Genomic DNA, 114,056 nt, shown 5'->3' on the forward strand with positions numbered 1-114,056 from the left:
GTGCAGTCGTGGACGTGGACGCACGAAATAGCACGCCGGTCTCGGCCGATACCCCCGAACCCGCGCGACGCACGCGCCGCAGGCAGGCGACGCATTGCCATGCGTCGCATCCTCGGCATGTCCCCCACGCAGCACGCATCCATCGCCTCGCGACGAAGCCGCATTGACGGGCGCGATCGATACGCGCGACAACCGGCCGATACGTCGTTCAATCTCCGTCGACCAGCCGCACGGCCCGACGACCGATCAAGCGGTTGAGTTCCGAAGCCGCGGCCGGCCCAAGCACCCCGCGCCGGCGGCACGGGAACCCTGCCGCGATCAGCCCGAACACGGGCAACAGCATCTCGTTCGTCGATGACATCTTGAACACGCTGCGGGAAACCGGAACGCGCCCGCTTGATGGTTCCGCCGGGTCGCGTCCGATACGCGGCGCGGGCTGCGCCGTGCGTCACGCACCGTCGCGCATCGGTTGCGCAAGCAACTTGCGGGCGACGACGGCCGCAACCAGCGCGAGCCCGCCGCTCACCGTCAGCGCATCGGCGAACCCGCTCGCGAACGCGACGGGCGCCGCCTGCGCGAGCGCACCGGCGGCCGACGGCGGCACACGCTCGAGCGCCCGCGCCAGGTCGCCGGCCAGCAGGCTCGACATGAACTGTGCATCGGCGAACGCGCGCAGGCCGGGCGCGGCGGACAGCAACCGGTCGAGCCGCGCTTGCGTGCTCGCCGCCAGCACCGCGCCGAGTACGCCGACGGCCGTCACGATCGCCGAGAAGCGCGTCGTCGTGCTGATGCCCGATGCCATGCCGGTGCGGTTCGGCGGCACGCACGCCATGATCGCCTTCTGCGTGTCGCCGTTCATGATGCCCGCGCCGCAGCCCGTCACGAACATGCCGAGCGCGACGAGCCGGTAGTCGCCGCTGGCCGTCAGCGCCGCGGTCGCGAGGTTGCCCGCGCCGATCAGCGCGAGCCCGCCCGCCAGCACGCCGCCGGACGACACGCGCGCGGCCAGCGCCGCGCCGAGCGACGGCCCGGCGATCATCGCGAATGCAAACGGCAGCATCCCGAGCCCCGCGTCGATCGCCGACATCCCGAACGCGTTCTGCAGATACAGCGGCAGGAACGTCATCATCACCTGCGCGCACGCCGCATAGCCGAACATCGCCAGCACGGCGCCGACGAAGCGCGGCTGGCGGAACAGCGCGAGATCGATCATCGGCCGCGCCTGCCAGCGCTCCGCGCCGATGAACGCCGCGACGAGCGCGGCGGCCAGCGCGAGCCGGCCGAGCGTCGCGGCCGACACCCAGCCGTGCGACGGCGCGCCGATCAGCGCCGCGATCGCGCACGCGAGCGCCGCGCCGAACAGCAGGCTGCCGGCCGCGTCCACGCGCTTCGCGTGCGGATCGCGCGACTCGTCGATCGCGACACGCGCACCGGCCGCCAGCAGCAGGCAGACGGGCAGGTTCAGCAGGAACACCCAGCGCCAGCCGATCCACTGCGTGATCGCGCCGCCGACGAGCGGCGCGATGGCCGTCGCGATCCCCATGCACATGCCCCAGATCGCCCACGCGCGCGCCCGTTCGCGCCCGTCCGGAAAGCGGTTCGCGATCACGGCGAGCGCGGCCGTCAGCAGCAGCGCGGCGCCGCCGCCCTTCACCGCCCGCGCGGCGATCAGCCAGCCGGCCGTCGGCGCGACGCCGCAGCCGAGCGACGCGAGAAAGAACAGCGCGAGCCCCGTGAAGAGCATCCGCTTGCGCCCGAAACGGTCGGCGAGCCCGCCGGCCGGCAGCAGGCAGGCGGCGAACGCGGTCATGTACGCGCTCACGACCCATTCGATCTCGGCGAAGCTCGCGTGGAAACCGCGCGCGATGCTCGGCAGCGACACGGCGACGACGTTCGTGTCGAGCACGATCAGCGAGCAGGTGGCGGACGCGACGGCGAGCGTCGCGGCGGCGGGCAGGCGGGCGCCCGTGCGCGGGGCGGCAGCCGCGCCTGCGCGCGACGCCGGGGAAGGCTGGGACATCGGTTACTCCGGAACAGGATCGACGAGCCGTATGCTAGGCTTGACCGGTATTGACTGTCATTGACACACGGATGCTGTTTTATTGACGAAAATTGCAATCATGGACCGGCTCGAATTCCGCCACGTGCGGGCGTTCCTCAGCGTCGCGCAGCACCTGCACTTCGCCCGCGCGGCCGAAGCGCTCGACATGGCGCCGCCCGCGCTCACGCGGCAGATCCAGGAGGCCGAGCGCGTGCTCGGCGTGCGCCTCTTTCACAGGTCGCGCCGCGCGGTCACGCTGAGCGCGGCCGGCGAGGCCTATCTCGCCGAGGCACGCGCCGCGGTCGAGCACCTGCAGCGCGGCCGCGAACTCGCTGCGTTGGCCGAGCGCGGCGAACTCGGCCGGATCGAGATCGGCTACGTGTCGTCGGCCGTCTATTCGGGCACGCTGCAGCGCACCGTCGGCGCGTTTCGTGACGCGCACCCGCGCATCGAGCTGAACCTGCGCGAAGTGCCGATGGACGACGTCGCGAACCAGCTCGACACGGGCCGGCTCGATCTCGCATACGTGCGCCCGCCACTGCCGCTGCCCGGCGGCCTGCGGGTCGTCACGCTGCAGCGCGACGTGTTCGTCGCGGCCGTGCCGGCCGGGTCGCGCTACGCGTCGATGTCGGCCATTCGCGCGGCCGACCTCGCCGACGCGCGCTTCGCGGTACCCGAACAGGAGCGCGGCACGCTCGACGTCGCGCGCCGCGGCCGCTTCGCACCGCTGATCGCCGCCCGCCCGGGCGGCCTGCTCGCGGTGCTCGCGTGCGTGTCCGTGAATGGCTGGGTCGCGGTGATTCCCGATGCGCTCGCCGGCTGCGTGTCGCTGCCGGGCGTCGTGTACCGGCCGATCGCCGGCAAGCCGATCACGTCGGAACTGGCGCTCGCGCACCGGCGCTTCGAGAAGGCGCCGGCGGTGCGCGCGTTCCTGCGGACGGTTCCGTCTGCCGCGTAAGCCCCGCCTCACGCCCCCGCGCGGCGAGGGCGACGATGCCGGCCGTCGCCGCGCGAATATGCATTGCACGATTCGATGTTTGTCGGCCGGAAACCGATTCCGTAACCTGCCCGGCAGCCGCGCCGCCTGCGCGCGGATCACCGAGGACACCCTGCCGATGAATCCCGCCTCCGCCCCGCCGCGCCGCCGCGTGCTGCAGCGTCTTGCCGCCCTCGCCGCCGCGCCGCTCGCCGGCGCCATCGCACGGCCCGCCGAGGCGGCCGGCGCCGACCTGTCGGGCGTGACGCTCGTGCTCGGCGACCAGGCCGGCGGCCTGCGCGCGCTCGCGGAAGCCGCGCACGTGCTCGACGGCACGCCATACCGGTTCCGCTGGGCCAACTTCCAGGGTGCCGCGCCGCTGTTCGAGGCGCAGCGCGCGGGCGCGATCGATCTCGCGCCGGCCGGCGACCTGCCCGTGCTGACCGCCGCGCTCGGCGACCCGTCGTTGCGGATCGTCGCGACGCGCGTCGGCTCGCCGACGTCGCTCGGCATCGTCGTGCAGCCCGATTCGCCGGTCCGCACCGTCGCCGACCTGAAAGGGCAAACCGTCGTCGTGTCGTCCGCGCGCGGCAGCATCTCGCAGTACCAGTTGTACGGCGCGCTGCGCGAACACGGCCTCGCGCCGCGCGATGTCGACGTGCGCTTCGTGCTGCCCGTCGATGCGTTCGCCGCGTTCGAGGCGAAGCGGATCGGCATCTGGGCGACGTTCGATCCGTACTACGGGCATGCGGTCCGGCGCGGCGCGCGCATCGTCCGCGACGGCAGCGGCATCAATTCCGGGCTGGCGTTCCTGACGTCGCCGGTCGAGACGCTCGACGATCGCGCGAAGCGCGCGGCGCTCGCCGACGTGCTGGCGCGGCTCGCCCGCGCGGGCCAATGGGCGCTCGCGCATCCGGCCGACTATGCGAGCGTCTATGCGTCGCTCACGCGCCTGCCGCCCGACGCGGCCACCGACATCGCGCGCCGGGCCGCGCTCGCGCAGCGCAGCCTCAGCGGCGCGGACATCGACGTGCTGCAGCGTGTCGCCGACCGCGCGGCGGCCGACGCGATCCTGCCGCGGCGCGTCGATGTCGCATCGATCGCGATCCGGAGCGTATCGGCCTGAACGATGACGCGCGTGGGTACGATCAGCGTGGGCGCGCCATGTCGAGGTCGGGCACGTCGTCGCCGAACGTCGCCGCGACGAGCGTGCGCATCGCGGCGATGGCACCGCCGCGCGCTGCCCTATCGCTGAAATCCCTGCCCCGAGCAAACCCGCGCACGCTGTCACCGCCCCGTCATTCGTGCGTACAATGATCTGACCGCTTGCCGCCGCGGTTCGCGGCAAGCGGACGAGGACATTACAAACAGAAAACACACAAGAATTGCGCCGATCCGGACCCGTTTCCGCAAGGTCGGCGACAACCGGACCAGACCATGCGGCGCAGACCGGATTACACGGGGGGACATATGTCCAGGCACACCCGAAAGCCACTGGTATCGCTCGTCGTACCCTTCCACGACGAGGCGGAAGCGATCGACGCATTCTTCGCGACCACCCTTCCCATTCTCGAATCCATCGACACCACGCGCTTCGAAATCGTTTGCGTGAACGACGGCAGCCGCGACGACACGCTCGACAGGCTGATCGACGTCGCCGCCGGCGACCCGCGCGTGCGTATCGTCGATCTCACCCGGCGCTTCGGCAAGGAAGCCGCGCTCACCGCCGGCATCGACGAAGCCGCCGGCACCGCCGTGATCCTGATCGACGCCGACCTGCAGGATCCGCCCGCGCTGATCCCCGCGATGGTCGAGCGCTGGCTCGCCGGCGCCGAGGTCGTCGCCGCCAAGCGCACCGACCGCATGTGCGACCCGCTGATGCAGCGCGTGGCCGCCGCGCTCTACTACCGCGTGCACAACCATCTCTCCGAAGTCGAGATGCCCGAAAACGTCGGCGATTTCCGCCTGATGGACCGCCAGGTCGTCGACGCGCTGCGCGCGCTGCCCGAGCGGCGGCGCTTCATGAAAGGCCTGTTCGCGTGGGTCGGCTATCGCATCGAGCTCATCGAATACACCCGCGCGCCGCGCAGCGGCGGCCGCTCCAAATTCTCCGGCTGGCGCCGCTGGAACTTCGCGCTCGAAGGCATCACCAGCTTCAGCACCGTGCCGCTGCGCGTGTGGACCTACATCGGCCTCGCGTTCGCCGCGCTGTCGTTCGTCTACGGCGCGTTCATCGTCATGCGTACGCTGCTGTTCGGCAATCCCGTGCACGGCTACGCGTCGCTGATCTCCGTGATGCTGTTCGTCGGCGGCATCCAGCTGATCGGCATCGGCGTGATCGGCGAATACCTCGGACGCATCTATCACGAATCCAAGCAGCGGCCGGTCTATCTCGTGCGACGGCGCTACCGCGCCGACGCGCTGGTGGGCCAGCACCCGGCGCGGCACGCCGCGCAGCCGGACGCCGCGAAACTGCTGCCGTTTCCGGTCCGGCGCGCCGCCGCGGCCCGCCGACGGCAGCCGGCCGTCGCGAGCGCGGCGGTCGCGCGCAATCTGTCGATCAAGTAGCGCCGCATGGATATTTCCACCTCATCGATCCAGGCCGACGAACGTCCTGTCCGCGTCTGGCTGACGCCCGGACGCGTCGCGCTGTACAGCACGGTCATGCTGACGGTCGGCGTGCTGTTCATGACGATCCTGGTCTGGATCGGCACCCACTCGACCGACCCGGGCGTGTTCCGCCCCGGCTCGGGGTTCATGGTGTTCTGGTCCGCGTCCCATCTGATGCTCCACGGTTCGCCGTGGCAGATCTACGACGTCCCCGCGTTCTCGCGGGTGCTCGTCGGCCTGTTCCCGACCGCGGCCCGCTATGCGTTCCTGCCGTGGCTGTATCCCCCCACGTATCTGCTGGTGGTCGCCCCCTTCGCGCTGCTGCCCTATGCGGTCGGGTATCCGCTGTTCGTCGCGCTCGGCATCGTGCTGCTCGGGGTAGCAGCCTGGCGCGTGTCGGGGCTCGCGGCGACGCCCGGCGCGAAACGCGTCGGCTGGCTCGCGCTGCTCGCGTGCCCGGGTGTGTTCGTCACCGCGATGTACGGGCAAAACGCGATGCTGACCGCGGCGTGCGCGGCGCTCGCCGTGCATTTCGTCGACCGTCGGCCGATGCTGGCCGGCTTCTTCATCGGACTCCTGTCGGTCAAGCCGCAACTCGCGTTGCTGTTCCCGTTCGTGCTGATCGCCGCGCGGGCGTGGCGCGCATTCGCGTGGGCCGCGGCATTCGCGACCGCCTTCACCGCGCTGGGCATCGCGACGGGCGGCATCGCATCGCTCCATCTCTTCACGCAGAACACCGGCGCGCTGCGTTCACTGATCATCGAGCATGGCGTTGCGTTCTGGTTTGCATCGCCGACGCCGTTCGCGGCGTTTCGTCTCGCCGGCCTGCCGCTGACGCTCGCCTATGCCGGGCAAGCCGCCATCGCCGCGATCGCGATCGCGGCCGCGTGCGTCGTCTGGCACCGCCATCGGGATGCGCGGCTGCGCGGCGCCATGCTGGTCATCGCGACGCTCGCCGCGAATCCCTATCTCTGGCACTACGAACTGTCCTGGCTGTGCATTCCGATCGCGTGCATGATCGCCATCGGCTCGCAGGACGGCTGGCTGCGCGGCGAGCAAAGTCTCTTGGCCGTCCTGTGGGCGCTGCCGTTGTACGAGTTTCTGAATCCGTGGTTGCATCTGCCGCAGATCGGGCCGCTCGTGACGACGATCGCGTTGCTCGTGCTGCTGCGGCGCGCCCGGCTTGCACGCCGCGGCACATGCGCCGCGGTCGTTCGCGCCTCCTGAGCCGGTCGCCGGGCGCCACGCCCTGCACTCTGCCCGTGCCGGCGGCTGCGCCCGGCAATCGCACCGGTCGCGCTCGCGCGGCACGACGCCACCAGCCTCAACGTCCGGCCAGGCGACCCGGCGTCCGCGCGTGCATTGCCGCGCCGGCATCGATTCGTGTTACGAATCCCCGATTCCTGCCTACAATGTTCAGAACGCCAGTCGTCCGGCCTGCCGCCGGCGACGACCGGATCCATACGGCGCAGCGCAGGCCGGATCTCTCGGGGGACGTATGTCCGCGCATGCCAGAAAACCACTGGTCTCGCTCGTCGTGCCGTTCCATGACGAGGACGAAGCCATCGACGCGTTCTTTGCCACGACGCTGCCGATCCTCGAATCGGTCGAGTCGGTCCGTTTCGAGATCGTCTGCATCAACGACGGCAGCCGCGACGACACGCTCGGCAGGCTGATCGACGTCGCCGCCGGCGACCCGCGCGTGCGCATCGTCGATCTCACCCGGCGCTTCGGCAAGGAAGCCGCGCTCACTGCCGGCATCGACGAAGCCGCCGGCACCGCCGTGATCCTGATCGACGCCGACCTGCAGGATCCGCCCGCGCTGATCCCCGCGATGGTCGAGCGCTGGCTCGCCGGCGCCGAGGTCGTCGCCGCCAAGCGCACCGACCGCATGTGCGACCCGCTGATGCAGCGCGTGGCCGCCGCGCTCTACTACCGCGTGCACAACCATCTCTCCGAAGTCGAGATGCCCGAAAACGTCGGCGATTTCCGCCTGATGGACCGCCAGGTCGTCGACGCGCTGCGCGCGCTGCCCGAGCGGCGGCGCTTCATGAAAGGCCTGTTCGCGTGGGTCGGCTATCGCATCGAGCTCATCGAATACACCCGCGCGCCGCGCAGCGGCGGCCGCTCCAAATTCTCCGGCTGGCGCCGCTGGAACTTCGCGCTCGAAGGCATCACCAGCTTCAGCACCGTGCCGCTGCGCGTGTGGACCTACATCGGCCTCGCGTTCGCCGCGCTGTCGTTCGTCTACGGCGCGTTCATCATCATGCGTACGCTGCTGTTCGGCAATCCCGTGCACGGCTACGCGTCGCTGATCTCCGTGATGCTGTTCGTCGGCGGCATCCAGCTGATCGGCATCGGCGTGATCGGCGAATACCTCGGACGCATCTATCACGAATCCAAGCAGCGGCCGGTCTATCTCGTGCGGCGGCGCTATCACGCGCAGCGGGACGCCGCCGCGCATCCGGCGTCGCAGCTGCTGCAGTTTCCGCTCAAGCGCACGCATGCGGCCCGCCGCCGGACGGCGCAGCCCGCCGCCGCCGGCCACGGCGCCGCGCGGAAAGCGTCCGCCAAGTAACCGCGCGCACGACGCATGGATCTCCCCCGACAAGCGATCCGAGCGGCGGCCCCTCCCGTCCGCGCATGGCTGACGCCCCGGCGCGTCGTGGCGTACAGCGCGGTCGCGCTCGCGTGCTACGCGCTGTTCGTCGCGATCTGGATCGCCGTCGTCCGTCACGCGCCCGCCACCGCGCCGTCGCGCCCAGGCCCCGACTACGCGGTGTTCTGGTCGGCGTCGTACGTGATGCTGCATGGCTCGCCGTGGCAAGCGTACGATCTGCCGACCTTCTCGCGGCTGGCGGCCGAGCTGTTCCCGCAGTTCCGCCGCGAAGACCTCGTCGCGTGGCTGTACCCGCCCACCAACCTGCTGCTCGTGACGCCGTTGGCACTGCTGCCCTTTGCAGTCGGCTACCCGCTGTTCGTCGCGTTCGGCATCGTCGTGTTCGGGTTCGCCGCAGCGCGCGTATCGGGGCTCGGCGCGCTCCCCGGCTTGCGGCGCGTCGGCGCGTTCGCGCTGCTCGCCGCCCCGTGCGTGTTCGTCACCGGGATGTTCGGGCAGAACGCGTTCCTCACCGCGTCGTGCGCGGCGCTGGCCGTCTGCTGGGCCGACCGTCGGCCGATGTGGGCCGGCCTCTGCATCGGCCTGCTGTCGGCCAAGCCGCAGATGGCGCTGCTGTTCCCGTTCGTGCTGGTCGCCACGCGCGCCTGGCGCACGGTCGCGTGGGCCGCGCTCGCCACCGCCGCGTTCACCGCATTGAGCGTCCTGATCTGCGGCGTCGAATCGCTGCGCCTGTTCGTCGCCGGCACGGCGCTCGCGCGCACGCTCCTCCTCGAGCAAGGCATCGTGTTCTGGCTCGCGTCGCCGGCGCCGTTCGCCGCGCTCCGCCTCGCGGGCCTGCCGCCTGGCGCCGCGTATGCCGCGCAAGCGTGCGTCGCGGCGCTGGCGATCGCCGCCGCCTGCATCGTGTGGACACGCTCGCGCGACATCCGCTTGCGCGCGGCGGTGCTGGCCGTCGCCACGCTCGCGGCAAACCCGTACGTGTGGCACTACGAGCTCGCCTGGCTCGGCATCGCGATCGCGTGCCTGCTGGCGATGGGCTGGCAGGACGGCTGGCTGCGCGGCGAGCAGACCGCGATCGCGCTCATGTGGCTGCTGCCGGCCGTCGAATACCTGAACCCGTGGCTGCAAGGGCCGCAGATCGGCCCGGTCGTGACGCTGTTCGCGCTCCTGGTGCTGCTGCGCCGCGCCGGCCCGGAGGCTCAGAACGCGAGCCGCGGCGGCACGTAGATGCCGTAGTACGGCCCGACGCCGGTCGCGACGCCGGTCATCTTCACGCCGGCGACGAAATGGCCCTGGATGTATTTGTACGAGCCGCCGAGCGACACGTCGATATGGAACGGCGCGAACGCGACGATCGGCACGGAGGTGCTGGTCGCGGTCTGCGTGACGACCGGCAGCACCACCGTCGCGCCGACCGGCACCGACGTATAGAGCGTCGCCTTCACGCCGGTCGCGAGATTGATGGTGTCGCCGATGTTGAGCGTCGTCGGATTGCCGGTTGTCATCAGGCCGCCCATCGTCGTCGTGTCGGTCGCGCTCGACTGGAACGACGTCCACTGCCCGCCCATGCACAGCAGGCCGTAGATCTGGCCGTTCGTGATCGAGAATTCGAACGGCTGGCCCGTCAGCGGATTGATCAGCGGCTGGTTGGTCGACGCGTTCCAGTACAGGTTGTACACGCACTGGTCGATCGCGACCGGAAACAGCCCGCCTGCCCCGACCCCGCCCGGCGCCGCCAGCACCGCCACGGCGGTCGCGCTGTCGGATGCGCCGGAGATCCCCAGCAGCCCGCCGAGCAGCAGCGGAATCGAACCGCCGTTCACACCGGGCGCGCGCGACACGGTGACCTGCACCGCCGGCACGTCGTACTGGCCCGGCGTGATGGTCGTCGGCTGCATGGAGGCGGGGTTGCGCGTCACGTTCCAGTATCCGGTGGTCACCGTGCCGGTCGACAGCGCCGCGCCGGCCGCCGAGTTCTTCGCGATCACGCCATTCGCGGCCGGCGCGGCCTGCGACCAGTTCACCGCGCCGCCGCTCGGCGACATCATCGCATCGGCCCCCGCGAGCGCGGCCGCGTCGGCCGCGTTCTGCAACTGGTTGTTCACCGTGATGATCCACGCGATGTCGATCGCCAGGGCGCCGAACGACAGCAGCGGAATCAGGAACAGCAGGAAGAACAGCGCGACCGAACCGCGCTGCCGTTCGGCGTCGACGGGTGGCGTGGCGGTCACGTCATTCATAGAGCATCACCGACGTCGCCGAGACCGTCACCGGGCCCGTGAGCGCACTGAACGCGGAACCCAGCACGAGCCCCGAATACGTGTAGGTCACCGTCACCGTCAGCGCGGTGCCCGACGTCGTGCCGTTCGCCTGCGTCACGGTCACCGCCGGTGTCGTCGCGGTGCCGCCGGTGATCAGGCTGTTCTGCATCGCCGTCTGCGCGATGTTGGCGATCTGCGTCGTGGTCAGCATCGGCACGCGCAGCATGACGCCGGCGCGCGCCGCCTCGCGGCTCGCGTTCGTGATGACGGCCTTGTCGCACAGGAGCAGGCTCGTGTCGATGATGCCGATCAGCACCATCAACAGGAACGGCAGCATCAGCACGAACTCGAGGGACACGACGCCGCGCGCGTGGCGGGCGCCCGTCGCCCCGCGTGTCATTTTGCGGCCCCCGCACCCGGTGGTACGACGCCCGGCTCCAGCGCCGCGCCGGACAGCGGCGGCGGGCTGCCGGCCCCGCCGGCCACCCCGGCGCCCCCGCGCGACGCCAGCCGCGCGCGCACCGCCTGGTAGAAACGCAGGTTGTCGGCCACCGCCGACGCGGGCAACTCCGCGGACAGCAGCTTCTTCGCCGAATCGGTGTTGCCGAGCACGCCGTACGCGAACGCGAGGTTCTGGCGCGCCTGCCACGGCGCGGACGGCAACCCGGCGACGTCGAGCAGCACGTTCACGCCTTCGCGCGGCCGGTTGCTCAGCACGAGCGACAGCCCGAGGTCGACGCGCAGCCCCTGCGCGTCAGGGTGCGCGCGCAGTGCGTCGCGATACACGACCTGCGCATCCGCATGACGCCCCTGCAGGTCGAGCACGGTGCCGAGCCCTTCCGCCGCGAGCGGATGGTTCGGCTGCGCGGCGAGCAGGTCGCGGTAGCGCTGCGCGGCTTCGTCGAGGCGCCGCTGCCGCAACGCGACGCGCGCGAGCCCGAGCCGAGGGCCGAGCTCGGCCGGTGCCTGCCGCTGCGCTTCGTCGTACAGGATTCGCGCACGCTCCAGGTCGCCCGCGCGGTAGTTGACGTCGCCGAGCCCCAGGCGCGCCGCGAGCGAATCGGGATGCTTCGCGAGCACCTTCTCGTACAGCGTCGACGCGAGATCGACGTTGCCGCCGGCCAATGCGCTGTCGGCGATGCGCAATTCGGCCTGCGGGTCGTCGCTCCTGTGCGACAGCACCGGCCGCGTCTGGACGCCCGGCGCGCCGCAGCCGCCGGCCAGCACCGGCAGCACGGCCGCGAGCGCGAACGCGCGTATGACGGATCGTGTCATCTGAACACCTCGAGCAGGCGAATCGCCGCCGGGCCCGCCGCGATCAGGCAGACCGTCGGCAGGATGAACAGCATCATCGGCAGCGTGATCTTCGGCGCAAGCTTGGCGGCGCGCTCCTCGAGCGCGACGATCTGCTCGGTGCGCTCGGTGCGCGACAGCGTGCGCAGCGCCTGCGTGATCGGCGTGCCGAACCGTTGCGACTGCGTCAGCGTCGTCGCGAGCGAGCGCGCCGACGTGAAATCGACACGCATCGCGAAATGCGCGAGCGTCGCGGACACGTCGCCGCTCAGCGTCAGCTCGTCCGCGCATACGGTCAGCTCGTCGGCGAGCGGCGGGCAGATGCGCGCCAGTTCGTGCGCGACGCGCCGGATGCCCGACGCGAGACTGTTGCCGGCCATCGTGCAGATCACCAGCAGGTCCAGCGCATCGGGAAAGCACGCGGCGATGATCCGCCGCCGCCGCCGGATCATCACGCCGAGCACGTATTCCGGCACGATCACGCCGATCACGAAGGCGGCGATCATCGCCAGCGCGCGGATCACGAAGTATTCGCCGAAGCGCGGAATCAGCGGGCTGAACACGATCGCGCCGCACGCGAACAGCACGCCGCAGCTCAGCTTGATCCCGATCATCACCGACGCCGCGCGGCGCTCGCGAAAGCCCGCGCGCGTCAGCTGCAGGCCGAGCTTCACGCGCTGCATCGGGTCGAGCACCGGCAGCCGTTCGCCCAGCTGCGCGAGCCGGCGCGTGAGATCCAGCCGGACGCCGCCCGGCTGCAGCCACCCCGCCACCGGCGCCGGCGGATGCTGGCCGGCAGCCTGCCGCACGCGCGCGGCGATCCGCTGGCGGGTGCCGCCGCCGGGCGTGGCGAGCGCCACCGCGACACAGCCGAGCAACAACAGCAACTCGAGGCCGCGGGCGGCCAGTATCGACATCGTCATCGCGCGGTATCCAGTTTCGAGATCTTGCGGATCACCAGCAGGCCGACCGTCAGCAACCCGGCCGCGATCGTCAGCATCGTGTGTCCCGGGTGCGTCGTGAACAGCAGCATCACGTAATCGCGGTTCACGAGGAACAGCGCGCCGATCATCACGAACGGCACCGCCGAAATGATGTTCGTCGTGATGCGCCCTTCGGCGGTCAGCGCGCGCGTCTTCAGGCGGATGTCGCGACGCGTGCGGATGATGCTCGACAGCTCGTCGAGCGTCTCGCCGAGGCTGCCGCCGGTCTCGCGCTGCAGCAGCAGGTAGACGGTGAAGAACGAGAAGTCCGCGATCATCAGCCGGTCGGCCGCCTGCGTCAGCACGTCCTTGAGATCCGCGCCGACGCGCAGGCTGTCGCCCATCGAGCGGAACGTCGCGCGCACCGGCTCGGCCGCGCCGTCGCCGACCATGCTGATCGCCTGCGTGACCGGAATGCCCGCGCGCACGGCCCGCACGATCACGTCGATCGCGTCGGGGAATGCTTCGAGAAAACGCATCCGGAAGCGCTCGACCAACGCACGGTAGCTGGCGCGCATCGTGACCAGCGGCAACCCGACGTAGATCAGCGGACGCAGGAAGCCCGGCGGCCCGATCAGCTTCACCGCGACGATCGCGACGATCGCGCCGGCGATCGTGCTCGCGACGACGATCCTCACGCCGCCCTTGCCGCCGACGGCACGCACACGCGTCACGCGGCGCTGCAGCCACGCGCGCAAGCGGCCCTGGCGGCGCTCGAGGTTGAACAGCGCGACGCCGGGCGTGGCGGAGGCGAGCCCGTCGCGCCCGCCAAGCGACGGCGACAGCCGGCGCATCCGCGCGCGGATGCGCTGGGCCGGCGTGCGGCTCGCGCGATCGAACCACGACGACAGCACGAGCCCGATCGCGAGGATCATCACGAACGCGCCCACCGCGAACAGGTCGGCGGCCCTCATTGCCGGAACACCTCGGCGAGCGCATCCTCGACGCCGTAATACGCGGCGCGCGCCGCGAATGACGGCCGCAACGGCGACGCCTCGAACACGCCCTTTACCGCGTCGCGCGTCGTGTCGCCTTCCTGGCGGAACGCGAACAGGTCCTGCGTGATCACCACCTCGCCTTCCATCCCGACGATCTCGGTGATCCGCGTGACGCGCCGCACGCCGTCGCGCATCCGCTCGATCTGCACGAACAGGTGCACGGCGCTCGCGATCTGGCGCCGGATCGACAGCAGCTGCAGGTTCGCGTTCGCCATCATGACCATGCTCTCGAGCCGGCTGATCGCATCGCGCGGCGAATTCGCGTGGATCGTCGTCATCGAGCCGTCGTGCCCCGTGTTCATCGCCTGCAGCACGTCGAACGCCTCGGGGCCGCGAATCTCGCCGAGGATGATGCGGTCGGGCCGCATGCGCAGCGCGTTGCGCACGAGATCGCGCTGCGAGATCCCGCCGAGCCCCTCGGTATTCTCAGGCCGCGTCTCGAGGCTCACGACGTGCGGCTGCAGCAACTGCAGCTCGGCCGCATCCTCGATCGTCACGATCCGTTCGTGCTGCTCGATGTGCTGCGACAGCGCGTTGAGCAGCGTCGTCTTGCCCGAGCCGGTACCGCCCGAGATCACGATGTTCAGCCGGCACGCGCACGCCACCTTGAGCACCTGCAGCATCGGAGGCGAGATGTTGCCCTGCTGCGCCATCCGCGCGAGCGTGATGTCGCGCTTCGCGAACTTGCGGATCGAGATCGACGGGCCGCGCATCGCGATCGGCGGCAGCACGACGTTCACGCGGCTGCCGTCGGCGAGCCGCGCGTCGACCATCGGGCTGCTCTCGTCGACGCGGCGCCCCACCGCCGCCGCGATCCGCTGCGCGACGCTCGCCACGTGCGCGTCGTCGCGGAACTTCAGCGACGTGAGTTCGAGCCGGCCCGCGCGCTCGACGTAGACCTGGTCGGGCCCGTTGACGAGGATGTCGGTGACCGAATCGTCGGCGAGCAGCGGCTCGATCGGCCCGACGCCGAACATGTCGTTCAGGATCGCGTCGACGATCAGCACCTGCTCGCCGGCCGTGATCTTCAGCCGCTCGCGCTCGACCGTGTGCGCGGCCACCTGCTCGATGCCCGCGCGCACTTCGTCGCGCGTCTTCATCAGCGCCGCCGACATGTTCATCGACGCGAACACCGCGCTGCGGATCGCGTCGAACTTGCTCGACCGGATCAGCGCCTCGTGGGTGTCGGCTGCCACGGGTGTACGGGCCGGAGTCGGTGCAGGCGTGTCCGCCGCGGTCGGGGCCGCGGCCGATGGTGCGGCCTCGCGCGCCACGGCGGGCGTCGCGGCCTGTGGCTCGACCGGCACCGGATCCGCCGGCGGCCGGTTGCGGGTGCCGAACGTCACGTTCCCTTCCTCCACTTGACGAGCCGCGCATACCACGGCTCGGCGACGGCCATCGGCTCGCCGGTGATGCCGTTCGCAAGCTGCCGGATCTGGTCCAGGAAGCCGTTGCGCTTCGCGCCTTCGATCGGCTCGCCGAGGTTCTCGGCGACGGCGAGCGTCTGCGGCTCGTGCGGCAGCTCGTGCAGCGTCGCACCGCCGAACGCCGCCTCGAAATCGACCGGCTCGACGCGGCCCGCGACCGGGGCGAGCGGGTTGTTCAGCACCATCGACAGCAGCCGCTCGCCGGGCAGTTCCCGCACGAAGCGCACGAGCCGCGCGGCTTCGTACGCGGCGTGCACCGAACGGTCGACCACGACGTGGACGAGATCGGACGCCACGAGCGCGTCCTCGAGCAGCTTGCCGGCGCCGCTGCCGACGTCGAACAGCACGTAGTGGAAACGGTCCTTCAGCATGTCGACCAGGCGCGCGACGGCCTGGTCGCCCAGCGTGACGTCGGCGCCGTAGGCCAGCTCGGCGGACAGCACGTGCAGCCGGTCGCCCTTCGTCACGAACATGCGCTCGAACAACGCGTCGTCGGGACGCTGCCCCATGTTCAGCAACTCGATCAGCCCGTTGTTGCTGGACAGCCCGAACATCGAGTTCGCGCCGCCGCCATGCAGGTTCAGGTCGACGTAGGCCACGCGGCGGCGCTTCTCGCTCGCCAGGAAGCGCGCGAGGCTCACCGTGATCGTGGTCGCGCCGACGCCGCCGCGCGCGCCGACGAAGCTGACGACCTTGCCGGTGCGCGCCTGCACGACCGATTCCGTCGCGGTCAGCGCACGCCGCATCAACTCGACCGTCAGCGGCTTGACGATGTAGTCCTGCACGCCGATGCCGAGCAGGTTGCGAAACAGCCCGACGTCGTTCTGCGTGCCGATCGCGATGACGCGCACCGACGGGTCGCACACGTCGGCGAGCCGCATCAGGTCCGACACCGGCAGCACCGAATCGGACACGTCGATGACGAGCTGGCGCGGCGAACGTTCGTACTGCTGCAGCAGCCGGATCGCATCGTCGCAGGTGCCAAGCTGCAGCTGGGTGCGTGTGATCGCCAGCTCCTGCGCGACGCGGCGTATCACGTCCTCGCTGCCCGAATCGGCGACGACCGCGACAAGATCGGCCGCGCCCGCGGACGCGGCGCGCCGGGTGGGCTGACGGTCGAGGAGGTTCATGGGCGGCATCGTGATGGCATCCGGGCGGTCAATGGCTGGGCGAGCCGGTCGTCTGCGTCTTGCCGGGCGTCGGCTGCTTCACGCGATCCTCGACGTAGCGGCGCACCGCGTCGGCGGCCGTCTGCGCATCCGCGCCGCCGTACGGCACGGGCGCGACGAGATCCTCCGGCCGCGCGAGCATCGCCGCGAGGTTCGAATAGGTCGCGCAGCCGAACGGCACGCCGGGCCGCGCGAACCCCGCGTCGACGAGATGCGACGGCTGCATCAGCTTCGCGCAATCGGGCGCCACCGCATGCGCGCCGTCGAAGCCGATCGACCGCGCATCGGGCAGGTTGACCGGCGGCGGCGCCGACAGGCAGCCCGCCCACACCAGCGGCAGGAGTGCGGCAACGATCGATCGGGTTCGCATGTGCGCCTCCGGTTCAGTACACGAAGCCCGCGGCGCCGACGAGGCGCGGCGTGTCGCCCGACAGCAGGTCGAGCCCGAGGTTGCGCTGCACCGCGAACTCGAGGTCGCTGCTCGGCCGCGCGACGGTGTCGATCGCCTGCTCGAGCTGGCCGGGCCCGGTCGGCTGCACGATGTACGGCGTGACGATCACGACCACCTCGGTCTTGTTGTCCTGGAAGTTCTTCGACGAAAACAGCCTGCCGATGATCGGCAACCGGCCGAGCCCCGGAATCTGCGACACGGTGTCGGCCGTCTGGCTCTGCAGCAGCCCGCCGATCGCGAAGCTCTGCCCGCTCGACAACTCGACCGTCGTGTCGACGCGCCGCACCGTGAGCCCCGGCACCTTGACGCCGCCGGTCGTCACGCTGTTGTTCGCATCGACCTCGCTCACTTCCGGCCGCACCTTCAGGCTGATGCGGTTGTCGGCGAGCACGGTCGGCGTGAAGTCGAGCGACACGCCGAACGGCTTGAACTCGACCGTGATCGCGCCGGTCGACGAACCGGCCTGCGCGACCGGGATCGGAATCTCGCCGCCTGCGAGGAAGCTCGCGGTCTCGCCGGACATCGCGGTGAGGTTCGGTTCGGCGAGCATCGTGATCAAGCCCTCCTGGTCGAGTGCGTCGAGCACCACGTCGATCGACCAGCGCCCCGCGCGGAATCCGCCGAGTACCGAAAAGGCGCCCGTCGGCGACAGGTTGAACAGGCCGTTCGTCGGATCGAACAGCGTGCGCCCGTTGAACAGCCCGCCGACGAAGTTGCCGGCGCCGCCCAGCGCGCTCCAGTTGATGCCGAGCTGCTGCGTGATGTTGCGGCTCACCTCGGTCACCCGCACGCGCAGGTTCACCTGGATCGGGCGCGACAGCGCGAGCCGGTTCACGACCTTTTCCTTGTCGTGCAGGTACGGCGTGAGCGACTGCATCACGGCGTCCGCGTCGGCTGCGCTCGGCACCTTGCCCGACACCATCAGCGAACCCGGCGCGCCGGACACCGACAGCTTCAGCTGCGGAAAGCGGCTGTCGAGCACGCCCTGCAGCGACGCCGTGTCGACCTGCACGATCACCGTCTTGCGCAGGATCGGGCGATGGTTCGCGCCGAGCGCGATCAGCGTGGTCGTGCCCGCCTTCTTGCCGAACACGAACACGGTGCGCGGGGACGGCACCTGAATGTCGGCGACGGACGGATCGGCGACGAACATCGCGGCCGCGGGTTCGGGCAGCGACAGCAGTTCCCCCTTGCCGGTCGCGATCGACAGCGCCGCGCCCGCGTCCGGCACGCGTGCGACCTGCGCCAACGCGCCCCCGGACGCGACGATGCAGGCCAGGCACCCGAGAGCGATCCAACGAACCATGCGCACCATGCGTGTTCCCGTCAAATGCCGGCCGCCGGGCGGCCGGCCCGAATCGTCAATCCGTCACTGCGCCGCCATTGCCGGCGGTTGCGCAGTCGCCTCCGCCGCGACGTTGGCGCCGCCCGTCGTCGTGGGCATTGCAGGCACTGCAGGCATCGCCGGCCAAGCCGGCAGCCCGGCCGGCAGCGGCGGCAGGCCCGGCGTGCCGGTGCCGCCGCCACGCGATCCGTCGTCCACCGACGAACCGCGATAGATCACGACCGCGTTGCTCCGCCATGCCGGCCGCGCGCCCGGCTCCGGCCTGGCGGACGGTTCGCGTGCGGCCTCGCGGGCCGCGCGCGACACGTCGCCGGCCCACACGGGCTGCGTATCGGGCTCCTGCGCGTCGCCGCCTGCCGGCTGCCGCCGGTCGCTCGTCGCGAAACTGCGCAGCGCGAGCGACAGCGAGCCGAGGCGGGTCGCCACCAGCACGACCTGCGCGGTGCGCGGCGCGACCTCGAGCGTGACCGTGCGGGCGCGGGCCGTCGCGTCCGGTGCGCTCGCGGGCGCCTTCGCGCGCTGGAATTCGGAGCCGACCGCGAGCACGCGCGCACGCCGCACCACGGTCTCCGCTTCGAACGTGCCGGGCGACGTCGCCGAGCCGCCGATCTGCTGCGTCAGCAACACGTCGACGAAGTCGCCCGGCTGGATCAGCCCCGCGTTGCCGGACACGTCGTCGACCGGCACCGAGATCGCGCGCATGCCGGGCTGCAGCGCGGCCGCGAGAAAATCCGGCGCGCCGGCCGGTATCACGTTCTCGACGCGAATCGGCGCGCCCGCGCCGACGTGGTTGCGCAGCAGCGCGCCCTTCAGGTCCGCGCCCGGCTGCGACTCGACGAATGCGCCGGCCGGCACCTGCGCGCGCGGCATGCGCTTCCACGCGAGATCGTTGTCGCGCAGCAGCAGCCCTTCCGGCAAATCGGCGGCGGCGACCCGCACGCGCGCCTGATCCGTTTCGGCGGGCACCGACGGCGTCGACGCGGCGACGTACAGCTCGCGCAGGATGAACGCACCGATGCCGGCGGCAACGACGAGCACGGCCAGTCTCAGCGGTTTGGGCATGGCGGCGTGCGTCCCCCCGGCTAGGTAAGCGAAACCGTGTGTGGAAACGACGCCCAGACGGCCAGCGTGCCGCCGAGCGCGAGCGCGACGCCGTACGGCACGCCGCGCGCGGCGACCGCGCGAACCGAGCCTGCGCGCCACGGCCGCGACGCCAGCAACGCGACGCCGCACAGCGCACCGCCCGCACCGACGCCCGTCAGCACCGGGAACGCCAGTGCCGGGCCGGCCCACAGGAATACCGCCGCCGCCAGCTTGACGTCGCCTCCGCCGATCCAGCCCGCGTGGCGCATGCCGCCGAACAGCAGCAGCATCGCCGCCCCGGTCGCGACATGGCCGGCCAGCGGCGCGAACCCATCGCGCACGAGCGCCGCCGCGACGAAATACAGCGCCGCGAACGCGAGCACCGCGCGATTGGACAGGCGCCGGTCGCGCAGATCCTGCGCGGCGAGCGAGGCCAGCAACACCGTGGCCACCGACTGCACGAGCGTGAGCATGGGAGAGCCGTCCGTCGACACGCCCCCGGCCGGACACGTTCTACCGCTGCGGATCCCGGTGTTCGTCGGTGGCGCGCGGGTTCAGGAGATCAGATCAGGCTCGTCACCTTGTTGATCAGTGTCGTGAACACGCTCGGCAGGCCGCCGCTGGTGCTGCTGAGGATCACGCCGACCGCCGCGAGCGCGACCACGACGATGCCGGCCAGCACGGCGTATTCGAGCGAGCTGACGCCACGTTCGTCACGCAGCAGGGACTTGACGTATTGCAGCATGGCAACCTCCGTGTAACGGGGCCGATAACCGACCGTTGAACGCAAAGATGCTCCGTTGCTCCGGCGGTTGCGCAGGGCCTTCGCCCGTTGCGACGCATGCGCGCGACCCTGGCACGAGGCCGCCCGCATCCCCCGGAATCCTCTCGATGACTGCAACACGCGGCGTGCAACGACATCTTCGATCGTTGCGTGCCTGCATCCGTGGTGCGGTCTTCCCGCACGATGCAACCGCGCTGATTCGTCTAGGGTATAGACAATTTTTCAGGCGAATTCAAATTATTTGGCGTCGGATGCATTTATGGATTTCATCCTGCAACGATGAAATCCATACGGTTCATTTACGGTCATTTTTTCTCGATGCATGTCGAATGGTTCGCCTATCGGCACAGGCGTGGCGGCTGTTGCAGTGCGTAATTGATCGGCCCTGTTTTCATTCGATTTATCGGCCTGCCGGGTCGATCCGAATGCGTGCGCCTTGCCACGCCCGGCCCGCCATCCCGGCAAGCATGACGGGCTCGCATCCTATTTCCCCGGCGATCCGTCCGCGCTTTTCCGCCCTGATTCAGCCAGTGATCCCCGTGCAAATCTGCGCTCGCCTTTAGCGCGACTTTTCAATCGGCCATTGCCTGATTCCGCATCTGGGTTCAATCGACTTGATTGGAATGCGCGTCAAACCTCGTCCTTCAGGGCGGGGAAGGATAGCGCGGACACCGTAGGCGTCCTTTCGGGCGGCTAGTGGGGCGTTTTCTGTTGGTCGATGTATTTGCGAACGATTTCGACAGGCGCTCCGCCACAACTTCCGGCAAAGTAAGGCGGAGACCACGGCGCGTCGCCTCACAACTTTTTACGAATGCTCGAGTAGTACTTGAAAGACGTAATAGCGACCACGTCGAATGGCTTGACTCGCTCTTGTGAGCTAGACATACAATCGTCCGATGCGACGACTCCAGGCCTTCAAGTTCGAACTGATGCCGAACGGCGAGCAGCAGCGCGATATGTGCCGCTTTGCCGGATCGTGCCGGTTCGTCTACAACAAGGCACTGGCGTTGCAGAAGGAGAACTACGAGGCGGGCGGCAAGTTCATTGGCTACGTAGCAATGGCCAAGCATCTGACGGAGTGGCGTAACGGAGGCGAAACGCCATGGCTCAAGGACGCCCCCGTTCACCCGTTGCAACACGCCCTCAAAGACATGGAGCGGGCCTACAAGAACTTCTTCGCCAAGCGAGCGGCGTTTCCGAAGTTCAAGAAGCGCGGCCAGCGCGACAGTTTTCGCTACCCGGACCCCAAGCAATTCAAGCTCGACCAGCCCAATGGGCGCATTTTCCTGCCCAAGCTGGGCTGGATGCGGCTGAGGCTGTCGCGTCCCGTGCTGGGCGAACTGCGCAACGCAACGGTCAGCTTCAACTCGGGCAAGTGGTGTGTCTCGATCCAGACCGAGCGTGAGGTCGAGCAGCCGGTGCCCCATGCCACCAGCGTGATCGGCATCGATGTGGGCATCGCCCGCTTCGCCACGATGAGCGACGGCACGTTTGTCGCACCGCTCAATAGTTTCAGGAAACATGAGGCTCGTCTGCGCCGATGCCAACGTGCGATGAGCCGCAAGGTCAAGTTCAGCAATAACTGGAAAAAAGCCAAGGCCAGAGTCCAGCGCATCCATGCGCGCATCGGCAATGCTCGCCGCGACTACCTGCACAAAGCCACGACCACGATCAGCAAAAACCACGCGATGGTGTGTATCGAGGACTTGCAGGTTCGGAATATGTCCAGGTCGGCGGCAGGCAGCACCGATGCGCCTGGCAAGAACGTCCGGGCCAAGTCTGGGCTGAATAAGGCCATCCTCGACCAGGGGTGGTTCGAGTTCAGGCGGCAATTGGAATACAAGCTGGCCTGGATTGGCGGCTGGCTGGTGGCGGTGCCGCCCGCGAATACAAGTCGGACGTGTCCGGCTTGTGGATACGTGAGTGCGGAAAACCGGACCACGCAGGAAAAATTCGCCTGTGTCGAGTGCAGTTACGAGGAGAACGCCGATGTCGTCGGCGCTCTGAACATTCTGGCGCGGGGACACCGCGTTGCAGCCTGTGGAGAGCCGGTGCAGTCGGGCCGCTCAATGAAGCAGGAACCCGCCGAGGCGATCTGAGATAAGCATTATCATTTCAGACGCGGTAGGAATCCCGTCTTCAGGCGGGGGAGGATGTCAATGGAATCCTGATTGAATGTCGGATGCATGTGAATACCGTTCTCATCCGGATGGAATGAATCGCCCGGCGCACCAACCGGGAAAACGGCGATAAGCATAGTTCAAATCGTTTCTTGTCCGGCCCCGGGCCGTCATCGAGAATGCGCTGACGGGCTGAGGCCCGGCCTCGCTTCCCCTCAACGTTCCGGAACCATCGATTCATGCTTCCACTGCGCCTGCTTCGCTCGCTGCTGATCGCGTCCCTCATTGCGTTGCCGGCCGCCGCCGCGCATGCCGACAAGCCCGCCACCATCCGCATCGGCGTCGCCCAGCAAGGCGCCGGCGATCCGCCGACGTTCGGCGGCTCGAGTGCGGCCACCGCGCAGTTGCAGCAGCTGGTCGAAAAGGAGTTCGCGGCCGACGGCATCAAGGTGGAGTGGCTGTTCTTCAAGGGCGCGGGGCCGGCCGTCAACGAGGCGATCGCCAACAAGGCGCTCGACTTCGCGTACCAGGGCGACCTGCCCGCCGTGCTCGCGCGGGCGAACGGGATCAAGACGCGCCTGCTGCTCGCCGCGAGCGTGCGTTCCGGCGTCAAGATCGCGGTACCGCCCGATTCCCCCATCCGCTCGATCAAGGACCTGAAGGATCGCCGCGTGTCGATCTTCCGCGGCACGAACCTGCAGCTCGTCGCCGACAACGCGCTCGCGAAGAACGGCCTCGGCGAACGCGACTTGCGCGTGATCAACCTCGACGCCGCGAGCTCGCTCGCCGCGCTCGCGTCGAAGGGCATCGATGCGTCGGTGGGCGACTACCAGCTGTACAAGCTGCGCGACGCGGGGCTCGCGAAGATCATCTACGAATCGCAGAACGACGGCCCGCAACTCACGCGCCAGACCCACCTGCTCGTGCTCGACGATTTCGAGCGCGCGCATCCGGACATCGTGCAGCGCGTCGTCACCGCCGTCGTGAAGGGCGCGCAATGGTCGTCCGATGAAGCGAACCGCGACGCGCTGTTCAAGCTGTGGGCGAAAAGTGGCGTGCCGGTGTCGTCGTGGCAGGCCGACTATGCGAACCAGCGCCTGAAGGACCGCCTGTCGCCGCTGATCGATCCGTTCTTCGTCGCGCGCTACAAGTCCGTCGCGCAGGATGCGCTGGCGCTGAAGCTGATCCGTCAGCCGGTCGACGTCGATGGCTGGTTCGAGCCGAAGTATCTCGACAATGCGCTGCGCACGCTGAAGCTCGAAAGCTACTGGCCACGCTACGACGCGGCCGGCAAGCCGCTTTCCTGACCCGGATCCGCCACGATGAGCGACACCGCGTTTTCCATTCCGTCATCCGGGCGCCACGCGCTCGCCGCGCCGCCTCGCCGTGCGGCGGCCGTGAAGCGGTGGTCGTGGCGGCTCGCGCCGTGGCTGCTGCCTGCACTGCTGTTCGCGCTGTGGAGCGTCGGCAGCGCGCGCGGCTGGATCGCGCCGCAGATCCTGCCGCCGCCCGAACGCGTGTTCGACGCACTCAAGGATCTCGCGACGAGCGGCGACCTCGTGCGCCACACGCTGATCAGCCTGCAGCGCGTGCTGGTCGGCTTCGCCGCCGGCACGCTGCTCGGCTTCGCGACCGGCGTCGCGCTCGGGCTGTCGCGCACGCTGGAAGCCTACGTGCTGCCGAGCTTCAATGCGCTCGTGCAGATTCCGGTGCTCGGCTGGCTGCCGTTCCTGCTGTTGCTCGTCGGTGTCGGCGAGCCGCTCAAGTACCTGCTGATCGCGCATGCGGCGCTCGTCCCCGTCACGCTGAGCACGTTGCAAGGGTTTCGCCAGACGCCGCCCGCGCTCGACGAAGTCGCGCGCGTATTCGGCTACACGCGGCGGCAACGCATCGTGCACGTCGTGCTGCCCGCCGCGATCCCGACGCTCGCGACCGGCGTGCGGCTCGCGTTCACGAAGTCGTGGCTCGCGCTCGTCGTCGTCGAGCTCGTCGCATCGTCCGAAGGGCTCGGCTACCTGATCGTGTACGGGCGGCAGCTGTTCCAGCTCGACCTCGTGATGGCGGCCGTGATCGTCGTCGGCGCGGTCGGCCTGTTGATCAACCGGCTGCTCGATGCGCTCGAAGCGCGCTTGCGGCGCGGCGTGCCGTCCGCGTTCCGCGGCTGAAGCGCCGCCCCTGCCCGTGCAACCGAAGGAGTCCCAACCTTGACGTATCCTGCTGCCGCGCCTGACGCCCCCCCGCCTGCTGGCGCAACCGCCCGTCGCCTGCACACCCCCGACTGGCGCGGCTTCGTGCTGCCGCTCGTCGCGTTCGCGCTGTGGTGGGCGATCGCTTCCGCGCACCTCGTCAGCAGCGGGCTGCTCGTCGGCCCCGCCGACGTGCTGCGCACCGCATGGGCGCAAGCCACGAGCGGCGCACTCGGCCGCGCGCTGTCCGCGTCGCTCGCGCGTGAAGCGTGCGGCTTCGTGCTCGGCGCGACGGGCGGGCTGCTGCTCGGCGCCGCGCTCGGGCTGTCGCGCGTCGCCGCGCGCATGGTCGGCCCGAGCTTCGACACGTTCAAGCAGGTCTCGCTGTTCGCGTGGATTCCGCTGATTTCCGTGTGGTTCGGCCTCGGCGACGTCGCCAAGGTCGTGTTCCTGTCGCTCGCCGCGCTGCTGCCCGTCGCCGCGCACACCTGCGACGGCATTCACGCGGTGCCGCGCGCGTATGTCGACGTCGCCCGCGCGCTGCGCTACTCGCGGCTCCAGCTCGTGCGCCACGTGATCCTGCCGGCCGCGCTGCCGTCGATCTTCACCGGGCTGTATCTCGGCCTGATCTATTCGTGGCTCGCGACGCTCGGCGCCGAATACCTGCTGGTTGCCGGCAGCGGGATCGGCAACACGCTGATCGACGGCAGCGAACAGTTCCGGATGGATCTCGTGCTGTTCGGGATCATCGTCGTCGGCGTGACCGGCTGGGCGCTGAACGCGATCGCGCGTGCGATCGAACGCAAGGTGCTGGCCCGGCGCGGCGACCTGGCGCGCTGATCGCCTTTTCCTTCCTCGTCACCCTTTTCCTCGCACCGCCATGACGACCCTCGCCTCCGATTCGCTCGACATCCTCCACGTGAGCAAGCACTACGCGCAACGCGGCGCCGCGCTCGCCGTACTCGACGACGTGTCGCTGCACGTGCGCGCCGGTGAATTCGTCACGATCGTCGGCTCGAGCGGTTGCGGCAAGTCGACGCTGCTGCGGCTGATCGCCGGGCTCGATACCGATTATGCGGGCGAGATCCGGGCCGGCACCGAACGCGTGTACGACACGTCGTTGCAGCGCGGGATCGTGTTCCAGGATCACCGGCTGTTCCCGTGGCTGACCGTCGCGCAGAACATCGAAGCCGCGCTGCGCAACGCGCCGCTCGACGCGGCCGCGAAGCGGCGCGCGGTTGCCGATCACGTCGCGCTCGTCGGGCTGAACGGCTTCGAGCACGCGTATCCGAACCAGCTGTCGGGCGGGATGGCGCAGCGCGTCGCGATCGCGCGCGGCCTCGTGAACCGCCCGCGCGTGCTGCTGCTCGACGAACCGTTCGGCGCGCTCGACGCGCAGACGCGCGCGCGGATGCAGAACGAACTGCTGCGCATCTGGGAACAGGAGCGCATCACGATGATCCTCGTCACGCACGACGTCGACGAAGCCGTGTATCTCGGCGACCGCGTCGTGACGATGGCGCCGCGCCCGGGCCGTATCGAACGCATCGTCGATGTCGCGTTGCCGCGCCCGCGCCGGCGCGATTCGCCGGAATTCGCGCGATTGCGCGACACCGTGCTCGCCGATTTCGACGACCACGAACCGCCGGGCGACGATCGCCCGGGCGGTAAGCGCATCAACCCGCCGCGCCCGCACCGGATCGGCGAATGGCGGCTTGCGTGGTAGCACGCATGTCGCACCGCATTGCTCAGCATGACGACGCATATCGATCATCGCTGCGCACACGCTAAGGTTGTGACGATTCATCGGTTCCGATTGCGCGCGGTCCCTGCTTGAATGGAGACTCGCCCGACCCGACTCCAGGAGACTCCCGATGTCCGAAGTCCAGCACGCCGCTCACCCGTCTTCGCATGCTTCGCACGCCGCACCGCGCACGGCCGCCACGCCGCTCCAGCTTCGCCAGGTCGCCGGCCGGATCGGCGCCGAGATCGCCGGCGTGCGGCTGTCAGGCACGCTCGACGACGCGACGTTCGACGCGATCCAGGCCGCGCTGCTGCGCCACAAGGTGCTGTTCTTCCGTGGCCAGCAGCATCTCGACGACACCGCGCAGGAAGCGTTCGCACGCCGCTTCGGCAAGACCGTCGCGCACCCGACCGTGCCGTCCGTCGACGGCAGCGCAGCCCTGCTCGAACTCGATTCCGCGCACGGCGCGCGCGCCAATTCGTGGCACACCGACGTGACCTTCGTCGATGCGTATCCGAAGATCTCGATCCTGCGCGCCGTCGTGATTCCGCCGTTCGGCGGCGACACCGTGTGGGCCAACACGGCCGCCGCGTACGCCAACCTGCCGGACCCGCTGCGCGCGCTCGCCGACACGCTGTGGGCGCTCCATACCAACGCATACGACTACGCGTCGACGCACGTGCATGCCGACGATACGCAACTGAAGCGCTACCGCGAAGTGTTTACGTCGACCGTCTACGAAACCGAGCACCCGGTCGTGCGCGTCCATCCGGAAACCGGCGAACGCACGCTCGTGCTCGGGCATTTCGTGCAGCGGCTCAAGGGGCTGTCGGCGCAGGATTCCGCGCACCTGCTGCAGGTGTTCCATGAACACGTGACGCGTCTCGAGAACACCGTGCGCTGGAACTGGCAGGAAGGCGACGTCGCGATCTGGGACAACCGCGCGACGCAGCACTACGCGATCAACGACTACGGCGATGCGCGCCGCGTCGTGCGCCGCGCCACCGTGCACGGCGACGTGCCGGTCGGCATCGACGGCCGCCAGAGCGTCGTGCTGAAGGGGCCGGGCGCGACGCTGCAGTAACGCCCGCGTCGCGCGGCGGCGGCGCTCCGTGCGCCGCCGCGCCTGCCCCGCTTTACGCTACCGGACACAGACCATGCCCTTCCCGCCTCCGGACCGACGCTTGCACGCGCAACGATGTCGGCCCTCCGCCCCGTCCACTCCCGCCAGGAGCGTCGCATGAGTGCCCTACTCGAACCCGCCGCCCAGCCGGTCGACGTGATTCCGCTGTCCGCCCATATCGGCGCGGAAATCCGCGGCGTCGATCTCACGCAACCGTTGACCACGCCGCAGATTGCGGCGATCCGCGCCGCGCTGCTGAAATGGCGCGTCATCTTCTTCCGCGAGCAATTCCTCACGCACGAGCAGCATGTCGCGTTCTCCGCGCAGTTCGGCGAGCCGACGGTCGGCCACCCGGTGTTCGGGCACGTCGACGGGCATCCGGCCGTCTACTCGATCGCGAAGCACCGCAAGGCGACGCGCTTCGAAGGCGAACCGGTGCGCCGCCCGTGGACCGGCTGGCACACCGACGTGACGGCCGCCGTGAACCCGCCGTGGGCGTCGATCCTGCGCGGCGTGACGATCCCGCCGTACGGCGGCGACACGCACTGGACGAACCTCGTGCGGGCGTACGAAACGCTGTCGGCGCCGCTGCGCGGCTTCGTCGACGGCCTGCGCGGCATTCACCGCTTCACGCCGCCGGCCGGCGCGCGCGCCACCGGTGCGTTCGACGACGCGGTCGAGCGCCGCCCGCTCGTCACCGAGCATCCGCTCGTGCGCGTGCATCCGGAGACCGGCGAACGCGCGTTGTACGTGAGCCCGAGCTTCCTGAAATCGATCGTCGGGCTGACGCCGCGCGAAAGCCAGGCGCTGCTCGAACTGCTGTGGGAACACGTGACACGGCCGGAATTCACGATCCGCTTCAAGTGGGAACCGCGCAGCATCGCGTTCTGGGACAACCGCGCGACCGCCCACCTCGCGCCGGTCGACATCTTCGATCTCGACTTCGACCGCCAGCTGTATCGCACGACGCTCATCGGCGACGTGCCGGTCGGCCCGGACGGCCGGCCGTCGGTCGCACTCGAAGGCTCGCCGGTCGAAGCCGCGGCGGCGGTCGCGCTCAACTGAACCGAACCGCTCTGCCGGCAGCCGGCGCGCACTGCATCGCGCCGGCCTTTCCCTTCATCGCACCGCGCGGACGAAAACGCTTGTCCGCGCGGCCCGCCCGTCAATCCAGCCACACCCCGTCGAAGCGATGCCCGCCGAGCGGCGAGAACGTCAGCCCGTGCACGCGCTTGGAGACCGGCAGCGACACGATCGACGTCGCGATCGGCGTGAACGGCACCTGGTCCTTGAACACGACCTGCGCCTGCTCGTACAGCGCCGTGCGCTTCGCGACGTCCCCATTGGAACGCGCCGCGTCCACCAGCTTCTCGAAATCCTGGTTGCACCACTTCGCGAGATTGCTGCCGTGCACCGCGTCGCAGCCGAGCAGCGTGCCGAGCCAGTTGTCGGGGTCGCCGTTGTCGCCCGACCAGCCGTACAGGATCGCGTCGTGCTGCCCGTCGTGCTTCGCGCGGCGATTGTATTCGCCCCATTCGTAGCTGACGATCTTCGCGCGCACGCCGATCTTCGCCCAGTCCTGCTGGATCAGCTGCGCCATCAACTGCGCATTCGGGTTGTACGGGCGCTGCACGGGCATCGCCCACAGCGTCAGGTCGAAGCCGTTCGGGAAGCCGGCCTGCGCGAGCAGCGCCTTCGCGGCCGCCGGGTCGCGCGGCGCATCCTTCAGCCGCGGGTTGTACGACCATTGCGCGGGCGGCATCGGGTTCGTCGCGATCTTCGCGTCGCCGTTGAACACGGTCTTCACGATCGCCGACTTGTCGATCGCGATGTCGAGCGCGCGCCGCACGTCGACGCGATCGAGCGGCGCATGCTGCGTGTTGTACGCGACGAAGCCGACGTTGAAACCCATCCCCGAGAACAACGTCAGCTTCGGGTCGCGCCGCACCGTGTCGAGATCGGCCGGCCGCGGGAACGCCGATACCTGGCATTCGCCGGCCACCAGCTTCTGCAGGCGCGCGGCCGGATCGGGCGTGATCGCGAACACGAGGCGCGCGAGCTTCACGTCGTCCGGTTTCCAGTAGTCGGGATTCGCGTCGTAGCGGATCAGCGCGTCCTTCTGGTACGTGCGCAGCAGGAACGGCCCCGTGCCCACCGGGAACTGGTTGATGTCGGCCTCGCGGTGGCGCGCCGCGAGCTGCGACGCATACTCGGCCGACAGGATCGACGCGAACGCCATCGCGAGATTGCGCACGAACACGACGTCGGGTGTCTTCAGCACGAAGCGCACCGTGTAGTCGTCGACCTTGTCGATGCGCTCGATGTTGCGGTCGAAGCCGAGGTCGCTGAAATACGGGAAGCTGACCGGATAGGCCTTGCGGAACGGATCGTCGGGATCGAGCATCCGGTGGAACGTGAAGACGACGTCGTCGGCCTGGAACGGCCGCGTCGGCGTGAACCAGGCGGTGGTCTGGAATTTCACGTCGCGCCGCAGGTGGAACGTGATCGTGCGCTGGTCGGGCGACACGTCCCAGCTCGTCGCGAGCGCCGGCTCGAGATCGAGCGTGCCGCGCCTGAACTGCACGAGCCCGTTGTAGACCGGGTACGTGCTCGCATCGAAATCGGTGCTCGTCGTATGCTGGCCCGGATCGAAGCCGGCCGGGCTGCCTTCGGTGCAATACACGAGCGTCTTGCCGGATGGAGCGGCAAGCGCGTGCGTGGCCGCGCCGGCGAGCAGCAGCGACGCCACGAGACAGCGCAGGGCGATCGCGGCATGGGGGACGCCACGCGCACGACGCGCGGCTGACGAAACGAAAGCGTTTTTCATGGTGACGGGGACAGGAGAGCGCTGTCATACAAATGAAGACGGCCGATCTTCGCGCGCCTCCCGCCGATCGCTTACCAATTAATTTCGCGTTGCTTATCGTCGTGGATGCATCCCGCTGCCCGTGCATGAAAACGTCCACGCGAACGTCGGGCGGCCGTCTCGCGCCGCCGTCTTCCGGCCCCCTGCAGACTCGCCCGAAATGGCGCATCGTATCGGCTGGCCAACGCCGGCACGGGCGCGCCGGGATTCGCCCGGACGCGCCGCGCCGCCGATTCCAGGAGGACACACGATGCCCGTCAGCTCCGAAACGTCTGCTCGCCCGGTGAAGACGCCGGGCCCCGATCACCCGATCACGGTCGAACTGCACCCGCGGCGCGTCGTGGTCAAGGCGGCCGGCAGGGTCGTCGCGGATACGCGCCGCGCGCTGGCGCTGCGCGAGGCCGCCTACCCGGCGGTGTTCTACATCCCGCGCGAGGACGCCGACCTGACGCTGCTGCAACGCACCAACCACGCGACGTACTGTCCGTACAAGGGCGACGCCGCCTACTACTCGATTCCGGTCGGCGGCGAGCGCGCCGTGAATGCCGTCTGGACCTACGAGGCGCCCTATCCGGCCGTCGACGCGATTCGCGGGCACCTCGCGTTCTATCCGGATCGCGTCGATTCGATCGAGGAAAGCCCCGCCGGCTCCGATTGAGGGTCGAGGCAGCCGTTCATCGACCGCCCGGCGGCGGCGCGTGCGCGTGTGCTCGCCGACGCGGCCCACCGTGCCGGCGGGTTCGCGTGCCGATCACCGGCCCGAACCCGTCCACCTGGCCCGCCGCTGATTTGCATATGCGGATTCGTTGGTTGGCCGCCGGCCTGCGCGGCCGTATCGTCCTGAATCCGGCGCGGGCCGGCCCGTGGCGCGCATCGCCCGCATCGGGCCCGCCCTGCGCCGGCCGCGCCGTCTTTCGCGCGCGGCCCGTGAACCCGCACGCAGGACGCCTCGATGAACGACACACCCCACGCAGACGTTGAACCGACACCGGCGAACCCGCATCGCCGCCAGTGGCTGCAAGGCGCGGCCGCCGGGCTGGCCGGGCTCGCGCTCGGCCCGCTCGCGGGCCTGCCTGCTCATGCGCAAGACAGCAGCACGCGGCTGCGCGTCGGTTTCCAGAAATACGGCAACTTCGTCGTGCTCAAGGCGCGCGGCACGCTGGAGAAACGGCTCGCGAGCCAGGGCGTCACCGTGCAGTGGCTCGAATTTCCGGCCGGCCCGCAATTGCTCGAGGGCCTGAACGCCGGCGCGATCGACGTCGGCACGGTCGGCGAGACGCCGCCGATCTTCGCACAGGCAGGCGGCGTCGACTTCGTCTACATCGGCAACGAGCCGCCCGCGCCGCAGGGCGAGGCGATCGTCGTGCTGCCCGATTCGCCGATCCGCAACGTCGCGCAATTGCGCGGCAAGAAGGTCGCGTTCAACAAGGGTTCGAACGTCCATTACCTGCTCGTGAAGGCGCTCGAACATGCAGGGCTCACGTATGCCGACATCCAGCCGATCTACCTGACGCCCGCCGACGCCCGCGCCGCGTTCGTGCAGCGCAACGTCGACGCATGGGTGATCTGGGATCCGTACCTGGCCGCCGCCGAGCGGCAGATCGGCGCGCGCGTGATCGCGAACGGCGAAGGGCTCGTGCGCAATACGCAGTACTACCTCGCCGCGCGCAAATACGCGGCGGCCCACCCGCAGGTCATCCGCGCGCTGCTCGACGAAGTCGACGCGGTCGACCGCTGGGCGCGCGACCATGTGCCCGAAGTCGCCACGCAACTGTCGCCGCTCGTCGGCCTCGATGCACCGACGCTCGAAGTCGCGCTCAAGCGCGCCGGCTACGGCGTGCAGCCGATCAGCGACGCGACGCTCGCGTATCAGCAGAACATCGCGGATTCATTCAGCGCGCTGAAGCTGATTCCGGGCAAGCTATCGGTCGCGAGCGCACGCTGACGCGCCGGCGCCGGTGCCGCTAACGCGCGGCGCGGTACGCGCGAATCAGCGCGCGGTAGCCGCGCCGATGCGCCGCCATTCGTCGTAGTCGGTGACCAGCCCCGCTTCGTCGACCGCGATATCGGCCGCATACGTGCCGCTTTCGTAGCGGTACACGCGCTCCGCCGTACGCGTATAGCGCTGCTCGCCGCGCACGAACACGACATCCGGAAAACGCAGCCACGCGGTGTGAATCACCGCCGCTTCGCCGACGGCCAGCCCGAGCCGCCGGATCGGCAGCGTATTCGTCGACGGGCTGAAACCGAGATCGAGGTCGGTCGCGCCCGCGAGCGCCGGGACGTCGACGCCGTCGACCGTCCATCGCCCTGCGTCACGGCGGATATCCCACTGCCGCGGCGGCTGCGTGCCGTCCCACTGCGTGATGCGTGCCGAGCGCGTGAGCCAGTCGGCGCCGCATGCGATCGCGTAATCGATGCGAAACGGCGAGCCGTCGATCGCACCCGACACCGATCCCGACAGATCGATTCCCGTTCGCGATTCGACGAGCCGGCACCATTCGGCTGCCTGCCACGTCTGCACGATCTGCCATGCGACGCAGCGCGTGCGCACCGCGTCATCCTGCTGCGTCATGTCGTCGTCTCCCGTCGATCGCACGGATGCCGATTGTCCCCCATCGCACCGGCGAACACACGCGGCTTCGCCGACCGATGGTCAGTATCGGTTCGACGCGTACCTTCGGGCAGCCCTGCTTTGATACCATCCGTCGATCGGCATCAACCGGAACCGGACAAGGGGCGCGACTTCATGGATTTGCTGGCGACGATGCGCATCTACGTGAGGGTCGTCGAGCGCGGCACGATGTCCGGCGCGGCGCGCGATCTCGACATGGGCCAGCCGGCCGTCAGCGAGCGTATCGAGCGGCTCGAGAAGCATCTCGGCACACGGCTGCTGTTGCGCAGTGCGCGCACCCTCACGTGCACGGAAGAAGGCCGGATCTTCTACGAACGCAGCAAGGAACTGCTCGAAGCGGCCGACGAAGCGGTCGCGTCGGTGTCGAAGACGGAGAACGCACTCGACGGCACGATCCGGCTCGCGGCGCCGCAGTGCATCGGCGAGGTCGTGCTGCCGGGTGTGCTGATGCATGTCCGCAGCGCGTATCCGAACCTGCACATCGACCTGGTCCTGAACGACGACATCGTCGATCCGGTCACGGAAGGCGTCGACATCTCGATTCGCGTCGGCCAGCTCGGCGACGGCGGGTTCGTCGCGCATCCGGTCGGCACGGTCGGCCGCCGGCTCGTGGCCGCGCCGTCGTATCTCGAGCGGCACGGCCCGATCGACACGGCGGCCGATCTCGCGAACCATCCGTTCGTCCGCGTGAAAGGCGTCTTCGCCAGCGAGCGGCTGCCGCTGCGGCGCGACGGCGACGCGCTCGACTACGCGCGCATCCGCACGATCATGACGACGAGCCACTGGCGCCCGATGTTCGACACGATCGTGGCCGGCGGCGGCATCGGCGTGGTCCAGCAGCCGGCCTGCGCCGACGCGCTCGCGTCCGGCACGCTCGTCGAGCTCCTGCCGCACTACGTGATTCCCGACTTCGCGCTCAACGTGCTCGTGCATGCGCAGCGGCCGCTGCCGCCGCGCGTGCGGGCCGTCGTCGACCTGCTGAAGCAGGACCTCCCGCCGCTGCTGGCCCGCGCTGCCCGATAACGGGCGGCGCCCGCCGCCCCCGTCACGCCTGCAGCGACTTCCCCGGCTCCTTCACGTGGGCATCGACTTCCATCTGGTAGAAGCGCGCGCTGACGAAACCGAACAGCGTCCAGCCCAGGAACACGCACAGGCCGCCGAGCATCAGCGCCTGCTCGCCCGAGCTGAACAGCGCATAGAAGCTGTATGCGGTGGCCACCATCGCGATCGCGTTGGTCAGCAGCGCCTTGGCCGGCGGCACCTTCGCGACCTTCTGGATCGTGATCAGCGCGGCCATCGACATCACGTACGGCACGAGGTTCGTGACGACCGCGAGATCGACGATCTTCTGGAACTGGCTGCTGAGCTCCGGGCTGATCGTCATCAGCGCCAGCGCGACCTGCGCGACCAGCAGGATCACCATCCCGACGATCGGCGTGCCGGTGCGCGTCGCACGCGCGAACACCGGCAGGAAGTAGCCGACGTCCGCCGAGCTCTTGAACACCTGCGCGACCGTGAACTGCCAGCCGAGCAGCGAGCCGATGCACGCGATCACCATCAGCGCGGTGACGATCGTGCCGACCGTCGGCGTGAACATCGTCGCGAACGCGATGCCGAACGGCGCATTCGACTTCGCGAGGAGCGCGTTGGGCACGATCCCCGCGATCACGTTGGTCGACACGATGTAGAAGATCGCCGACGCGATCGTGCCGCCGAGCACGGCGATCGGCACGTTGCGCTCCGGATTCTCGACGGCGTCCGAGTTCGCGCACGCCGATTCGAGCCCGAGGAACGCCCACAGCGTCACCGCGATCGAGCTGCCGACGGCCGGCCCGAACGGCAGGTTGTTAGGATTCCACGCGGCGCCCCAGGTCGCGCCGCTGAACCAGAACCAGCCGATCAGCGACACGACGACGACCGGAATGATCACGCCCCACACCGTCACCGCGCCGATCCGGCCGGTGATGCGCGAGCCGCCGAAGTTCGCGACCGTCGTCAGCACGAGCAGGAAGATCGTCCACAGGCCGGTCTGCAGCGGCGACAGCGTCGCGTCGAACAGCACGGTGCCGTAGCCGACCGCCGTGACGCCGATCGCGACGTTCGCGATCACGAGCGACAGCCCGTACGTGTAGTTCGCCATGTAGTTGCCGGCCTTGCCGAACGCGTATTCCGCGTAGCCGCCCATCCCGCCCGGCTTGCGGCTCAGCATCCCGCAGCGCGCGAACGCATAGGCCAGCGCGAGCGAGCCGCCGGCCGTGACGATCCACGACAGCAGCGAGATCGTGCCGACCTGCGCGAGCTTCGACGGCAGCAGGATGATGCCGGAGCCCATCATGTTGACCGCCGTGAGAATGGTCAGCTGCCAGACGTTCATCCGGTTCTTCGGCGCGGCCGCGGCGGCCGCGTCGGACATGCGCGCTGTGTTTTCCATGATGTCGATCCCTCGATGTAAGGCCGTTGCACGGCCGGTCGCGCGTTCAGGCCGTCAGGCAATACACGCGGTACGTGCCGTCCTCGACTTCCACGCCGTGCGTATCGTGCGCGAAGCCCGGGAAGCGCTGGTCGTACGCTTCGAGCGCCTTCAGGTAACCGAGCACCGGGCCGTCCGCCGGCCCCGCGTTCTCGCCCGGCATCAACAGCGGAATGCCCGGCGGATACGGCACGACGCCGGTGGCGACCGTGCGCCCGGCCAGTTCCTCGAGCGTGACCTGCTCGACGCGGCCCTGCACCAGATGCTCGTATGCGCGCACCGGGCTCATCTCCGGCTTCGGCAGGATCGAGAACGCTTCCGACATCAACCGCGTCGTGCCGAGCTGCTCCATTGCCGCGAACATCGTGTCGGCCAGGTCCTTCAGCCCCATGCCCGCATAGCGCGAGCCATGCGCCTTCGCGAGCGACGGAATCGCCATGTCGAGCGACAGGTTCGCGTCGTAGTCGCGCTTGAAGTCGCACAGCGCGCTGACGAGCGAGCCCCACTTGCCCTTCGTGATGCCGATCGAGAACAGGAACAGGATCGTGAAGTCGGTGGTTTTCTCGACGACGATCCCGCGTGCATCGAGATACGCGGTCACGACGCTCGCCGGAATGCCGACCGGCATCAGCCCGCCGGCCGGCGCGACGCCCGGCGTGACGATCGACACCTTGATCGGATCGAGCATGCAGTAGCCGTCCTCGATATTGCCGAAGCCGTGCCATTGCGCGCCGGGGCGTAGCACCCAGCACGACGGGTCGCTCGCGAGCAGCTCGGGCGGCGCATCGTGGAACGGCAGCGTGCGGCCGGTGCGCGTCTCGAGCACGGTGTCGGGCTGCCAGCACTCGAAGAACCAGTCGCCCTTCGCGCCGAACTCGCTGTTCATCCGCGCGATCATCTGCCGGAACGCGACGGCCTCCTCGATCGACTCGTGCGTGAGCGCCGCGCCGCCGGGGCCGTCCATCATCGCGGCCGCGACGTCGTTCGACGCGATGATCGCGTAGTTCGGCGACGTCGACGCGTGCATCATGAACGTTTCGTTAAACTGACCATGCGGAATCGGGTTGCGGCCGTCGCGCACGTGGATGTACGACGCCTGCGACAGCGCGGTCAGCAGCTTGTGCGTCGACTGCGTCGCGAACACCGTGGGGCGGTCCGCACGATGGTCGCGCGGGTCGCCGTGCATCGCATGGCGATCGCGGTAGATCGGGTTGAAACGCGCGTAGCCGTACCACGCTTCGTCGAAATGCAGCCGGTCGACGCTCGCGCCGAGCAGCTCCTCGACGCGCGCGACGTTGTAGCACAGGCCGTCGTACGTCGAGTTGGTGACGATTGCATGCTTCGGCTGGCGATCGGCGAGCCCGGCCGTGAGCGGATTCGACGTGATCGCCTCGCGGATCGCCGCCTGCGTGAGGCGCTCCGACGCGATCGGCCCGATGATCCCGTAGCGGTTGCGCGTCGGCACGAGGTAGGTCGGGATCGCGCCCGACATCGTCATCGCGTGCTCGGCCGACTTGTGGCAGTTGCGGTCGCACAGCGCGATCTGGTCGCGACTCACGCTCGCCATCAGGATGATGCGGTTCGACGTCGACGAGCCGTTCGTCACGTGATACGTGCGATGCGCGCCGAACACGCGGGCCGCGTAGCGCTCGCTTTCGCCGATCGGGCCCGAGTGGTCGAGCAGCGAGCCGAGTTCGCCAACCGAGATCGACAGGTCGGAACGGAACAGCGCTTCGCCGAAGTATTCGAAGAACGCGCGGCCGACCGGCGATTTGAGGAAGCCCGTGCCGCCCGTGTGGCCGGGCGTATGCCATGAGTATTCATAGACGCGCGAGAATTTCGCGAGCGCGCCGAACATCGGCGGCAACACGGTGGCGCGGTAGCGCTCGATCGCCGCGTGGATGCGCCCGCCGATGAAGTCGGCCGTATCTTCGAGCAGCCACACGAAATCGTCGACCTTGCCCATCACCGCGGACGGCACCGACGATGCGACGCTGCGGTCGGCCAGCAGGAAGATCGGCACGTTGGCGTTGCGATGCCGGATCGCGTCGACCACGGCCTCGGACGGCCCGTGGCCATCCACGCCGAGATCCCAGTCGAGCAGCACGCACTGGATCGACGGATCGGAGCGGATCAGCATGATCGCGTCGTCGGCCGAGGTGGCCGTGAGCACGTCGATGTCGCGCTGCACGAGCTCCGCGCTCAGCGTGCGGACCGCACGCCCGGTCGCGGTTTCCTGCGTGATCTCGTCGTCGACCAATAACGCGCGCAGGCCGAGACGACGAATGCCACCGACGGACGTATTCATGTTTTTGCCCTCGTTGTTCCGATGCTTCGTTGGGTTTAATTCGTCTCACGAGCACGCGGACAGCAGGCCACGGGCAGCGGCATGAGACGCTCGCAAATCCGGTTTGATTCGCCATCCAATTCGGAGCCGACTATGCCATAGATGCCTTTTGATGAAAAGCAGACGAATCGGCGAAACGGTCGAACGTTTTCAAATCGCCTTTCACAATCGGTTCATTTTTATGTGCATTGCAGCACGCCGATTTCCGATTATCGGATCGGTTTCGCCCACCCATCGGATTGCCGATTCCGCTCGATTGAATTCGCCGGGTTTTGTTGCTACGATCGGCTGCGCCGTGCATTGACCGGCGGCGGCTGCGCCGCGCCGCGCAAGGTGTTTTCGTGCGGCGCGCCATGCGGCATTCAGCATTCGCGGGAGCGTTTCAATCGGCGGCGGCGCGTGTCGGATGACGCGGATTGCGCGCCCGTGCGAATGCGGCTCTCGTTTTCCGCACATTTACGGGAGAGTTCGCGTGAGCCTGTTGAAAATCGCAGTCGAGCCGGCGCTGATTGGCGCCTTCCTCACCACGCACGAACAGGTCGACGTATTCCAGACCGATTTCACGAATATCGCGGCAATCGTCGTCGGAATCGATTCGGCGCAACAGGTGCTTGAAACCGTCGAAAGAACCGGATTCGCGATTCCGTTTTTCGTCGCGGTCGAGCCCGACCAGGAAGTGCCGCCGTCGATCCTGCCGAGCGCGAGCGGCGTGATCCAGCTCCGCCATGGCGGACGCCACTACTACGGCCGGCAGATCTCCGCCGCCGCCGACATCTACAGCGAGAACCTGCTGCCGCCGTTCTTCAAGGTGATGCGCGAATACGTGCAGCGCGGCTATGTCGAATTCGACTGCCCCGGCCATCAGGGCGGCCAGTTCTTCTCGAACCACCCGCTCGGCCGGATGTTCTTCGACTTCTTCGGCGAGACGATCTTTCGCGCCGACCTCTGCAACGCCGATGTCCGGCTCGGCGACCTGCTGATCCACGAAGGCCCCGCGCTGGAAGCGCAGCGCAATGCCGCGCGGATCTACAACGCGGACAAGACGTACTTCGTGCTGAACGGCACGTCCACGTCGAACAAGGTCGTCACCAGCGCGCTGCTCGCGCCCGACGATCTCGTGCTGTTCGACCGCAACAATCACAAGTCGGTGCACCTCGGCGCGCTCGTGCTGTCGGGCGCGCGGCCGGTCTACCTCGAAACCGCGCGCAACGCGTGGGGCCTCATCGGCGGCGTCGACAGCGCGGCGCTCGACGAAATCCGTATTCGCGACGCGATCCGCGACGTCGCACCGGAGCGCGCCGGCCTGCCGCGCCCGTTCCGGCTCGCCGTGATCCAGCTCGGCACCTACGACGGCACGATCTACAACGCGCGCGAGATCGTCGACCGGATCGGGCATCTGTGCGACTACATCCTGTTCGATTCGGCGTGGGTCGGCTACGAGCAGTTCATCCCGATGATGCAGGACTGCTCGCCGCTGATGCTCACGCTCGGCCCCGACGATCCCGGCATCTTCGTCACGCAGTCGGTGCACAAGCAGCAGGCCGGTTTCTCGCAGACGTCGCAGATCCACAAGAAGGACAGCCACATCGAAGGCCAGAAGCGCTTCTGCGATCACCGGCGCTTCAACAACGCGTACATGATCCATGCGTCGACGAGCCCGTTCTATCCGATGTTCGCCGCGCTCGACGTCAACGCGCAGATGCACGCGGGCCCGGCCGGCAAGCGCCTGTGGCGCGATTGCGTCGCGCATGGCGTCGATGCGCGCAAGCTGCTGCTGAAGACCTGCCGCCAGATTCGACCGTTCGTTCCCCAGAACATCGACGGCCGCCCGTGGGCCGACTACCCGACCGAGCAGATCGTCGACGACCTGCGCTTCTTCCGCTTTCATCCGGCCGACACGTGGCACGGCTTCGAAGGCTATGCGGACGACCAGTATTTCGTCGATCCGTGCAAGCTGCTGCTGACGACGCCCGGCATCGATCGCGACACGCACGAATACGCGGCGTTCGGCGCACCGGCGCCGATCCTGGCGCGCTACCTGCGCGAGCACGGCGTCGTGCCCGAGAAGGCCGACCTGTACACGATCCTGTTCCTGCTCACGCCTTCCGAAAGTTTCGGCAAGCTGCAGCATCTGGTCGCGCACCTCGCGCAGTTCGAACGCCATCTCGACCAGGACACGCCGCTGCGCGAAGCGATTCCATCGCTGTGCGAAGCGTATCCTGAGCTGTACGGCAACATGCGCCTGCGGCAGCTGTGCCAGCGGATGCACGACTTCTACCGCAGCCACGACATGAAGCATCTGCAGAAGATGATGTTCCGGCGTGCGCAGTTCCCGAAGCAGGCGATGCTGCCGCAGGCCGCGAACGCCGAGCTGATCCGCAACAACGTCGAACTCGTCACGCTCGATCGCATCGAAGGCCGGATCGCGACGGAAGGCGCGCTGCCCTATCCGCCCGGCATCTTCTGCGTGGTGCCCGGCGAAAGGTGGGGCGGCCCGGCGCTCGACTACTTCCGTGCGCTCGAAGCGGGGATCAACGCGCTGCCGGGTTTCGAGCCGGAAATCCAGGGCGTCTATCTGCAAACGCGGCCGGACGGCACGAAGCAGGCTTCGGCGTACGTGGTGGCGGCCGGCGCCGACGCGTCACGCGCGTAACGGCGGCCTGGCGGGCGGCCACGCGCCGCTCGCGGTCCTGAGCGCATCGTGAACGCATGACGGGCGGCGCGCCCGCCGCCTCACCACGCCTGCCGGTAGATCTCCAGCGCGTCGGCCTCCGTCACCTCGCGTGGATTGTTCACGAGCAGGCGCGTCTGCAGCATCGCATCCGATGCCATCCTCGGCAGGTCGCCCTCCCCGATGCCGACCTCACGCAGCGTGCGCGGAATGCCCGTCGCGACGATCAGCCGGTCGATCTCGGCGATCAGCGCGTGCGTGCGCGCTTCATCGCTGCCCGTCGCCGACGGCGCGACGATCGACGCGAGTTCCGCATACAGCGGCGCGGCGGCCGCCGCGTTGAAACGCAGCACGTGCGGCAGCACGAGCGCATTCGACAACCCGTGCGGCACATGGAAGATCCCGCCGACCGGATAGGCCAGCGCGTGCACGGCCGCGACCGGTGCATTCGCGAACGCCTGCCCCGCGAACATCGCGCCGACCAGCATCGCCTCGCGCGCGTGGCGATTCCGGCCGTCGTCGCACGCCGTGAGCAGGTTGCGCGACAGCAGCGTCAGCGCGTGCACGGCCAGCATGTCGGATATGGGGTTCTTCAGCCGCGCGGACGTGTAGGCCTCGATCGCATGCACCATCGCGTCGATGCCCGTCGCGGCCGTGGCCACACGCGGCAGGCCGAGCGTCAGTTCGGCATCGAGGATCGCGACGTCCGCGAACAGCTGCGGCGACACGACGCCCATCTTGCGCGCCTCGCCGACCGTGACGATCGACACGGCCGTCACTTCGGAGCCGGTGCCGGCCGTCGTCGGCATCTGCACGAGCGGCAGCCGCGCGCTCGTCACCTTGTCGACGCCGTACATGTCGGCCAGCGCCTGCTGCCCCGGCGCGAGCACCGCGATCAGCTTCGCGACGTCCATCGACGATCCGCCGCCTAGGCCGAGCACGATCTCGGCATCGGCCGCGACGGCCCGTTCGGTCGCTTCCAGCACCACGTGCTCCGGCGGATCGGCGATCACGTCGTCGATCACGGTGACTTGCCAGCCGTGCGCGGCGAGGCTCTCCAGCGCGGGCGCGAGCACGCCGCTGCGATGCAGGAACGCGTCGGTGACGACACAGAGCCGCACGAGCGCCGGAAAGCGTTCGCGCAACAACACGCCGAGCCGGCGCGCGGCGCCGAATTCGACGACCTGCGTCGGAACGGTACGGAATTGAAACGGGTTCATCGGGCGCCTCCCGGTGGCGTCGCCGCGCCGGTGCCCGGCTGCACCATGTAGCTGGACACTTCGCGGCGATCGAGCAACGGAATGATCGCGCCGAACCCGATCCGCTGGAAATGCGGCGTTTCCCGATGCACGTCGAGACCGTCCGCGTCGCGGTAGCGTTCGAGGATCACGATGTGGTCGGGGTCCTCCGGCGACCGGAAATACGCGTAGTCGAGATTCTTCGGCTCGGCGCGCGTCAGCGGCGCGAGCTCCGCGAGCAATGCGACCACGCGGTCGCCGTTGCCGGGCTTGGCGTGGAAATGCGCGATGACTTGCAGGTAAGGTTCGTTCATGTTGCGCTCCGGGTTCGACTGGGGGCCGTCACGACGGGGACGCACGCAATGCGCGGCGAACCGGAAGGATTCGAACGCGACGGCGCAACGCAGTGTCACTGGCGGGTCGTCGCATTGTATTGAATCGGCGCGGCCTTCGCAGTGACGCCACCGCGCCACGAACAACAACGCCGATCGCCATCGGCCTCTACTCGTGCGACGCGCCGACTACCACGGCACCGTCCGCCCCAGATAGTCGAGATACTCGAGCCCCGGGCGCCCATGCTTGGCGATCAGCACGTCGACGAGACTCGGCACGCTTTCCTCGATCGTCAGGCGCGCATCGGGCCCACCGAGTTCCGTGCGGACCCAGCCGGGCGCCATCAGCACCATTGCACGCCGCGTATCGGCCTGGCGCACCGCGAAGCTGCGCATGAACTGGTTCAGCGCGGCCTTGCTGCCGCGATAGACCTCGCGCATCCCGCTGACGTTGTTCGCGACGCTGCCCTGCCCCGACGACATCGCACCGATCAGGCCATCGTCGGTCACGAGATCCTGCAGCGTCTCGATCACGCGCATCGGCGCCAGCGCATTCGTGATCATCACGCGCACGAACTCGTCGGTCGTCACTTCGCCGATCGTTTCGGTGGGCTCGTTCGTCGTGCCCGCGTTCACGAACAGCATGTCGAAGCGCCGACCCGACAGCCGCTCGCGCAGCACGGCCAGTTGCACCGGTTCGCAGATGTCGAGCGTCTCGATGTCGAGCCGGCCGTCGAACCGGTCGGCGAGGTCGTGCAGCTTCGTGCGCCCCGATCCTGCGCGCACGGTGCCCGTTACGTGCCAGCCTTTGTCCAGGAACGTCTCCGCCATCGCGAGCCCGAGGCCGCGCGAGGCCGCGACGAGCAGGATCGTAGGCACATTCGCGTTCGATACTGTTGATTGCATGGTTTCCGCCTTTGCCGGGTTTCGTCATGCAGCCACTATAGGTGCGCACCACGACAGGCGCCAGACGCACCAGATTCAACTTGTAGTTGCATCGCACGCCATGTCAAATCGCACGGAGGCGTATCCTGTCGCCATGGAAGACATCGACCTGAATCTCGTCACCGCGCTCGACGTGCTGCTGTCGGAAGGCAGCGTGACCGGCGCCGCGCGCCGGCTCGGCCTGAGCACATCGGCCATGAGCCGCACGCTCACACGGTTGCGGATGGCCACCGGCGATCAGCTGCTCGTGCGCGCCGGGCGCAAGCTCGTGCCGACGCCACACGCCGCCGCGTTGCGCGACCGCGTACACGCGATCGCCAGCGATGCGCGCGCGGTGCTGCGGCCGGCGACGGCCGACGTCGACATGGCGACGCACACTTCCACGTTCACCCTCCGTGCGGCCGCCTCGTTCATGGAAATGCTGTCCGGCCCGGTGGTCGCCGCACTCGGCGAAATCGCGCCGCAGGTGCGCGTCCGCTTCGTCCCGAAGCCCGACCGCGATCCGCAAGCGTTGCGCGACGGCACCGTCGACCTGGAAATCGGCAAGCGCGGCGACGATGCCCCCGAGTTGCACACCCGCATGCTGTTTCACGACTGGCACGTCGCCGTGGCGCGCGCCGGGCACCCGCTGTTCGCATCGGGCCGGATCACGCCCGCGCGCTATGCGGCCTGCCGTCACGTGATCGCGTCGCAGTTGGGCGATTTCGGCGGTCCGGCTGGCGACTCGACCGACAGGGCCGGCCCAAGCCACTCCGTGCACGTCGTCGTACCGGGCTACCCCGATGCGATGCGGGTCGCGGCCAGCACCGACCTGATCGCGCTCGTGCCGCGCTCGAGCCTCGGCAACGCGTTCTCGCCGGGCCTCACGGAGGCGCTCGGGCTGCGCAGCTTCGAGATCCCGGTGCGCCTGCCCGAGATCCTCGTGTCCGCGCTGTGGCATCCACGCATGCACGGCGACCCCGTGCACCGTCGCTTGCGCGATGCGGTCATCGCCGTCTGCCAGCGAGCGTATCCGGAGGGCCGCGCGCCGCGCCCGCCGGCACGTCGCACCGGCACGCGCGCGGCAGGCTGACGCGCGGCTCAGACCAGCCGCCCGCCGCCGTCGATGTGCAGGATCTCGCCGTTCATGAAGCCGTTGCCCAGCAGGAACGCGATCGCTTCCCCCACTTCATCGGCGCGCCCGACACGGCCGCCGGGCAATGCCGCCGCCGCGCCCGCGAGGATCGCATCGCGCGCTTCCGGACCGAACGCGTCGTAAAGCGGCGTCTCGACGAAACCGGGCGCAACCACGTTCACGCGAATGGGCTTCAGTTCCAGCGCGAGCGACTGCGCCAGTGCCTCGACCCCGCGCACGGCGGCGGCAATGACGGAAACGCCCTGCGCGGCCGGACGATCCGACAGTTGCCCGCCGGTCAGCACGATCGAGCCGGTCGCGGGCATCAGCGGCAACGCGGCGCGGATCGCGTAGACCGGCCCGGCGATACGCTCCTGCCACGCGGCGAGCAGGTGATCGGGATCGGTCTCGTTCAGCTTGCCGGCAATGAACCGGCCGGCCGTGACGACCAGGTGATCGACGCGCGTGATCGTGTCGAACACGGCCTCCACTGCCAGCCGGTCCGCGATGTCGGCCACCGCGACGCGTGCGCCGCAGATCGCCTGCGCGGCGGATTCGAGCTTCGCGCGGGTCCGGCCGACCAGCGTGACGCTGGCGCCTTTCGCCTTCGCGGCGGCCGCCGCCTCGAGGCCGATGCCGGAACTCCCGCCGAATACCACGACCTGCGCACCGTCCAGTGCCGAAGATTGCGTTGCCTCGTTCATGTCGACGCCTCGTCAGGGATTGAAGGTTCGCGAACGTTAGGTCATTCTCCAATGCGCAGGAACGTGGGAGACTTGAATAAGGTTCATGCCCTAAGGGAATAAGATGGATTCACTGCGATCCATGCACGTGTTCGTCCGCGCCATTGAGCTCGGCAATTTCTCGGCAGTCGCGCGGGAGGAAGGCACCGGCCAGCCGACGATCAGCAAGATCGTCGCCGCATTCGAGAAGGAACTGGGCGTTCGCCTCCTTGAACGCTCGACCACGAGCCTCGCGCCCACCGACGAAGGCCGCCGGTTCTACGATCGCTGCAAGCGCGTGATCGACGAGTACGCGAGCGCGGTGGCCGAGGTGCGCGGGCAAACGGTGCGGCCGGTCGGCAAGCTGGTCGTCAATGCGCCGCTGGGGCTGGGCGAGCTGAGACTGAACGCGCTCGTGCTCGAATTCCTCGCCGCGTGGCCGGAGATCGAGGTCGAGCTCCAATTGACCGACCGCGTGATCGACCTCGTCGAAGAAGGCGTCGATGTCGCCATTCGCCTCGGCCAGCTGCTGCCGCCGGATGCCGTGGCGCGCCACATCGCGTCGTCGCCGCGCCTGCTGGTCGCCACGCCGGCGTACGTGGCGCGGGCGCCGAAGCTCCGCCGGCCGGACGACCTCGCGAAGCACGAGTATGTCGGCTACGCGCGCGCGGACATCGGCAACGAACTAGCCTTCGCGCGCGGCGGCGAACAAGTCGTCGTTCCGGTGCGCGGCCGGTATCGCGTGAACAGCTCGATGGCGCTGCGGGAATGCTTTCTTGCCGGAAACGCGGTGGGCAGCGGGCCCGCGTGGCTCGTTCAGGACCTGATCGACAGCGGCCAGCTCGTCCGGTTGCTACCGAAGTGGGACATGGTGCCGCCACATGCGCTGCACCTCGTCTATGCGTCGCGCCGGTATCTGCCGCTGCGGACCCGCACGTTCCTGCAGTTCATGGAGCAGCGGATTCCCGGGCTGCCCGGGTTCCATGCGATCACCGCCCCGACCCGTACCCCGACCGCGCCCACACCGCGGCAGGCCCGCTAGTCGACGCTCGCCGCGGCCACGGCCGGCCCGGGCGTCGATCCGCCACCGTTTTCCCGCTCCGCCGAATCCCCGCTATTGCAGCGGCGCCGGCGGGCCGTTCGGCTAAAATGCCGCACTTTCCACCTCGTCCGGCCCGCTCGCCATGCAACCCGCCTCCCCCGCCCAACCCGCCGCCCACGGCGCCGACGCCGCAGATTCGGCCCGCGACCTCGTCTACGGCCCGAACGACCGGCCGGCGCCGATGGTCGCCTTCGTCGCCGCGCTGCAGCACCTGCTGGCGATCATCGTGCCGATCGTCACGCCCGGCCTGCTGATCTGCCAGGCGCTCGGCGTGTCCAGCCGCGATACGACCCTGATCGTGTCGATGTCGCTGGTGATTTCCGGCATCGCCACCTTCGTCCAGTGCAAGCGCTTCGGCCCGCTGGGCGCCGGCCTGCTGATCGTCCAGGGCACGAGCTTCAACTTCGTCGGCCCGCTGATCGCCGGCGGCAGCCTGATGGTCAAGCAAGGCACGCCGGTCGAGACCGTGATGGCCGCGATCTTCGGCGTCGTGATGGCCGGGTCGTTCGTCGAGATGGGCGTGTCGCGCATCCTGCCGTTCGTGAAGCGCCTGATCACGCCGCTCGTCACCGGCATCGTCGTGCTGCTGATCGGCCTCACGCTGATCAAGGTCGGCCTGATCAGCATGGGCGGCGGCTTTGGCGCGATGGCCAAGGGCACCTTCGCGAGCGCGGAGAACCTGACGCTGTCCGGTCTCGTGCTCGGCACGATCATCCTGCTGAACCGCGTGCCGATCGTGTGGGTGCGCAGCACCGCGCTCGTCATCGCGCTCGTGATCGGCTATCTCGCGGCCGCGTTCCTCGGCCGCCTCGATTTCACCGGCATGCACCAGGCCGCGCTGTTCCAGGTCCCGACGCCGCTGCACTTCGGCATCGGCTTCTCGTGGGCGTTGTTCGTGCCGATGCTGATCATCTACCTCGTCACGTCGCTCGAGGCGATCGGCGACGTCACGGCCACCAGCAAGATCTCGAACGAGCCGGTCGAAGGCCCGGTGTGGATGCAGCGGATCAAGGGCGGCGTGCTCGTGAACGGCGCGAACTCGCTGCTGGCCGGCGTGTTCAACACGTTCCCGAGCTCGGTATTCGCGCAGAACAACGGCGTGATCCAGATCACCGGCGTCGCGAGCCGCTACGTCGGCATCTGGATCGCGGGGATGCTCGTGGTGCTCGGCCTGTTCCCGGTCGTCGCCGGCGTGCTGCAGGCCGTGCCGGAGCCCGTGCTCGGCGGCGCGGCGATGGTGATGTTCGGCGCGGTGGCCGCATCGGGCATCAACATCCTCGCGGGCGTCCATCTCGATCGTCGCGCACTGCTGATCATCGCGGTGTCGCTCGCGCTCGGCCTCGGCGTGTCGCAAGTGCCGGACATCCTCAACAGCCTGCCGCACGCGCTGAAGAACGTGCTGGAATCGGGCGTGGCGACGGGCGGCATCTGCGCGCTCGTGATGAACTGGTTCCTGCCGGAAAAGAAGTAACGGCGCGACGCCTGACCGGCGCCCCCCTCAAGCCGCGCTTCCGGTGCATCGGGATGCGCGGCTTTTTTCATGACGGACGCGGTATCCCGCACCGAGAGATAGCCTCGCCCGATTCGAAGCGAAGGGCGAGCCCATCGCGCACTTCATGCCGACGCCCCGCCCCCCTGGGCGCGGACGACCGCGCGCCGGCCTGACACGAATTCGAACCTGCGAAACGCAGCGGCGGCCTGGCCGGACACGCGACGGTGACGATCGATCGTCAAACCACGTCAGACGCGCTTTGCCGATCGTTCCGCGATGGTTAGAATTGCTTCATGCCTCAAACCCTAGCGCCCAATACCGCCCCCGAAGCGAGCACCGTCCCGGTCAAGGAACGCGCGACCATCGTCTGCTATCGCGGCGAACAGGTCTTGCTCGTTGCCCGTGCGGCGTCGCGCTGGGCGCTTCCCGGCGGCACGATCAAGCGTGGGGAAACGCCGCTCGACGCCGCACATCGCGAGTTATGCGAAGAAACCGGCATGACCGGCCAGCCTCTCGTCTACTCGATGCAGTTCACCGGCCTCGCCAAAATCCATCACGTGTTCTTCGCGGAAGTCGGCCCGGATCAGACGCCGCAAGCAAACAACGAGATCGAGAAATGCAAGTGGTTTCCGATCGACAGCGTCGACGGGTTGCGCGCCAGCATTCCGACGAAGCGCATCGTCGAACTCGTTTATCAACACGAAATCCGCAAGACGTAGCCCGCGGCGGACGAGCGTATTCACGAGCCGGCGGACCGGCCCGGATCGTCCTGCGTGGATCGGCAGCGCGTAAGCGCTCAGTGCGGGCGCCTTCTTCGCAACTCGTGCGCGGCATAGACGACCAGGAAGATGCCGAGCATCGCAATACCGGACGCCATGAAGTCGTTCGCGCTTCCCGAGCTTTGCAAGGACGTCGGGAAAATGCCGAGACTCAATCCTGCGACAGCAAGAAGCAATCCTGCAGCCACGCCCCAGATCGGTCCGGCGGTCTTGTCGATTTTATTTTTCATACAGCCCCCGTCTACAGTCATTACCTGAACGGTATCGGCAAGGGACGCCGCGTCTACCTTCAGTGATTCGACTATAGCCCGGAAAAAAATAGCAAACTTTTAGTGCTTTTCCCGATCAAGTTTTGGCGATTGCAATCGCCGGTGATGTCGTGCAATTGCACGTTGATTGAAGCGCGTCGAGTCGACAAGAAATACGGGGTGGCGGAAGGCAGCAGGAGTCGAACCTACCCGGGAGTGTCTGACACCCCCAACTGGATTTGAAGTCCAGCCGTACCACCGGATACGAATGCCTTCCGTGGGGGGAAGAACACCTGGCAGACGGCACATTTACCGGAGTGGACGTAACCGGCCCAGACAGGACGCCTCAGTGATCGAACCAGCCTGACAGGCGTTCGGAATGGCCCGCTACGTGCGCAATCCAAGCACGCCGAGGTAGGCGTCGAGCGAGCGCTGCACTGACTCGGCCGCCAGGCGCGTGATGCCGCTGTAGTCGCCGGTCGTGCACGCCTCGTCCAGCGTATCGTAGTAAGCCAGCCGGTCTTCCTTGCGAATGACCGCTGGCGGATAGCCGGACTTCATCAGTTCGAAATTCAGGAGCAGCCGCCCCGTTCTTCCATTGCCGTCGACAAACGGATGGATCTTCACGAACCGCGTATGCAGTTCGGCGGCCCGTGCCACCGGATGCATCGCGCCCGCCTGCGTATCCCAATCGATGAGCGCGGCCATTTCAGCCGGCAAATGCAGGAAATCCGGGGGCGTCGTGCTTGCGCCTGCGATCACGACGTTCTCCCGGCGATACCTGCCGGCCTCGCCGTCGTCGATCCCCTTCAATACCAGCCCGTGAATATTCCGGATCTGCCACTCGGACAGCGTCTCCTGCTTGCCGACGATTTCTTCGACATAGAGAATCGCGTCGCGATGATTGGTCGCCTCGAAATGCTCGCGCAGCGACTTTCCGCCGACCGTAATGCCTTCGAGTACGACCTTCGTTTCCCGCAACGTCAGCGTGTTGCCCTCGATCGCATTCGAATGATAAGTCCACTCCAGCATCAGCTTTTCGCGCAATGACGCCAGCGTGTGCGGCGGAAGCGGACGCGCCGCGTCCAGCTTTGCCTTGTCGGCATCGACGGCTTCCAGCAGAAGCGATACGGACGAATCCATGAAATCACCAAAATCGACCAATGCGCGCCATTTTACTCCGCGTCTGGAATGGCGAATGGCAAATGGCGGAAGGCAGCAGGAGTCGAACCTACCCGGGAGTGTCTGACACCCCCAACTGGATTTGAAGTCCAGCCGTACCACCGGATACGAATGCCTTCCGTGGGGAAAAGAACCCAAAGAACAACGAGCGCCTACGCCTGAATACCCGCCCAACCGCTGTCAGGCCGCAGGAGGTGAAGATCGCGGTGGAAGCGAGTATACCCAACCCGGTCGAAGAACTCGAGAATCTGGATCGCGCGCTTGCGGCCGAGCCCCGTCGCATCGCGGAACGTCGCGGCATCGAGCCCGCCCTCGCGCGACGGCGCGAGGTGCGCGACCAGTTCCGCCAGCTCGCGCACCACGCCCGCGTGATAGAACAGGTCGCGCACGACCTGGTGCACGTCACCGCGCCGCGCGAGCTTGCGCAGCAACGCGCGCACCGCGTCCTCGGCCGCGCCCGTGTCACGGGCCAGGTCGCGCACCCACGGCGGATCGAAGCGCCCTGCGTGAATCAGCGGCAGCAGTTGCTGCGCCAGCGCCTCCTCGCGCGGCTCGAGGCTCACCGAATGCGACGGCAGATGCAGCCACGGCCCGCTTCGCGCGACTTCGCCGCCGGCCACCAGCGCATCGACGAGCGCGCGCCACAGCGCATCGCCGGCGAGCGGCGCGGCCATCCGCCGCAACCGCGCGGCGTCGAGCCCCTGCTCGTCGGGCATGCGCTCGTGATACGCGCGCAGCGTATCGATCGCCCGCGTCTGCAGTGCGCGCCAGTGCGCCTGGGCAATCACCGCGCCGTCGTTCGACGCGGCGTCGCGCGGCCCGATCGCCAGCGCGTCTTCCGGCAAGGCCAGCGCATTCGGCGCGAAACCCGTCAGATGCGTGAGCATCGCGCGCGGGATGCCGAGCGGCGCCTGCGCGAGCAGCGCATCGAGGCGGCCCGCGTCGAGCCATTCGGCCAGCGCGTCGAGCCATGCGCGGCGCGCAGGCGTACGACGCTTGCGCGCCGGCCCGAACGGATCGAGTACGCGGCCGCCGCCGACCGTGCGCGTCGCCTGCGGATTGCGGACGATGAACCGGTCGCCCGGCAGCGCAAACACCGGCTCGTCGAACACCAGTTGCACGCGCATCCGCTGGCCGGCCGCGAGCGTATCGCCGTCGAGCAGCGCGACATGCGCGACGCGATGCAACGTGCCGAGATGCACGTGCAGCGGCGCCCAGTGCGTCAGCGTGAGCCCCGCATCCGCGAGCAGCGTCAGCTCGACGTCGAGACGCGGCGACGTCGCGACGAGCCGCGCATCGGCGACGGTGTCGCCTCGCTCGACATCGGCCTTGTCGACCCCGGCCAGATTCAGCGCGCAACGCTCGCCCGCGCGGCCGGCCTCGACCGGCCGGTTCTGCGCGTGGATGCTGCGCACGCGCGCCGCGCCGCCCGTGCGCACGATCGCGAGCGTGTCGCCGGTCGCGACGCGGCCCGCGAACGCGGTGCCCGTCACGACGGTACCCTGCCCCGCGAGCGTGAACACGCGATCGACCGCGAGCCGGAACAGCCCGTCGTCGCGGCGCGCACGCCACGCGATCGCCGCGTCCGCCAGATAACGCTTCAACGCGGCGACGCCCGGATCGTCCGCAGCCGTCGCGCGCGTTTCGAAAATCGGCACGCCGGCCAGCGTCGAGTCGTTCAGCCACGTGGCGATCTCGTCGCGCACTTCGGCCACGCGTGCGGCATCGACGCGATCGCACTTCGTCAGCGCGACGGCGCCATGCGTGACGCCGAGCAGTTGCAGGATCGCGAGATGCTCGCGCGTCTGCGGCATCACGCCGTCGTCGGCGGCAATCACGAGCAGCGCGAAGTCGATCCCGCATGCGCCGGCCGCCATCGTATGAATCAGCTTCTCGTGGCCCGGCACGTCGATCAGGCCGAGCACGTCGCCGTTGTCGAGCGGCGTATACGCGTAACCGAGCTCGATCGAGATGCCGCGCGCCTTCTCTTCCTTCAGGCGATCGGTATCGACGCCCGTCAGCGCGCGCACCAGCGTCGTCTTGCCGTGGTCGATGTGTCCCGCGGTACCGACGATCATGCAGCAGGCCCCGCGAGCGGCACGCATTGCGCGACGAACACCGCCTCGTCGGCGGCTTCGAGGCAGCGCAGGTCGAGCCGCAGCGCATTGTCGGCGACGCGGCCGATCACCGGGCGCGGCCATTCGCGCAGCCGTTTCTCGAGCTGCGCCAGTGCACGGCCGCCGCGCTTGCCGTCCGCCGTGCGTACGACGAGCCCGGCGCTCGGCAACTGGTCGACCGGCAGCGCGCCGCTGCCGATCTGGCTGAACATCGGCTCGACCGTCACGTCGAAACCGCTGCCGAGCGCGGCCTGCAGCGCCGGACGCACGCGCTCGGCGGCCTCGGCGATCTCGCGCTGCGGGCGCGTCAGCAGCCGCAGCGTGGTGAGCCGGTCACGCAGGAACTCGGGTGACTGGTAGAGGCGCAGCACCGGCTCGAGCGCCGCGAGCGTCAGCTTGCCGACGCGCAGCGCGCGCTTGAGCGGATGTTTCTTGATCTTCGCGATCAGCGCGCGGTCGCCGACGATCAGGCCGGCCTGCGGCCCGCCGAGCAGCTTGTCGCCGCTGAACGTGACAACGTTTGCGCCGGCGGCGACGGTTTCCTGCACGGTCGTCTCGTGCGGCAGGCCCCATTGCGACAGGTCGGCGAGCGTGCCGCTGCCGAGATCGACGGCCACCGGCAGCCCATGCTCGCGCGCGAGCGGCGCGAGTTCGGCGAGCGTCGCCTCTTTCGTGAAGCCGCTGATCGCATAGTTGCTGCAATGCACCTTCATCAGCAGCGCGGTACGCGGGCCGATGGCTTCCACGTAGTCGCGCAGATGGGTGCGGTTGGTGGTGCCGACCTCGCGCAGCCTGGCGCCCGCGCGGCTCATGATGTCGGGAATGCGGAATGCGCCGCCGATTTCCACCAGCTCGCCGCGCGACACGACGACTTCCCGTTTCGTCGCCAGCGCCGACAGCGCCAGCAGCACGGCCGCCGCGTTGTTGTTGACGACGGTCGCGGCTTCCGCGCCCGTCAGTTCGCACAGCAGATCGTCGATCAGGTCGTCGCGATCGCCGCGGCGGCCCGTGGCGAGATCGAATTCGAGGTTGACCGGCCGCGTCAGCACGTCGACCACCGCGCGCACCGCGTCGTCGGGCAACAGTGCGCGCCCGAGGTTCGTGTGCAGCACGGTGCCGGTCAGGTTGAACACGGCGCGCACCGCGCCCGCGCTCTGCGCGGCCAGCGTGCGCGCGACGGCCGCGGCGATGCGCGGCTCGTCGAGCGGCTCGGCCGCCGCCGGATCGTGTTGCGCGGCGGTACGCCAGCGTTCGAGCTCGGCACGCACGGCGTTCAGCACGCGCGTGCGGCCGTAGTCCGCGATGAGCGGTTGCAGCGGCGCCGACGACAGCACGCGCTCGACGGACGGCACGCGCGCCAGTACCGCATTCAGTTCATTCACACCCGGTTCGGTCACGTCGTTGTGGCTCCAGTCTCATGCTTCGCAGCGGGCCGGCGCCGGTGCTCGCGCACCGTCCCGCCGGCCCGTGCCGTCAATTCGCGTCCCGCGAGACATCCGGCCACAGCAGCGGGTTCGGTGAACTGCGCTGGTAGCCGGCTTCGTTCATCAGCAGGTCGAGCGTGAGGCTCGCGAGATCGTCCGCCAGCGGCTCGAACTCGTAGTCCTTGTCCTGATAGCCGATCTTGCGATAGGTCTTGCACTCGTCGCACGATTCGGCCTTAACGGCTTCGCTGCCGCCCTCGATCCCGTGATAGGCGATGCCTTTCGTCGAATCGCAGTGCGAGCACTTCGTGCGCACCATGTGCCACTCGGTCGTGCACAGCCCGCATTGCAGGAAACGGTAGCCCTGGTACTGGCCGCCGACCCGCACGACGCTCGCGACCGGATGCGTGCCGCACACGGGGCACAGCCCCGGCTGATCGAGATACGGAACGTCGGCCGGCGGAACGCGGCTGGCGAGGTCCGTCCACACGACCTGCAGCGCGGCCATCAGGAACGGCGCGATAGCCGGGTCGACTTCGGCGAAACGCAGCGCGAGAATCGCGTCGGCTTGCGCGTCGAGTTCGGCGGGCGCCATCAGGCGCAGCCGGTCGAGCAGCTTCGCGAGCTGCGGGTTGACGAGCCCGGCGCCTTCGACGCGGTCGAGCAGTTCGTACAGCACGGCACGCCAGCGCGGATCGCGCTCGCCGTCGAGCGCCGGCACGAGCGGCATCGAATGCTCCTGCGCACGCGCGATCGCTTCCTTCGACGGCAGCGGCAGTTCGAGCGTTTGCAGCGTCGCGTGCTGCGCATCGGCGACGGTGGCCATCAGCCGCAGGTAGCCGCTGATCGGGTTCAGGTCGGCCAGCTTGCGCAGCCGCGCGGCGCGCGCCGAGAACGCGGTGGCGCGCTCCGGCAGGCGAAAGCGCGGGATGGCCGAATGATCGAGGGTCGAGATCTCGGTCGGTTCGAGGATGCGTTGTGTCACAGATATGTCTTCCAAATAAACAAGCGCCGACAAGTCGGCGCTTCAGGCGGTTCCGACGGCTGACGGAGCGGCCACCGCGATCGGCGAGCCGCCCCGCTCCGGTGCGTTATTTCACGCTTTCACGGAACCACTTCGGGTGATGCTTGCGAGCCCAGCCCAGCGTGACGGTGCCGCGCACCATCGCGCCGATCGAGCCCTTCACCCACAACGCCGCGTAAATGTGCACGATGATGCTCGCGATCAGCACGAAGGCCGCCACGGCATGCACGACAGCGGCCGCGCGGATCACCCCGATCGGGAAGTAGAACGAGAAGTAGCGCCGCCAGATCACGACTCCCGACAGCAGGAGCAGCAGCAGGCACGCGACCAACGTAAAGAATAGCAGCTTCTGCCCGGCGTTATAGCGCCCGACAGGCGGCAGCTTGTCTTCCTGGTTGGTCAGCACGTCGCCGATCTGCTTGAGCCACTGGCGATCGTCCGCGTCGAGCGCGTTGTGGTGCCAGAAGCGCACCACCAGGATCGCGAACGACACGAACATCACGAGGCCGACGAACGGATGCAGGATCCGCGTCCACTGGCCGCCGCCGAACAGCGCGGTCAGCCAGAACATCGACGGATGAAACAGCGCGAGCCCGGACAGCGCGAGCAGCACGAACGTGATCGCGGTGATCCAGTGGTTCGTGCGCTCGTTCGGCGTGTAGCGGACGATCAGGTTGGGGTCGTCGTGGTTCATTTCGCGTCCTCCTTGATGCGTCGCGCCTCGTCGCGCGCGGCCTGTTCCTCTTCGTCGCTCACCTCGTTCGGACCGACCCGGACATAGTGGAAGAACCCGGCAAGCGCGGTCAGCGCGATGCCGGCCACCGCGAGCGGCTTCGCGATGCCCTTCCACAGCTTCACCATCGGGCTGATCGACGGATTGTCGGGCAGCCCGTGGTACAGCGACGGCTTGTCCGCATGGTGCAGCACGTACATCACGTGCGTGCCGCCGACGCCCTGCGGGTCGTACAGCCCCGCATGCTCGAAGCCGCGCTCCTTCAGGTCCTCGATCCGCTCGGCCGCGTGCTGCTTCATGTCCTCCTTGGTACCGAACACGATCGCGCCCGTCGGGCAGGTCTTCACGCAGGCCGGTTCCTGGCCGACCGCGACGCGGTCGGAACAGAGCGTGCACTTGTATGCGCGATGATCCTTCTTCGAGATCCGCGGAACGTTGAACGGGCAGCCGGTCACGCAATAGCCGCAACCGATGCAGTTCTCCTCGTGGAAATCGACGATCCCGTTGTTGTACTGCACGATCGCGCCCGGCGACGGACACGCCTTCAGGCAGCCCGGATCCTCGCAGTGCATGCAGCCGTCCTTGCGGATCAGCCACTCGAGGTCGCCGGCCGGGTTCTCGTATTCGGAGAACCGCATGACCGTCCACGAATGCTCGGTCAGGTCGGCCGGGTTGTCGTACACGCCGACGTTGGTGCCGACCTCGTCACGCAGGTCGTTCCACTCCATGCATGCCGTCTGGCATGCCTTGCAGCCGATGCACTTCGATACGTCGATCAGCTTCGCGACACTCCCGGTCACCGGTTCGCGCACCGTGGGCGGTGGCGTCGTGGTGGCCGAGACGCGCTTGATATCCAGCGATTGCAATGCCATCTCTTTCCCCTTACGCCTTTTCGACCTTCACCAGGAACGACTTGAATTCCGGTGTATAGGAGTTGCCGTCACCCACGGACGGAGTCAGGGTATTGGCGAGATAGCCGGGCTTCGTCAGACCCTTGAAGCCCCAGTGCAACGGGACGCCGACCGTCTGGACCTTCTTGCCGTCGACCGTCAGCGGCTTGATCCGCTTCGTGACGAGGGCGACCGCGATGATGTAGCCGCGCTTGGACGACACCTTCACGCGCTCGCCATGCGCGACGCCGACTTCCTTCGCGAGGTCTTCGCCGATCTCGACGAATTGCTCGGGCTGGATGATCGAGTTCAGCCGCGCATGCTTGGTCCAGTAGTGGAAGTGCTCGGTGAGCCGGTACGTCGTCGCCACGTGCGGGAACTCCGCCACCTTGCCGAACGACGCGCGGTCGTCCGGGAACACGCGGGCGGCCGGGTTGTTCAGCGCCTGCGGGTTGTTCGGGTGCAGCGGGTTCGCGTCGAGCGGCGTCTCGAACGGCTCGTAGTGCTCGGGGAACGGACCTTCGTTCATCCCCGCCCGGGCGAAGAAGCGTGCGACACCTTCCGGGTTCATGATGAACGGCCCCATCCCGTTTTCGGGCGCTTCGTCCGCCTTGAAGTCGGGAATGTCGGCCCCCTTCCACGCGCTGCCGTTCCAGCCGATCAGCTTGCGGGTCGGGTCGAACGGCTTGCCGGCAACGTCGCACGACGCACGGTTGTACAGGATCCGCCGGTTCGCCGGCCACGCCCACGCCCAGTTCAGCGTCTGGCCGATGCCGGTCGGGTCGGCGTTGTCGCGCCGCCCCATCTGGTTGCCGGCCTGCGTCCAGGCACCGCAGAAGATCCAGCAGCCGCTCGCGGTCGTGCCGTCGTCCTTCAACTGCGCGAACGCGGCCAGCTGCTCGCCCTTCTTCACGAGCGTCTTGGTCGGATCCTTCGGATCGGGCAGATCGGCGAGCGCCTTGCCGTTGAACTCCATCGCGAGCTCTTCGGGCGTCGGGCTTTCCGGGTTCGCGTACGGCCAGGTCAGGTTGACGATCGGATCCGGATACTTGCCGCCGTCCGTCTGGTACATCTTGCGCATGCGCAGGAACAGCCCCGACATGATCTCGAGGTCGCTCTTCGCCTCGCCCGGCGGCTCCGCGCCCTTCCAGTGCCATTGCAGCACGCGGCTCGAACTCACGAGCGAACCGTTTTCCTCCGCGAAGCACGTGGTCGGCAGACGGAACACCTCGGTCTGGATCTTCGACGAATCGACGTCGTTGTAGTCGCCGTGATGCTTCCAGAACTCGGAGGTTTCGGTCGCGAGCGGGTCCATGATCACGAGCCACTTCAGCTTCGCGAGCCCGGCCGCCGTCTTCACCTTCGACGGCGACGCCGCAAGCGGGTTGAAGCCCTGGCAGATGTAGCCGTTCATCTTGCCGGCATTCATCAGCTCGATCACCTGCAGCAGGTCGTACTGCTTGTCCAGCTTCGGCAGGTAGTCGTAGCCCCAGTTGTTCTCGGCGGTCGCCGCATCGCCCCACCACGACTTCATGAAGCTCACGTGGAAGGCCTTGTAGTTCTTCCAGTAGCTCAACTGGTTCGGCCGCAGCGGCAGCTGCACGCGCTTCTTGATGTAGCCGTCGAAATCCTGCTCGGCCTGCATCGGCAGCGTCATGTAGCCCGGCAGCAGGTTCGACATCAGCCCGAGGTCGGTCAACCCCTGGATGTTCGAGTGGCCGCGCAGCGCGTTCATCCCGCCGCCGGCGATGCCGATGTTGCCGAGCAGCAACTGCACCATCGCGCCGGTGCGGATGATCTGCGCGCCGATCGAGTGGTGGGTCCAGCCGAGCGCGTACAGCACCGTGCCGGCGCGGCCGGGAACGGCCGTGGTCGCGAGCATCTCGCACACCTTCAGGAATTTCTCCTTCGGCGTGCCGCACGTCTGCTGGACCATGTCCGGCGTATAGCGCGCGTAGTGCTGCTTCAGCAGGTTGTACACGCAACGCGGATGCTGCAGCGTCGGGTCGACCTTCACGAAACCGTCGTCGCCGCGCTCGTAGTCCCAGCTCGATTTGTCCGGGTACGCGTGCTTCTCCGGATCGTAGCCGGAATAGATGCCGTCGTTGAACGCGAAATCCTCGCGCACGATGAACGAGAAGTCCGTGTAGTTCTTCACGTACTCATGCTGGATCTTGTCGTTCGTCAGCAGATAGTTGATGACGCCGCCCAGGAAGACGATGTCGGTGCCGGTGCGGATCGGCGCGTAGTAGTCGGCCACCGAGGCCGTACGCGTGAAGCGCGGGTCGACGACGATCAGCCGCGCCTTGCGGTGCGCCTTCGCCTCCGTTACCCACTTGAAACCGCACGGATGGGCCTCGGCTGCATTGCCGCCCATCACGAGAATCACGTCCGCGTTCTTGATGTCGACCCAATGGTTCGTCATCGCTCCACGGCCAAACGTCGGGGCAAGACCTGCCACCGTCGGGCCATGTCAGACACGCGCCTGATTGTCGAATGCGAGCATCCCGAGACTGCGGATGGTCTTGTGCGTCAGGTAGCCGACCTCGTTGCTGCCTGCCGACGCGGCCAGCATGCCGGTGGTCAGCCAGCGGTTGACCTTGGAGCCGTCTTCGGCCGTCTCGACGAAGTTCGCGTCGCGGTCGGCCTTCATCAGCTTCGCGATGCGGTCGAGCGCGTCATTCCACGAAATCGGTTCCCACTTGTCCGAGCCGGGCGCCCGATACTCCGGGTGCGTCAGGCGGTTCGGGCTGTGGATGAAGTCGATCAGGCTCGCGCCCTTCGGGCACAGCGTGCCGCGATTGACGGGATGGTCGGGATCGCCTTCGATGTGGATGATGCTCGGCTGGGCGTTTTTCGCGCCGTCTCCGAGGCTGTACATCAGGATGCCGCAACCCACTGAACAGTAAGGACAGGTGTTGCGCGTTTCGACGGTGCGCGCCAGCTTGTACTGTCGGACTTCGGCAAGCGCTTCGGACGGAGAGAAGCCCATCAGGGCTAGACTCGATCCGGCAAGCGACGTAGCCGTCACCTTCAGGAACTGGCGCCGGGACATTTGTAGCATGGCTGGTCTCGGCGTTATTGTGGGGGTGAGGAAACTGAAAGGAATTATAGACAGTTCGCGCAACTATGTTCGAATCCTCGGATCAATACTGAATTGTCTGATTACCAACGATGATCCGCGTTCCCCGCGCCACCGAACCGTCATGAAACGACAGATCACCTCCGAAGCCACCCGTCTCGCGCAAGAACAGGCCAACTGGGCCCTCACCGCGTTCAAGCGCTTCTCGTCCGACCGCTGCTCCGCGATGGCCGCGGGCATCGCCTTTTTCTCCGCGTTCTCGCTCGCGCCGATGCTCGTGATGGTGATTGCCGTGGCCGGCTGGTTCTACGGCGACGATGCCGCGCGCGGCCAGGTGTTCGAACAGGCCCACCAGCTGATCGGCGACGACGCGGCGGCCAGCATCCAGACGATCGTGCAGAACGCGCACCGCGCGGGCGAGCGCGGCGGCCTGGCCACCCTGATCTCGTTCGCCGCGCTCGCGATCGGCGCGTCGGCCACCTTCGCGTCGCTCAGCGCCGCGCTCAGCGTGATCTGGCCGGCCACCGAGAACCGCTGGTCGAGCATGCTCGGGCTCGTGCGCGTGCGGCTGATCTCGTTCGGGCTCGTGCTCGGCGTCGCGTTCCTGCTGATCGTGTCGCTCGTGCTCGACACCGCGATCACGTTCGTCGGCACCTGGCTGCTGGGCAATTCGCCGTACGTGATCGTCACGAACCTCGTGCAGTTCTTCGTCGGGATCGCGGTGCTCGCGGGCGCGTTCGCGTCGCTGATGAAGTTCCTGCCCGATGCGCGCGTCGCCTGGCGTGACGCCGCGATCGGCGGCATCGTGTCCGCGATCCTGTTCTCCGGCGGCAAGAAGCTGTTCGCGCTGTACCTCGCGCATGCTGGCACCGCAAGTGCATTCGGTGCAGCGGGATCGTTCGCGGTCCTGCTGATGTGGCTGTACTTCTCCGCGATCGTGCTGCTGCTCGGCGCGGAATTCGCGGCCGCCCGCGGCAACGCGCATCGGCCCGCCGCGACCACCCCATCGGCCGTTACTGCTCAAGCCGATCGCGCCATCGATCGCCCCACCGACGGCATGCGCGACGACTGACGCACCGCTGTCGCCACGCCGCCGCACGCCCCCGCACACCCGTCCGCCGCTTTGCAACCACGCTGCCCGCCGCGCATTCGCGCGGCGTTGACACGTTCTTTGCATGCCCGCGCATTCGTTGCCGCAACCGCAAACGTTTGCACGCTTCAGTTTCCGTGCGTGAACGAGCCGAAACAGGCTTCCTGCCGCGATGCGCATCAACGAGCGAAACAATCGCATCGCAGCAATTGTCAACTTTTTCAAAAACAGAAACAGTCGTTGATGTGCTTGATATATATGGACTTTTTCTCGCTGTTACCTTTTCGAGACACTTTATTTTTTAAGCTTTCTTGCGTCGATGGCACTGAGCTATTCTCCAATCCGCAACAAATAACGATGAATCACTTGCGTGGAGATATTCAACGATGAAGAAACTTGCTCTCTCGACCCTCTCGCTCGCCCTGCTGGGCGCCGCTGGTGCCGCACAGGCCCAGTCGAGCGTGACGCTGTACGGCGTGATCGACACGTCGATCACCTATGTTCACGGTAACGACGGTCAAGGTAACAATGCGTGGTCGATGGGTAGCGGCAACCTGCAAGGCAGCCGCTTCGGCCTCAAGGGCGCAGAAGACCTCGGTGGCGGCCTGAAGGCGATCTTCCAGTTGGAAAACGGCTTCGACTCGACGTCGGGCGCACTGGGCCAAGGCAAGCGCATGTTCGGTCGCCAGGCTTTCGTCGGCCTGCAAAGCGATCAGTACGGCACGCTGACGCTCGGCCGCCAATACGATCCGATCGTCGACCTGGTCCAGGGCGTGACGGCTGACAACTATTTCGGCAGCGTGTTCGCCACGCCGGGCGACGTCGACAACAACGACAACAGCCTGCGCGTCAGCAACGCAATCAAGTACACGTCGCCGGTGTTCGCCGGCTTCCAGGTCGAAGGCATGTACGCCCTCGGCGGTGTCGCTGGCAAGACGGGCGCCGGCCAAACGTGGTCGGTCGCGGCCGCTTACAACAACGGCCCGGTCGGCGTTGCTGCTGGCTACTTCTACGCGAACAACCCGACGCCGGCAGCCGGCGCGCGCGCGGGCTGGGGTTCGACGACGTCGGACAATATCGTCGACGGTCCGATCAACGCGGGTTACGTGTCGGCGAAGTCGATCGGCATCGCGCAAGTGGCAGGCCAGTACGCATTCGGCCCGGTGACGTTCGGCCTCGGTTACAGCAATGCACAGTACAAGCCGGACGCATCGTCGGGCTTCGGTTCGACCGAAAAATACAACACGGGCCGCGGGTTCGTGACGTATCAGGTCACGCCGCCGCTGCTGCTGGGCCTCGGCTACTCGTACACGAAGGCGAGCGGCAACACGAACGCCAAGTACCATCAGGTTTCGCTGGGCGGCGACTACTCGCTGTCGAAGCGCACGGACATCTACCTGGTCGGCGCTTACCAGCACGCGAGCGGCACGCAACTCAACGCGGATGGCACGACGTCGGCAGCGCAAGCTTCGGTCGGCTCGTACGGCATCGCCGGCACGAAGTCCCAAGAGCTGGTCGCACTCGGCCTGCGTCACAAGTTCTAAGAAGTACGTTTCCGGCGTGCATGGCGTCTCCGACGCCTTGCCGCCGACCTGGAAAGCCAGTCCCGGTTTCGGCCGCGACTGGCTTTTTTTCGTCCGTCTCCCGCGTGCCCGCAGCGCCCGCACGGGCCGGGAACCGGAACCCGCGCCCCGACCTACGCCCGCCGGCCGGCAGCGGCGCCTGGGGGCTGCCACGCGCCGGGAACACCGTTTTCGAAGCGCCGCACCGGTCGCCATCCGTCCGCCGAGCGACTACCATCCGCACTGCCGGCACCGCTCGTCCGGTGCGATCGCAATGTGCCGAGGCGTGTCGATTTCGGCAATCGTCGTCCGTCGTCTCGATGGCGGCACGCGGTTCGCGCATCGCCCCATTCACACAGGAGATACGCCATGACGATTCAGAAGATCACGCCTTTCCTCTGGTACGCGGCGCAAGCAGAAGAAGCCGCCGCCTTCTATGCCGGCATCTTTCCGGATTCGCGCGTCGTGCGCGTCACGACGGTGCCCGGCACCGACGGCACGCGGATGGTCGAGTTCGAACTGTTCGGGCAACCGTTCTTCGCGATGAGCCACCCGCGCACCGATACGTTCAACCATTCAATTTCGCTGCTGGTCAGCTGCGCCGACCAGGCGGAACTCGACCGCTACTGGCATGCCCTGCTCGACAACGGCGGCACGGCCGACGCCTGCGGCTGGCTGAGAGACCGCTACGGCGTGTCGTGGCAGATCGTTCCGGAAACGCTGATCCCGATGGTGTCCGACCGGGACACGGTCAAGGCCACGCGCGTGGCCGCCGCGATGATGCAGATGATCAAGCTCGACGACGCCGCATTGAAGGCCGCCTACGCCGGTACGGCGGGCTGACGAAGCAGCACGTCGCACGGCGCATGCGCGATGACGCGCCGGGTCACCGACAGGCATCCGGCTCGACCGCATGCGCGTGCGACTGCCGCGCCAGTGCCGATGATCTTCCTCGGCGTCGCCCCAAGCCCCGGGCACGCGCGCGGTATCCGCCGCTACGTCGACAGCATCGATTCGACCGTTCGCCGCGCGTAGCCGATGAATGCGGCAAGGGGTTCGCCCGACAGGATCGCCGCGTCCTCCTCGCCGCCAAGATAGGCGGCACGCGCCGCCGCGGCGACCGGCCGGCAGGCTTGCGACAAGCGTTCCAGAACCCATGTCGCCGCGACGTCCTTCGGCGCGATCCTGCCGGTCGCGGCGCTGTACCAGATGCGCGCGAGCGCGAGCACCACGTTGCACGCGTCGCCGCGCCAATCCGGTTCGGCATTCCACTGCGCAACCGTCGCCAGCAGCCCGGCGACAAAATCCCGTGCGGGCACTGGCTCGAAAAGCGCCGCCGCCGGCGCGCCAACCAGCACGACACTGTGTTGCCGCACCTTCGTCAACAGGATCGCCAGATCGTGATCGACGCGCGCCGGTTCGACGATGCCGGCCTCGAGCTCGTGACGCAGCCACTCGCCGAACTGCAGTTCACGACGCGCCGGATGACGCCACGGCACGACCGCATCGTGCGCGACGACGGTCGCTTCCAGGGCGCGCATGCCGCCGGCACGACCAGGCGGCGCCGACACGGCCAGCAGGTCGAGCATCAGTGCGTGCCGCGTCGACTCGTCCGGCCGGGCCGACACCGTCACCAGCAGGTCGATGTCACTGCGCGGCTTCAGTCCGCCGTCGAGCGCCGATCCGAACAGGTGAAGCGCCGTGAGCGTCGCGCCGAGATGCCGCTCGATCGTGTCGCACGCGGCGGTGACCTGGGCTGCGATTTCGTCGGGAATGCATTCAGTCACGATGCACGTGCCTCGCGAGGCGCACGCTACCGGCACAGCGCGCGCGACGGGCAGCGGCGGATCTGCTGCAAGCGCGCGGAGGATTGCCGTTCGTCATCGCGCGTGCGCGGCGCGTCTTCCGTCGTGCGTCACGCGTCGAACCGGACCTTCCGCCATTTCACTGCTTCGCTGCCGCGCGATTTGCGCAGCGCAATAAAAATCCCCGCACGCTTTCGCGTGCGGGGATCGTCGGACATCGCAGCGGCTGCCGACATGCGTTCGGCAGCCACTGCGCAGCATTACGCTGCCGCGTCCTTCAGCTTCTTCAGCGCACGTGCCTTCACGCGCACGCTGGCCGGCTTCGCCGGGAACCAACGCTCTTCGCCCGTGAACGGATCCTTGCCGAAGCGCTTCTTCTTCGCCGGCACGACTTGCGCCGTGATCTTCAGCAGACCCGGCAGCGTGAACTCGCCCGCGCCCTTCTTGTGGACCGAGCCCAGCACGACGTTCTCGAGTGCGACGAGCACTGCCTTGACAGCCTTCACTTCGACAGCTGCGCGCTCAGCGATGTGCGTTGCGAGCGATGCCTTCGTGAACTTGTCCTTCAGCGGCGTCGGAGCAGCCGGTGCCGCCTTCGCGACAACCTTCTTGGCCACTACTTTCTTCGCGGGCGCAGCCTTTTTGGCAGCCACTTTCTTGGTGGCCGGTGCGGCAGCCTTCTTGGCCACCTTTTTTGCGGAAGTCGCCATGTTTCTCCTACCAGGTGTGGTCGTTGGATACACGAAGCGTGCAACGCGCGCGCTTCAACGCCGGATTCTACAAGCGCCTTGACGCTTCGTGCAGTACTTTTATGCGTTTTCACGGGGTTTCCCGCAGGTTTTTTTGCATGCGACCGATTTCATCGACGCTCCAGCATCAAAAAACGCCTTCACGTAGGCACCCGAATGCGAATTACGTTCGATATTTGCGCACCTATACTGGGCTCGCTCAATGCCCGGATGCCTCCATGCGCGAAGCCAGATACGTCAAAGGACTCGACGGCCTGCGAGCCCTCGCCGTCATCCTCGTTTTCCTGTCCCACAAGGGCCACGTCCTTGCCGTCGACGTCGGCAAGCTTGGCGTGTGGACGTTTTTCCTCATCAGCGGATTCCTGATCGTCGGCGAGCTGCATCGCAACCGCCAGGCGGTCGAGCGCGGCACCATGACGCGCCGCCACGCGCTCGCGCTGTTCCTCGCGAAACGCGCGCTGCGGATCTTTCCCGTCTATTACCTGCTGCTCGCCGCGCTCGCGATCGCGCACGCGCTGTTCTACCAGCGCGGCGTCAATCTCGGGCTCGCATGGCACGCGGTGTTCCTGTCGAATTACTGGATCGGCGCCGTCAAGGACGGCTGGCCAGGCTCCACGTCGCACTTCTGGAGCCTCGCGGTTGAACAGCAGTTCTATCTGATCGCGCCGCTCGCGCTGCTCGCGGTACCCGCCGCGCGACACGTCGCGCTCGGCATCGGGGCCATCGTACTGGGCGCGCTCGCGCATCTCGCGCTCTACCTGTGCGACGCGTCGCCGGTGCTGATCTATGCGTTTTCCCCGTGGAATTTCGCGCTGATCGCGCTCGGCGGCGTCGGCGCGATGGCGCTCGCCGATCGCGGCACGGCCGCCGTGCGCCGCGTTCCGCCCGGCTGGCTCGGCGCGGCCGGCGTCGTGTTCTTCCTCGTGCTGCCCGCCTGCACGCCCCTGCCCGATGCGATCGCGGGGCTCGCGGATCTCGGCCTGTCCGCATCGCTCGGCGCGCTGCTGCTGAGGATCGTCAGCGAACCCGAGCATCCGGTCGTCGCTTTGCTCGACTGGGCGCCGCTCGCCTATCTCGGCACGATCAGCTACGGCTTCTACCTGTTCCACAACCTGATTCCGGCGCGCTTCGGCGTGCTGCCGGCGCACGTCGGGCACGTGGCCATCCCTGAAATCGTCCGCGACACGCTACCCGAACTGCTGCAGTTCGCGCTCGCCGTGCTGCTCGCGCACCTGTCGTGGCGCTATCTGGAAAAGCGGCTGCTCGATTTCAAGAAGCCGGTCGCCGCGATGCTGGCCCGGTATTTCGTCGCACGGCCGAGTACGTCGGCGCGTTGAACACGGCACGAACGCGGCAACGGTTGAGCGGGGAAACGGTGCTTCACGCCACACTCTGGCGCTGACGCGCAACGCTCGAGCCGTCGCGTCGTCGACCGGCGCCGGCAAAACCGATGCGGTCACGAACGTCGATACGCGTCGCGCCATCGAGCCGCCGATCCGGTGATCCGGGCGCCCGTCGCGGCACCGGTTTCAGCCATGACGTCCGTTCTCGTCGGCGCGCCCCGCTCCACACGCAGCCCCGATCCTGACGCCGAGCTGCCACGACTCGCACCCCGACGGCCCGCATGGCGCAGTGGCGCATCCGCACACGCAAAAAAGCCCCGGCGCGCGAGCGGCCGGGGCCAACGGAACAACCACCACCTGAAACAACGGAGCGCGCGGCTGCTTAGGCGACAGCAGCCAGCGCGGGCAAACAGGTACGCAGGTAGGCCTCGAATTCGCGGCTCACTTCCGGATGCTGGAGCGCGAGCTCGACGGTGGCCTTGAGATAGCCGATCTTGCTGCCGCAGTCGAAGCGCGTGCCGAAGTAGCGATACGCGAGCACCTGCTCGTTCGCGAGCAGCGACTGGACCGCGTCGGTCAGCTGCAGTTCGCCGCCGGCGCCCGGCTTGAGCTTGCGCAGGTGATCGAAGATCGTCGGCATGAACACGTAGCGTCCGACCACGCCGAGATTCGACGGCGCATCCTCGGGCGCCGGCTTCTCGATGATGCCCGACAGCTTGATGATGTCCTCTTCCCATTCGCGGCCTTCGACGACGCCGTACGAACGGCTGTCCTCGCGCGGGATCGTCTCGACCCCGATCACCGAGCTGTGATAGTGGTCGAACACGTCGACGAGCTGCTTCAGCACCGGCTGTTCGCCATGCAGCAGGTCGTCGGCGAGGATCACCGCGAACGGCTCGCCGTGCACCAGCTTCTCCGCGCACAGCACCGCGTGGCCGAGGCCGAGCGCTTCCGGCTGGCGCACGTAGAAGCAGTTCACGTGGCTCGGCTTGATGCCGCGCACCAGTTCGAGCAGCTTTTCCTTGCCGCGCGCCTCGAGTTCGGCCTCGATCTCGTAGGACTTGTCGAAGTGATCCTCGATCGCGCGCTTGCTGCGCCCGGTGACGAAGATCATCTCGGTGATACCGGCGTTGATCGCTTCCTCGACCGCGTACTGGATCAGCGGCTTGTCGACGACGGGCAACATCTCCTTCGGGCTCGCCTTCGTTGCCGGGAGGAACCGCGTGCCGAGACCGGCGACGGGGAACACGGCCTTGGTGACTTTCAACATGTTCGCATCCTGATTGCGTTGACTGCGCCGCGTCGACCCGCGACCCGGCGCGATTGTGTTCCGAACGGCATATCGAGAATCGACGGTACTGCCAATTCGACTCCGCTCATTTTCGATATGGACTGATTGCCCAATGATTCCGGAAAAAATATAATCCTTTCAACCCGGTCGATATTGCCGAACCGAGTGCCGAGGCAGAAACAAATTACCGATTTTCCAGATACAAATTCTTACGATTCGAATTCCTCGATATAGGGCACGCCGCCCCGTTCGAGACCCGGGCGAATCGGTTCGTTCTTCAGCGCCTCGCGGTACGCCGACAGCATGGCCATGACCAGCAGTACTGCAGCGCTCGCGATCCAATGCATGTCCATCTTGCCGCTCCTTGCATCAATCAACTGGAGCTTCAAACTATCAGAAAAAAATCGGTAAATAATTGACCCGCCTCGCGGAACCGCTTTCCGAACGCGATAAACCCATGATGTGGAATTCCGATATTTCCCGGTGAGATTTTTTTATTCATTGATCGAATTCTTGCGCATTACGATTGGATGAAACTTCCCGTCCATCCGTCGCAAGGAATCGAATCGCATGCAAGCTTTCAGCGGATCGTCTCTGGCCGCGCCGCCCGTCGCCGATCACAAGGAACACGTGATCGACGCGATGCGCGGCTTCGCGGCGCTGCTCGTCGCCTATTTCCACTGCCGCCAGGTCGTCTGGGTCGGCATGCAAAGCTTCCATCACGCTTACGGCCATGCGCTCACCCCGAGCGCGATCGCCGGCTACCTGACCTTCCCGTTCGCGTGGGGCTCCGCCGGCGTGCCGATCTTCTTCGTGATCAGCGGCTACTGCATCCATCGCAACGCGGCGCTCAAGCTCGCGGCCGATCCCGCGTACCGGCTCGACGCGCCGAACTTCTGGGTGCGCCGGTTCGCGCGCATCTACCCGGTGCTGCTCGCCGCGCTGCTGTTTACGCTCGCACTCGACTCGGTCAGCCTGCAGATCGAGCCCGTCAGCCACAAGATCCGCGACGCCGGCCTCGTCGCGTTCCTCGTGAACCTGTTCTCGCTGCAGGGTGTCGCCGGCTACACGTACGGGTCGAACGGCGCGCTGTGGACGCTGTCACTCGAAGTGCAGTTCTATGCGATCTACCCGCTGCTGTTCGCGATCCGCCGGCGTATCGGCATGCCGGCGGTCGTGGCCGCGGTCGCGCTCGTCAACGTCGCGTCGGCGTGGCTGCTCGAACGGCACGACCTGCAGTTCTTCACGTCGTACTGGCTGTCGTGGACGATCGGCGCGTGGATCGCCGACGTGCGCGCGCAGCCGGCCCGCGGCGCGGCCGCCGTGCCGTCGCGCGCGTGGTACGGTACGGCCGCCGTGCTGCTGGCCGCCGGCTGCGGCGCGTTCCATTTCGGCCAGTACGGCGCGTTCCAGCTGTGGTCGGCCGGCTTCGCGTGCTTCCTGTACCGCGCGCTCGCCCGTCCGCCGCGCCCGACGCCGCCGCTGCGCGTGCTGAGCTGGTTCGGCGACTTCAGCTACTCGCTGTACCTGATCCACCTGCCGCTGTTCGTCTGTCTCGGCTCGGTGCTGTTCCATTCCGAGCTGCAGCTGTCGATCTGGCCGTCATTTGCGTTCATGGCCGCCGCGATCCCGGTCGCGTATGTGTTCTACCGGATGTTCGAACGGCCCGCGATGACGTGGTCGGCCAGCTTCAAGCCGGCTCGACCCGCTCGGGTCGTTACGCCGGCGCCCGAACGGGCCGTTTGATCCGGCCGGAACGCCTTTCCGAGCCCTCGCGCGGCGGTGCGCTGCGCGGGGGCTTTTTCATGGCCTGAGCGCGCCGGCATACCGGGTTGACGGGGGTGGGTTAGCCTTCCGGCGTCGGGCCGCGCTACGGCCCGCGTGAGCCGCCCTCGACCGCCTTTCACCATCGGGACTGCCTGGGCGCGGCCTTCTCGCGTCACCTTCTCGCGTCACCTTCTCGCGTCACCTTCTCGCGTCACCTTCTCGCGTCACCTTCTCGCGTCGCCTTCTCGCGTCGCCAACCACGCCCTCCCAATCAACAATCGGCCAAGCACGCGCCCCACGCAACGCACAACAACCTGCCCACCACCCGCCCGACGAAGGCCCGGGCGCTGAAAAACAAAGCCCCCACGCAGCACACCGCCGCATGAGGGCCCGTTTCCCGCCGGCTCGCGCCGCTTACCGCTTCTTCGCCTTCGCGGCCTTCGCCGTATCCGCGAGGATCTTCTCGACCCGCTCCACGTAGGTTTCGGTGCCGAACCGGCGCACCGCCGTCGCCCGCCCGCTCGCGACGAGCCGCTCGCGCAGCGCGCCGTCGCGCTTCAGCGTAGCCAGCGCATCGGCCAGCGCGGCCGCGTCGCCCGGCGCGCAGAGCAGCCCGTTGTCGCCGTCCTCGATGATCTCGACGACGCCGCCCGCGCGGGCCGCCACGACCGGCCGGCGCGCGAGCATCCCCTCGACGATCACGCGCCCGAACGGCTCGGGCGTGATAGACGTGTGCGCGACGACGTCGACCGCCGTCATGCAGGCGGCCACGTCGCGCTGGAACCCGAGGAAATGCACGCGCTCGTCCATCCCGTGCCGCGCGACGTATTCGTGCAGCTGCGCCGCGTATTCGTCCTCGCCGAACAGCGGCGCGCCGACCAGCACCACGTGCATGTTGGGATGCCGCGCGGCGGCTTCCAGCAGCACGTGCTGCCCCTTCCAGTGCGCGAGCCGGCTGAACGAACCGACGAGCCACGCGTTTTCGGGCAACCCGAGGCGCGTGCGCAGCGCGGCCTGGCTGACGCCTTCCAGCGCGTCGAACGGCTCGGCCGAAATGCCGTTGAACACGACGTCGACGTGCTGCGGCGTGAAGCCCGTCAGCGTCCGGAACGCCTGCGCGGACGCATCGGAATTCGCGATCACGCGCGTGACGCCGAGCCGCGCGCAGTACTTGATCGCCATCAACTGCTTGCTGCCGAAATGGTCGGTGCTGACGATGTCGCGCAGGTGCCACACCACCGGCTTACGCGCGAGCCGCCCGGCCAGCGCGGCGACCACCATCGCGCGCTGCGTGTTCGCGTAGATCACCTCGGCGCGGCGTGCGCGGCGCGCGACGTCGCGCACCAGCCGCACGAGTTGCTTCAGCGCGCCGGCCGATACGCCGCCCTGCTTGCGCACGCCCGCGAGCGCGCCCTGGTCGACCACGTCGACGCGCGCGCCGATCTCGTCGAGCGCCGCGCGGAACGGGCCGTCGTCGAACAGCAGCACATCGGCGTTCGCGCGCATGTGCTTCATGATCTCGAGCAGCGACAGCTCGGCGCCGCCGAGCACGCCGCTCTGGTCGAGCACGAGCGTCGCCGGGCCGCGCGCGGCCGGCATCGGCGCGATCGCCGTGCCGCGCTGCGCGGTCGCGCCGGGCAGCGCGGCTTCCACATAGTCGAGGAAGCGCCGCCGGAACGTATCGGCGGAAAACCGCTCCGCGTTCGTGCGGCAGGCGGTCGGCGTGAAGCGCTGCGGCGCACGCTCGAAATCGTCGACGGCCGCGACGATCGCGTGCGGCGTCTGTTCGTCGAAAAAGAGCCCGGTCGGGTTCAGGTCCGATTGCGGATCGAGCACGGTTTCGAGCGCGCCGCCCTTGCCGTACGCGATCACCGGCGTGCCGCACGCTTGCGCCTCGACCACCGAGATCCCGAAATCCTCCTCGGCCGCGAACACGAACGCCTTCGCGCGCCGCATCCGGTCGTGCAGCACCGCGAACGGCTGGTAGCCCATGATCTCGACGTTCGGGCCCGCCTTCGCGCGGATCTTCTGCATCTCGGGGCCGTCGCCGATCACGACGAGCTTGCGCTCGGGCGTGCGCGAAAAGGCTTCGACGATCAGGTCGATCTTCTTGTACGGCACCATCCGCGACGCGGTCAGGTAGAAATCCTCCTTCTCCGCGTTCAGCGAAAACGCGTCGACGTCGACCGGCGGGAAGATCACCGCCGCGTCGCGGTGGTAGACCTTCTTGATGCGCCGGGCGATGAACGCGGAGTTCGCGACGAAACCGTCCACCGCGTTCGCGGTGCGCGTGTCCCAGTTGCGGATGTAATGCAGGATCATCCGCGCGAGCAGCGACTTCGGCCCGTGCGTGAGATTCGACTGTTCCAGATACTGGTGCTGCAGATCCCACGCATAGCGGATCGGCGAATGCACGTAGCTGATGTGCACCTGGTCCGGCCCCGTCAGCACGCCCTTCGCGACCGCGTGGCTGCTCGAGATCACCAGGTCGTACTCGGACACGTCGAGCTGCTCGATCGCGAGCGGCATCAGCGGCAGGTAGCTGCGGTACTTGGTGCGCGCGAACGGCAGCTTCTGGATGAACGACGTCGTCACCGGCTTGCCGCGCACGAACGCGCGATCGTCGAGGAAGTCGACGAGGCTGAACAGGTCCGCGTCGGGAAAGCACGCGACGATCTGCTCGAGCACGCGCTCGGCTCCGGCATAGGTGACGAGCCAGTCGTGGACGATCGCCACGCGCAGCGCGCGCGTCGGATGGCGCGCGCTGGCCCGTTCGGCCGGCAGCGCCCGGCGCAGCGCGGCGGCGTCGCCCGCTTCGGCCACGGCCGCATCGGCGGTGGCGAGATTCAATACGGCGTGTTCCGCCAGATCGCGATTCATGCGGTTTTCCTCGCATTGAGACGGACAAACAGGTCGCGCACGAGTGCGCGCAACCCCGGTGTCATCGTGAGCGACCACGCGACGTTCAACAGCAGCACGACCGCGCAGATACCGATCGACTCGACGAGCCCCGGCCACGCCTGCGCCAGGAACAGGCTTGCGAGCAGGAAGGCCAGGTGCGCGAGCATGTCGAGCACGATCGCGCGCATCCGGATCGCCGACAGGTACAGCAGCACGCCGTAGTCGACGAGCGCGCGCGCCGCGACGACCACCGCCGCGCCGATCAGCCCGAAGTGATGGATGCCGAACCACAGGCCGCCGACGAAGAACGGCATCTCGACGAGCCCGGCGAACGCCGCGCGGGCCGGGTTGACCTGCGACTGGATCAGGATTCGCGTGACGCTCGCCTGGCCGACGAGCCACACGCTGATCACCAGCACGCGGCCGACCGGCGCCGAATGCGCGGCGAGATCCGCGCCCACCCACAGCGTGAGGAACGGCGCGAGCGCGAAGATCGCGACGATGCCGACCGGCGTGAACACGCCGTTCAGGAATTCGAGCGACTGGCGCGCGAGCGTGTCCGCATGGTCGCGGCCGACCGCCGACAGGCGCGGGAACAGCGTGCGCACCAGCGCGTTCGGCAGCATGTTCAGGCGCGTGACGAGGTTCTGCGGCACCGTGTAGTAGGTGACGAACTTCGCGCCCATGCCGGCGCCCAGCATCACGCGGTCGAGCGTGTCGGCGATCATGCTCGTCGTACTCGCGATCAGCATCCAGCCGCCGAAGTTGAACAGCCCTTTCGCGGTGCCCCACTGCGGCGGATCGATGCGCCGGATCCCGAGCACCTTGATACTGGCCTGGCCGAGCATCACCGCGGCGATCAGCCGCGCGACGACCGCCGCGGCGAGCACCGTCTGCAGGTTCGGCGCGATCCACCACGCGGCGCCGAGTGGCAGCAACTGGAACAGGAACGTGCCGATCGTCTGGTTCGTGTTGAACACGCCGAAGCGTTCGGCGCCATTGATCGCGCCGGCGAACACCCACGACACGTTCGCCAGCGGAATCGCGAGCGCGAGCCACGGCAGCGCGAGATACACCTCGTGCTGCATCGCCGCCGACACCTTCGTGAAGTACGCGGTGTAGACGAACGCACCGAAATAGATCAGCAGCCCGCCGACGATGCCGGTGCCGAGGTTCAGCCAGAACGCGCTCCAGAACACGCGCGCGCTTTCGTCGGCGTTACCGCTCGCGAGCGCCTTCGAGATGTGGTTCTGCGCGGCCATGCTCATCCCGAGATCGAGGATCCCGAAATAGCCGATCAGCGTCCACACGAGGCTGACGACGCCGTAGCGTTCGACGCCGAGCGCGTGGATATAGGCGGGCACCGTCACCAGCGACACGAAGGTCGGCAGGATCAGCCCGATGAAGTTGATCGAAACGTTCTTGAGTATGCCTTTGTCCATGCTTCTGCCTTGTGTGACGTCGCCCGTCACGGTTTCCAGCGATACATCAGCACCTTGCCGCGTGCGTCTTCCTCGACGAACACGAGGTACTCGCCGTTCTCGCGCCGGAACGCGCTGATGCCGAACGGCACGTCGACCCAGCCGGAGGCCTTGCCGACCTCGGCGCCCGGGCTCATCACGCCCACTTCCTTGCCGGTTTCCTTGTCGTACACGTGGATCTTGCCGACCGGCTCCACCCCGAACAGGTAGCGGCCCTCGGCCGTGAGCCCGATCAGGTCGAAGATCGGCTTCGCGTCGAGCTGCCACGGCAGCGCGACCTGGTAGCGCACGACCGGCGAACCCGTCGACCACTTGTCGAAGCGGATCAGCACGCGCCCCACTTCCTTGTTGATGCCCGGCTGCGGCGGCGCGTCGGCCGTGTAGCCGGTCACGTACAGCGTGTCCGTCTGCGGCTCGTAGATCGCGCGGCGCAACTGCGTGAACGGCTGCGGCATCGGGTAGGTCGTGACCTTGTCGTACGAGTAGATCGGGTTGCCGGCCTTGTCGACGCCGCCGTACTGGAAGCGGTGGATGCCGCGCACGTCGCTGGTGCGCCAGATGTCGCCCTTCGTGTCGACCCACCAGCCCCAGCCGCCCGCCTTCGCCTTGCCCGTCGTGTTGATCTCGGCCTCGTCGGCATCGATCCGGCCGTTGCCGTTCGCGTCGCGCCACAGCCAGTCGCCGCCCGGCGGCTTGTTCGGCACCTTGTCGACCGGTCGCGCACGCCCCGCGATCAGGCCGGACGGAATCGCGACCTCGCCGTCGCGCTTCGCGTCGAAGCGGTAGATCTTCAGGTGATCGGCGTACATGTCGGTCAGGTACAGGAACGTGCGGCCGTCGAGGCGCCGTGCGAACGGCATGCCGGGATACTGGTCCGTGTGGAACACGGGATCGTCCGGATACTTGAAGCGGTTCGACAGGAAGCCGACGTATTTCCAGTCCTGGCCCGGCGGTTTCGACAGGTCGAGCTCGAAGCGCTTGTTGCCCGTGTACACGCTGTTTGGCCGCGCCGGGTCGAGCCACGCGCCGTCGACGAACAGCAGCCCCTGCACCTGCCAGCGCAGCTTGCCGTCCGGCGTGTAGCTTTCGAGCACCGCGCCGAGCCCTGCGCCGATCGTGTCGTGGCGCGGCCCGATGCCGTTCATCGACACGTAGATGTTGCCCGCGTGGTCGACACCGACGCCCGTCAGCCCGTTGAAACGCTGCGGCCCCGGCCGGCCCGGCACCGGGCCCGCGAAGATGCCGCCGCGCTCGCCGAGCGTGCCCGACTGCGCATAACCCTTGCCGCCTTTCGAGAAGATCAGGATCTGCTGGCGCGGCCCGTTGTCCGCGACGAGCACGCGCCCTTTCGCGTCGACGGCCACGTCCACCGCCTCGGTGCCTTCCGGCAGCGCGGGCGCGTCGTCGAGCTTGCGGCCGTCCGCGCGCACGTGCACGAGGTGCGCGGGCCCGTTGAGCGTATCCGTGAGCAGCCACAGCGTGCCGTCGCCCGCGAGCGCGAGGCGGCCCGGCTCGTGCGCGCTCCACGTGCCCTTCTGCTGCATCGTCTCCGCGTCGTACACGTTCACCGCGTCGCGCGACGGATTCGTCGCGAACAGCGTCTTGTCGTCGGCTGCGAGGCCGCCGACTTCCGCCTTCTGCTCGCCCACTTCCGAGCGCGCGGGCGCCGCCACCTCGTTCATCATCATGAAGCTCGCGGCCATCCGTGCGCGGCCGGTGTCCGCGCGGCCGCCCGGCGCGACCTGCGGCGCCGCGCGGAACGGCGCGGGCTGCTTCAGGTCGCCGATCGTGCGACGCGAGATGCCGAACCACTGCTTGCCCTTGTCCGGCCATATGCCGGGCGACTGCAAGTGGCCGCGCTCGTTGCCGACACCGATCGCGACATACGCGTACTTGCCGTTCACCGCGATCGCGCTGCCGCCGAGGTTGCCCCAGCCGTGCGTGCCGCCGGCGAAGCCGAGCATCTTCCCGTCCTGGTAGACGCTCGCCTCGGCCCCGCTCTCGTCCCACGGCGCATTCGTATACACCTTGCCTTCAGGCGTCACCGCGATCGCGCGGATGTCGATCTGCGTCCAGCTGCCGTCGCCATAGCCGAACGTATTGCCGATCCACGACGTCGTCGCGGGCAACACCGTTTCGGCCGGTGCGGCGCTCGTCAGCAGCGTCGCGCACACCGTCATGCCTACCAGAATCAGACGTCGCAATGCGCTCTCCAGACTTGATGCAACAGCGACCGGGCCGCCGGGAGAACTGCCGCCGGCGCACCCTGTCGCTAAATGGGTTTCAAACGTCGCGATGCAGGTTACAAGCAAAAATAATCACAAGAAATTTGGAAATATTTGGGGATGTTTCCGCGTGAAATATCGAACCGGAACAGCGCCGAAAAGGTGCCCGAAAGCGGCAATAACGACCGCCTTTCGGTTTCCGCCCCGTAGAAAATGCCGCCTTCCACCGCCCGACGGGGCCGTCCGGGCGCCGACCTTTCATCCCACGACAGAAATAATCGGCATTTGAATATTTGCCGTCAGATAAATGACGCGCGTTTTTTTGCCGATTTCTTTTCCCTAGAATCGATTTCGATTCGATATTTCATTTAATGGCATGCATTACGTTCACGTTTACGCATCGGATGTGCGACACGCCCCGGCTCACGCCGCGCGTCGCGAAGGAGCGGCGCGATGACGGGCATCTCGCGACCCGCTGACCTCACCCCGTCGCAACACGGCCGCATCGTGCAGCTCGACGGGCTGCGCGCGATCGCGGTCGGCGCCGTGTTCCTGCAGCACGCGCTGAAGGCGCCGCTCTGGATGGGTGTCGACCTGTTCTTCGTGCTGAGCGGGCTGCTGATCACCGGCATCCTGCTCGATCGCAAGGCGCGCGGGCAGTCGTACTTCAGCCACTTCTACGCACGCCGCGTGCGTCGCATCCTGCCGCCGTACGTGCTGCTGCTGGTGGTGTCGACGCTCCTGTTCGGCGCGGGCTGGCTGCCGCACTGGCCGTGGTTCGCGTTCTTCTCGACCAACATCGGGCTGTCGCTCGGCAGCATCGGCCATGACAGCCTGAACGTGCTGTGGTCGCTCGCGGTCGAGGAGCAGTTCTATATCTTCTGGCCGTTCGTCGTGCTGTGGTGCTCGGAGCGCGCGCTGCTGTGGGTCGCCGCCGCGCTGATCGTCGCGGCCCCCGTGCTGCGCGCGATCGCGACGCCGTGGTTCGACTCGTTCTGGCCGATCTACTACCTGACGCCGTTCCGCATGGACCTGCTCGCCGCGGGCGCGCTGCTCGCGATCGTGCTGCGCCGCGACCGGCGCGCGCTCGAGCCGTTCTATCCGCTCGCGATCGTCGGCGCGCTCGTGTCGCTTGCGATCCTCGGCTGGCTGCACCTGTCGTTCCCGCGCTTCCGCGCCGCGAACACGCCGCTGTCGAATGCGGCGCTCTACAGCATCTCGCTGCTGCTGTGCACGTCGATCGTCGTGATCGCGCTGCGCGGCCGCGGCCTCGTGCAGCGCGTGCTGACGAACCCGATGCTCGTCTACGTCGGCACCGTCAGCTACACCGTGTACCTGATCCACCTCAGCGTGCTGTACGCGCTGTGGCCGCTGCACCTGAACCGCTTCGTCACGGCCGCGCTGGCGCTCGCGATCACGCTCGCGTACGCGACCGTGAGCTGGTACGGCTTCGAACGGCGCCTGACGCGCGGCCCCGCACGCCGCGCGCTGCCGGCCGCCGCCGGCACGACTGCCTGAACTCTCTCCACTCATCGATTTCCACAAGGACAACGCCATGACCCAAACTCGCAAGAAGGCCATCATCACGGGGATCACGGGACAGGACGGCGCCTACCTGACCAAGCTACTGCTCGACAAGGGCTACGAGGTCACGGGGACCTATCGCCGCACCAGCTCGGTCAACCTCTGGCGCATCGCCGAGCTCGGCGTCGACACGCACCCGAACCTCACGCTCGTCGAGCACGACCTGACGGACGCCGGCTCGAGCATGCGCCTGCTGGAACGCACACAGGCCGATGAGCTGTACAACCTGGCCGCCCAAAGCTTCGTCGGCGTGTCGTTCGAGCAGCCGTCCACGACCGCCGACGTCACCGGCCTCGGTCCGCTCCACTTGCTCGAGGCGATTCGTCTCGTGAGCCCGAAGACGCGCTTCTACCAGGCGTCGACCTCCGAGATGTTCGGCAAGGTGCAGTCGATTCCGCAAACGGAAGCGACCTCGTTCTATCCGCGCAGCCCGTACGGCGTCGCAAAACTGTTCGCGCACTGGATGACCGTGAACTACCGCGAGTCGTACGGCCTGTTCGGTTGCAGCGGGATCCTGTTCAACCACGAATCGCCGCTGCGCGGCCGCGAATTCGTCACGCGCAAGATTACTGACACCGTCGCAAAGATCAGGCTCGGCAAGGCAACGCGCCTCGAGCTCGGCAACCTCGACGCGAAACGCGACTGGGGTTTTGCACTCGAGTACGTCGAAGGAATGTGGCGAATGCTGCAGGTCGACGAGCCCGATACCTATGTGCTGGCCACCAACCGGACCGAAACCGTGCGCGACTTCGTGCGGATGGCGTTCGCGGCGGCCGGCTATCAGATCGAATGGACCGGCAAGGGTGAGCAGGAACGCGGTCTCGATGCGGCAACGGGCAACGTGCTCGTCGAAGTGAATCCGAAGTTCTATCGTCCCGCGGAAGTCGATCTGCTGATCGGCTGCGCGGACAAGGCCAAAAGCAAGCTCGGCTGGGCACCGGAAACAACGCTCGAACAGCTTTGCCAGATGATGGTCGAGGCGGACCTCACGAGGAACCAACACCATGACACGTTCTGATATCGAACACGCACCGCGCCGTGCATTCGTCACGGGCTTGACGGGTTTCACCGGTCGCTACATGGCGCAGCATCTCGAAGCCGCCGGCTACGAAGTCTGGGGCACGGTCGCGCCCGGTTCGCCGCCGTCCGACGATCCGGTATTCGCGAACTGCACGCTGCTGCCCGTCGACCTGCTCGACGCGGATGCGGTACGCGCGGCCGCGGCCGACGCGCGCCCCGATGCGGTCGTGCATCTCGCCGCGCGTGCGCATGTCACGCAAGACGACCCGTCGCAGACCTACGCAGTCAACGTCGTCGGCACGCGCCACCTGCTGGCGGCGCTCGCGGGTCTCGACCGCCGCCCGTCGGCGGTGCTGCTCGCGAGCAGCGCGAACATCTACGGCAACTCGACGGCTGGCGTGCTCGACGAAAGCGTCCCGCCCGACCCCGCGAACGACTACGCGATCAGCAAGCTTGCGATGGAATATGCGGCGAAGCTGTGGGCCGACCGGCTGCCGATCGTGATCGCACGGCCATTCAACTACACGGGGGTCGGCCAGAGCGATGCGTATCTGCTGCCGAAGCTCGTCGCGCACTATGCGCGCAACGAACCGCGGATTTCGCTCGGCAATCTCGACGTGCGCCGCGACTTCTCCGACGTGCGCGACGTAACGGCCGCTTATCTGAAGCTGATCCAGACCGCGCCGGCCGGCGAGATCCTCAACGTCTGCTCGGAGCGCGCGTATTCGCTGAAAGAAGTGCTGGCGATACTGTCCCGCATCGCCGGCTACGTGATCGACGTGACGATCGATCCGCGCTTCGTGCGGCACAACGAGGTGAAGAGCTTGAGCGGGTCGCGGGACAAGCTGCGGCGTGCAGTGGGTGAACTGCCCGTCACGCCGCTCGACGAAACGCTGCGGTGGATGGTGAGTGCGGTACGCGACGACGTGCCGGCACGTCCGCTGAACGGATCGCGCACGCGCGAAGGCGTGCGCCGCAGCTACGTCGCCGATGGCGACAGGGCGTCCTCGCAGGCACGCCCCGTCGCATCGTTATGAGGGCGCTTGTCCGTTCGCTCAACCTTCGAGGCCGCGCGCGAGATCCTTGCGCAGGTCGCCCGCGTCTTCGAGGCCGACCGACAACCGGATCAGCCCTTCGGTGATCCCTGCCGCCGCGCGTGCTTCCGGCGTGATGCGGCCGTGCGTGGTCGTCGCCGGATGGGTAATGGTCGACCGCGTGTCGCCGAGATTGCCGGTGATCGAGATCAGCTTCGTGTTGTCGATCACGCGCCATGCATTCGCGCGCTGCTGCTCGGGCGTGTCGCCCTTCAGCTCGAACGACAGGATCGACCCGCCCGCCTTCTGCTGACGCTTCGCGAGTTCGTGCTGCGGGTGCGATTCGAGACCCGGGTGAAACACGCGCGCAACCGCCGGATGCGTATCGAGCCAGCGTGCGATTTCCAGCGCATTCGCCGACTGCTTCTCGACGCGCAGCGACAGCGTCTCCATCCCCTTCAGCAGCACCCACGCATTGAACGCCGACAGCGTCGGGCCCGCGCTGCGCACGAACGGGAACACCTTGCCCATGATGAATTCCTTCGAGCCGACCAGCGCGCCGCCGAGCACGCGGCCCTGCCCATCGAGGAATTTCGTCGCCGAGTGCATCACGACATCCGCGCCGAGCTTCAGCGGCTGCTGCAGCACCGGGCTGCAGAAACAGTTGTCGACGACGAACAGCGCGTTCGATGCCTTGGCGATCTTGCCGATCGCCTCGATGTCGGCGAGTTCGGTCAGCGGGTTCGACGGCGTCTCGAGGAAGAACATCTTCGTTTCCGGACGCACGGCTTCCTTCCACGCGTTCAGGTCGGTCGGGTCGACGAAGGTCGTCGTGATCCCGAACTTGTTGAATATCTGCGAGAACATCCCGAGCGTCGAGCCGAACAGGCTGCGCGAGCTGACGAGGTGGTCGCCGGCCTGCAGCGCGGCCATCACGACCGACATGATCGCGGCCATCCCCGACGCCGTCGCGATGCACGCCTCGCCGCCCTCGAGCGCCGCGAGACGCTCCTGGAACATCGTGACGGTCGGGTTCGTGAAGCGCGAATAGGTGAAGTAGTCTTCCGAATTCGCGAAGCGCTCGGCCGCGTCGGCCGCGCTCTGGAAGCAGAAGCTCGACGTGAGGAACAGCGCTTCCGAGTGCTCGTTGAAGTCGCTGCGCAGCGTGCCCGCGCGCACGGCAAGCGTGTCGAAGTTGAGGGAGTCGTCCATGTTCCGTTTTCCGTATTCGATGGTCGCGCGGGTGGCGCGAACCCAGTCAAAACCAGGCCAAAACAAAAAGCCCGCTATGCGTCGGCATCAGCGGGCTTCGGTGCGGTACGACAGCGATCGACTCGGGCCGGTTGCCACCGGCCTTCGCTTTAGCTGTTTTGGGAAGTCGCCCCGCGTCCGCAAGCTGATATCAAATCGACGCAAGGCCACATCCTATCACGCCTCGTCAAAAGCGTGCGCCGGTGTCACTCGACCGACAACTGCAGGTTCATCTGCGAGCGTTCGGTGTCGCCAGCCGTGTCGCGATCGGCCTGCGATGCCGGCGTGAGGCGCGCGCGCTCGATCGCATCGAGATACTCGGGCGTCACGTCGCCGGTGATGTAGTTGCCGTCGAAGCACGACGCCTCGAAGCGTTCGAGCTTCGGGTTGATGTCGCGCACCGCGCGGCGCAGATCGTCGACGTCCTGATAGATCAGGTGGTCGGCGCCGATGATCTTCGCGACTTCTTCGTCGGTGCGGCCATGCGCGACCAGTTCGCCGCGCGTCGGCATGTCGATGCCGTACACATTCGGGAACTTCACGGGCGGCGCGGCCGACGCGAAGATCACCGACTTCGCGCCCGCATCGCGCGCCATCTGCACGATTTCATGCGAGGTCGTGCCGCGCACGATCGAATCGTCGACGATCAGCACGTTCTTGTCCTTGAACTCGATGCTCATCGCATTGAGCTTCTGGCGCACCGACTTCTTGCGCACGGCCTGGCCCGGCATGATGAAGGTACGGCCGACGTAGCGGTTCTTGAAGAAGCCTTCGCGATACTCGACGCCGAGCTTCGCGGCGACCTGCATCGCAGCCGGGCGCGACGAATCGGGAATCGGCATCACGACGTCGATCGGCACGTTCGGCAGCTCGCGCTTGATCTTCTCGGCGAGATAGTCGCCCATGCGCAGGCGCACGTTGTAGACCGGCACGCCATCGAGGCACGAGTCCGGACGCGCGAGGTACACGTATTCGAACATGCACGGATTCAGCGTCGGCTGCTCCGCGCACTGCTGGCTGTGGAAGTTGCCGGCCGGATCGATGAAGATCGCTTCGCCCGGCTGCACGTCGCGGACGAATTCGAAACCGATGCCTTCGACGGCCACCGACTCCGATGCGACCATCCATTCGGTGCCGTTTTCGGTCTCGAGCTTGCCGATGCACAGCGGGCGAATGCCGAACGGGTCGCGGAACGCGAGCAGGCCGTAGCCGGCGATCAGCGAGACGATCGCATACGAGCCCTGCAGGCGGCGATGCACGCCCGAGACGGCCTTGAACACCGAGGCCGGATCGAGCTCGAGGCCCGTGGTCGACAGTTGCAGCTCGTGTGCGAACACGTTGAGCAGCACTTCGCTGTCGGAATTGGTGTTGATGTGCCGGCGGTCGATCCGGAACATCTCGTCCTTCAGTTGCTGCCAGTTCGTCAGGTTGCCGTTGTGCGCGAGGATGATCCCGAACGGCGCGTTCACGTAGAACGGTTGCGCCTCGGCTTCGCTCGACGCCGAGCCGGCGGTCGGGTAGCGCACCTGGCCGATGCCGTAGGTGCCGGGCAGGCTGCGCATGTTGCGCGTGCGGAACACGTCGCGCACCATGCCGTTCGCCTTGTACATGTGGAAATTGCTGCCGTCCGCCGTCGCGATGCCCGCCGCGTCCTGACCGCGATGCTGCAGGAGCAGCAGGCTGTCATAGATCAGCTGGTTGACCGGGGATTGGGAGATAACGCCTACGATGCCGCACATGGCATGTCCTTCAGAATGACAAAATCGGTTCCGTCCTGCCCGGCCGCGTCGTCACACGCGTACGTACTGGGCCATGCCGTCGGGCAGGAGCTGCTTCAGCTCGTGCACGCCCTGTTCGGCGAAAGGACGCAATAGCGCATTGCGCCAGAAATCCTGTTTGGGCAGCTCGGTCAGCCCGGCCGCCGCGACCAGCAGCACCACCAGCACGCAGCCGCGGACGAGCCCGAACATCATGCCCAGCGAGCGGTCGACGCCGCCCAGGCCGCTCGCCTGCGCGATCCGCGACAGCAACGCGTTCGCCACGCCGGCGACCAGCACCACGCCGATCACGACCAACGCGAAGGCGATCACCCACTGCGTCAGCGCACCGCCCGGCCAGTTCGCCGGGATATACGGCACGACCAGTCCGACGTAGCGGCCCGCGATCACGATCGCCGCGATCCAGCCGATCAGCCCGAAAATCTCGGACACGAAACCGCGCCACGCGCCACGCAGCGCAGACAACGCGATCACCGCCAATACAGCGTAGTCGAAAGCCGTCAGCATCGTGCGTTACTGCGTCAGACCGGCTTCGCGCACCTTCGCGATCGCGGCGGACGCCGCCGCACGATCCGCGAACGGGCCCGCACGCAACAGTGTAGCCGTGCTGCCGTCTGCCTGCTTGCGATGCTCGACATATGCGGGCACACCCGCGGATTTCAATTTGGTCGCCCACGAACGGGCCGTCGCGTCGTCCTTGAACGAACCGAGCTGCACCGCGAAACGCGCACCAGCCGGCGACGACGGCGACGAAGCGTCGCTGCTGTCCGGGCTGGCGGCGTCGGTATGCGCGACGGCCGCGGGCGCGGGGGCAGGCTTCGGCGCGGCCGGCTTCGCCACGGGGGCGGCCGGTTTCGGCGCGGGCTTCGGCGGCGTCACGCTCGCCGTGGTCGTGGTATCGGGTTTCGCGGCCGGCTTGTCGGCATCCTTCGGCGCGGGCGCCGGTGCAGCCGCAACGGCGACATCGGATGCCGGCGGTTCGTCGTGCGCGACGCCTGCCTGTACGTCGGAGGCGTCATCGTCGCGCGGTGCGACCGCCTGGTGCGCGGGCCGGTTCGGAATGTCGATGGCGATGTCGTCCGTGACCGGCTTCGGGTGCGAGTCGAGCACCATCGGCAACACGATCACGGCGGCGACGACGAGCGCGATCGCGCCGACGAGGCGACGGCGCGCGCGTTGCTTTTCTGGAAGGGTCGGATCGAGGAGCAGTGCGTCCGATTCCGGACGCTCGGTGCGGCGCGAGCGTCGCTCGACGCGCTCAGTGGTGCGCTCCGTGCGCACGTTCCGGGAGGTCCCGGTGCGACCGCCGCGCCGCGGGGGCGCGTCGTCGTCTTTCTTGCCGAACGAGAAAATTCCCATGAATGGCTGAGTCCGAAACTGCCCGTCAGTCAGTGTTGCTGCGATTTACGGTAGGCCAGCACGCCGGCAACCGTATGGAAACTGCCGAAAACCACGATTCTATCATTCTCGGATGCTCTTTTTAGTGCATCGCGAAACGCTTCGGCCGGCGACGTGTAACGCGTGACGCTCGAATCGGGCCCCTCCTCCACGCCGGCCTTGCGCAGCGCGGTTTCGAGCTGCTCCGCGGAGGCCGCGCGCGGCAGCGGCAGGTCGGTCACGCACCAGTGGTCGATCTCGCCCTTCAGGTGCTGCAGCACGCCGTCGATGTCCTTGTCGTGCATCGCGCCGAACACCGCGTACGTGTACGGGAAGAAGCCCATGTTGCCGAGATTCTGCTCGAGCACGGCCGACGCATGCGGGTTGTGCGCGACGTCGAGCACGATCGCCGGCTTGCCGGGCAGCACCTGGAAACGCCCCGGCAGCTCGACGTTCGCGAGGCCGAGCCGGATGTCCTGCGCGGACACCGGCAGCACCGGACGCAGCGCTTCGAGCGCGGCGAGCGCGGCCGACGCATTGATCAGCTGATTCGCCCCGCGCAGCGCCGGGTACGCAAGCGCCGGATAGCGCTTCTCGCGGCCGAGATAGCTCCACTGCTGCCGCTCCGCGCCTGCCTGCGCCTCGTAGCGGAAATCGCGGCCGACCAGCCACAGATCGGCGCCGATCGCTTCGGCGTGGTCGATCAGCGTTTGCGGCGCGGCCGGATCGCCGCAGATCGCCGGCTTGCCGGCGCGGAAGATCCCGGCCTTCTCGAACGCGATCTTCTCGCGCGTGTCGCCAAGGTATTCGGTGTGGTCGATGTCGATGCTCGTGACGATCGCGCAATCGGTATCGATGATGTTCACCGCATCGAGCCGGCCGCCGAGGCCGACTTCAAGGATCACCGCGTCGAGCCCGCGCGATGCGAACAGGTGCAGGATCGCGAGCGTCGTGAATTCGAAGTACGTGAGCGACACCGGCTCGGGCAGCGACGTGCGCGCGGCTTCGACGGCCTCGAAGTGCGGCAGCAGCTCGTCATCGGTGACGTTCTGCCCGTTCACGCGCGCGCGCTCGTTGAATTCGAGCAGGTGCGGCGACGTGTGGCAGCCGACCTTGTAGCCGGCGCGCACGAGGATCGTCTCGAGGAACGCGCAGGTCGAGCCCTTGCCGTTCGTGCCGCCGACGGTGATCACGGGGCACGCGAATTCGAGCTGCAGCGCCGCCTTGACCTGCCCGATGCGGGTCAGGCCCATGTCGATGCCGACCGGGTGCGCGCGTTCGAGATGCGCAAGCCACGCGTCGAGAGTGGGAAAAGTGCTCATCGGTTCAAATCTGGATCGGGACCGCCACTACGCCAAAAAACGAAGCGCGCCGCCTGACGCTGAAGCCAGGCGACGCGCAGTGTTCACAACCTCGCGCCGGTCAGGCCAGCGCGTCGGCCGGTTGCCGCTGCAGCAGCGCGAGCAGCTGCGCGATCTCGTCGCGCAGCTTGCGGCGGTCGACGATCATGTCGATCGCGCCCGTCTTCAGCAGGAATTCGGCGCGCTGGAAGCCTTCCGGCAGCTTCTCGCGGACCGTCTGCTCGATCACGCGCGGGCCGGCGAAGCCGATCAGCGCCTTCGGTTCGGCGATCACGACGTCGCCGAGGAACGCAAAGCTCGCCGACACGCCGCCCATCGTCGGGTCGGTCAGCACCGAAATGAACGGCAGCTTCGCTTCCGACAGCTTGGTCAGCATCGCGGTGGTTTTCGCCATCTGCATCAGCGACAGCAGGCTTTCCTGCATCCGCGCACCGCCCGAAGCGGTGAAGCAGATGAACGGCACTTGCTGTTCCAGCGCGTTCTGCGCGCCGCGTACGAAGCGCTCGCCCACCACCGAGCCCATCGAGCCGCCCATGAACGAGAACTCGAAGCAGGCCGCGACCACCGGCAGCGTGTGAATCGCACCGCCCATCACGACCATCGCGTCGGTCTCGCCCGTGTCGTCCATCGCTTCCTTCAGACGATCGGGGTACTTGCGGCTGTCCTTGAACTTCAGCGTGTCGACCGGCACGATTTCCTGGCCGATCTCGTAGCGGCCTTCCGGATCGAGCAGCCCGTCGAGGCGCTCACGCGCACCGATGCGCATGTGGTGATCGCACTTCGGGCACACGTGCAGGTTCGCGTCCACGTCGTTGCGATACAGCACGGCCTCGCAGGACGGGCATTTGACCCACAGGCCTTCCGGAATGCCCTTGCGGCTTTTCGGGTCGGTCTGCTTGATCTTCGGCGGCAACAGTTTGTCGAGCCAGCTCATCGTATGGTTTCCTGTTCCGTGGCGGGGCGGGCCAACCGGCCCGTTCCCGCTTCCTGTGTTGTGTTTATCGCGCCGCCTTGCCCGCGCCGTCCAGGGCGGCACGCAGCTCGGCGATGAACGTCTTCAGCGCGGCGGCGGCACCCTCCGGCGCAGCGCTTTCGAGCAGCTGCACGAGGCGGCTGCCGATCACGACGGCGTCCGACACCTCGGCCACCGCGCGCGCCGTTTCGGCGTCGCGGATCCCGAAGCCGACGCCGACCGGAACCGGCACGCGCGACTTGATGGCCGGGATTTTACCCGCAATGCTCGAAACATCCAGATTTCCTGCACCGGTCACGCCCTTGAGCGACACGTAATACACGTAGCCGCTCGCGATCTTGCCGACGTCGGTGATGCGTTCATCGGTCGACGTGGGCGCGAGCAGGAAGATCGGATCGATCTGCGCGGCGCGCATTTTCTCGGCGAACACGCCCGCCTCTTCCGGCGGATAGTCGACGACGAGCACGCCGTCGACCCCGGCCGCCTGTGCTTCGGCCGCGAACGCGTCGACGCCCATCCGCTCGATCGGGTTCGCATAGCCCATCAGCACGACGGGGGTTTTGGGGTCGGTTTCGCGAAAGCGCTTCACGTCGGCGAGCACGCTCTTGAGCGTGACGCCGCGCGCGAGCGCGCGTTCCGACGAACGCTGGATCACGGGGCCGTCGGCCATCGGGTCCGAGAACGGCACGCCGAGCTCGATCACGTCCGCGCCGCCTTCGGCGAGCGCGTGCATGAATTCGACGGTTTTGGCCGGATCCGGGTCGCCGGCCGTGATGAACGGGATCAGGCCCTTACGGCCTTGTTCGGCGAGCGCGGCGAAGGTCTGCTGAATACGGGACATGGCAATTTTCCTAAATGCGGTCGGCGATGCGGCGGCGCGATTCACGCGCACGCCGGCGCAGCGAGCGCGTTCACGCGCTCGTGCGCGATCGCACAATAGCTTTCGTTGATCTCGTAGCCGACGAAGTCGCGCCCCTGCCGTGCGCAGGCCACCGCGGTCGTGCCGCTGCCCATGAACGGATCGAGCACGCGGCCGCCCGGCGGGCAGCTTGCGAGCACCATCCGCTCGATGATTTCCAGCGGCTTCTGGGTCGGATGATCGACGCGCTCCGCGTGCTGCCGATGCAGGCGCGAGACCGACCAGACGTCCTTCGGGTTGTAGCCCATCTCCAGCCACTTGCTGCCTTCGAACAGCTTGCGCGAGCGGGCCTTCTTCGTGTCGGCGTCGTACGGGATGCGGACCGGATCGAGATCGAAGTAATACGCCCTGGAAACCGCGAAAAAGCCGATGTTGTCGTGCACCGACGTGAAACGGCGCGTCGTGCCGCCCATGCTCGGCACGCGCCGGTCCCAGATGATCTCGTTGACCATCGTGAGCTGCGTCTTCAGAAAGCTGAAGATTTCCGGCGCGTACTGCCACGTGCAGAAGATGTACATCGACCCGCTCGGCTTCAGCTTCGGAATCGCGAGCTCGAGCCACTCGCGCGTCCATGCGAGAAAGTCGTCGCCCGAACGCTTGTCCGAGTCGTTGCCGTAGTCCTTGCCGAGCCCGTACGGCGGATCGGCGACGATCAGGTCGATCGACGCGTCCGGCAGGTGCATGGCATGGGTCAGGAAATCGCGGTTATGCAGTTCGATACCGGACGGCAGCGCGCGCGGCTCGGCAGCGGCGGGCTGAACCGCCCCCGCCTCGCTCGCGGCACCGCCGCCCGGTTCTTCGATCAGGTCACGCATCGGTCGGGGTCAGAGCTCGATGCCCGATCGCTCGGCGACCGTATGCATGTCCTTGTCGCCGCGGCCCGACAGGTTGACGAGCAGGATCTTGTCCTGCGGCAACGTCGGTGCGAGCTTCACGCCATACGCGATCGCGTGGCTCGACTCGAGCGCGGGAATGATCCCCTCGATCCGGCAGCAGTCGTGGAACGCCTTCAGCGCTTCCTCGTCGGTGATGCCGACGTACTGCGCACGGCCGCTGTCCTTCAGCCACGCGTGCTCGGGGCCGACGCCCGGATAGTCGAGGCCCGCCGACACCGAATGCGTCTCGATGATCTGGCCGTTGTCGTCTTGCAGCAGGTAGGTCCGGTTGCCGTGCAGCACGCCCGGGCTGCCGGCGATCAGCGACGCCGCGTGATGGCCCGTGTCGAGGCCGTCGCCGGCCGCTTCGACGCCGATCAGCTGCACCGAGGTGTCGTCGATGTACGGATAGAAGATGCCCATTGCGTTCGAACCGCCGCCCACGCAGGCGATCACCGCGTCAGGCTGCCGGCCGGCGAGCTCGGGCATCTGCACCTTGCACTCGTCGCCGATCACGCGCTGGAAGTCGCGCACCATCATCGGGTACGGGTGGGGGCCCGCGACCGTGCCGATGATGTAGAACGTGCTCTCGATGTTCGTGACCCAGTCGCGCATCGCTTCATTCAGCGCGTCCTTCAGCGTGCGCGAACCCGACTCGACCGGCACGACCGTCGCGCCGAGCAGCTTCATCCGGTAGACGTTCGCGGCCTGGCGGCGCACGTCTTCCGAACCCATGTAGACGACGCACTCCATCCCGAAGCGCGCGCAGATCGTCGCGGTCGCGACGCCGTGCTGGCCGGCGCCCGTCTCGGCGATCACGCGCTTCTTGCCCATGCGCTTCGCGAGCAGCGCCTGGCCGATCACGTTGTTGATCTTGTGCGCGCCGGTGTGGTTCAGGTCTTCGCGCTTCAGGTAGATCTGCGCGCCGCCGAGCGTCTCGCTCCAGCGTTGCGCATGATAGATCGGCGACGGGCGGCCGACGAAATGCTTCAGCTCGCGCTCGAATTCGGCGACGAAATCGGGATCGTTCTGGAATTTTTCATACGCCGCGCGCAGTTCGTCCAGCGCGTGAATCAGCGTCTCGGCGACGAACGTGCCGCCATACGGGCCGAAGTGGCCGCGATCATCAGGAAGGTTGTACATGGTGTCTCTCTCGATCGGTCGGCGCGCCCCGCTTGTCGGGCCGCACCGGCTTGCATCACCCGGCGTCCGCTTCGCGCACCGCGCGTACGAACGCCGCCATCCGGGCGTGATCCTTCACGCCCTTCGCGCCCTCCACTTCGATGCCACTCGAGACATCGACAGCAAACGGGCGCAACTGGCGAATCGCATCACCGACGTTTTGCGCGCTCAAGCCACCACTCAAAACGGCCCGATGCGCGAGCTCTGCGGGAATAAGAGACCAATCGAAGACCTTGCCGCTACCACCGTAATCCGGCACCAGGGTGTCGAACAGGAGGCCGCGCGCTTTCGAATAATGAAGCCCCGATTCTACCAAATCGGCCGATTGCGTCGAGGGGCCTACGCGCACCGCACGCAGCCACGGCAGGCGTGCCGCGCGGCCAAGTGCGTCGCACTGCTCGGGCGTCTCGTCGCCATGGAACTGCAGCAGCGTGAGCGGCACGTCGCGCACGACGGCCTCGATCTCGGCCTCGGTCGCGTTCACGAACAGCCCGACCACCGACACGAACGGCGGCGCGAGGCGCGCCAGCTCCGCCGCCTCCGCGATCGACACCGCGCGGGGGCTCTTCGGATAGAACACGAGGCCGATCGCATCGGCGCCGAGCGCGGCCGCATGCAGCACGTCCTCGGGCTTCGACAGCCCGCACAGCTTGATGCGCGTGCGCGGCGGCAGGCCGGCCGCGGCGGGAATCGAGGAAGACACGGCGTGATCCGTCATGATTGCGGGTCCAGATCGGCCCAGACGCTGCTCCACGGCACACTGCCGAGCTGCGCGGGCGGGACGGCGAATTCCGCCGGGTAGCCGACGTGGGCGAGGTACAGCCCGTCGGCCATGAACGTGGGCGCCGCAAGCTTGCGATCGCGCCCGGCCAGCACATCGGCGAGCCAGTCGGCCGGATAGCGGCCGCGACCGACCGCGACGAGGCAGCCCATCAGGTTGCGCACCATATGGTGCAGGAACGCGTTGGCGCGGAACCGGAAATGGATGAAATGGCCCACGCGCCGCACGTCGATCTGATACAGGTGTTTGACCGGCGTCTTCGACTGACATTCCGACGACCGGAACGACGAGAAGTCATGCTCGCCGATCAGGTGCGCGGCGGCGGCGCGCATCGCGTCGTCGTCGAGCGGCGTATGGATCCAGCCCGCGCGCCCCGCCAGCATCGGCGAGCGCACGGGATGCACGTACAGCGTGTAGTAATAGGTGCGCTCGAACGCCGAGAAACGCGCGTGGAACGTGTCGGGCATCGGCTTCGCCCATTGCACCGCCACGGTCGGCGGCAGGAACGCGTTGGTGCCGCGCACCCACGAAAAAACCTCCCGATCGAGGTCGGTATCGAAGTGCACGACCTGCCCGAGCCCGTGCACGCCCGTATCGGTCCGCCCGGCCACCGTCGTATGCAGCGGCACGCGCGCGAACTCGGCCAGTGCGCGCTCGAGCCGATCCTGCACGGTCTTGCCGTGCGGCTGCGCCTGCCAGCCGCAGAACGCCGCGCCGTCGTACTGAATGCCGAGCGCGATCCGCATCACGCCTCGTCCGCCAGTTTCGCGAGCAGCGCGCGCGCATCGTCGCGCGTCGCGGCGTCGTTCGCGTCGACCACTTCCTGCAGCAGCGTCCGCGCGCCGGACAGGTCGCCCAGCTCGACATACTCGGACGCGAGGTCGAGCTTGTTGCGCGCGATGCGGGCGAGTTCGTCCGGCGTCAGCGCCGGCAACGCAGCCCCCGGCGCGGACGGCAGGTCGAGATCGAAATCGAGCTTCAGCGCGCCGAACTGCGCGCCGCCTAGCGGCGGCAGCGACGACGTCGCGAACGGGCTGCCCGCCTGGCTCGCCGGCGTCGCTGCGTCCGGATCCCAATCGAACTCGTCGTCCTGGTCGGCCGGATGTTCCGGGGCCGGATCGATCGAGCCAAACGGGAGACGCTGGGCGACTTGACCGTTAGTTGCGATTTTATCGATGTCGGACTGCCCTGCTTGCGCAGCCGGCTCATCCGCCGCCAGCGACGGCTCGTCCGGCGTGCGCGGCGGCAGCGGCATGTCGAGGCTGCTGAGCGCGCTGATCGCGTTCTGCATCAGCGCCGCATGCTGCGCTTCGGTGGCCGCGGGTGCGGCCGGCGTCTCCACCGGCGTCGCTACCCGTGGCTCCACCGACGTCTCGATCGGCGTCGCTGACGACGTTTCGACCGGCTTTTCGGCCGCAACCTTTTCGATCGGCTCGGCATCGTGCGAAACCGGAGCCGTCTCGCTCGCGGCCGGCACTGCCGCGTGTGCGGTCGGCAATTCGGGCTGCTCGACATGCGGCTTCGCCACATTCGACGACGGCGACAGATCCGCATCCGGTGTCTCGACCGGCTCCGCCGCGGCGGCAGTCGCCGCGGCAAGGTTCAAGTCGGAAGCGGCATCACGCGCGACCGGCATCTCGGGCCGAATCGGCAGTTCAGGTTCGACAAAAGGCGCCGCTTCGGCTTGCGCAGTGGCAGCGGCAGCCGTGACACCGCCCGCTGCCGTAGCGGCCGCCACCGTGTCCGCCCCCGCATCGTCCGTGCGGCGGCTCTTCCTGCGCTTGCGCCACGCGAAACCTGCGGCGAGGACGATCACGGCCGCACCGGCCACCGCGGCCGGACGCCAGTCCATCTGCTCGTGACTACGTGCAGGCGCCACTACCGGCGCGGCCGGCTGCGCGGGCGCCGATACCGATGCCGGCGGCACTGCGCTGGCAGCAACGCCGGATGCCGCTTCGCCGGTCGCTGACGCAGCCGCAACCGCGGACGCGCCCGCATCGCTCGCGGCCGGACGCGGCGCGACAGGTGCCGGCGCCGGCGCCGACGCCGGCTTGACCTCGTTCGTCGTGGCCGGCTTGCCGATACCGTGCTTCTGCAATTCCATCAGCACGCGGTTCTTCAGCGCCAGCAGTTGCTGCAGGCTCGACGGCCGCGGCTGCGACGCGCCCGTGACCGGTGCCGCGCCAGCCGGTTCGTTCATGCCCGGAACCTGGCTGCCCGACGCAGGCGGGATCACAGCCCCGCTCGCGGACGACGGCACCGACTGGATCGTGCCGCTCCACACATGCGGACCGCTTGCACCGGCAACGGGTGCCGCCGGCTGCATGCTTTCGACAGCCGATGCGCCGTGCGCAGCCGAAGCACCGATCGATGCCGACGCACCGGCGGCCGCCGCGACGCTCGCACCGCTGACAGGTGCCGCATGCACGGCCGGCGCCACCGGCGCGGATTGCACGGTCGACCCCGGATGCGGTGCGGACGCACCATGCTGCGCGACTGCCGTGCCGCCCGATGCGGCTGCGGGTGCGGACGCTGCCGCCGCACCGGATGCACCGGATGCAGCGGATGCAGCGGATGCAGCGGCCGGGACGACTGCCGCGCCTGTCGCATCGAGCGCCGGCACGGTCAGCGTCGCGCCGACTTTCAGGCGGCTCGCGTCGCGCTTCATGAACGCCTGCGGATTGGCGTCGAACAGCGCGCGGCCGGCGCGTGCGAGCACCCCGGGATCGCGCGACTGCGTGGCCGCCTTCGCGATGTCGTTCAGCGACTGGCCCGGCTGGACCGTCACGGTAAGCGGGGCCGCGCCGTCGGCAGCGGACGCCGGCAGTTCGCCGGTGCCGGCCGCCCAGGCCGATGCGGTTGCGCCGAGCGCCAGGATCGCCAGCGCGCCACGCACGGCGCGCGACAGACGGGACTGCCGCGGAAACAAGGAAATTCGGGACATCGTTGGCTCTATCGCCGCGCGCGGGCGCGGCTCGGATTCGCGGTTGAAAGCGTCAATAAAGTTGCCGCAGAAATGCAAAAGCGTCGCGTGGAACGCGACGCTTTCGGCGGGTCTGTGCGTCGTAACCGCGTAGTTTACTTCACGTGATCAGGTTCGGGCCGAATTCATCGCCGACAGGTGCAACCGATTGCGTGCGCGCGTCGGTGCGCCCCGTGATCGGGCCGCGTGGGGTATCCGGTTGCGCACGCTGCGGCCGGCGCCCCCGATCGACCGGAAGTGCGCCTCGCTCAGATGCCCAGATGCAAAGCCATCCGGCCGCATCGCATGCCGAACGCATCCCGCATGCCTTTGCTCACTCAACGATGCGGTTCGCACAACCCGGGGGCCGACACGTAACCACGACCGGGGAATCAGGTGCGTTTGCTCAATAATTCGCGTTGCTTGCCGTTAATGGATTAACAAGCGCCAATCAAAATAAATCCAGTCGGCCATCACCCCATTCAAATGAATTTCAATTGATCGATAAGAGGCCAATTCCCCTCTCTGATCGTCGAATTGAACACCCTCGCCGCCAAACCCCCGCCCCACAAGGCTCTACCGCCTCGCCCCAGCTTCATTGCTCATACGAAATCGATCATTTCGACAACAATTCAATTTCATTACACAAAATTACACAGATCAAATAATTGCCGTCGCTAGGATCGTCCTCAAACAAGAATCGGCGCAGTTCGACCATCGCGCCCGCACCCGCCGGAACAGCGGAACGCGGTCGGCCTGACTGACGCCGTGAGATGTCAGGGAGGCATCGCGCAGTCGCACGACTGCATTTACTCACCAGCTCGTTACGGGGATCGAACATGGGCTATCAACAAGGCTTGAGCGGGTTGGCCGGCGCGGCGAACCATCTCGACGTGATCGGCAACAACATCGCGAACGCAAACACGGTTGGCTACAAGCAGGGGCGCGCGAACTTCGCCGACATGTACGCGAACTCGGTCGCGACGTCGACCAACACGCAGATCGGCATCGGCACGCGACTCACGTCGGTGCAGCAACAATTCGGCCAGGGGACGATCAACTCGACGAAGTCGTCGCTCGACATCGCGATCAACGGCAACGGCTTCTTCCAGATGTCGAACAACGGCGTGACGACGTACTCGCGCGACGGTGTATTCCACCGCGACAAGAGCGGCGCCATCGTCGACGCGCAGAACCGCAACCTGATGGGCTATGCGGCAGGGCCGGGCGGCGCGATCAACACCGCGGCGACCGTGCCGCTGCAAGCGCCGACCACCAACATCGCGCCGCAGGCAACGACGAAGATCACCGGCCAGTTCAACCTGAATTCGCAGGACAAGGTGCCGGCCAAGACACCGTTCAACGCGGGCGACAACACCACGTACAACTACAATTCGTCGATCCAGGTGTACGACACGCTCGGTGGCTCGCAACAGGTGTCGATGTATTTCGCGAAGAACGCGGCAGGTACCTGGCAGGCCTACGCGGGCGTGCAGGGCCAGACGCCGACGAATCTCGGCACCGTCACGTTCGACGCATCGGGCCGGATCAGCTCGACGACGTCGGCCGCAACCGGCCAGCCGACGCCGAGCCTCGGCCAGTTCGCGTTCTCGATCCCCAACGCGTCGGGCGGCGCCAATCCGCAAAACCTGACGCTCGACCTGACCGGCACGACGCAGTTCGGCGGGAAAAGCGGCGTGAACAACCTCGCACAGGATGGCTTCGCGAGCGGCACGCTGACGACGTTCTCGATCGGCACCGACGGCAAGCTCACCGGCAATTACTCGAACGGCCAGAGCGCGGTGCTCGGCCTGATCGCGCTCGCGAACTTCAACAACCCGAACGGGCTCGAGAACATCGGCGGCAACCAGTATGTGGAAACCACCGCGTCGGGCGTGCCGCAGATCTCCGCGCCGGGCAGCACGAACCACGGCACGCTGCAGGGAAGCGCGCTGGAAAACTCGAACGTCAACCTGACGACCGAGCTCGTCAACCTGATCAAGGCGCAGCGCGATTACCAGGCGAATGCGCAGACGATCAAGACGCAGCAGGCCGTCGACCAGACGCTCCTGAACATGCGCTGACCCGCACATGAAAAACGCGCCGCGCCCGCCTTGATATCGTCAAGGCAGACGCGGCGCGCAATCTCGTGCACCGCGGCCCGCGCATCGCGGGCCGGACACGCCACCTACTTGTCGAGCAGGATGCGCAGCATGCGGCGCAGCGGCTCGGCCGCGCCCCACAGCAGCTGGTCGCCGACCGTGAACGCCGACAGGTATTCACCGCCCATCGCGAGCTTGCGCAGGCGGCCGACCGGCACCGTCAGCGTGCCCGTGACGTTCGCCGGCGACAGGTCGCGCATCGACGCTTCACGCTCGTTCGGCACGACCTTCACCCAGTCGTTCGCCGATGCGAGAATGCCGTTGATCTCGTCGAGCGGCACGTCCTTGTTCAGCTTGATCGTCAGCGCCTGCGAGTGGCAGCGCATGGCGCCGATTCGCACGCACAGGCCGTCGACCGGAATCGAACCCGGCTCGCCCATCGCCGGCTTGCCGAGGATCTTGTTGGTTTCCGCGCCGCCCTTCCACTCTTCCTTCGACATCCCGTTGCCGAGATCCTTGTCGATCCACGGAATCAGCGAACCGGCGAGCGGCACGCCGAAGTTGCTCGTCGGCATCGCGTCGCTGTTCATCGCGGCCAGCACGCGGCGGTCGATGTCGAGGATCGCAGAAGCCGGATCGGCGAGTTGCGCCTGAACCGCGCCGTTCAGCGTGCCCATCTGCGCCAGCAGTTCGCGCATGTTCTGCGCGCCCGCGCCCGATGCGGCCTGGTAGGTCATCGCCGTCATCCAGTCGACGAGGTTCTCGCGGAACAGGCCGCCGAGCGCCATCAGCATCAGGCTGACCGTGCAGTTGCCGCCGATGAAGTTCTTCTGGCCCTTGACGAGCGCGTCCTTGATCACGTCGAGGTTGACCGGATCGAGGATGATGACCGCGTCGTCCTTCATCCGCAGCGACGATGCCGCATCGATCCAGTAACCGTTCCAGCCGGCCGCGCGCAGCTTCGGGAACACGTCGTTCGTGTAGTCGCCGCCCTGGCACGTGATGATCACGTCGCACTTCTTCAGCTCGTCGACGTTGGTCGCGTCCTTGAGCGTAGTCTCGTTTTTCGCGAACGACGGCGCTTTGCCGCCCGTGTTGCTGGTGCTGAAAAACACCGGTTCGATCAGGTCGAAATCGCCCTCTTCCTGCATGCGCTGCATCAGGACGCTACCGACCATGCCGCGCCAACCTACGAGACCTACGTTCATGACTAACCCTTTGATGGAGCTTCCCCGCCATTCCGTCCCCGGTGTGACCGCGCGGGGAAATAGGCGGGCACGACGGACGATCAGCGTTTAATGATCGTTTTCGTGGTAATGGTTTTCGTGATGACGATGGCGCGCGCACCCGCACGGGCTGTGTTGCCGTGGAGTTTCAAGACCGGGGAGATCAGGGAAAGATGCGCCATCGTTCGAGTCTACACAAAGCCGGTGGCCCGCACAACGGCCAACCGCACGCGAACCGGCCGATTTCGCGGCCTGTTCGCGCCCTTTCTACATGATCGCGTTACAGCGCCGCGACCACCGCGTCGCCCATCGCCGTCGTGCCGACCTGCTGGCAACCCGGCGTCGCGATATCGCCCGTGCGGTAGCCCTGTTCGAGCACCGTTTTCACCGCACGCTCGATGCGATCGGCCTGCTCCGCGCGATTCAGCGAATAGCGCAGCATCATCGCGGCCGACAGGATCGTCGCGAGCGGGTTCGCGATGCCCTTGCCCGCGATGTCCGGCGCCGAACCGTGCGACGGTTCGTACAGGCCCTTGTTGTTCTTGTCGAGCGACGCCGAAGGCAGCATGCCGATCGAGCCCGTCAGCATCGACGCTTCATCCGACAGGATGTCGCCGAACATGTTGCCCGTGACGATCACGTCGAACTGCTTGGGCGCCTTCGCGAGCTGCATCGCCGCGTTGTCGACGTACATGTGCGACAGCTCGACGTCCGCGTATTCCTTCGACACGTCGATCATGATGTCGCGCCAGAACTGCGACGTCTCGAGCACGTTCGCCTTGTCGACCGACAGCAGCTTCTTCGCGCGCTTGCGGGCCGCCTGGAACGCGACGTGCGCGATGCGGCGCACTTCCGGTTCCGAATAGCGCATCGTGTCGAAGCCTTCGCGCTCGCCCGCGAACAGGCCGTCCGGTGCGGCGCGCACGCCGCGCGGCTGGCCGAAGTAGATGTCGCCGTTCAGTTCGCGCACGATCAGGATGTCGAGGCCCGCGACCAGCTCGGGCTTCAGCGGCGACGCATCGACGAGCTGCGGATAGCAGATTGCCGGGCGGAAGTTCGCGAACAGCTCGAGGTGCTTGCGCAGCCCGAGGATCGCCTGCTCGGGGCGCAGCGCGCGCTCGAGCGAGTCGTACTTCCAGTCGCCTACGGCACCGAACAGGATCGCGTCGGCGTCCTTCGCGAGCTTCAGCGTCGCGTCGGGCAGCGGATGGCCGCTCGCCTCGTAGCCCGCGCCGCCGACCGGCGCCTGTTCGAGTTCGAACTTCTCGTCGAGTGCGTTCAGCACCTTCACCGCTTCATTGACGATTTCCGGACCGATGCCGTCGCCGGGCAGCACTGCAATCTTCATGCGAAATTCCTGACTGGGTAGGTTTTTATGGAGGCAGGCCGGCGAACGCGCCGCCGGCGCGCCCGCCCGAAAGGCGATCTCAGCCGACCAGCTTGGTGTTGAGCCACGGCTGCTTCACGAGGCGCTCGGCCTCGAACTGGCGGATCTTGTCCGCGTGGCGCAGCGTGAGGCCGATGTCGTCGAAGCCGTTCAGCAGGCAGTACTTGCGGAACGCGGCGATCTCGAACGGATACTCGCGGCCGTCGCCCGTGCGGACGACCTGCGCGTCGAGATCGACCGTCACCTCGAAGCCGTTGAACGCGACCGTCTCGTTGAACAGGTGATCGACCTGCTGCTCGGCCAGCACGATCGGCAGCAGGCCGTTCTTGTAGCAGTTGTTGAAGAAAATATCGGCGAAGCTCGGCGCGATGATCGCGCGGAAGCCGTACTGTTGCAGCGCCCACGGCGCATGCTCGCGCGAGCTGCCGCAGCCGAAGTTCTTGCGTGCGAGCAGCACGGATGCGCCCTGGTAGCGCGGCTGGTTCAGCACGAAGTCGGGATTCAGCGGGCGCTTCGAGTTGTCCTGGCCCGGCTCGCCGTGATCGAGATAACGCCATTCGTCGAACGCGTTCGGACCGAAGCCCGTGCGCTTGATCGACTTCAGGAACTGCTTCGGGATGATCGCGTCGGTGTCGACGTTCTCGCGATCGAGCGGCGCCACGACGCCGGTATGCACTGTGAATTTTTCCATGATCCGTCTATCCGGTTGAAGGGCCGGCGTTCAGCCGGCGCACATCGACAAATTCTCGGTGGGGGACGTCACTCCGCGGCGCGCTTCAGCGCGCTGCCGGCAGCGTTGACGTCCTGCCCGAAGCCCTGGACGGTATTGCAGCCCGCCAGGCCGAAGCCCAGCCCTGCGAGCGCCAGCGCGGCAACCAGCCGCGCAATGATCTTCGATGCCGTCACGCGTTACCCCAGCTGGCGAATGTCGACGAAATGGCCTTCGATGGCCGCGGCCGCCGCCATCGCGGGGCTCACGAGGTGCGTGCGACCGCCCGCGCCCTGCCGGCCTTCGAAGTTGCGGTTCGACGTCGATGCGCAGCGCTCGCCCGGCTCGAGCCGGTCGGCATTCATCGCGAGGCACATCGAGCAGCCCGGCTCGCGCCATTCGAAGCCGGCGTCCGTGAACACCTTGTCGAGCCCTTCGCGCTCGGCCTGTGCCTTCACGAGGCCCGAGCCCGGCACGACCATCGCGAGCCGCACGTTCGACGCGACGCGACGGTTCAGCTTCTTCACGACATACGCGGCTGCGCGGATGTCTTCGATTCGCGCGTTCGTGCACGAGCCGATGAAGATCTTGTCGACCTTGATCGATTCGATCGGCGTGTTCGGCTCGAGCGCCATGTAGGCCAGCGCACGCTCCATCGCATCGCGCTTGACCGGATCCTTCTCGCGCTCGGGATCGGGCACGCGGCCGTCAATCGACGTGACCATTTCCGGCGACGTGCCCCAGGTGACCTGCGGGACGATTTCGGCGGCGTTCAGCTCGACCACGCGATCGAACTGCGCGCCGTCGTCCGACTTGAACTGGCGCCAGTATTCGACGGCCTGGTCCCATTCCGCGCCGGTCGGCACGAACGGGCGGCCCAACAGGTAATCGATCGTCGTGTCGTCCACCGCAACCATGCCGGCGCGCGCGCCAGCCTCGATCGCCATGTTGCAGACGGTCATGCGGCCTTCCATCGTCAGCGCGCGGATCGTCGAGCCGCCGAATTCGATCGCGTAGCCCGTGCCGCCGGCCGTGCCGATCTTGCCGATGATCGCGAGCACGATGTCCTTCGCGGTACAGCCGCGCGGCAACGTGCCCTCGACCTTCACGAGCATGTTCTTGCTCTTCTTCTGCAGCAGGGTTTGGGTGGCGAGCACGTGCTCGACTTCCGACGTGCCGATGCCGTGCGCGAGCGCACCGAACGCGCCGTGCGTCGACGTATGCGAATCGCCGCACACGATCGTCATGCCCGGCAGCGTCGCGCCCTGTTCCGGCCCGATGATGTGGACGATGCCCTGGCGCACGTCGTTCATCTTGAACTGCGTGATGCCGAACGCATCGCAGTTCGCGTCGAGCGTGTCGACCTGGAGCTTCGAGACGGGATCGGCGATGCCGTGGCTGCGATCGGTGGTCGGCACGTTGTGGTCCGACACGGCCAGGTTCGCGCTGATGCGCCACACCGGACGCTGCGCCATCTTCAGCCCTTCGAACGCCTGCGGGCTCGTGACTTCATGCAGCAGCTGACGGTCGATGTAGAGCAGGGTCGTGCCGTCTTCCTCGGTGTGGACCACGTGGGTGTTCCACAGTTTGTCGTAGAGAGTCTGTGCCATGGGTATGCGGGGTCGTTGTGACTACAAGCCTTGCGGATGTGATCGATTATGCCACGCAAAATCCGCCCACGGAGTACCACGATAACGAAAAAAGTGAATAAAAACAGTGGGTTGGGTGGTACACGCGATACCCGGATAAGCATTACCCGGCAACGCGGGCACCACGGCGCGGTGGCCACTGCCGCCACCGCGCTGCGCATGTCACGGCGACACGCGAAAGGACATGACGGTTCCGGAATGGAAGAGGTCGATGAACGGGAGATGTTCCGCGAACGCCCGGCAGTGTCAGCCGTTCGGGTACTCGCGGTTGATCAGGTCGAGCCGCAGCATGCCCAGTTGCACGCCGACGTTGCTCAGCAGGTAGAGATCGCGGCGCCGCAATGCCGGCATCTGCGCGGACGCGTCGTAAAGCGACGGTAGCGCCAGGCCCGCCGGCACCGCGGCCTGCATCCCCGCGGCGTTCGACACGCGCACGGCAAGCGACGCCTGATCCGTATGGGTGACGACCCCGACGTTGCCGAGTGCCGCAGCCGAGCCGGCCCGCTTGACGATCGCGGCAGCGACGCCGTCTGGCGTCGGGATCGGGCTGCCGGCGGCCAGGGCCGGGGTCGCGATCGACGTCACGCCGGCCGTCAGCCCGTATTTCGACGCGAGCACGCTCGCGACTTCCTGCTGCGCGAAGATCCGCACGGCAACTGTCTGGCGCAGCAGGAACACGGCGTCGGCAATCGCCTCGTTCACCGGGCCCGGCACCGCCGCGGCGCGACTGCCGAAGCTGAGGGCGACAATCGTGTTGATGGCCGTGTTCTGGACGGTCGGCGGCAGCCACGAGAAAAACGGTTCGAACAGGTAGCCGGTCTCGTCGGTGGCGGCAGCGCGGTCGTTCAGTTCGTTCGTCAGCTTGCCGAGCATCTGGCGTTGCAGTTCGGCGTCTGAAACGGGCGCGTCGCTCGCGAAAGCCGGCGTACCGGCGGCGCCGGTCGCGGCCAGCGCGGAAGCGGAAACGGAAGCGAGAAAATGGCGGCGGGTCTTCATGGTCATCGGAATCGGGAAAGAGAAAATGCGTCAGCCCTTCGGGAACGCCTGCATCGTCGCGCCGATCGCACGGCCGAGCATCTGCGCATACATGTCGTGCACGAGGTACAGGCTGCGGTTACGCGTCCACGGCTGGCCCGACAGCGGGTCGTAAAGCGTCGGCAACGACACCTCGGCAACCGCGGCCGCCTTCATGCCCGCCTGTTGCGAGGTCTGGATGCAGCGCTTCGCGTGATCCCGATGACCGACCACCGCGACGCTGCCCATCGCAGCCGCGCCGCCCGCGCGCGACACGGCCTCTGCGGCCACGCCCGCCGTACTGAGGTACACGATCGTGCCGTCGCTCGCGATCACGGGCTCGATCGACGACAGCACGTCGGTGCCCATCCCGTATTTCGACACGAGAAAGCGCGCAATCTCCCACTGCGCGTAGACCTTGACGGGCTTCAGTTGCCGAATACGGTAGACGGCGTCCGCGAGCGCTTCGTTGACGGGCCCCGGATCGGGCAGCGCGGACTGGTTGCCGCCCGTGCTCGACGTATTGCCGCTTGCCGCGTTCGGGCGATTGCCGAAGCTGTATGCGACGATCGCGCCGATTTGCGCGGCCGGCACCGTCGGCAGGTCCCACGTGAAGCCGACATCGGTCAGCGCAGGCACGATCGCGTTGACCGTCGCGGCATCACCGAGCTGCGCGTTGAGCTTCGCGGACATTTGCGCGGCCAGCGCCTCATCGGTGACGGGCGCCGACGTGACGTCGTCGCCACCGCAAGCGCTCAACAACGGCGCCACGGCAACCGCGGGTGCGGCAGCCAGGAATTTTCTGCGTAAAGAAGCCGACGGGGTTCGATTCATGAGAAATACGAAATGATGCGAGCAACGCCAGCAGCCGATCACGACGTTGCAAATCGCGGGTTCACGGGAATGACAACCTGTTGCGTCGCACGGTTGGGCGATGGATGGCAGGGTCGACGCTCGAATCGAATCGCTGCGCATCGGTCGATCGACGATGCGGGATCGTAGTGGGCGTTTATTAAATCGCGGTGAACCTGTCGATCGAATGCGGACGATCGTCACGCTGTTTCATCGATGGACGCACGCGTTTCATCCATGGCGAGCATGTGCGGCCACCGTTTCATCGGTGGCGAGCGACGTGATTCGCCCGCCTCGTCGGGCGCTGCACATCGCGCTCCTGATTTCGAGATACGATGGCGCAACGCGCATGCCCCCCACGATCCGGATCCGGAGCCCCCGCCATGAAGCTCGGCCTGAACGAATCGCTCGCCCGCCTCGACGAAGATGGCACGCTGTTCACGACGCTGTTTCGCCACGGTACGCTCGACGTCGAGCTGTACCGGCCGCGCATCGAGGACAAGCAGAAGCCGCATACGCGCGACGAGGTCTACGCGATCGCCACGGGCACGTCACGCGTCGTCGTCGCCGGACGCGAATACGAAGTCGCGGCCGGCGACGTGCTGTTCGTCCCGGCACACGCGGAACACCGCTTCATCGGCTTCTCCGACGACTTCTCGACGTGGGTGTTCTTCTACGGCCCCGAAGGCGGCGAGCGCGGCGCGTAACGCATGTACGACGCACGCGGCACTTTTCCTGCGATCGCCTAGACTGTCTATTCGCAGCGGGTGGCGCGCGACGCGCGGCCGCCCGGTCGTCACGATGCCGGCGGCAGCCGGTTCAACGAACGGGAAGACAGCATGCGATACGAACTGTATTACTGGCCCGAGATCCAGGGCCGGGGCGAGTACGTGCGGCTCGCGCTCGAAGCGGCCGAAGCCGATTATGTCGACGTCGCGCGTGAATCGGGGCGCGGCATGGGCGTGCCGGCAATGATGCGGATGATGGACAGCTCGAAGGCGGAATGCGTGCCGTTCGCGCCGCCGTTCCTGAAAGCCGGCGACGTCGTCATCGGGCAAACCGCGAACATCCTGCTGTTTCTCGGCGCGCGGCTGGGGCTCGCGCCCGCCGACGAAGCCGGCCGGCTGTGGGTGCACCAGCTTCAGTTGACCGTCGCCGATTTCGTCACCGAGATCCACGACACGCACCATCCGATCGCAAGCGGCCTCTACTACGAGGATCAGCAGGCGGAAGCCGCCGAGCGTGCCGCCGATTTCCTCGAAAACCGGCTGCCGAAATTCCTCGGATACTTCGAGCGTGTACTCGCACAGAATCCGCACAAGAGCGGCTACCTCGCCGGCAACGCACTCAGCTATGCGGACCTGTCGATGTTCCAGTTGATCGAGGGCCTGCGCTACGCGTTTCCGAAAGCGATGAAGCGTGCGGAGCGGCAGATCGCGGCGCTGGTTGCACTGCACGACCGCGTTGCACTGCATACGCCTGTTGCGCTCTATCTCGAGTCGGAACGCCGCATCCCGTTCAACGACATGGGCATCTTCCGGCACTATCCGGAGCTGGACAAGTAACGCAGGCACGGCATCCGCGCCGCTTCCCTCATGTAGGGCAGCGGATGCCCCCTGCTCACGCGGCGACCGGCGTCTCGTGCAGATGACGCCGCGCGCCAGCCGCATGCATCGGAGCCGGCCGGACAAAACATGCCGGCTCCCGTTATCGCGCTTTCCGTACCAGGCAGTCAGTGCGACTGCCCGTGCTGCGTGGTCGCTGCATCGACGGCTTCGACCGAACGCGTCAGCCACGGCCCGATGTCCATCTCCTCGTAGCGCACGAGCCGGCTCTTGCGCGCACGGCGATACGCCCACCAGATCGCGACGAACAGCGGAATCCACACGTAGATCGACAGCACTTCCATCCAGTCGATGCGGGCCGCGAAGAACGCCTGGTAATCCTGCCCGAGCGAGATCACGATGCAGATCGCGATCGCGAACAGCGGCCCGAACGGGAACCATTTCGCGCGGTACGGCAGCTGATCGAGCCGGTAGCCCTGCTTCAGGAACCCCTTGCGGAACCGGTAATGGCAGACCGCGATGCCGAGCCACGCGATGAAGCCGGTGATGCCGACCGTATTCAGCAGCCACAGATAGATGCTCTGGTTGTTGGCCAGCGACGTGAGGAAGCACAGCCCGCCGACGGCCATCGTCGCGTACAGCGCGTTGCGCGGCACGCCGCCCGGCGACAGCGTCGCGAACATCGCCGGTGCGCGCCCTTCCGCCGCGAGGTTGTACAGCATCCGCGTGGCCGCGTAAGTCCCGGAATTGCCGGCCGACAGCACGGCCGTCAGGATCACGAGATTCATCGCGCCGGCCGCGAGCCGGAAACCCGCGTGGCTGAACACCAGCGTGAACGGGCTCACGCCGATGTCGGTCACGTCGCTCTTCAGCAGGTTCGGGTCCGTGTACGGCACCAGCAGCCCGATCACGAAGATCGCGAACACGTAGAACAGCATGATCCGCCAGAAGATCTGCTTCACCGCACGCGGGATCGTCTTGCGCGGGTTTTCCGATTCGCCGGCCGTGATCCCGACCAGCTCGGTGCCGAGAAACGAGAAGCCCGCGATCAGCGCGACGCTCATCATCGCGTGCACGCCGCCGACGAACGGCGCATCGCCCGTCGTGAAGTTGCGCAAGCCGACCGGATGCCCGTTCCCGATCAGGCCGGCGGCAATCAGCAGCCCGGCCGCGATGAACGCGACCACGGTGACGACCTTGATCAGCGAGAACCAGTATTCCGATTCGCCGAAACCGCGCACCGACAGCGTATTCAGCAGGAAGATCAGCACGAGGAACCCCGCGCCCCACCAGATGCCGGGCAGGGTTGGAAACCAGTAGCGCATCACGATCTGCGCGGCGACCAGCTCGATCGCGATCGTCACGGCCCAGCTGTACCAGTAGGTCCAGCCGAGCGCGACGCCGAAGCCTTCGTCGACGTACTTCTCGCCGTAGATCGCGAACGAGCCCGATACCGGCATCAGCGCGGCCATCTCGCCGAGGCCCGTGACGACGAAGTACACCATCAGCCCGATCGCGATATACGCGGCGATCGCCCCGCCCGGCCCCGCCTGCGCGACCGACGCCCCCGACGCGACGAACAGCCCCGTGCCGATCGAGCCGCCGATCGCGATCATCGCGATGTGGCGGCCCTGCAGACGGCGTTTCAGCGTCGTCCCGGACGGTGCGGCCGTCTCCGCTGCCGCTTGCAAAGCATCCATAGTGTTCACCCTGATTGGATTCAGGCCCGACGATTTGATTCGGAATGCAAATCGTCAGGCCGGGTCATTCGCGTCGAAGCCGGTCCTTCCCGGCCGCATCACACGACGCTGCGCTTGATCGCCTGCAGTTCGGCCGTCGTCACGATCTTCTCGATCCGGAACCGCGGGCTTTCCAGCCACAGGTTCGCGATCCGCCGGTACTCGTCGAGATCCTCGCACGCTAGCCGCACGAGAAAATCGAACGTGCCGCTGACGAGCCAGCAATCGAGCACGGCCGGATTCGCCCGCATTTCGTCCTCGAACGGCGCCTGCGAACGCCCGTGGTCGGCCAGCGTGATCTGCGCGATCACGACGATCGGCTTGGTCGCGCGCGGCGCCTTGATCACCGCGCGGTACCCTTCGATCACGCCGAGCGCCTCGAGCCGCTCCACGCGCGCCTGGCACGGCCGCGGCGTGAGGTTCACGAGCTCCGACAGCTTCCGGTAGGAAATCCGCCCGTCGGTGCGCAGGATGTCGAGGATCCGGAGATCGATCTTGTCGAGCTGCATCTTCTTGTCGGTCATCCGCGTTCGCTCCGGTCGGGTCGTGGCTGGTGCGCGGAACGTCTCCGGTTCCGCGCGGGGGCCACATTATCCGGCCGAAGCGGCCGCGCGCCAATCGGCTAGAACCGCAGCGACAGGCAGGTCAGGCCGCCGTCCATCTTGCGGAACTCGCTCGTATCGATCACGTGCAGCGGCAGCCCGAGCGACGCGATCTTGTCGTGCACGCGCGGGTAGCCGGCTGGCGTGATCAGCGTGCCGTTCACGCGCAGCGTGTTGCCCGCGTATTCGTCGGCGGCCGAGATCGCGATCCGGCGATAGCTGGCGAAGGCCGGATGCGCGGCCAGCGCTTCGGTGACGAGCAGCGTGTCGTCGCCGAGCGCGTTGACGACCGACTTGAGATGCAGGCCGGCGCCCACCGGCACCGCGACGACCGAGTAGCCGTAGCGCGACACGAGCGACTCGAACGCGGCGATGCCTTCGGCGTCGGTGCGGCCCGTCAGGCCGATGTAGAAGCGCTTGCCGACCTGCATCACGTCACCGCCGTCGAGCCGGCCGTCCTGCATCGGCAGCAGGTCGCGATGCGCGGCCAGCGCCGCTTCGATGTGCACCGTCTCGCCCCGCCGCGCCGGCGCACCGGGGCGCGTGATCACCGCGAATTCCGGCGTCACGACCGCGGTGTCCTCGACGAAGTGCGAATCGGGGAATGCCTCCAGCGGCGGCAGTTCGGTCAGCGCGACGCCGAGCGTGCGCAGCGCTTCGCAGTAAGCGTGGAACTGGGTGAGCGTCTTGTCGTAATCGGGTGCGCCGAGCTCGGCGGTGGTCAGGCCCGCGCCACAGGACGGCGCGGGGCGGCGAACGATCGCTTGCGTGAATTGCATCGACTCCTCCATGGTCAGCGCCACATCCGTGCTTCACACGGAGCGGCTGCGTTGTGTCCGGACCATTATCGGAAGCCAAATTGCGCAATTCGCGTCGATTTCGGCTGCGCCGGCAGCCGATTGCGTCGAATTGCGCGCGGCGCGCAGCCGATTCGGCAGCCTGCCGTGCGCCGCCCGGCGAGCCGCCGCCTTCTCATGCGGCATGCTTGCTACACGCCCGCCCCGAACCCCATCTGCGAACGGCCGAGCGCCGTGAGATCGCCCTCTCGGCCCCGCCCGTCGAATTCGACCTCGAAATGATCGGCCGGGAAATCGGGCGGGCTCTCGCCGCGCAGGAACGCAGCGCGCTGGCGCTGCAGGTATGCGTCGTTCTTCGCGCAACCGGGAGCGGCCGCGATGTACATCACGTTGCTGTCGCCGCTGCCGCGGTGCGCATCCTCGACCGCGTGCACGACGTCGCCGTGCCAGAACACCGCATCGCCCGGCTCCATGTGCGGGATCGGCACCAGCGCGTCGAGCAGCAGCGCGTGCCATTCGGGCCGGATCGACAGCGCGCGGCCCGGCCGCGCGCCGCACAGGTCGTCGTCGGCCACGTCGTCCTGCAGCGCACGCAGCACGACGTAGGCCATCGCGTTCGCCACCGGGATCAACTGCAGCGTGCCGTCGCCGGGCCCCTGCGGCGTCAGTGCGGTCCAGCCCTGGAACGTGCGGAACATCGAACACACGGCCGGCGACGGAATCTCCTCGACGTCGGGACGGAACGCCGCATCGTACGGATCGTAATCGCGCCAGCGGCCGGCCAGCACGTGACGGTAGACCTTGCGGAAATTCGCGCCGAGCCAGCGTTCGACGGAACCGCCGTCGACATGCGGCGACAGCCCGAGCGACGTCGAGCCGGGCGGGCGGCGACGAATCCGGTCCGCATAGGCCGGCACCTGGTCGGGATCGAAGTGCGTGCGCCCGCCGTCCGCGTGCCGCCACAGGCGGTTCAGGAACACGCGCGCCTGGGTCAGGGCCGGCGACTGGCGCGCAGCCACCTGCGGCTTCGACCAGTAGACGCCGTAGATCTGCGGCTTGCCCGACGCGAGGTTGCCGAAATAGCGGTCCTCGGCACGTGCGTGCAGCCGGTCGGCGAAGCGGTTCGCGTCCAGGTAGGCACCGATCTCGTCGTTCCAGTCGCGCGCCTGCTGCGCATCGAATACGCCACGGATCACGACCGCGCCATGCGTGCGGATCGCGGCAACCGCATGCGGATCGACGCTCCCTCTCGCGATGTCCGCAAACGGCACCACCGGAATCACGTCATGGCCATGCGCATGCGCACGCCGAATCGCGTCGACCTGCCGCGCAATCTCGCCCTCCAGTTCGCGGAACGTGGCCGCATAACCGGGCAAGTCGGCGCGCAGCGCCCGTTTCGCGTCGCGAATCGCGGCAGGCAGGTCGTCAATCGTCAGTTGCATCGTGGTCTCCTCGCTGACAGGTGTCGTGATGTGCTGTCAGCGTACGGCCGGCGCGCGGTCGCGATTACCACTATCCGGCCAACTATCGATACAATCCTGACAACCGGGCGTCACGCCGGACGATGGCAGACCACGCACAGCTTGTTGCCGTCCGGATCGCGGAAATAGGCGCCGTAGTAGTCGCGGTGATAGTCCGGCCGCAGGCCCGGCGGCCCTTCGCAAGTGCCGCCGTGGCGTAGCGCGAGCGCGTGGCAGCGATCGACGTGCGCGCGGGTCGGCGCAACGAACGCGATCGTGTGGCCGTTGCCCCGCTCGGGCGCGCGGCCGTCGAGCGGGTGGCCGAAGAAGAACAGCGGCCGGTCGGTGTCGGCCGGCATCCAGCCCGACCAGCCGTCCGGCTCGCGGAATTTCAGGCGCAGCCCGAGTTCCGCGAACAGCGGCGCGTAGAAATCGTAGGCGCGCGCGGTGTCGGCCACCCCCACGCAAACATGTGAAAACATGGCATCGCTCCGTCGTGACGATCGCTCACGATCATGCCACGGCGCGATGCCGGCGCTCCCCCGGAGGCCGCAATGAAACCGCAGTACGAGCACGTGACGTTCGCCCCCGGCTGTTCGATCCGCGTCTATCACCGCCAGCTCGCGCGCATCCCGTTCGAATGGCATCGCCATCCCGAGTACGAACTGACGTTGACGCTCAACAGCCGCGGCCGGCGCTTCATCGGCGATCACGTCGCGCACTACGCGGACGACGACCTGGTGCTCGTGCCGCCCAACCTGCCGCATACGTGGTCGTCGAATGCACGCATCGATCGCGACGCGCCTGAAGTCGCGCTCGTGATCTGGTTCGACGGCGACTGGGCGCGGCGTCTGGCCGACTGTTGCCCCGAATACGCACCGCTGCGCTCGCTGCTGCGGCGTGCCGCACCGGGCCTGCGCTTCGACGCGGATGCAGCCCGCGCGATGCGCGTGCGGCTGCCGCAGTTGCTCGATCCGTCGCCGCGCACCCGGCTCGCGGCCGCGCTCGACACGCTCGCCGATCTCGCGGAAGCCGGCGGCGAACCGCTCGCCACCGCGCACGCGTACGAGCGCACCGACGGCACGACACGCCAAACCGACGCAGCCGCCCCCGAAGCCGAACGCCTCGACCGCGTGCTCGACGCGATCGACCGGCACTTCCACGAGCCGTTGCGCATCGACGCACTCGCCGCCACCGCGCACATGTCCGAACGCACGTTGCAGCGCCTGTTCGTCCGGCATCTCGGCGAAAGCGTCGGCCGCTACGTGCAGCGGCTGCGGCTCGCGCACGCGTGCCGTCACCTCGTCGGCACCGACTGGCCGATCGCGACCGTGGCCGCGCGCTGCGGCATTCCGAATGCCGCGAACTTCAATCGGCAGTTCCTTGCCGCACGCGGGATGACGCCGGGCGCATACCGGCAATTCTTCGTGCAGCACGGCCACGCGCCCGATCACGACGCGCCCGCACTCGACACGCGCCCGCCGTCGCTGGAACGCCACGCGGGTCGGAGCGAACCGCGGCCGCCCAAATGAAAACACCCCGACAGGATGACCCGTCGGGGTGTCGTGGCGTTGCGATCGCCCGACGCGAGCGGCCTGCCGGCCGTTCGCGCCGCGCACGACTTAACGTGCGTTGAGCGGCTTCGCTTCGCGCGGCGTATCGCCGATGAACAGCTGACGCGGACGGCCGATCTTCTGTTCCGGATCGCCGATCATTTCGTTCCACTGTGCGATCCAGCCGACCGTACGTGCCATCGCGAAGATACACGTGAACATCGACGTCGGGATGCCCAGCGCGCGCTGGACGATGCCCGAGTAGAAGTCGACGTTCGGGTACAGCTTGCGCGACACGAAGTATTCGTCTTCCAGCGCGATCTTCTCGAGCTGCATCGCGAGCTTGAACAGCGGGTCGTCGTGCAGGCCCAGTTCGTTCAGCACTTCGTAGCACGTCTCGCGCATCAGCTTCGCACGCGGGTCGTAGTTCTTGTACACGCGGTGACCGAAGCCCATCAGCTTCACGCCCGAATTCTTGTCCTTCACCTGCTTGATGAATTCGGGGATGTTGTCCGGCGAACCGATCTGCTCGAGCATGTTCAGCGCGGCTTCGTTCGCACCACCGTGCGCCGGGCCCCACAGGCAGGCGATACCGGCAGCGATACACGCGAACGGGTTCGCGCCCGACGAGCCGGCCAGGCGGACGGTCGACGTCGATGCGTTCTGCTCGTGGTCGGCGTGCAGGATCAGGATACGGTCGAGGGCGCGGACGAGCACGTCGTTGACCTTGTACTCTTCGCACGGGTTCGAGAACATCATGTGCATGAAGTTCGCGCTGTACGACAGCGAGTTCTTCGGATACACGAACGGCTGGCCGATGCTGTACTTGTACGCCATCGCGACGAGCGTCGGCAGCTTCGCGATCATGCGGATCGCCGACACTTCACGGTGACGCGGATCGTTGATGTCGAGCGAGTCGTGGTAGAACGCCGACAGCGCGCCGACTGCAGCGACCAGGATCGCCATCGGGTGCGCGTCGCGACGGAAGCCGCGGAAGAAGAAGTGCATCTGCTCGTGCACCATCGTGTGCTTCGTGACGGTGTCGACGAATTCCTTCTTTTGCGCTGCGTTCGGCAGTTCGCCCTTCAGCAGCAGGTAGCAGCTTTCGAGGAAGTCCGCGTTTTGCGCGAGGTTGTCGATCGGGTAGCCGCGGTACAGCAGCTCGCCCTTGTCGCCGTCGATGTACGTGATCGCCGAATTACAAGCTGCCGTCGACATGAAGCCCGGGTCGTACGTGAACTTGCCGGTCTGGCCGTACAGCTTGCGGATGTCGATCACGTCCGGGCCCATCGTGCCCTTGTAGATCGGCAGTTCGACGCTCGGCGAGTTGTCGCTGAACGATAGCGTGGCTTTAACATCAGACGGAGTCATGGCACATCCTCAATCGAAATAAAGAAACGGGATTCGATAACGGGCACAGCGTGTTACACCTTGGCGTTACACGTTGCGCAGCATCTCCAACAGCCGGTGAATATCCGGGCTGTCTAGGTCGCCTTCTGGTTCCTTGCGCGCGAGGAGCAAGTCCATCAGGTCGTTGTCGCTCAGATCGAGCAGGCGCGACAACGCGCCTACGTCTGCATCGGTGAGGTCATGCTCGTATCTGCTGAAGAAACGCTCGAAAATGATGTCGTTCTCCAGCAGACCCCGCCGCGCACGCCAGCGAAGGCGTGCGCGACGGTGCGGGTCGGATTGATGCGAATCGTCGCTCATCACAACCTTAAACCGCGCGGCGAACCATCAGTTCCTTGATCTTGCCGATCGCCTTCGTCGGGTTCAGGCCCTTCGGGCAAACGTCGACGCAGTTCATGATCGTGTGGCAACGGAACAGACGGTACGGGTCTTCCAGGTTGTCGAGACGCTCGCCGGTGGCCGTGTCGCGGCTGTCCGCGATGAAGCGGTAAGCCTGCAGCAGGCCCGCCGGGCCGACGAACTTGTCCGGGTTCCACCAGAAGCTCGGGCACGACGTCGAGCAGCTTGCGCACAGAATGCACTCGTACACGCCGTCGAGCTCGTCGCGCTCTTCCGGCGACTGGAGGCGTTCCTTCTCCGGCGGCGGCGCGTCGTTGATCAGGTACGGCTTGATCGAGTGGTACTGGTTGAAGAAGTGCGTCATGTCGACGATCAGGTCGCGCACGACGGGCAGGCCCGGCAGCGGACGCAGCACGATCTTCTGCGGCAGGTCGTTCAGGTTCGTCAGGCACGCGAGACCGTTCTTGCCGTTGATGTTCATCGCGTCCGAACCGCACACGCCTTCACGGCACGAACGGCGGAACGACAGCGTTTCGTCCACGGCCTTCAGCTTGACCAGTGCGTCGAGCAGCATGCGCTCGTGCTCGAGCTCCAGCTCGTACGTCTGCATGCGCGGCGCTGCGTCCTTGTCCGGATCGTAGCGGTAGACTTCAAAAATGCGTTTTGCCATTTCGGATTCCTTTGACTCGGCTTAGAACGTGCGCGGCTTCGGCGGCACGGATTCGACCGTCAGCGGCTTCATTTGAACCGGCTTGTAGTCGAGGCGATCGCCTTCGCTGTACCACAGCGTGTGGCGCAGCCAGTTCTCGTCGTCGCGGTGTTCGTAGTCGCTGTGGGCGTGTGCGCCACGGCTTTCCTTGCGTGCTTCCGCCGACACCATCGTTGCGCGAGCGACTTCGATCAGGTTCTCCAGCTCGAGCGCTTCGACGCGCGCGGTGTTGAACACCTTCGACTTGTCCTTCAGGTGGATGTTTTCCACGCGTGCCTTCAGGCCGGCCATCTGGTCGACGCCTTCCTTCAGCAGCTCCGACGTGCGGAACACGCCTGCGTGCTTCTGCATCGTCGAGCGGATGTCGTTCGCGACGTCCTGCGTGTATTCACCTGAGGTCGACTTGTCGAGCTTCGCCAGACGTGCCAGCGAGAATTCGCCCGCATCGGCCGGCAGCGGCTTGTGTTCCTTCTGGTTCTTCACGTGCTCGACGATGTGGTTGCCGGCCGCACGGCCGAACACCACGAGGTCCAGCAGCGAGTTCGTGCCGAGGCGGTTCGCGCCGTGCACGGACACGCACGAGCATTCGCCCACTGCGTAGAAACCGTTGACCGGATCCTTGTGACCGCCGCGCGTCGTGCCGACGACCTGACCGTGGATGTTGGTCGGGATGCCGCCCATCTGGTAGTGGATCGTCGGGACGACCGGGATCGGTTCCTTGATCGCGTCGACGTTCGCGAACTTCAGCGCGATTTCGCGGATCGACGGCAGACGCTTCATGATCGTCTCGGCGCCGATGTGCGACAGGTCGAGCAGCACGTGATCCTTGTTCGGACCCACGCCGCGGCCTTCCTTGATTTCCTGGTCCATCGAACGCGACACGAAGTCACGCGGCGCCAGATCCTTCAGCGTCGGCGCGTAGCGCTCCATGAAACGCTCGCCGTTCGCGTTGCGCAGGATACCGCCTTCGCCGCGCACGCCTTCGGTGATCAGCACGCCCGCGCCGGCCACGCCGGTCGGGTGGAACTGCCAGAACTCCATGTCCTGCAGCGCGATGCCCGAACGCGCAGCCATGCCGAGGCCGTCGCCGGTGTTGATGAACGCGTTGGTCGATGCCGCGAAGATCCGGCCTGCGCCGCCCGTCGCGAACAGCGTCGTCTTGCCTTCCATGATGTAGACGTCACCCGTCTCCATCTCGAGGGCCGTCACGCCGAGCACGTCGCCTTCCGCGTCGCGGATCAGATCGAGCGCCATCCATTCGACGAAGAATTGCGTCTTCGCTTCGACGTTCTGCTGGTACAGCGTGTGCAGCAGCGCGTGACCGGTACGGTCGGCGGCCGCGCAGGCGCGCTGGACCGGCTTCTCGCCGTAGTTCGCGGTGTGGCCGCCGAACGGGCGCTGGTAGATCGTGCCGTCCGCGTTACGGTCGAACGGCATGCCGAAGTGCTCGAGTTCATATACGACGTTCGGCGCTTCACGGCACATGAATTCGATCGCGTCCTGGTCGCCGAGCCAGTCGGAGCCCTTGATCGTGTCGTAGAAGTGGAAGTGCCAGTTGTCTTCGCTCATGTTGCCGAGCGACGCACCGATACCGCCCTGCGCGGCCACCGTGTGCGAACGGGTCGGGAACACTTTCGACAGCACGCCGACCGACAGGCCCGCGCGCGACAGTTGCAGCGCTGCGCGCAAGCCGGAGCCGCCTGCGCCGACGATCACGACGTCAAATTTGCGGCGCGGGAGGTTAGTTTTGATTGCAGCCATTCTTTACACTCTCCAGAGAATCTGCGCGGCGTAGCCCGCACATGCGAGCAGCCAGACGATGGTCAGCGATTGCAGCAGCAGGCGCACACCGACGGGCTTCACGTAGTCCATCCAGATGTCGCGCACGCCGACCCATGCGTGGTAGAAGAGGGAAAGCAGCATCACGAAGGTCGCGAGCTTCATCCATTGCGCGGCGAAGATCGATGCCCAGCCTTCGTACGAGAAATCGTGCGCGCCGAAGAACAGGACGAGCAGGATGACCGTGTAGACCGCCATGATCGTGGCGGTGATACGCTGCGCGAGCCAGTCGCGCAAGCCGTAGTGAGCGCCGACGACGAGGCGCTTCGAGCCGATTCGGTTATTGGCTGCCATTTTCTTAGAATGCTCCGAACAGTTTGAGTGCCATGGCGATCGTCAGCGCGATCGAGACGACAAAGACGACGACTGCCGTCCGCTTGCCGCCTTCCTTCGTGACGGCGTCGTGGTTGACGTCCATCAGCAGGTGGCGAATGCCGGCGCAGAAATGGTGGAAGAAGGCCCACGACAGTGCGAGGACGATCAGCTTGACGATGATGTTGGAGAGGAAAGCCTTGAAGACTTCGAAGCTGAGCTCGGACGTGAGGCTCTGGTCGAAGAGGAACAGCAGGAACGGCAGGAACAAGAACAGCAGCGCGCCGCTGACTCGGTGGAGAATCGACAATATCGCTGCCAGCGGCATGCGATATTTCATCGTGATATCGCCGAATCCGATGTTCCGGTATTCCGGCCTCGGCTTTCTTACTGCATCAGTCATGCTAGACCCCTACTATGTTGTCACACTAATCCGCGATTTTAGCGCCTTTTTATATCGCGCTGCAGCGAAAGTCTGCTCTGGATAGTTGCGCGAACAAGAACAAAGGCGGCCCGAAACGTGCTTCGCGAACGTGGGGAACGCGAACGCACTCGGCTTGAGCCGATACACCGTCAACTCAAGTCATTCTGATAGTAGTACCCGGTCGTGACATACCAGCCGCGACGCACTTCCACCGGCCGGTCTCCGTATGTATAGGACACGCGCTCGACCGACAGCAAAGGGAAACCTGCCGGCACGTGCAGCAGGTCGGCCACCGCCGGCTCCGCCGCGACCGCGCGGATCTTTTCCGTCGCGCGGATCATCCGCGTACCGAACTCCGTCTCGAACATCGCGTAGAGCGGCCCCTTGTACTCGCTCAGCCGCTCGAACGTGAGCCCGCGGAACATCGCGC

At 67.3% G+C, this 114,056-nt stretch carries 100 protein-coding genes, 2 tRNA genes and 4 pseudogenes (2 of these 106 only partly in view); 34 read left to right on the forward strand and 72 right to left on the reverse strand.

Going from position 1 to position 114,056, the window contains the following annotated elements; genetic code table 11:
- Window positions 1-167, forward strand: the end of a protein-coding gene (locus tag CFB43_RS27015) for a LysR family transcriptional regulator (RefSeq protein ID WP_089497299.1). The gene continues 1,021 nt to the left of window position 1, outside the view; 167 of the gene's 1,188 nt are visible here — the last part of the coding sequence; the start codon falls outside the window, past its left edge; the stop codon is at window positions 165-167.
- A 77-nt stretch (window positions 168-244) separates the two neighbouring features.
- Here the strand turns inward: CFB43_RS27015 and CFB43_RS38945 are convergent.
- Window positions 245-424: pseudogene (locus tag CFB43_RS38945) on the reverse strand (AEC family transporter); the annotation flags it as partial.
- Window positions 425-448: 24 nt separating this feature from the next.
- Window positions 449-2,020, reverse strand: a complete 1,572-nt coding sequence (locus CFB43_RS27020; RefSeq protein WP_089497300.1) for an MFS transporter — start codon at window positions 2,018-2,020, stop codon at window positions 449-451.
- Window positions 2,021-2,120: 100 nt separating this feature from the next.
- Between CFB43_RS27020 and CFB43_RS27025 the strand changes: the two genes are divergently transcribed.
- Together CFB43_RS27025 and CFB43_RS27030 are read left to right on the forward strand one after the other, a co-directional pair.
- Window positions 2,121-2,999, forward strand: coding sequence for a LysR family transcriptional regulator (locus CFB43_RS27025; RefSeq protein WP_089427872.1), 879 nt, complete (start codon window positions 2,121-2,123; stop codon window positions 2,997-2,999).
- Between the two features lie 157 nt (window positions 3,000-3,156).
- Window positions 3,157-4,143: an ABC transporter substrate-binding protein gene (locus tag CFB43_RS27030; RefSeq protein WP_089498161.1), complete on the forward strand. Its 987-nt coding sequence runs from the start codon at window positions 3,157-3,159 to the stop codon at window positions 4,141-4,143.
- Between the two features lie 22 nt (window positions 4,144-4,165).
- Here CFB43_RS27030 and CFB43_RS39255 read toward each other — a convergent pair.
- Window positions 4,166-4,243, reverse strand: a pseudogene (locus tag CFB43_RS39255) (phage protein NinX family protein); the annotation flags it as partial.
- 244 nt (window positions 4,244-4,487) lie between these two features.
- Here CFB43_RS39255 and CFB43_RS27035 point away from each other — a divergent pair.
- The 4 genes from CFB43_RS27035 (at window position 4,488) to CFB43_RS27050 (ending at window position 9,474) form a co-directional block, all read left to right on the forward strand.
- A complete protein-coding gene (locus CFB43_RS27035) occupies window positions 4,488-5,585 on the forward strand; it encodes a glycosyltransferase family 2 protein (protein WP_089497301.1) in 1,098 nt (365 codons plus the stop codon).
- A 6-nt stretch (window positions 5,586-5,591) separates the two neighbouring features.
- On the forward strand, window positions 5,592-6,854 hold the full coding sequence (locus tag CFB43_RS27040) for a glycosyltransferase family 87 protein (RefSeq protein WP_089497302.1): 1,263 nt from the start codon (window positions 5,592-5,594) through the stop codon (window positions 6,852-6,854).
- 271 nt (window positions 6,855-7,125) lie between these two features.
- A complete protein-coding gene (locus CFB43_RS27045) occupies window positions 7,126-8,205 on the forward strand; it encodes a glycosyltransferase family 2 protein (protein ID WP_089497303.1) in 1,080 nt (359 codons plus the stop codon).
- 15 nt (window positions 8,206-8,220) lie between these two features.
- Window positions 8,221-9,474, forward strand: coding sequence for a glycosyltransferase family 87 protein (locus CFB43_RS27050; protein ID WP_089497304.1), 1,254 nt, complete (start codon window positions 8,221-8,223; stop codon window positions 9,472-9,474).
- On the opposite strand, the gene CFB43_RS27055 is transcribed toward CFB43_RS27050, so the two are convergent.
- The 13 genes and pseudogenes from CFB43_RS27055 to CFB43_RS27115 all read right to left on the reverse strand — a co-directional run.
- On the reverse strand, window positions 9,447-10,487 hold the full coding sequence (locus CFB43_RS27055) for a TadG family pilus assembly protein (RefSeq protein WP_089497305.1): 1,041 nt from the start codon (window positions 10,485-10,487) through the stop codon (window positions 9,447-9,449). The genes CFB43_RS27050 and CFB43_RS27055 overlap by 28 nt on opposite strands.
- Entirely contained in the window at window positions 10,480-10,908 is a 429-nt protein-coding gene (locus CFB43_RS27060; protein WP_089497306.1) for a TadE/TadG family type IV pilus assembly protein, read from the reverse strand. The genes CFB43_RS27055 and CFB43_RS27060 overlap by 8 nt, the downstream gene beginning before the upstream one ends.
- Window positions 10,905-11,783 (reverse strand): tetratricopeptide repeat protein, encoded by an 879-nt coding sequence (locus CFB43_RS27065; protein ID WP_089497307.1) that lies wholly within the window; start codon window positions 11,781-11,783, stop codon window positions 10,905-10,907. Before CFB43_RS27065 ends, CFB43_RS27060 begins: the two co-directional genes overlap by 4 nt.
- The gene (locus CFB43_RS27070) at window positions 11,780-12,724 is read right to left on the reverse strand and encodes a type II secretion system F family protein (protein ID WP_089497308.1); all 945 of its coding nucleotides are present in this window, start codon (window positions 12,722-12,724) and stop codon (window positions 11,780-11,782) included. The genes CFB43_RS27065 and CFB43_RS27070 overlap by 4 nt, the downstream gene beginning before the upstream one ends.
- Entirely contained in the window at window positions 12,721-13,698 is a 978-nt protein-coding gene (locus CFB43_RS27075) for a type II secretion system F family protein (protein ID WP_089497309.1), read from the reverse strand. Before CFB43_RS27075 ends, CFB43_RS27070 begins: the two co-directional genes overlap by 4 nt.
- Window positions 13,695-15,128, reverse strand: coding sequence for a CpaF family protein (locus tag CFB43_RS27080; RefSeq protein WP_089497310.1), 1,434 nt, complete (start codon window positions 15,126-15,128; stop codon window positions 13,695-13,697). The genes CFB43_RS27075 and CFB43_RS27080 overlap by 4 nt, the downstream gene beginning before the upstream one ends.
- Entirely contained in the window at window positions 15,125-16,348 is a 1,224-nt protein-coding gene (locus CFB43_RS27085; RefSeq protein WP_089497311.1) for an AAA family ATPase, read from the reverse strand. Before CFB43_RS27085 ends, CFB43_RS27080 begins: the two co-directional genes overlap by 4 nt.
- Before the next feature lie 19 nt (window positions 16,349-16,367).
- Window positions 16,368-16,748, reverse strand: a complete 381-nt coding sequence (locus CFB43_RS27090) for a CpaD family pilus assembly lipoprotein (protein WP_089497312.1) — start codon at window positions 16,746-16,748, stop codon at window positions 16,368-16,370.
- A gap of 13 nt (window positions 16,749-16,761) precedes the next feature.
- Window positions 16,762-18,144: a type II and III secretion system protein family protein gene (locus CFB43_RS27095; RefSeq protein WP_089497313.1), complete on the reverse strand. Its 1,383-nt coding sequence runs from the start codon at window positions 18,142-18,144 to the stop codon at window positions 16,762-16,764.
- A gap of 54 nt (window positions 18,145-18,198) precedes the next feature.
- Window positions 18,199-19,236 carry a Flp pilus assembly protein CpaB gene (gene cpaB, locus CFB43_RS27100; RefSeq protein ID WP_089497314.1) on the reverse strand — a complete coding sequence of 346 codons (1,038 nt, stop codon included), beginning with the start codon at window positions 19,234-19,236 and terminating at the stop codon, window positions 18,199-18,201.
- A gap of 20 nt (window positions 19,237-19,256) precedes the next feature.
- Window positions 19,257-19,730, reverse strand: a complete 474-nt coding sequence (locus tag CFB43_RS27105) for an A24 family peptidase (protein ID WP_089497315.1) — start codon at window positions 19,728-19,730, stop codon at window positions 19,257-19,259.
- 89 nt (window positions 19,731-19,819) lie between these two features.
- A complete protein-coding gene (locus CFB43_RS27110; protein ID WP_041493341.1) occupies window positions 19,820-20,002 on the reverse strand; it encodes a Flp family type IVb pilin in 183 nt (60 codons plus the stop codon).
- 732 nt (window positions 20,003-20,734) lie between these two features.
- A pseudogene (locus CFB43_RS27115) lies at window positions 20,735-20,824 on the reverse strand (transposase); the annotation flags it as partial.
- Between the two features lie 113 nt (window positions 20,825-20,937).
- Between CFB43_RS27115 and CFB43_RS27120 the strand changes: the two are divergent.
- The 7 genes from CFB43_RS27120 (at window position 20,938) to CFB43_RS27150 (ending at window position 28,279) form a co-directional block, all read left to right on the forward strand.
- Window positions 20,938-22,140 (forward strand): RNA-guided endonuclease InsQ/TnpB family protein, encoded by a 1,203-nt coding sequence (locus CFB43_RS27120; protein ID WP_089497316.1) that lies wholly within the window; start codon window positions 20,938-20,940, stop codon window positions 22,138-22,140.
- A 260-nt stretch (window positions 22,141-22,400) separates the two neighbouring features.
- Window positions 22,401-23,468, forward strand: coding sequence for an ABC transporter substrate-binding protein (locus CFB43_RS27125; RefSeq protein ID WP_089497317.1), 1,068 nt, complete (start codon window positions 22,401-22,403; stop codon window positions 23,466-23,468).
- Window positions 23,469-23,483: 15 nt separating this feature from the next.
- Window positions 23,484-24,326, forward strand: coding sequence for an ABC transporter permease (locus CFB43_RS27130; protein ID WP_089497318.1), 843 nt, complete (start codon window positions 23,484-23,486; stop codon window positions 24,324-24,326).
- Window positions 24,327-24,365: 39 nt separating this feature from the next.
- The gene (locus CFB43_RS27135) at window positions 24,366-25,187 is read left to right on the forward strand and encodes an ABC transporter permease (protein WP_089497319.1); all 822 of its coding nucleotides are present in this window, start codon (window positions 24,366-24,368) and stop codon (window positions 25,185-25,187) included.
- 40 nt (window positions 25,188-25,227) lie between these two features.
- Window positions 25,228-26,073 (forward strand): ABC transporter ATP-binding protein, encoded by an 846-nt coding sequence (locus CFB43_RS27140; protein WP_089497320.1) that lies wholly within the window; start codon window positions 25,228-25,230, stop codon window positions 26,071-26,073.
- Between the two features lie 148 nt (window positions 26,074-26,221).
- Window positions 26,222-27,175 (forward strand): TauD/TfdA dioxygenase family protein, encoded by a 954-nt coding sequence (locus CFB43_RS27145; protein WP_089497321.1) that lies wholly within the window; start codon window positions 26,222-26,224, stop codon window positions 27,173-27,175.
- Between the two features lie 156 nt (window positions 27,176-27,331).
- The gene (locus CFB43_RS27150; RefSeq protein WP_089432426.1) at window positions 27,332-28,279 is read left to right on the forward strand and encodes a TauD/TfdA dioxygenase family protein; all 948 of its coding nucleotides are present in this window, start codon (window positions 27,332-27,334) and stop codon (window positions 28,277-28,279) included.
- Between the two features lie 100 nt (window positions 28,280-28,379).
- Here the strand turns inward: CFB43_RS27150 and CFB43_RS27155 are convergent, their stop codons facing one another.
- Window positions 28,380-30,041: an ABC transporter substrate-binding protein gene (locus CFB43_RS27155; protein ID WP_089497322.1), complete on the reverse strand. Its 1,662-nt coding sequence runs from the start codon at window positions 30,039-30,041 to the stop codon at window positions 28,380-28,382.
- A 289-nt stretch (window positions 30,042-30,330) separates the two neighbouring features.
- Here CFB43_RS27155 and CFB43_RS27160 point away from each other — a divergent pair, with 289 nt between their 5' ends.
- Window positions 30,331-30,738, forward strand: coding sequence for a DUF427 domain-containing protein (locus CFB43_RS27160; protein ID WP_089442892.1), 408 nt, complete (start codon window positions 30,331-30,333; stop codon window positions 30,736-30,738).
- Window positions 30,739-31,032: 294 nt separating this feature from the next.
- The gene (locus CFB43_RS27165) at window positions 31,033-32,025 is read left to right on the forward strand and encodes a sulfonate ABC transporter substrate-binding protein (protein ID WP_089497323.1); all 993 of its coding nucleotides are present in this window, start codon (window positions 31,033-31,035) and stop codon (window positions 32,023-32,025) included.
- Window positions 32,026-32,070: 45 nt separating this feature from the next.
- On the opposite strand, the gene CFB43_RS27170 is transcribed toward CFB43_RS27165, so the two are convergent.
- Complete coding sequence (locus CFB43_RS27170) at window positions 32,071-32,655, reverse strand: putative glycolipid-binding domain-containing protein (RefSeq protein WP_089497324.1); 585 nt, start codon at window positions 32,653-32,655, stop codon at window positions 32,071-32,073.
- 174 nt (window positions 32,656-32,829) lie between these two features.
- On the opposite strand from CFB43_RS27170, the gene CFB43_RS27175 reads away from it, so the two are divergent.
- The gene (locus CFB43_RS27175) at window positions 32,830-33,738 is read left to right on the forward strand and encodes a LysR family transcriptional regulator (protein WP_089497325.1); all 909 of its coding nucleotides are present in this window, start codon (window positions 32,830-32,832) and stop codon (window positions 33,736-33,738) included.
- A gap of 22 nt (window positions 33,739-33,760) precedes the next feature.
- Here the strand turns inward: CFB43_RS27175 and potE are convergent, their stop codons facing one another.
- A complete protein-coding gene (gene potE / locus CFB43_RS27180; protein ID WP_089497326.1) occupies window positions 33,761-35,146 on the reverse strand; it encodes a putrescine-ornithine antiporter in 1,386 nt (461 codons plus the stop codon).
- Window positions 35,147-35,192: 46 nt separating this feature from the next.
- Window positions 35,193-37,493 carry an Orn/Lys/Arg decarboxylase N-terminal domain-containing protein gene (locus CFB43_RS27185; RefSeq protein WP_089497327.1) on the reverse strand — a complete coding sequence of 767 codons (2,301 nt, stop codon included), beginning with the start codon at window positions 37,491-37,493 and terminating at the stop codon, window positions 35,193-35,195.
- Between the two features lie 511 nt (window positions 37,494-38,004).
- On the opposite strand from CFB43_RS27185, the gene CFB43_RS27195 reads away from it, so the two are divergent.
- Entirely contained in the window at window positions 38,005-40,185 is a 2,181-nt protein-coding gene (locus tag CFB43_RS27195; protein ID WP_089497329.1) for an ornithine decarboxylase, read from the forward strand.
- Window positions 40,186-40,265: 80 nt separating this feature from the next.
- On the opposite strand, the gene CFB43_RS27200 is transcribed toward CFB43_RS27195, so the two are convergent.
- The 3 genes from CFB43_RS27200 to CFB43_RS27210 form a co-directional block, all read right to left on the reverse strand.
- Entirely contained in the window at window positions 40,266-41,423 is a 1,158-nt protein-coding gene (locus tag CFB43_RS27200) for an iron-containing alcohol dehydrogenase (RefSeq protein ID WP_089497330.1), read from the reverse strand.
- Window positions 41,420-41,755 carry a putative quinol monooxygenase gene (locus tag CFB43_RS27205; protein ID WP_089497331.1) on the reverse strand — a complete coding sequence of 112 codons (336 nt, stop codon included), beginning with the start codon at window positions 41,753-41,755 and terminating at the stop codon, window positions 41,420-41,422. Before CFB43_RS27205 ends, CFB43_RS27200 begins: the two co-directional genes overlap by 4 nt.
- A 207-nt stretch (window positions 41,756-41,962) precedes the next feature.
- Entirely contained in the window at window positions 41,963-42,679 is a 717-nt protein-coding gene (locus CFB43_RS27210; RefSeq protein ID WP_089497332.1) for an SDR family oxidoreductase, read from the reverse strand.
- A 133-nt stretch (window positions 42,680-42,812) separates the two neighbouring features.
- Here CFB43_RS27210 and CFB43_RS27215 point away from each other — a divergent pair, with 133 nt between their 5' ends.
- On the forward strand, window positions 42,813-43,790 hold the full coding sequence (locus CFB43_RS27215; RefSeq protein WP_089497333.1) for a LysR family transcriptional regulator: 978 nt from the start codon (window positions 42,813-42,815) through the stop codon (window positions 43,788-43,790).
- Between the two features lie 8 nt (window positions 43,791-43,798).
- On the opposite strand, the gene CFB43_RS27220 is transcribed toward CFB43_RS27215, so the two are convergent.
- The gene (locus CFB43_RS27220; protein ID WP_089497334.1) at window positions 43,799-44,536 is read right to left on the reverse strand and encodes an SDR family oxidoreductase; all 738 of its coding nucleotides are present in this window, start codon (window positions 44,534-44,536) and stop codon (window positions 43,799-43,801) included.
- Window positions 44,537-44,639: 103 nt separating this feature from the next.
- Between CFB43_RS27220 and CFB43_RS27225 the strand changes: the two genes are divergently transcribed.
- The 3 genes from CFB43_RS27225 (at window position 44,640) to CFB43_RS27235 (ending at window position 47,867) form a co-directional block, all read left to right on the forward strand.
- On the forward strand, window positions 44,640-45,596 hold the full coding sequence (locus CFB43_RS27225) for a LysR family transcriptional regulator (RefSeq protein WP_089497335.1): 957 nt from the start codon (window positions 44,640-44,642) through the stop codon (window positions 45,594-45,596).
- Window positions 45,597-45,738: 142 nt separating this feature from the next.
- On the forward strand, window positions 45,739-47,127 hold the full coding sequence (locus tag CFB43_RS27230; RefSeq protein WP_089474503.1) for a nucleobase:cation symporter-2 family protein: 1,389 nt from the start codon (window positions 45,739-45,741) through the stop codon (window positions 47,125-47,127).
- A 314-nt stretch (window positions 47,128-47,441) separates the two neighbouring features.
- Window positions 47,442-47,867, forward strand: coding sequence for an NUDIX hydrolase (locus tag CFB43_RS27235; protein ID WP_089497336.1), 426 nt, complete (start codon window positions 47,442-47,444; stop codon window positions 47,865-47,867).
- 77 nt (window positions 47,868-47,944) lie between these two features.
- Here the strand turns inward: CFB43_RS27235 and CFB43_RS27240 are convergent, their stop codons facing one another.
- The 10 genes from CFB43_RS27240 to fdnG all read right to left on the reverse strand — a co-directional run bounded on the left by CFB43_RS27240 (window position 47,945) and on the right by fdnG (window position 58,609).
- A complete protein-coding gene (locus CFB43_RS27240; protein ID WP_089497337.1) occupies window positions 47,945-48,157 on the reverse strand; it encodes a hypothetical protein in 213 nt (70 codons plus the stop codon).
- 199 nt (window positions 48,158-48,356) lie between these two features.
- Window positions 48,357-48,452 (reverse strand) — tRNA-Sec (locus CFB43_RS27245).
- 110 nt (window positions 48,453-48,562) lie between these two features.
- A complete protein-coding gene (locus CFB43_RS27250; protein ID WP_089497338.1) occupies window positions 48,563-49,318 on the reverse strand; it encodes a Fic family protein in 756 nt (251 codons plus the stop codon).
- Window positions 49,319-49,381: 63 nt separating this feature from the next.
- A tRNA-Sec gene (locus CFB43_RS27255) sits at window positions 49,382-49,477 on the reverse strand.
- A gap of 32 nt (window positions 49,478-49,509) precedes the next feature.
- Window positions 49,510-51,435: a selenocysteine-specific translation elongation factor gene (gene selB, locus CFB43_RS27260; RefSeq protein ID WP_089497339.1), complete on the reverse strand. Its 1,926-nt coding sequence runs from the start codon at window positions 51,433-51,435 to the stop codon at window positions 49,510-49,512.
- The gene (gene selA / locus CFB43_RS27265) at window positions 51,432-52,871 is read right to left on the reverse strand and encodes an L-seryl-tRNA(Sec) selenium transferase (RefSeq protein WP_089497340.1); all 1,440 of its coding nucleotides are present in this window, start codon (window positions 52,869-52,871) and stop codon (window positions 51,432-51,434) included. The genes selB and selA overlap by 4 nt, the downstream gene beginning before the upstream one ends.
- A gap of 76 nt (window positions 52,872-52,947) precedes the next feature.
- Window positions 52,948-53,883 carry a formate dehydrogenase accessory protein FdhE gene (fdhE, locus tag CFB43_RS27270; RefSeq protein WP_174971920.1) on the reverse strand — a complete coding sequence of 312 codons (936 nt, stop codon included), beginning with the start codon at window positions 53,881-53,883 and terminating at the stop codon, window positions 52,948-52,950.
- Window positions 53,884-53,989: 106 nt separating this feature from the next.
- Window positions 53,990-54,616 (reverse strand): formate dehydrogenase subunit gamma, encoded by a 627-nt coding sequence (locus tag CFB43_RS27275; protein WP_021162866.1) that lies wholly within the window; start codon window positions 54,614-54,616, stop codon window positions 53,990-53,992.
- On the reverse strand, window positions 54,613-55,527 hold the full coding sequence (fdxH, locus tag CFB43_RS27280; protein ID WP_011355694.1) for a formate dehydrogenase subunit beta: 915 nt from the start codon (window positions 55,525-55,527) through the stop codon (window positions 54,613-54,615). The genes CFB43_RS27275 and fdxH overlap by 4 nt, the downstream gene beginning before the upstream one ends.
- Before the next feature lie 10 nt (window positions 55,528-55,537).
- The gene (gene fdnG / locus CFB43_RS27285; protein ID WP_089497342.1) at window positions 55,538-58,609 is read right to left on the reverse strand and encodes a formate dehydrogenase-N subunit alpha; all 3,072 of its coding nucleotides are present in this window, start codon (window positions 58,607-58,609) and stop codon (window positions 55,538-55,540) included.
- 142 nt (window positions 58,610-58,751) lie between these two features.
- Between fdnG and CFB43_RS27290 the strand changes: the two genes are divergently transcribed.
- The 3 genes from CFB43_RS27290 to CFB43_RS27300 all read left to right on the forward strand — a co-directional run bounded on the left by CFB43_RS27290 (window position 58,752) and on the right by CFB43_RS27300 (window position 62,122).
- A complete protein-coding gene (locus tag CFB43_RS27290) occupies window positions 58,752-59,699 on the forward strand; it encodes a YihY/virulence factor BrkB family protein (RefSeq protein WP_226272890.1) in 948 nt (315 codons plus the stop codon).
- Window positions 59,700-60,103: 404 nt separating this feature from the next.
- The gene (locus CFB43_RS27295) at window positions 60,104-61,261 is read left to right on the forward strand and encodes a porin (protein WP_089457862.1); all 1,158 of its coding nucleotides are present in this window, start codon (window positions 60,104-60,106) and stop codon (window positions 61,259-61,261) included.
- Window positions 61,262-61,648: 387 nt separating this feature from the next.
- Entirely contained in the window at window positions 61,649-62,122 is a 474-nt protein-coding gene (locus CFB43_RS27300) for a VOC family protein (protein ID WP_089497343.1), read from the forward strand.
- Window positions 62,123-62,274: 152 nt separating this feature from the next.
- On the opposite strand, the gene CFB43_RS27305 is transcribed toward CFB43_RS27300, so the two are convergent.
- Together CFB43_RS27305 and CFB43_RS27310 are read right to left on the reverse strand one after the other, a co-directional pair.
- Entirely contained in the window at window positions 62,275-63,066 is a 792-nt protein-coding gene (locus CFB43_RS27305) for an AadA family aminoglycoside 3''-O-nucleotidyltransferase (protein ID WP_089497344.1), read from the reverse strand.
- Between the two features lie 278 nt (window positions 63,067-63,344).
- Window positions 63,345-63,794: an HU family DNA-binding protein gene (locus tag CFB43_RS27310; protein ID WP_011355701.1), complete on the reverse strand. Its 450-nt coding sequence runs from the start codon at window positions 63,792-63,794 to the stop codon at window positions 63,345-63,347.
- Between the two features lie 257 nt (window positions 63,795-64,051).
- Between CFB43_RS27310 and CFB43_RS27320 the strand changes: the two genes are divergently transcribed.
- Window positions 64,052-65,170, forward strand: a complete 1,119-nt coding sequence (locus CFB43_RS27320) for an acyltransferase family protein (protein ID WP_089497345.1) — start codon at window positions 64,052-64,054, stop codon at window positions 65,168-65,170.
- Window positions 65,171-65,558: 388 nt separating this feature from the next.
- On the opposite strand, the gene galU is transcribed toward CFB43_RS27320, so the two are convergent.
- Window positions 65,559-66,446 carry a UTP--glucose-1-phosphate uridylyltransferase GalU gene (galU, locus tag CFB43_RS27325; RefSeq protein WP_011355704.1) on the reverse strand — a complete coding sequence of 296 codons (888 nt, stop codon included), beginning with the start codon at window positions 66,444-66,446 and terminating at the stop codon, window positions 65,559-65,561.
- 230 nt (window positions 66,447-66,676) lie between these two features.
- On the reverse strand, window positions 66,677-66,820 hold the full coding sequence (locus CFB43_RS38550; protein WP_175967895.1) for a hypothetical protein: 144 nt from the start codon (window positions 66,818-66,820) through the stop codon (window positions 66,677-66,679).
- Between the two features lie 217 nt (window positions 66,821-67,037).
- On the opposite strand from CFB43_RS38550, the gene CFB43_RS27330 reads away from it, so the two are divergent.
- Window positions 67,038-68,213, forward strand: a complete 1,176-nt coding sequence (locus CFB43_RS27330; RefSeq protein ID WP_089497346.1) for an acyltransferase family protein — start codon at window positions 67,038-67,040, stop codon at window positions 68,211-68,213.
- Between the two features lie 435 nt (window positions 68,214-68,648).
- Here the strand turns inward: CFB43_RS27330 and CFB43_RS27335 are convergent, their stop codons facing one another.
- Genes CFB43_RS27335 through CFB43_RS27345 form a run of 3 tightly spaced genes read right to left on the reverse strand, consistent with a single transcriptional unit; the run spans window position 68,649 to window position 74,796 of the window.
- Complete coding sequence (locus CFB43_RS27335) at window positions 68,649-71,114, reverse strand: glycosyltransferase family 4 protein (protein WP_179254912.1); 2,466 nt, start codon at window positions 71,112-71,114, stop codon at window positions 68,649-68,651.
- Complete coding sequence (locus CFB43_RS27340) at window positions 71,111-72,577, reverse strand: flippase (protein ID WP_089497347.1); 1,467 nt, start codon at window positions 72,575-72,577, stop codon at window positions 71,111-71,113. The genes CFB43_RS27335 and CFB43_RS27340 overlap by 4 nt, the downstream gene beginning before the upstream one ends.
- Before the next feature lie 26 nt (window positions 72,578-72,603).
- Window positions 72,604-74,796 (reverse strand): hypothetical protein, encoded by a 2,193-nt coding sequence (locus tag CFB43_RS27345; RefSeq protein ID WP_179254943.1) that lies wholly within the window; start codon window positions 74,794-74,796, stop codon window positions 72,604-72,606.
- A gap of 498 nt (window positions 74,797-75,294) precedes the next feature.
- On the opposite strand from CFB43_RS27345, the gene CFB43_RS27350 reads away from it, so the two are divergent.
- From CFB43_RS27350 to CFB43_RS27360, 3 genes and pseudogenes are all read left to right on the forward strand, one after another.
- The gene (locus CFB43_RS27350; RefSeq protein WP_089497349.1) at window positions 75,295-76,359 is read left to right on the forward strand and encodes an acyltransferase family protein; all 1,065 of its coding nucleotides are present in this window, start codon (window positions 75,295-75,297) and stop codon (window positions 76,357-76,359) included.
- Window positions 76,360-76,396: 37 nt separating this feature from the next.
- Window positions 76,397-77,443, forward strand: coding sequence for a GDP-mannose 4,6-dehydratase (gene gmd, locus CFB43_RS27355; protein ID WP_089497350.1), 1,047 nt, complete (start codon window positions 76,397-76,399; stop codon window positions 77,441-77,443).
- A pseudogene (locus tag CFB43_RS27360) lies at window positions 77,430-78,377 on the forward strand (NAD-dependent epimerase/dehydratase family protein); the annotation flags it as partial. The gene gmd and the pseudogene CFB43_RS27360, both read left to right, overlap by 14 nt.
- A 123-nt stretch (window positions 78,378-78,500) precedes the next feature.
- Here the strand turns inward: CFB43_RS27360 and CFB43_RS27365 are convergent.
- From CFB43_RS27365 to CFB43_RS27420, 12 genes are all read right to left on the reverse strand, one after another.
- Complete coding sequence (locus CFB43_RS27365; RefSeq protein ID WP_089497352.1) at window positions 78,501-79,691, reverse strand: O-succinylhomoserine sulfhydrylase; 1,191 nt, start codon at window positions 79,689-79,691, stop codon at window positions 78,501-78,503.
- Window positions 79,692-79,936: 245 nt separating this feature from the next.
- Complete coding sequence (purF, locus tag CFB43_RS27370) at window positions 79,937-81,469, reverse strand: amidophosphoribosyltransferase (RefSeq protein ID WP_089427935.1); 1,533 nt, start codon at window positions 81,467-81,469, stop codon at window positions 79,937-79,939.
- Window positions 81,470-81,520: 51 nt separating this feature from the next.
- Window positions 81,521-82,015, reverse strand: a complete 495-nt coding sequence (locus CFB43_RS27375; RefSeq protein ID WP_039358324.1) for a CvpA family protein — start codon at window positions 82,013-82,015, stop codon at window positions 81,521-81,523.
- A gap of 6 nt (window positions 82,016-82,021) precedes the next feature.
- Window positions 82,022-82,867, reverse strand: a complete 846-nt coding sequence (locus tag CFB43_RS27380; protein ID WP_089497353.1) for an SPOR domain-containing protein — start codon at window positions 82,865-82,867, stop codon at window positions 82,022-82,024.
- Window positions 82,868-82,896: 29 nt separating this feature from the next.
- The gene (folC, locus tag CFB43_RS27385; RefSeq protein ID WP_089497354.1) at window positions 82,897-84,207 is read right to left on the reverse strand and encodes a bifunctional tetrahydrofolate synthase/dihydrofolate synthase; all 1,311 of its coding nucleotides are present in this window, start codon (window positions 84,205-84,207) and stop codon (window positions 82,897-82,899) included.
- Window positions 84,208-84,307: 100 nt separating this feature from the next.
- Window positions 84,308-85,180, reverse strand: a complete 873-nt coding sequence (gene accD, locus CFB43_RS27390; RefSeq protein WP_089497355.1) for an acetyl-CoA carboxylase, carboxyltransferase subunit beta — start codon at window positions 85,178-85,180, stop codon at window positions 84,308-84,310.
- A gap of 64 nt (window positions 85,181-85,244) precedes the next feature.
- On the reverse strand, window positions 85,245-86,060 hold the full coding sequence (gene trpA, locus CFB43_RS27395; protein WP_089497356.1) for a tryptophan synthase subunit alpha: 816 nt from the start codon (window positions 86,058-86,060) through the stop codon (window positions 85,245-85,247).
- A 41-nt stretch (window positions 86,061-86,101) separates the two neighbouring features.
- Window positions 86,102-86,953, reverse strand: coding sequence for a DNA-methyltransferase (locus CFB43_RS27400; RefSeq protein ID WP_089497357.1), 852 nt, complete (start codon window positions 86,951-86,953; stop codon window positions 86,102-86,104).
- A 9-nt stretch (window positions 86,954-86,962) separates the two neighbouring features.
- Window positions 86,963-88,156, reverse strand: a complete 1,194-nt coding sequence (gene trpB / locus CFB43_RS27405; RefSeq protein ID WP_089497358.1) for a tryptophan synthase subunit beta — start codon at window positions 88,154-88,156, stop codon at window positions 86,963-86,965.
- A 55-nt stretch (window positions 88,157-88,211) separates the two neighbouring features.
- On the reverse strand, window positions 88,212-88,913 hold the full coding sequence (locus CFB43_RS27410; RefSeq protein WP_089497359.1) for a phosphoribosylanthranilate isomerase: 702 nt from the start codon (window positions 88,911-88,913) through the stop codon (window positions 88,212-88,214).
- Window positions 88,910-89,722, reverse strand: coding sequence for a tRNA pseudouridine(38-40) synthase TruA (truA, locus tag CFB43_RS27415; RefSeq protein ID WP_179254913.1), 813 nt, complete (start codon window positions 89,720-89,722; stop codon window positions 88,910-88,912). The genes CFB43_RS27410 and truA overlap by 4 nt, the downstream gene beginning before the upstream one ends.
- Window positions 89,722-91,920, reverse strand: coding sequence for a FimV/HubP family polar landmark protein (locus CFB43_RS27420; RefSeq protein WP_089497361.1), 2,199 nt, complete (start codon window positions 91,918-91,920; stop codon window positions 89,722-89,724). Before CFB43_RS27420 ends, truA begins: the two co-directional genes overlap by 1 nt.
- A gap of 857 nt (window positions 91,921-92,777) precedes the next feature.
- On the opposite strand from CFB43_RS27420, the gene flgE reads away from it, so the two are divergent.
- Complete coding sequence (gene flgE / locus CFB43_RS27425; RefSeq protein ID WP_089462908.1) at window positions 92,778-94,022, forward strand: flagellar hook protein FlgE; 1,245 nt, start codon at window positions 92,778-92,780, stop codon at window positions 94,020-94,022.
- A 104-nt stretch (window positions 94,023-94,126) separates the two neighbouring features.
- Here the strand turns inward: flgE and asd are convergent, their stop codons facing one another.
- The 7 genes from asd to CFB43_RS27465 form a co-directional block, all read right to left on the reverse strand.
- Complete coding sequence (gene asd, locus CFB43_RS27430) at window positions 94,127-95,248, reverse strand: aspartate-semialdehyde dehydrogenase (RefSeq protein WP_069251145.1); 1,122 nt, start codon at window positions 95,246-95,248, stop codon at window positions 94,127-94,129.
- 298 nt (window positions 95,249-95,546) lie between these two features.
- A complete protein-coding gene (gene leuB, locus CFB43_RS27440) occupies window positions 95,547-96,614 on the reverse strand; it encodes a 3-isopropylmalate dehydrogenase (protein WP_089497362.1) in 1,068 nt (355 codons plus the stop codon).
- Between the two features lie 79 nt (window positions 96,615-96,693).
- Entirely contained in the window at window positions 96,694-97,344 is a 651-nt protein-coding gene (leuD, locus tag CFB43_RS27445; protein ID WP_089497363.1) for a 3-isopropylmalate dehydratase small subunit, read from the reverse strand.
- Between the two features lie 68 nt (window positions 97,345-97,412).
- Window positions 97,413-97,559 carry an entericidin A/B family lipoprotein gene (locus tag CFB43_RS27450; protein WP_089474479.1) on the reverse strand — a complete coding sequence of 49 codons (147 nt, stop codon included), beginning with the start codon at window positions 97,557-97,559 and terminating at the stop codon, window positions 97,413-97,415.
- 3 nt (window positions 97,560-97,562) lie between these two features.
- A complete protein-coding gene (leuC, locus tag CFB43_RS27455) occupies window positions 97,563-98,972 on the reverse strand; it encodes a 3-isopropylmalate dehydratase large subunit (RefSeq protein WP_089427948.1) in 1,410 nt (469 codons plus the stop codon).
- 285 nt (window positions 98,973-99,257) lie between these two features.
- The gene (locus tag CFB43_RS27460; protein WP_089497364.1) at window positions 99,258-100,007 is read right to left on the reverse strand and encodes a Tat pathway signal protein; all 750 of its coding nucleotides are present in this window, start codon (window positions 100,005-100,007) and stop codon (window positions 99,258-99,260) included.
- A gap of 30 nt (window positions 100,008-100,037) precedes the next feature.
- Window positions 100,038-100,859: a hypothetical protein gene (locus tag CFB43_RS27465; protein ID WP_089498163.1), complete on the reverse strand. Its 822-nt coding sequence runs from the start codon at window positions 100,857-100,859 to the stop codon at window positions 100,038-100,040.
- A gap of 401 nt (window positions 100,860-101,260) precedes the next feature.
- Here CFB43_RS27465 and CFB43_RS27470 point away from each other — a divergent pair, with 401 nt between their 5' ends.
- Both CFB43_RS27470 and CFB43_RS27475 read left to right on the forward strand, forming a co-directional pair.
- Entirely contained in the window at window positions 101,261-101,584 is a 324-nt protein-coding gene (locus CFB43_RS27470; protein ID WP_089497365.1) for a cupin domain-containing protein, read from the forward strand.
- A gap of 132 nt (window positions 101,585-101,716) precedes the next feature.
- Window positions 101,717-102,442 (forward strand): glutathione S-transferase, encoded by a 726-nt coding sequence (locus CFB43_RS27475; RefSeq protein WP_089497366.1) that lies wholly within the window; start codon window positions 101,717-101,719, stop codon window positions 102,440-102,442.
- Window positions 102,443-102,609: 167 nt separating this feature from the next.
- On the opposite strand, the gene CFB43_RS27480 is transcribed toward CFB43_RS27475, so the two are convergent.
- The 5 genes from CFB43_RS27480 to CFB43_RS27500 form a co-directional block, all read right to left on the reverse strand.
- Entirely contained in the window at window positions 102,610-104,142 is a 1,533-nt protein-coding gene (locus tag CFB43_RS27480) for an amino acid permease (protein ID WP_089497367.1), read from the reverse strand.
- A gap of 98 nt (window positions 104,143-104,240) precedes the next feature.
- A complete protein-coding gene (locus tag CFB43_RS27485) occupies window positions 104,241-104,705 on the reverse strand; it encodes an Lrp/AsnC family transcriptional regulator (RefSeq protein WP_089427955.1) in 465 nt (154 codons plus the stop codon).
- Window positions 104,706-104,803: 98 nt separating this feature from the next.
- Entirely contained in the window at window positions 104,804-105,562 is a 759-nt protein-coding gene (locus CFB43_RS27490; RefSeq protein ID WP_089498164.1) for a dimethylarginine dimethylaminohydrolase family protein, read from the reverse strand.
- Window positions 105,563-105,771: 209 nt separating this feature from the next.
- Entirely contained in the window at window positions 105,772-107,022 is a 1,251-nt protein-coding gene (locus tag CFB43_RS27495) for a DUF1479 domain-containing protein (RefSeq protein WP_089497368.1), read from the reverse strand.
- A gap of 110 nt (window positions 107,023-107,132) precedes the next feature.
- Window positions 107,133-107,522 carry a VOC family protein gene (locus CFB43_RS27500; RefSeq protein ID WP_089497369.1) on the reverse strand — a complete coding sequence of 130 codons (390 nt, stop codon included), beginning with the start codon at window positions 107,520-107,522 and terminating at the stop codon, window positions 107,133-107,135.
- Window positions 107,523-107,594: 72 nt separating this feature from the next.
- Here CFB43_RS27500 and CFB43_RS27505 point away from each other — a divergent pair, with 72 nt between their 5' ends.
- Window positions 107,595-108,572, forward strand: a complete 978-nt coding sequence (locus tag CFB43_RS27505; RefSeq protein ID WP_089497370.1) for a helix-turn-helix domain-containing protein — start codon at window positions 107,595-107,597, stop codon at window positions 108,570-108,572.
- A 90-nt stretch (window positions 108,573-108,662) separates the two neighbouring features.
- Here CFB43_RS27505 and gltA read toward each other — a convergent pair whose 3' ends face one another.
- From gltA to CFB43_RS27540, 7 genes are all read right to left on the reverse strand, one after another.
- Window positions 108,663-109,964, reverse strand: a complete 1,302-nt coding sequence (gene gltA / locus CFB43_RS27510; protein WP_011355741.1) for a citrate synthase — start codon at window positions 109,962-109,964, stop codon at window positions 108,663-108,665.
- A gap of 66 nt (window positions 109,965-110,030) precedes the next feature.
- Window positions 110,031-110,303 carry an FAD assembly factor SdhE gene (locus CFB43_RS27515; protein ID WP_011355742.1) on the reverse strand — a complete coding sequence of 91 codons (273 nt, stop codon included), beginning with the start codon at window positions 110,301-110,303 and terminating at the stop codon, window positions 110,031-110,033.
- 7 nt (window positions 110,304-110,310) lie between these two features.
- Window positions 110,311-111,012, reverse strand: coding sequence for a succinate dehydrogenase iron-sulfur subunit (locus CFB43_RS27520; RefSeq protein WP_011355743.1), 702 nt, complete (start codon window positions 111,010-111,012; stop codon window positions 110,311-110,313).
- Between the two features lie 21 nt (window positions 111,013-111,033).
- On the reverse strand, window positions 111,034-112,812 hold the full coding sequence (gene sdhA / locus CFB43_RS27525; RefSeq protein ID WP_089497371.1) for a succinate dehydrogenase flavoprotein subunit: 1,779 nt from the start codon (window positions 112,810-112,812) through the stop codon (window positions 111,034-111,036).
- A gap of 3 nt (window positions 112,813-112,815) precedes the next feature.
- Window positions 112,816-113,184, reverse strand: a complete 369-nt coding sequence (gene sdhD, locus CFB43_RS27530; protein ID WP_011355745.1) for a succinate dehydrogenase, hydrophobic membrane anchor protein — start codon at window positions 113,182-113,184, stop codon at window positions 112,816-112,818.
- Window positions 113,185-113,188: 4 nt separating this feature from the next.
- On the reverse strand, window positions 113,189-113,605 hold the full coding sequence (gene sdhC / locus CFB43_RS27535; RefSeq protein WP_034185792.1) for a succinate dehydrogenase, cytochrome b556 subunit: 417 nt from the start codon (window positions 113,603-113,605) through the stop codon (window positions 113,189-113,191).
- Between the two features lie 170 nt (window positions 113,606-113,775).
- Window positions 113,776-114,056: the end of a GntR family transcriptional regulator gene (locus tag CFB43_RS27540; protein WP_039358249.1), read on the reverse strand. Its footprint extends 544 nt past the window's final position; the window shows 281 of its 825 coding nt (coding positions 545-825); its start codon lies off the right edge, out of view; its stop codon occupies window positions 113,776-113,778.

The sequence above is a fragment of the Burkholderia sp. AU15512 genome (assembly GCF_002223325.1).
Classification (GTDB): Bacteria; Pseudomonadota; Gammaproteobacteria; order Burkholderiales; family Burkholderiaceae; genus Burkholderia.

Coding starts and splice junctions, on each gene's coding strand:
- CFB43_RS27020 (WP_089497300.1), bottom strand. CDS start 2,020: ATGTCCCAGCCTTCCCCGGCGTCGCGCGCAGGCGCGGCTGCCGCCCCG.
- CFB43_RS27025 (WP_089427872.1), top strand. CDS start 2,121: ATGGACCGGCTCGAATTCCGCCACGTGCGGGCGTTCCTCAGCGTCGCG.
- CFB43_RS27030 (WP_089498161.1), top strand. CDS start 3,157: ATGAATCCCGCCTCCGCCCCGCCGCGCCGCCGCGTGCTGCAGCGTCTT.
- CFB43_RS27035 (WP_089497301.1), top strand. CDS start 4,488: ATGTCCAGGCACACCCGAAAGCCACTGGTATCGCTCGTCGTACCCTTC.
- CFB43_RS27040 (WP_089497302.1), top strand. CDS start 5,592: ATGGATATTTCCACCTCATCGATCCAGGCCGACGAACGTCCTGTCCGC.
- CFB43_RS27045 (WP_089497303.1), top strand. CDS start 7,126: ATGTCCGCGCATGCCAGAAAACCACTGGTCTCGCTCGTCGTGCCGTTC.
- CFB43_RS27050 (WP_089497304.1), top strand. CDS start 8,221: ATGGATCTCCCCCGACAAGCGATCCGAGCGGCGGCCCCTCCCGTCCGC.
- CFB43_RS27055 (WP_089497305.1), bottom strand. CDS start 10,487: ATGAATGACGTGACCGCCACGCCACCCGTCGACGCCGAACGGCAGCGC.
- CFB43_RS27060 (WP_089497306.1), bottom strand. CDS start 10,908: ATGACACGCGGGGCGACGGGCGCCCGCCACGCGCGCGGCGTCGTGTCC.
- CFB43_RS27065 (WP_089497307.1), bottom strand. CDS start 11,783: ATGACACGATCCGTCATACGCGCGTTCGCGCTCGCGGCCGTGCTGCCG.
- CFB43_RS27070 (WP_089497308.1), bottom strand. CDS start 12,724: ATGACGATGTCGATACTGGCCGCCCGCGGCCTCGAGTTGCTGTTGTTG.
- CFB43_RS27075 (WP_089497309.1), bottom strand. CDS start 13,698: ATGAGGGCCGCCGACCTGTTCGCGGTGGGCGCGTTCGTGATGATCCTC.
- CFB43_RS27085 (WP_089497311.1), bottom strand. CDS start 16,348: ATGCCGCCCATGAACCTCCTCGACCGTCAGCCCACCCGGCGCGCCGCG.
- CFB43_RS27090 (WP_089497312.1), bottom strand. CDS start 16,748: ATGCGAACCCGATCGATCGTTGCCGCACTCCTGCCGCTGGTGTGGGCG.
- CFB43_RS27095 (WP_089497313.1), bottom strand. CDS start 18,144: ATGGTGCGCATGGTTCGTTGGATCGCTCTCGGGTGCCTGGCCTGCATC.
- cpaB (WP_089497314.1), bottom strand. CDS start 19,236: ATGCCCAAACCGCTGAGACTGGCCGTGCTCGTCGTTGCCGCCGGCATC.
- CFB43_RS27105 (WP_089497315.1), bottom strand. CDS start 19,730: ATGCTCACGCTCGTGCAGTCGGTGGCCACGGTGTTGCTGGCCTCGCTC.
- CFB43_RS27110 (WP_041493341.1), bottom strand. CDS start 20,002: ATGCTGCAATACGTCAAGTCCCTGCTGCGTGACGAACGTGGCGTCAGC.
- CFB43_RS27120 (WP_089497316.1), top strand. CDS start 20,938: ATGCGACGACTCCAGGCCTTCAAGTTCGAACTGATGCCGAACGGCGAG.
- CFB43_RS27125 (WP_089497317.1), top strand. CDS start 22,401: ATGCTTCCACTGCGCCTGCTTCGCTCGCTGCTGATCGCGTCCCTCATT.
- CFB43_RS27130 (WP_089497318.1), top strand. CDS start 23,484: ATGAGCGACACCGCGTTTTCCATTCCGTCATCCGGGCGCCACGCGCTC.
- CFB43_RS27140 (WP_089497320.1), top strand. CDS start 25,228: ATGACGACCCTCGCCTCCGATTCGCTCGACATCCTCCACGTGAGCAAG.
- CFB43_RS27145 (WP_089497321.1), top strand. CDS start 26,222: ATGTCCGAAGTCCAGCACGCCGCTCACCCGTCTTCGCATGCTTCGCAC.
- CFB43_RS27150 (WP_089432426.1), top strand. CDS start 27,332: ATGAGTGCCCTACTCGAACCCGCCGCCCAGCCGGTCGACGTGATTCCG.
- CFB43_RS27155 (WP_089497322.1), bottom strand. CDS start 30,041: ATGAAAAACGCTTTCGTTTCGTCAGCCGCGCGTCGTGCGCGTGGCGTC.
- CFB43_RS27160 (WP_089442892.1), top strand. CDS start 30,331: ATGCCCGTCAGCTCCGAAACGTCTGCTCGCCCGGTGAAGACGCCGGGC.
- CFB43_RS27165 (WP_089497323.1), top strand. CDS start 31,033: ATGAACGACACACCCCACGCAGACGTTGAACCGACACCGGCGAACCCG.
- CFB43_RS27170 (WP_089497324.1), bottom strand. CDS start 32,655: ATGACGCAGCAGGATGACGCGGTGCGCACGCGCTGCGTCGCATGGCAG.
- CFB43_RS27175 (WP_089497325.1), top strand. CDS start 32,830: ATGGATTTGCTGGCGACGATGCGCATCTACGTGAGGGTCGTCGAGCGC.
- potE (WP_089497326.1), bottom strand. CDS start 35,146: ATGGAAAACACAGCGCGCATGTCCGACGCGGCCGCCGCGGCCGCGCCG.
- CFB43_RS27185 (WP_089497327.1), bottom strand. CDS start 37,493: ATGAATACGTCCGTCGGTGGCATTCGTCGTCTCGGCCTGCGCGCGTTA.
- CFB43_RS27200 (WP_089497330.1), bottom strand. CDS start 41,423: ATGAACCCGTTTCAATTCCGTACCGTTCCGACGCAGGTCGTCGAATTC.
- CFB43_RS27205 (WP_089497331.1), bottom strand. CDS start 41,755: ATGAACGAACCTTACCTGCAAGTCATCGCGCATTTCCACGCCAAGCCC.
- CFB43_RS27210 (WP_089497332.1), bottom strand. CDS start 42,679: ATGCAATCAACAGTATCGAACGCGAATGTGCCTACGATCCTGCTCGTC.
- CFB43_RS27215 (WP_089497333.1), top strand. CDS start 42,813: ATGGAAGACATCGACCTGAATCTCGTCACCGCGCTCGACGTGCTGCTG.
- CFB43_RS27220 (WP_089497334.1), bottom strand. CDS start 44,536: ATGAACGAGGCAACGCAATCTTCGGCACTGGACGGTGCGCAGGTCGTG.
- CFB43_RS27225 (WP_089497335.1), top strand. CDS start 44,640: ATGGATTCACTGCGATCCATGCACGTGTTCGTCCGCGCCATTGAGCTC.
- CFB43_RS27230 (WP_089474503.1), top strand. CDS start 45,739: ATGCAACCCGCCTCCCCCGCCCAACCCGCCGCCCACGGCGCCGACGCC.
- CFB43_RS27235 (WP_089497336.1), top strand. CDS start 47,442: ATGCCTCAAACCCTAGCGCCCAATACCGCCCCCGAAGCGAGCACCGTC.
- CFB43_RS27240 (WP_089497337.1), bottom strand. CDS start 48,157: ATGAAAAATAAAATCGACAAGACCGCCGGACCGATCTGGGGCGTGGCT.
- CFB43_RS27250 (WP_089497338.1), bottom strand. CDS start 49,318: ATGGATTCGTCCGTATCGCTTCTGCTGGAAGCCGTCGATGCCGACAAG.
- selB (WP_089497339.1), bottom strand. CDS start 51,435: ATGATCGTCGGTACCGCGGGACACATCGACCACGGCAAGACGACGCTG.
- CFB43_RS27275 (WP_021162866.1), bottom strand. CDS start 54,616: ATGAACCACGACGACCCCAACCTGATCGTCCGCTACACGCCGAACGAG.
- fdxH (WP_011355694.1), bottom strand. CDS start 55,527: ATGGCATTGCAATCGCTGGATATCAAGCGCGTCTCGGCCACCACGACG.
- CFB43_RS27290 (WP_226272890.1), top strand. CDS start 58,752: ATGAAACGACAGATCACCTCCGAAGCCACCCGTCTCGCGCAAGAACAG.
- CFB43_RS27295 (WP_089457862.1), top strand. CDS start 60,104: ATGAAGAAACTTGCTCTCTCGACCCTCTCGCTCGCCCTGCTGGGCGCC.
- CFB43_RS27300 (WP_089497343.1), top strand. CDS start 61,649: ATGACGATTCAGAAGATCACGCCTTTCCTCTGGTACGCGGCGCAAGCA.
- CFB43_RS27310 (WP_011355701.1), bottom strand. CDS start 63,794: ATGGCGACTTCCGCAAAAAAGGTGGCCAAGAAGGCTGCCGCACCGGCC.
- CFB43_RS27320 (WP_089497345.1), top strand. CDS start 64,052: ATGCGCGAAGCCAGATACGTCAAAGGACTCGACGGCCTGCGAGCCCTC.
- galU (WP_011355704.1), bottom strand. CDS start 66,446: ATGTTGAAAGTCACCAAGGCCGTGTTCCCCGTCGCCGGTCTCGGCACG.
- CFB43_RS38550 (WP_175967895.1), bottom strand. CDS start 66,820: ATGGACATGCATTGGATCGCGAGCGCTGCAGTACTGCTGGTCATGGCC.
- CFB43_RS27330 (WP_089497346.1), top strand. CDS start 67,038: ATGCAAGCTTTCAGCGGATCGTCTCTGGCCGCGCCGCCCGTCGCCGAT.
- CFB43_RS27335 (WP_179254912.1), bottom strand. CDS start 71,114: ATGAATCGCGATCTGGCGGAACACGCCGTATTGAATCTCGCCACCGCC.
- CFB43_RS27340 (WP_089497347.1), bottom strand. CDS start 72,577: ATGGACAAAGGCATACTCAAGAACGTTTCGATCAACTTCATCGGGCTG.
- CFB43_RS27345 (WP_179254943.1), bottom strand. CDS start 74,796: ATGACGGTGTGCGCGACGCTGCTGACGAGCGCCGCACCGGCCGAAACG.
- CFB43_RS27350 (WP_089497349.1), top strand. CDS start 75,295: ATGACGGGCATCTCGCGACCCGCTGACCTCACCCCGTCGCAACACGGC.
- gmd (WP_089497350.1), top strand. CDS start 76,397: ATGACCCAAACTCGCAAGAAGGCCATCATCACGGGGATCACGGGACAG.
- CFB43_RS27365 (WP_089497352.1), bottom strand. CDS start 79,691: ATGGACGACTCCCTCAACTTCGACACGCTTGCCGTGCGCGCGGGCACG.
- purF (WP_089427935.1), bottom strand. CDS start 81,469: ATGTGCGGCATCGTAGGCGTTATCTCCCAATCCCCGGTCAACCAGCTG.
- CFB43_RS27375 (WP_039358324.1), bottom strand. CDS start 82,015: ATGCTGACGGCTTTCGACTACGCTGTATTGGCGGTGATCGCGTTGTCT.
- CFB43_RS27380 (WP_089497353.1), bottom strand. CDS start 82,867: ATGGGAATTTTCTCGTTCGGCAAGAAAGACGACGACGCGCCCCCGCGG.
- folC (WP_089497354.1), bottom strand. CDS start 84,207: ATGAGCACTTTTCCCACTCTCGACGCGTGGCTTGCGCATCTCGAACGC.
- accD (WP_089497355.1), bottom strand. CDS start 85,180: ATGAGCTGGCTCGACAAACTGTTGCCGCCGAAGATCAAGCAGACCGAC.
- trpA (WP_089497356.1), bottom strand. CDS start 86,060: ATGTCCCGTATTCAGCAGACCTTCGCCGCGCTCGCCGAACAAGGCCGT.
- CFB43_RS27400 (WP_089497357.1), bottom strand. CDS start 86,953: ATGCGTGACCTGATCGAAGAACCGGGCGGCGGTGCCGCGAGCGAGGCG.
- trpB (WP_089497358.1), bottom strand. CDS start 88,156: ATGTACAACCTTCCTGATGATCGCGGCCACTTCGGCCCGTATGGCGGC.
- CFB43_RS27410 (WP_089497359.1), bottom strand. CDS start 88,913: ATGACGGATCACGCCGTGTCTTCCTCGATTCCCGCCGCGGCCGGCCTG.
- truA (WP_179254913.1), bottom strand. CDS start 89,722: ATGCGGATCGCGCTCGGCATTCAGTACGACGGCGCGGCGTTCTGCGGC.
- CFB43_RS27420 (WP_089497361.1), bottom strand. CDS start 91,920: ATGTCCCGAATTTCCTTGTTTCCGCGGCAGTCCCGTCTGTCGCGCGCC.
- flgE (WP_089462908.1), top strand. CDS start 92,778: ATGGGCTATCAACAAGGCTTGAGCGGGTTGGCCGGCGCGGCGAACCAT.
- asd (WP_069251145.1), bottom strand. CDS start 95,248: ATGAACGTAGGTCTCGTAGGTTGGCGCGGCATGGTCGGTAGCGTCCTG.
- leuB (WP_089497362.1), bottom strand. CDS start 96,614: ATGAAGATTGCAGTGCTGCCCGGCGACGGCATCGGTCCGGAAATCGTC.
- leuD (WP_089497363.1), bottom strand. CDS start 97,344: ATGGAAAAATTCACAGTGCATACCGGCGTCGTGGCGCCGCTCGATCGC.
- leuC (WP_089427948.1), bottom strand. CDS start 98,972: ATGGCACAGACTCTCTACGACAAACTGTGGAACACCCACGTGGTCCAC.
- CFB43_RS27460 (WP_089497364.1), bottom strand. CDS start 100,007: ATGAAGACCCGCCGCCATTTTCTCGCTTCCGTTTCCGCTTCCGCGCTG.
- CFB43_RS27465 (WP_089498163.1), bottom strand. CDS start 100,859: ATGAATCGAACCCCGTCGGCTTCTTTACGCAGAAAATTCCTGGCTGCC.
- CFB43_RS27470 (WP_089497365.1), top strand. CDS start 101,261: ATGAAGCTCGGCCTGAACGAATCGCTCGCCCGCCTCGACGAAGATGGC.
- CFB43_RS27475 (WP_089497366.1), top strand. CDS start 101,717: ATGCGATACGAACTGTATTACTGGCCCGAGATCCAGGGCCGGGGCGAG.
- CFB43_RS27480 (WP_089497367.1), bottom strand. CDS start 104,142: ATGGATGCTTTGCAAGCGGCAGCGGAGACGGCCGCACCGTCCGGGACG.
- CFB43_RS27485 (WP_089427955.1), bottom strand. CDS start 104,705: ATGACCGACAAGAAGATGCAGCTCGACAAGATCGATCTCCGGATCCTC.
- CFB43_RS27490 (WP_089498164.1), bottom strand. CDS start 105,562: ATGCAATTCACGCAAGCGATCGTTCGCCGCCCCGCGCCGTCCTGTGGC.
- CFB43_RS27495 (WP_089497368.1), bottom strand. CDS start 107,022: ATGCAACTGACGATTGACGACCTGCCTGCCGCGATTCGCGACGCGAAA.
- CFB43_RS27500 (WP_089497369.1), bottom strand. CDS start 107,522: ATGTTTTCACATGTTTGCGTGGGGGTGGCCGACACCGCGCGCGCCTAC.
- CFB43_RS27505 (WP_089497370.1), top strand. CDS start 107,595: ATGAAACCGCAGTACGAGCACGTGACGTTCGCCCCCGGCTGTTCGATC.
- gltA (WP_011355741.1), bottom strand. CDS start 109,964: ATGACTCCGTCTGATGTTAAAGCCACGCTATCGTTCAGCGACAACTCG.
- CFB43_RS27515 (WP_011355742.1), bottom strand. CDS start 110,303: ATGAGCGACGATTCGCATCAATCCGACCCGCACCGTCGCGCACGCCTT.
- CFB43_RS27520 (WP_011355743.1), bottom strand. CDS start 111,012: ATGGCAAAACGCATTTTTGAAGTCTACCGCTACGATCCGGACAAGGAC.
- sdhA (WP_089497371.1), bottom strand. CDS start 112,812: ATGGCTGCAATCAAAACTAACCTCCCGCGCCGCAAATTTGACGTCGTG.
- sdhD (WP_011355745.1), bottom strand. CDS start 113,184: ATGGCAGCCAATAACCGAATCGGCTCGAAGCGCCTCGTCGTCGGCGCT.
- sdhC (WP_034185792.1), bottom strand. CDS start 113,605: ATGACTGATGCAGTAAGAAAGCCGAGGCCGGAATACCGGAACATCGGA.